The sequence below is a fragment of the candidate division WOR-3 bacterium genome (assembly GCA_013177935.1).
GTDB lineage: Bacteria > Hydrothermota > Tepidihabitantia > Tepidihabitantales > Tepidihabitantaceae > Tepidihabitans.
Map to the genome: position 1 here is coordinate 1 of JABLXZ010000001.1, position 115,343 is coordinate 115,343.

Sequence of the window (115,343 nt, forward strand, 5' to 3'; positions counted from 1 at the left end):
TGACCTTAAACCGGGAGAAAATAATGTCCGGGCTCTTGTTCCAGGTGTTTATTTTATTAAAAACAGGTTAACAGACGCAAAGGCAGCCCGGGTGGTGATTACGCACTGACTTTGTCTGATATCCCATTTGTCGGCATCAGTTCTCTATAAAGCGAGGTTTTAGCCTTTTTTCTCTTTTACTGAAGGTTTGCCCTATGATATTTTTGGCGTTCTTGCAAAGGGTTATTTCAGGACGAGAACCTTGTGCGTGATGCTCTGGTTGCCAAGTTGAATTCGGACGAAATAGGCGCCGGGTGTCGCGGTTGTGGTGTGCCAGAGATTTTCTTCAGGGCTGGCAATAACCCTACCCGAGGCATCAAGAATCACAATTTTTGTTCCTGGGGGCAGACCGCTCAATCTGACCACTGCACCTTTCGCAACAAACAAAGGATAAATGCTGACCCTTTGTAACTCCGCCGGCTGGCGTTCGGAAACGCCGAGCGAAACATACTCACGGATGATTGTCCATTGGGTTGAATCTTGATGCCGGTATATGAGTTCTGCTTTTCCGTCGGTGTTGATGTCATACAGGGTCATTTCTCCCCAATACCGATAGCCAATTCCTTCGGTTTGCCAGAACTGCTCATACCGGTCTTTGTCGGTGCAGCGGAATAACCGCACACCGTAACCATCTGTAACCGCAAACTCAGGTATGGAGTCGCCATCAACATCGCCAACCCCGATCGAGTTGCCATAAAACGGGTGTGCCGGGTAAAAGGAGGTGACCCATACGAGTTCAAAGGAGTCGTTGCATGGGGATTCAACGACCCCGAGGATGCCGTTGTCATCCCAATCTATCCCGAACACGATTGCCTCGTTTTTGCCATCTCTGTCCATATCCGGCGCTGCACCAACAGCATAGTGGAACGAGTAAGTCCTACTGGGGAGAGAAAAACTGTCTTTCACAACCATTGAGTCGTCAGCCACCGCCTCATAAATGTATACAGAGACGCCATCTGCAACCAGGAGTTCAGGAATGCCATCCCGGTCAAGGTCAGGAGTCTGGATGAAGTTCTTAAATAACCAATGAGATTTACGGCACACAAGGTTGTATGTATCCGGACCGGTGCACTCATAGACCTTTATCTCACGAGTAGTAATGGATTCTGTATAAAAGGTGACCTCGCGTGCTCCATCCACATCTAAGTCAGTGATTCTCGCGGGATCAGGACCAACACCTGCAGATACACGCCACACTATTACAGAAGGGAGGGACATAGAATCGGCGCTTTCAAGAACGCTAAACAAGCTTATTTCTGTTTCTGCTAACAGGTCGGTTTTGCCGTCCTGGTCAGCATCCCCAATGTCCCAGACGGTTGCCTGGATATAGCCGAGTGGAAAGGTGTCAAACTGCGAGCCGCCAGTGTATTCCAAGATGTAGTTGGTCCACTCACCTTCTTTAAAAAGCATCATATAGATTTCCTGCCTGCCATCGTGGTCGGCATCACCGCACACATACCGATCCCGGGCGAAACCCCGCACTCGGGCAATCTCCCGGAACTCAAAGGAGTCAGGGGTAGTGGCAAGTAAGGATAGCAGGAACAGAAGCGGCATATGGAATGATAAATAACATATCTCCTACCGCTGTCAAGGTTTGAAAGAAGCCAGACCCGTCTGTGGGTTTCGCTGGCAAAGGAGGTGAAGAGAAGAACATATAAATGGCAGGAAAAGGTCTGAGGCAGGGTGAAGCAGAAGATAACCAAAAGGATAATGCCGGCCTATATTTATATACGAAAAATCTGGGAAAAGTGACAAAAAATCGTACCCGGCACAGTCCGGGGGTAATTCCTGGGATAGTCTTCAGCGCCCCTTTTCTCGCACATAGTGCGGTAGTCCTGAAGTCTGATGACGCAGAAGCCGGAGATGTGCCCTTCGGTTCTATCCCATTGAGAATTAACAGGTCTATGCCCGATAACATATAACCCACTACTTCCTGCTGAATAAACCCGATTATATCCGACGCTATTTTTGCTACCCTTTACCGGCCTATTTCCATTGTTGTCCGGGTGGTTGTTATGAGGTTAGAACATCCCAGCCTCTCAGGAAATCCTTAACCAGTGCTTTTACCAGTATTTTCACTTTTTGGTGGGCAAGGTGGAGTGGTGTTGACGCCGGGGTTAAGTTGATTAACATTAAGGAATGATGTGTGGGCAGTTCCGGACTGTGCCGGACCAGAAGTTCCGTGAGAGTTTGCAAAGAATCTGGGATGAGGTTGAGAGGATGGCGGTTGCCCGTCAGTTTCTGAATGTTGAGGGCGGCAGTGTTGAGCAGGTGCGCGATTATCGGCTGCGTCTGCACCACTGTGCGAACTACGCGGCGGCGCTGACCATCCTTGGGGCTGAGGCTAAGCCTTTGCGGATTCTGGAACTGGGGTGCGGGAGCGGGATACTTTCCGCAGCGTTTGCCCGATTGATGCCTTCGGATTGGAGTCTATTGGCAACCGACTACTCACGCCGGTTGATTGATTATGCCCGGAGCCGATTTCCCCAGGCGAATCTTCGATTTGAATGTATCAGCACGAATGAGTTAGAGCCGGACCGCTTAAAAAATTTTGATGCGGTGATGTTTCTTGAGGTGATTGAGCACCTGACCGAAGAGGAGGCTATTGCCCTTTTTTCCCGTCTTTACTCCGGTTTGGCACCGGGCGGAATGGTGGTGATTTCAACGGTTGACCGTTCGCCGTTCAAAAGGCAATTTTCCGGCTACGGTCCTCATCAGATTGAATATCGTTATACAACGCTGCGTGATTTTCTTAACGATAAGGGGAAAAACCGGTTTGAGCGGGTTGACATTTTTCGATTGACTTCGCGCCGGATTGTCCAAGAAGCGGTTCGTTCTGAAGTGTGGGGCGGGTATTTTATAAACCGGACGGTTGCCCTGATAAGCCGTCTGGTTCAGCGTTATCCCGGACTAATTCAGTCAACCGAGAGGCTTGCCAACTTTTCATTTCGGATGTACGACCGGTTTGTTCCCCGAAGGCAATTTAAACTGAATGGCTACATTGAGGAGATTAGACTGATTACCGAGCAACCGGAGTTACACGATACCGACTCATTCAGCCTGGTGGCGGTTTTAAGAAAGACCGGTTCCGGGTTTAAGGAGAGGTAGTTGGTGGAGTTGCGGTCAGCACAAATTCTGGGGAGTTTATGAAAAAGAAGGTATTGAATTTGCTCCGGGCGGCGATTTATGAAGAGGGCACACTTTTGTTACTAGACCAGACCCGTTTACCTCATCAGGAGCGTTATCTGCGCCTGCGCCGTGCCAGTGAGGTCGCCCGGGCGATAAAACTTTTGCAGGTGCGCGGTGCACCCTGGATTGGAGTTGCGGCGGCTTATGGGCTGGCGCTTGAAGCACAACGGCTTTCGGATGACAGACTGCGTGCTGGTTTAAGAAAAGCGGCGCAGGTCTTAATAAAGGCACGACCCACTGCGGTCAACCTTTCCTGGGCGGTAAACCGGATAACAGCTCTAATCCAGCAAGCGAATTTAACTCCGGCGCGGTTGCGGAGGGCAGTAATTGCCGAGGCAAAAGCGATTGAGCAGGAGGAACAGAAGCGGTCTCACCTGATGGCGCTTGCGGGCGTAAAGGTTGTTCCCCAGAATGCGGTTGTCCTGACAATCTGCAATACCGGTTCTCTGGCAGCACCGGGATTGGGTACCGCCTTAGGTGTGGTATTTCAGGCACATCAGGCAGGGAAAAAGGTTGAGGTTTATGTGTGCGAGACCCGTCCTTTGTTACAGGGGGCACGGTTGACAGCGTTTGAGTTGCTGCGGGCAAAGGTGCCGTTTTACTTAATTGCGGACAGCGCGGCGGCATCGGTGATTGAGCGTTGTGATTTGGTGCTGGTAGGTGCGGATCGCATTGCGGGGAATGGTGACACCGCAAATAAGATTGGCACAAGGATGCTGGCGGTACTGGCAAAGGAGGCAAAAAAGCCGTTTTATGTGGTTGCGCCGGTTTCAACCTTTGATTTACAGTGCCGTAGCGGTGCGGACATCGTGATTGAGGAGCGGTCCGGCGATGAGGTGCGGCGCTTTGGCAGATGCCGGGTCGCACCGCAGCAGGTTCGGGTGTTTAATCCAGCGTTTGATGTTACACCGGCACGGTTGATAACCGCGTTTATTACCGATGCCGGAATAATTAAACCGCCGTTTAAGCGAAATATCCGCCGGGTGCTATTCGGTTGAAGCCGATACCGACTCCATTATCACCGGTGGTCTTGCCTGACCTAATTTGTCCAGGACATCCATCCCTTCAACAATCTTGCCGATGACGGTGTATTCGCCATCCAGTTGGGGCAGGGGCTGAAGACAGAAGTAAAACTGGCTGCCAGAAGAGCGCTTTTCCGGATTGACTTCGTCGGACAGCCGTGCCATTGCCATTGAACCCTTCTCGTGCTTGCGCTTGATTTCTGCGGGCACGGTGTAACCTGGTCCACCGGTGCCATCACCTTTTGGGTCACCACCCTGGACAACAAATCCGGGCACAATCCGATGGAAGGTAAGTCCGTTGTAGAAACCTTTGATGGCGAGGTTGGCAACATTGCAGACATTGAGCGGTGCATCTTTCGTATACATTTCCACCTTGATGGTGCCGAAATCTTTGACCTTGACGGTCAGGAAAAGTTTCTCGGGCAGGTTGTTCGGGGTCAGGGTGTCTTTAAGTACACCGGGTGGAGCCGGTTCTTTCTGGTTCATTGTGGTATCTCCTGTTGGTCTTACTGGTTCGACTTTCTTTGCCGGGCAACCCCAGACAAGAAACAGAACCGCGATTAACGCGACAAATCTTGCCATCTTTGCCTCCTTGAAAAGACGGTTTATTTTACAAAACACCGGATAAAGATTGCCAGATAATCGGTTAGATGTCAAAGATGACAGAGCCGCTCTTAAAACGGTATTTTTACCGGTTAAGAAGGATGATTTTCGCCTGCTGTTTTTGCAATGCGTCTTTGACCGTTAAAAAATACACCCCGCGGGAAATTCGGTTATGCGTTAATCCAAGAAGGTTCAAGTTGATTGTCGGGATGCCGGTTGTGTTTTTTTGTAAAAGTCGCCTGCCCCCAGCATCGAATAAAGTTATAACCGTGTTCTGGTCTGGTTTTAATCCGGATATGGTAACAATACCGTTCGGGGATGGGTTGGGTTGAACCGCAAACGATGGGATAATCAGGGGCGCTGGGTTTTCCTGGACGCCAACATTTCTCCACAGGACACCGAGAGAGACCTTAACAATGGTGTTTGAATAGTTGCTCTTTGTGGCGTAAGCCCAGACAAATGAGTCCGGGCAGGGAAAATCAGGTGTGTAGATATCAAGGTCGGCGAGGTCAGTCAGGACCGAAGATTGGGTAATGTTGCCTGAGCGGTCAATCTGGACAAGGAGGTTTTCGTTCCAGCCGCCGGAGAAAAGGAAGCGGTTCTGGTCACCGAGATAAGAGCAGGCACGCCAGGAGGCGATTGGACCGGGCAGGTAGCCCAACACCTGTTTCTGGTTAAGGTCAAGATGGTAGATGCGGTTTGAGCCGCCGACCGCAACCGCATAAAATGTCCCTTCTGCTCCCTGGTCAATGCCGGCAAACCAGACCCCGGGTTCAATCTGTTCGATATTCCAGGTGTCACCGGTGAATGCGCCATCCGGCGCATAGCGGGCGGCAATACAGCCGGTTTCTTCATGGGGAGAGTGTGTAATCCAGAAGCCCGGGTTTTGCCGGTCCCAAACGATACCCCAGATGATGTCGTCGCCAAAGAAGTTCTGGAGGTTGAACTGTTCAAAGCGGAAGTTCAGCGGGTTGTCAACAGGAAAACTGATGATGCGGTTGGTGTCGTTAACCACGAGGTAAAATCGGCTGGAGTCAGGCACATAGGTGATACCGGCAAGGTTCATTCCCAGTCCGAGACCGCTCAGGTCCCAGGATGAGATGACCGTGCCAAATTCGGGAGGAAATGTGCTTACAACTCGGTAGAGTGTATCGTTTCGTCTGTGCTGGTCGTTAACCAGTTCGGTTTGAACAACAAATAGATAGGAGTCAGGGTTGGGTTCGGTTAAGAGGTCGCCAAAATAGCAACGGCAGGTGTCACCGGTTCCGAGGCTGGTGATGGAATAGGTGCGTTGGAAAAGGGTGTCAAAAGGCGGACGGTTCCGAAACAAAATGGCGCGGGCGGTAAAGGTTTCGGTGTTTAAGCCGTAGTTTCTGATTGTGGCGAGAACCGGACACTGGCTGTTGGGTGGAAACCACGCTTCGGGAGAAATCAGACGTAAGACACCGACATCGTGCTCAAGCCGGCGCACAAAGAAGCGAATTGAGGTGCGGTCGGTGATGAGGTGCTGTGCCGGATTGCCGTTGTACAGGTACTGGAGGAAATAGTTGTTGGTGCCGTAATCTCCCTGGATGCCGATTGTGGCACTTACGGGATTTGCCGGAGTGTTAAGGTAGTTTAATTGAATTGTGCCATCGGACCCAAGCACAACCTGCGCCGAGAGCGTTTCTGGCTGATTGTACAGGGTGACATTGTGCCAGGTGATAACTGTGGAACGGGTTGCAGGGTCGTGGTAATAGAAAACAGCACCAGAATTTCCCGGGTTGAGGTCGTCCCAGAACAGGGCGATAAGATGACAGAATTGCGGCGCGGGCAGTTCCTGATTGTGGTAATTGGTGTAGGTGGTGGGGAATTGAAGAAAGCCGTTGGTGCAAACTGTTAATGAATCAAGGGTGTCGCCGTAAAAGGGAAAACGATAAGGCAAATGTATCGTTGCCCAGCCGTCATCCGGATTCGGGTTCCAATTCGTAATCGGGTTGTGGCTTGCCGGGTCAATCCAGGAGAATGTTATACTGTCACCCGGCTCCTGAGTTGAATGGTAATAATAGCCGAACCCGTCTGGACCACCTTCGTCGGTCTGACCATATACCGGCAAGGAAAACAGAAGAAGCAAGAGTGCTGTCAACTTTTTAATCCCTTCCATTCCTGAATTAAATTATACCAGAATACGGACAGATTTCAATAACGGGTACGGGTGAACTGTTTTGAGAAAAGCGGTTTTTAATCGGTACCCTGCTACAAACAGAAGAGGATGGGGGATATGAACGAAAGCAGGAGTGGAGGGTGTTTCTTTGCTAAAAATGGGTTATGAAAAGGTGGTGAAGGTCCAGATGGCAAAAATATCCAGTACCATCCCTGAAACTACCCCGGGGTTGGGTAGGGAAATTTAAGTAAAAATGGGTTAAGTTATTGAATTGCAAAATGATATTAAAATATGACCATTTTCGGTAAGTATACTTTAAAGTATACAAAAAATCCGGTCGGGCAATCGTTATTGTCGGATTGGCAAATCTCACGAGCCCATCTGTGGTAATTAAGCGTAGTAAACCACAATTTCCTCAAAGAACCAAGATGGAATAGATAAGAAAGCCGAGTTTGACTACTACAAACCCCCATTGGCGTGTAAGGTAATGCGAGATATTGACATTCCTAAAAAACTTTCCAAAATATAGCGAGGCATTGAATTCTAAGAGTTATGAAAAAAGTTAAGGTCAGAAAAAACACCGAGTTGCGATTGGGCCAGGTAATTGACCACGATTCCCTCATACAACTTGCCGACCGGCTTGTTAAAGAAACAAAAGTCCTGCTTCAATATGCGAAAACTGAAGAGGACCTGAGAATTGGTTTTGAAAAATTATTGGAGCCTATCAAGGCCGATTTAAACCTTACCTTAACTACTCATTATGAAAAGTCTGTTTATAGAGGTCGTCCTGATGCACTTCATGGTCAGTTAGTAATTGAGTATGAACCACCCGGTGCGTTTAAATCCCGCACAAAAATCGACCACGCTTTTCTGCAATTGATTAATTACATCCAGGAACTGTCTAAGAAAGAGACCTTATTTTTATTTGATCCAAAGTATGTGGGCGTGGGCTTTGATGGAGAAAAAATCTTTTTTGTCCGGTATATCGGTGATAGAACAAAAGCCAAAGAACAATTTACACCCGAAGACTTTACAATACTCGGTCCTTATGAGTTTACTCCGGAGAGTGCCCGCACCTTCTTGATGTATCTTCGTGCATTAGCCCGCTTGCCCTTAAATGCGGAAAACCTTGCACAGAGGTTTGGACCGTCTAGCGAACTTGCCCCTAAAATGGTTTCCGCCCTTGTTAACGCCCTCAAACACTGGGGCGAACAGGAGCGCATTCGTACATTCTTCAACGAATGGAAAAGGTTGTTTGGCATTGTTTACGGAGAGGTGTTAACCAGTGGGGTGCAGGATAGAGAAATGCGGGCTTTGTCGGAGGTTTATAAGGTCAGAGAAGAAGTTGATTTTCAGGAACTTTTGTTTTGCGTTCACACCTATTTTGTCTTTTTGATGAAACTCATCTCCGCCGAGATTCTGGTATTGAAAGAAACCAGTCTGGCTACTTCACTTGCCTTCCGTCTTGCCCATAGCTCTGACGATGAGTTGAAACGGGAACTTGAGGACATAGAGGATGGCGGGATATACGCTCGAAAGGGAATAACCAACTTTCTGGAAGGCGACTTCTTTCGCTGGTATCTTGATGCCTTTGACTCTCCGGAATTAAAAGATGCCATCAGAGAGGTATCGCGTAGCCTTGCCGAATTTGAACCGGCAACCAGTTCGTTAGAACCCAGCGCAACCCGCGACCTATTAAAGAAACTTTATCAGTATTTAGTGCCGCGCGAGGTGCGCCATCGGCTTGGCGAATATTACACCCCTGACTGGTTGGCTGAACTGTTGCTAAAAGAGGTCGGTTATGATGGTAATAACTTTAAAAGGTTTTTAGACCCGGCGTGCGGTTCAGGGACATTTCTGGTGCTGGCGATTCAGAAGGCAATAGATTGGGGAAAGAAAAATAAAAGACCGCGGCTGGAAATAGCAAAAAGCATCGTTGCCAACATCTGGGGTTTTGACTTAAATCCACTTGCGGTTATCGCCGCCCGCACCAACTACCTTTTTGCCCTCGGCGATTTAGCCGATGAATTGACCGAGTTTGAAATACCAATCTATCTTGCCGACTCCATTCTTTGGCCCGAACATACTGGCATCAAGGGCGCATTGAGAATGAACTTGTACGGTGAACAGATGCTGGTAAAAACTTCAGCCAGGGATTTCCATGTCCCTTTAATCTGGATAAAAGACAAAGGCTGTTTAATGAAAGAGGCGGCGCCTCTTATTGAAAAATTTGTCAAAAACGGGTTTGAACCAGAGGTTGCTTTAAAACACTTAAAAAAGAAAGGTCTGGTTTTTCCGCCCCACGAAACATCGGTGGCTGAGTTCTATAATGAAATCCTGAAACTGGAAAAAGAAAGGAAGAACGGCATCTGGGCACGGTTTTTGAAGAATGTTTTTGCGCCGATGGTTGCGGGCAAGTTTGACTTTGTCGTTGGCAATCCGCCCTGGGTGATGTGGCAATATCTTTCAAGAGAATACCGAGAGGCGACTAAAAATCTATGGGATTCATACGGTTTATCAATTATAAAAGAATCAAAAGACAAGTTAAGTAAAGGCAAAAAAGATTTCTCAATGCTTTTTGTTTACGCATCAGCGGATTATTACTTACAAGACGGGGGGAAATTGGGTTTTCTCATAACCCAGGAGGTGTTCAAATCAAAAGGAGCGGGTGAAGGATTCAGGCGATTTCGACTTGGAGAAGGTAAATATCTAAAAGTCTTAAAAGCCCATGATTTGGTTTCAATTCAGCCATTTGAAGGCGCGGCGAATAAAACCGCTGCCATTATTCTTAAAAAAGGCGAGAAAACAGAATATCCATTGCCATATTTTATTTGGACAAAGAAAAAAGGCGTTGGGAAAATTCCCACAGATAAATTATTAGATGAAGTTTTGAAATTGGTCTATAGAAAAAGAATGTTAGCAAGGCCAATTAGTTCAGATGTTAGTGCTTGGCAATCTTTTGAGGTAGAGAATGTTTTTTCAAAAATTATCGGCACAAACCAGTATAGAGCAAAAATTGGTGCAAGAACAGAACCTTATGGCATTTTTTGGATAAAAATTATGACTCTCACACAAGATGGAAATCTATTAATAAAAAATATTACAGAAGGCCGAAGAAAGAAACAAATATTTGAAAAAGAAGCAAAAATAGAAAGTAATTTTATTTACCCATCTTTCAGAGGATCAGATATAAATAGGTGGAATAGTTCAGTTGGGATCTATACTTTAATCCTTAATGACCCAGCGAATCCTAATAAACCCTTTAAAGAAGAAGACATGAAATTAAAATTTCCATTAACATATAATTATTTGACACATTTTAAAACTAACCTTCTAGAAAGGGCGGCTTATAAAAAATTTCATTGCCAAGCAGGTAGACCTTTCTATACACAATTTAATATTTCAAGAGATACATTTATGAATTATAAAGTTGTATGGAAAAGAATGACCAATGATATTTTTGCTTGTGTATTATCACAAGTAAAAACCCCCTTTGGGTTCAAAATGGCAATACCCCTGGATACAACATCATTTTTCGCCACTAACAATGAGGCTGAAGCCCATTATCTCTGTGCCATTGTAAACTCCACTCCCGTACGAGATTTTATTAAGTCTTTTTCTTCAGCGGGCAGGGGTTTTGGCACTCCTTCGGTTATGGAGCATATTGGAATCCCGAAGTTCGACCCGAAGAACCCCATTCACAAGAAACTTGCCGAAATCTCTAAAAGATGCCATCAACTCAAAGCCGAAGGCAAAGAAAATGAACTTTTGGTGTTAGAAAAGCAAAATGACGAGGCGGTAAAAGAACTGTTCGGGATTAAATAAGAATCTGTTTTTCAGTAGCCCCAGCGTCGGGTACGTTTTGCCCAGGTCTCTTTATAGGCAATGGTGAGCATTAACCGCGCCGAGGTCTCTTTCAATAAGCCGGATGGGGTCTGGCTTGTGCGGAAGCGGATTTCGGTGCCGATATCAATGTTGCCGAACTTCGGGACTGGAAATCCGGTGCCAAGGTGGAGGGTTTTTTCTTGTATTGGCTGGTTTGTGGCGGAGTTCAGGCAGTACCAGTTGGTCATTGAATAACCGAGGCGTAATGGGTGGTCGGGCAGAAGTTCATACTCAATGCCGAATGAGGGCCGGAAAACAGAACGGTAGTTTGCCGGTATGTTGTTGATTGTCGCCTTGTCATAGGGTCGCATCTCCAGACCAAGGGTAAACTGGTTGATTTGCCAGATGGGTCCAATTGCGGCACCGAGGTTCACAGTTGCCGGGAGTTTGATTTGATAGGTGCGGAAGGTGTCGGTGATGACACCGTGGATAAGTTTCCAGCGCTGGGCATTAAGGTTAAGAGGCAGGTCGTAACTAAGGGCAAGGGTAACCGGGTTAAACTGGAGCGAGGCGCCGAACCGGGCGTTGAAAGCAGAGTAGTCAATTGCGATTGTGTCGGTGGCGATGGTGCCTTCCGGAGTGATGTAACTCCAGTTTTCCCGAACACCGCCAAGATGGGGACGGAGGTAGAACCCGAGGCAGAAGTGACTTAAGAACGATTGCGCGATGCCAGCGCTCAGTGCATAAATGCCACCGTGGCTCTGGATGTGGTGGCGAGACAGGGTGTCGGATAAGGATTCAGACCAGACATCAAAATCCTGGTTGAAAATCTCGTCAACCGCCACAAGGATTCGGGTGCGGGTGGGCAGGGGAACCGCACCGTAAAATGTTGCTGGACGAACACCAGCAAGGGCTCGGGTCATTGTTGCCTGTTGGCCAACTGTGCCGATGCCGAGCAAGGTCATTTCTAATGAGGTCTGAGTGAGGTGGATGAAGTTTCCGGGGTTGCCTGAGGAAAGTGCAACCGGGTTGCCAAGCGCAGCGCTTTGAGCGGTGGCGCTGTATGCCGGTTCGCCCAGCCCGTTCATATTGAAGAAGGATTGGGCAAAGGTCAAAGACAGGGAAATCAGTAGTAAGATTGATATCTTGTTCATCTTGAGAAACGGTCTTCAGGCGGCAGGACATAGTGAATTTTCAGGCGGGGCGCCGCGCTGCCAGACCGTAAGATTTTAATCCGGAACGGCTTCTGCCATTCCGGTTCTGCGGTTACAAGTAAGCCGTGATTGGGGTTAGAGTCGGCAACGGAAACCCATTTCTGAACAAGGTCGGTAATTATGAGCCGGACAAGGGCTGCGGTGTCAGAGGGTAAATAGATGGTGGAAGCGGATGCCGCCTCTTCATAAGTGGCATATTTGCCCCGCTGGTAATAAGATTCGGTGAGTTTGTGGACGCCAAGTTGCACGGAGTCCTTGCGTTGGTAAACAGGCTGGGGTTTAAATATCAGTTCTGCCCGGGCGATTGTGGCTGAGTCGGGGATGGACTCCAGCCGGAAATGAAGCCAGGTCCGAAAGGCAACACCAGAACCGACAAAAAGTTCACCGGGATTAGTCCTGACTCCGGAAGAGTCGATGATATGGGCGTCGGCTGCCGGGTAGTAGGTGCGCTTTTTGCCATCGGCATAGGTGAATACAAGACGGGGTGATGTTTTGGTAGCGGCAAGGGTGGCGATGGTTGTGAAGCCGGTGTCAAGGGGAATCAGGGCGATGCCATAGGAGCGGTGGACCAGGGTGTCAAGGTAATCCCGGTTTAGTTCAACGACGGTTGAATCCTTTTCAATTCGGCCCTGACCGAGCGCGAAGTGCCAGTAGTCACCACCGGGTGTGAGCCACTGGGTTAAAGAATCTGCCATACGCCAGGTGACGGCGCTGGAACTCCATTCGGTGGAACAGGCAAAGCAGGTAAAGTTCATCGGCGTACTATCAAGAGGAAATAGTACGAGTTGCACCCCAACCACCGAATCAAGCGCGCTGTCTTTTGGGGCAAAGTCGATAAGCACCCGGGACTGGTACTGCTGGTCTTTTCCCAAAAGCAGGTGGTCAGCACTGCCCAGCGGGATAAATCTGGAATAGCAGTCGGCGCTATCCGGAACAATTTCAAGCGTAACGGTCTCCGGTAACTGGTTAATCTGGTCAAAACCTACGGGCAGGGTATTGCAGGCAAGGATAAAGAGTATTACGAGAAAGAGCCGGTGTTTCATTCGCCGGGTTCCTTTGCCGTAAAAGCCTGGGTGATGTGCTGGGAGATGTTGTCTTTGATTGCATGGTAGGCGGTACGGATGGCGTTCTTTATCGCTTGCGGTGTTGAACGGCCATGGGCAACAACAACATTACCCTTAACTCCGAGCATCAAAGCACCGCCGTGCTCCTGATAGTCCATTCGGCTGATAAACTCTTCTAAGACCGGGCGGGAAAACCAGCGGCGCAATCGGTATTTGGACTCAGACTCAAGATAATCGACGAGCAGTTCCCTGAGAATTTCTGCCAGACCTTCGCCGTACTTTAAAAGGACATTACCGACAAATCCATCACAGACCACCACATCCACCTTGCCGGTGAGGATGTCGTTGCCTTCAATGTTGCCGATGAAATTGAGCCCGCTTTCTTTCAGGAGCCGGTAAGCGGCTAAGGTCAATTCGTTACCCTTGGTGTCTTCCTGACCGATGTTTAACAACCCAACAGTGGGATTTGCCTTACGGAACAGAAAACTGGCAGCGGTTGCACCCATCATTGCGAACTGGAGTAGGTTTGAAGGCTTGGTGTCAACATTGGCACCAACATCAAGAACCAGCGTGCTTCCTTTGATTCGGGGGAAAAGTACCGCAAGGGTCGGACGATGGACACCGGGAATGGCACCCAGGGTGGTAAGGGCAAATGCCATCACAGCACCGGTGTTGCCGGCACTGACCGCAGCCTGCGCCTTACCCTCTTTGTGCAGCGCCATACAAAGGGCGATTGAGGCGTTCCGTTTTTTCTTTACCGCCTCGGCGGGTGGTTCGTGCATTCCGATTACTTCGGGCGCGGGGATGAGTTCAACTCGTTCTCCAATGTCGGTAAGAGATGAATCGGTTTGAGACTTCCAGGCTTCTTCCACAATTTCCGGTTTGCCGACAAGGAGGAGATGGAGGTCGGGTAGTTCCTTTAATGCCAGTGCCGCCCCTTCAATTTCGACAAGCGGGGCATTGTCCGACCCCATCGCATCAAGGGCGACTTTCACCTTTTATTACTCTTTTTCCTTTGTCGTTACCACCGGTTTGCCCGCATAATAGCCGCAATGGGGACATACCCGGTGGGGCATTTTCGGCTCGTGGCAGTGCGGACAGTCCACCACCGTTGGTGGTGTCAGTTTCCAATGGGTGCGGCGCTTTCGACCGCGTTGTCTTGAATGCCGGCGTTTAGGTAAAGGCATTATTGTCCTCCAGAGTTTAAAATTATTTCTTTACAGTTGTGATTTGATTCTATTGGAGCGGAATCGTTTGTCAAGCAAACGAGGTCAAGTTTGCGGTTCATCAGAAATGGCAGAATTTTGGGTAAAGGCGTGGTCAAAGTCGTACACGGCGTGGAAATCTTCTAAGCGGTTGGTTTCACTTTTGAGCATCAAGCCGGCTTCAATCAGGTTAAAGACAACCTGACCGATGTCGTCGGTGCTAAAGATACCCCAGGAGTTCAAAACCATTTTTGCCAGTGGTCCATAGCGCTCAGCCATCAACCGTCTGATGCCTTCAAGTAGTTCGAGGGCGGTGATGTGCTCTTTTCTGCCGGTCATCTTATAGGTATATTGCAAACCGTCGTTGATTAAGAGGTAAGCCTCAAGGGGAAACCGTTTGTCTTTCTGGAGCAGTTCATTGAGCAGTATCATTAGTGAGATAATTTTACTTTTTCTCTTCACCGCAGGCAAGAAAAACGGTGCCGATTTAACCGCGGGCTAATCGTAACCGAGAGGTTAGTTTGTCAGGGTCTTATTGAAGTTTGCTTGACTTTTACGGGCAATAGTTTATGATTTTGACTACGATGGACGATTCCGAAAAATGTGTAAACAGCCGGGTGGCGAAGTTGCCGTTCGGCTGGGTCCGGGTTTTCTGGTACCAGGGAAAAGTGATAAAGGTGGAGTTGAACGAACACGAATCCGGACCGTCGGACAAACATCTGGCACAACAGATTGAGCGGTTACTGCGGGGTGGACTGCGGGTTTCAGAGTTTGAGGTGGCAGTGCCGGACCGGGGTGAATTTTCGCGGCGGGTATTGAACCGGTGCGCCCGAATCGGTTTTGGCGAGATAATGAGTTATGGTGAATTAGCCCGTGCCGCAGGAAAACCCGGTGCAGCAAGGGCGGTTGGTCAGATAATGGCAAACAATCAATTACCCCTTTTCTTTCCCTGTCATCGGGTTGTGGCGGCAGATGGCAGGCTGGGCGGATTTAACGGCGGGCTGGAAATAAAGCGCCGGTTACTGGAATTTGAAGGGTGGCGCGTTGTAGGTCGGGGATGGGATGCCAGGATTGCGCGTTAATGGATAAAAAAGAAGCAGCCACACCGATTATTGAACAACTGGTTGTCGGGCCACTGGAAACCAACTGTTACATCCTGAAGTCCGGGGAGGAGATGTTGATTGTTGACCCTGGAGGCGACGGTAAGGTGATTCTCAACAAAGTCGCTGAATTAGGGGGAACAGTTAAACTTATCGTTAATACCCATGGCCATATTGACCACATCGCAGCGAATAAAGAGGTGCAGGAGGCGACCGGTGCGCAACTGTTAATCCATCAACTGGACGAGGCGATGCTGACCGAGCCGAACGAAAATCTATCGGTTTTAATGGGGATGATGACGAAGTCGCCCCGGGCGGACCAGCTTCTAAGTGAGGGCGATGAAATAGTCGTTGGTAAAGAACATTTGCAGGTGGTGCATACACCGGGCCATACACCGGGAAGCATCTGTTTGTTAGGGAAGGATTTTGCGTTTACCGGTGATACACTGTTTGTTGATTCGATTGGCAGGTGTGATTTGCCCGGGGGTTCAGAGCGGCAGATGCAGCGGTCTTTATCCCGGTTGCAAAGTTTGCTTAAGCGGGAGACGATGCTTTATCCCGGGCATGGTCCGAGCGGAACTTTTGGCCGGGCACTGCTGGTGAACCCATTTCTGGGAAGTGTCTGGCCTGCTTGACAGTAAAAGAAAAATGTCTATTTTTAAGTGTGATTAGAAACAGGAGGAACAATGGCTAAGATCAGAGTCGGTATCATCGGCGTTGGAAACTGTGCCAGCAGTCTGGTGCAGGGGGTCCACTATTACCGTAATGCCAAAGAGGACGAGTCTTTGCCCGGAATAATGCATGTGAATCTGGGCGGTTACCACATCAGTGATATTGAGTTCAGTATGGCGATAGATATCGACAAAAGGAAGGTGGGTAAAGACCTCGCCCAGGCAATTTTCACCTACCCCAACAACACTTATAAGTTTACCGATGTGCCCAAACTGGGCGTGAAGGTGATTCGGGGAATGACGCACGACGGACTGGGTTACTACCTTTCCCAGATTATCGAGAAGGCACCCGGTCCCACCGCTGATATTGTGAAGGAAATTAAGGAAACCAAGACCGATGTTGTCATTAACTATTTGCCGGTGGGCAGTGAAGAGGCAACCAAGTGGTATGTGGAGCAGATTTTAAAAGCCGGTTGCGCATTTATTAACTGCATCCCGGTTTTTATTGCTTCACAGAAGTACTGGCAGCGCCGGTTTAAAGCAGCCGGTTTACCGGTGATTGGCGATGATATCAAATCCCAGGTCGGAGCGACAATTTTGCACCGGACTCTGGTATCGCTGTTCAATGACCGGGGGGTGAAGCTGTTAAAGACGATGCAGCTCAATGTTGGTGGCAACACCGACTTCCTTAATATGCTGGAACGGCAAAGGCTTCACTCCAAGAAGATATCCAAGACCGGTGCGGTAACTTCACTTCTTAAATACGATATTGGCGCAGAAAATATCCATGTTGGACCGAGTGATTATGTGCCCTGGCTCCAGGACCGCAAATGGTGTTATCTGCGGATGGAAGGACAGGCATTCGGAGATGTGCCGCTTAATGTTGAGTTGAAACTTGAGGTCTGGGATTCACCCAATTCTGCCGGAGTGGTGATTGATGCGATCCGTTGTGCCAAACTGGCGCTTGATAACGGGCTTTCCGGTCCAATCATTGGACCCTCCAGTTATTTTATGAAGACGCCACCGGTTCAGTTTCCGGACGATGTCTGCCGCGAAAAGACTGAGGCGTTTATCGCCCGCTATGGAATGAAAAAGCGAAAGGCGCGACTTTAATTAGTCGCCCGGAATGGGCGCAGTGCGGGGCGTATTGATTACATTTGAGGGGGTTGAAGGTTCGGGAAAGTCAACCCAGGCACAACTTTTAGCCCAATATCTTAAAGAGAAAGGGCGGGAGGTTGTTTTTTCCCGTGAACCCGGGGGCACGGAAATCGGTGAGCGTATTCGCAATATCCTGCTGGACCCGGATTGCCGTCAGATGGATGCCCGTACCGAACTTTTTCTTTACCTGGCGAGTCGGAATCAGCATGTGCGGGAAAAGATTTTGCCGGCATTAAGAGCCGGGAAGGTGGTTGTTCTTGACCGGTTCGCTGATTCATCGGTCGCTTACCAGGGTTTTGGTCGAGAGTTGGGGGAAAAGTTTGTTAGCCGTTTAAATAAACTGGCAACAATAGGGTTAAAACCGGACATTACATTTCTGGTTGATGTACCGGTTGTGGTCGGCTACCAGAGAAAGGAAAAGGGCAAACTTGACAGAATGGAGCAGGAGGAGGTAAAATTTCATGAGCGCGTCCGTAACGGTTATCTGCGGTTAGCCCGTCGGGCCCCAGGTAGAATAAAGGTGGTTGCGGGCGAAAGAGAACCAATGGAGATTCAGAAGGAAATCAGGTTGCTGGTTGACCGTATGTTAGAAAGAAAGGGGAGAAAGAAGGTATGAGGTCCCGGATGAAGAGGTATTTTGCACCGGCATCGGTATTTGTCGGAATTTTTTTAATTGCCGCGTTTGTGGGTGGTTTGTTAGGCAGGCTGTGGGCGCAGCGCGGCGTCAATCTGACCGAAAGTCTGCAGATGTTTTCCCGGGTGGTGGGAATTGTGCTTAACAGTTATGTGGAGCCGGTGGATAGTGACAAACTGATCCGGGAAGGGGTAAAGGGGATGTTGCAGTCGCTCGACCCCTATTCGGAGTTTTTAGATGAGACCGATTTCAAGGAGTTAAGGATAAAGACCGAGGCGCAGTTTGGGGGAATTGGAATCCACATCGGGTTGGTAGATGAGCAGTTGACGGTTATTTCGCCCATTGAAGGGACACCAGCGGCACGAGCCGGGATTCGCGCCGGCGACCGCATCGCCGAAATCGAAGGAAAGTCAACGCAGGGTTTTACGACCGAGGATGCGGTAAAACTGCTGCGGGGTGAGCCCGGTACGAAGGTACGAATTAAGATTGCCCGGCCCGGTGTTCAGGACCTGATTCCTTTTGAGCTGACACGGGCGATTATCAACATCAAATCTGTTCCCTATTTTGGAATGGTGACCAGGGATATCGGTTATATCCGAGTGGCGGATATGTCGCGGGTCGCTTCCAAAGATATGCTTCAGGCGATGGATTCGCTTTTTAGGAGCGGGGCGAAGAAACTGATATTTGATTTGCGCTCGAATGGTGGCGGTTTGTTGCAGGAAGGCAAAGAGGTGTCAGATTTGTTCTTGGGCCCGGGAAAACTTGTTGTCCGGACCAAGGGTCGGTTGCCCGAAACCAATCAGGATTTTGTTGCCGAAGCCGAGGATAAATACGGCGATTATCCAATGGTGGTATTGGTGGACCGGGGTAGTGCTTCAGCCGCAGAGATTGTTGCCGGTGCGCTGCAGGATTGGGAGCGAGCGGTCATCGTTGGTGATACGACATTTGGCAAAGGCTCGGTTCAGACGATACATCCGCTGGGAAGTGATATCGGGATGAAAATCACGACTGCTTACTGGTACACCCCGAGTGGTCGTTGTATCAACAAAGCACAGGAAAAAAGCCCGGTGGTGCTGAAAGATACAACAAAAACAACAAAGCAGACTTTTCGCACCTTGGGACCATTGCGCCGTAGTTTATACGGTGGAGGTGGAATTGCGCCGGATATCTATCTGCCGCCGGACAAACTTACCGGTTTGGCAGCCCGGATTCCCCGCGCCGCATTCTTTGATTTTGCCGCTGAGTATGCGAACAGCCATCCGGATTTAACAATGGATTTCCGAGCCGATGATAAGGTACTTGCGCAGTTTAAGGAATTTCTCAAGGGGAAGAAAAAGCTGGAATTTACCGACGAGGAGTTTGATTCAACGCGGGATGCGATAGCGGAGATGATTGAGATTGAAATCGGTGGGAAAATTGATGGCTTGCACGGTGAGTATCAGATGCGTCTGCGCCGCGACTCGTATGTGAAAAAGGCGGTGGAGATACTGGAACCGGCTCATTCGGTCGCGGAGATTCTGAAGCGGCTGAAATAACGGTGTCATAAAAGTTCAAGAGCAGAAAAGGATTTTAATGCCCGAACTTCCTGAAGTCGAGACAATCCGAAGGTATTTAACGCCCATTTTAAAAAATCTTCGGATAGGTAATGTTATAGTGCGGCGCCCGGATGCGGTTGGTTCTCCGGAACCAGAGAAGTTCTGCGAGGAGTTGAAAGGGAAGGAGATAAGGCGGCTGGAGCGTCAGGGTAAGTATCTGATAATCTTTCTCCATCCTTATGGCCGGTTGATTGTTCATTTACGGTTGAGTGGCCATCTTCGCGTTGTTAAGGGTAAGGAGATACCAGATTATGAATGGGTGCGGTTTGTGTTTACCAATGGCACAGCCCTTTCTTTTATTGAGCCCCGGGTTCTGGGTAAGGTGTATTTTGTTGCGGGTTCAGAGTTGCCGCCGGTTTTGAAGGGTCTGGAGCGTTTAGGGCTGGAACCGATTGACCGGAGATTTAACGGTAAATATCTGATGGCGAAGTTGCAGGGACGGCAGGCGAAGATAAAGAGTCTGTTGATGGACCAGACGATTTGTGCCGGTGTCGGAAACATCTATTCTGACGAGGCGCTGTTTCGAGCGAAGATTAAACCGATGCGGCGGGCAGACACATTAAAACCGGCTGAGATTTATCAATTGGCAAAGGCGTTAAAAGCGGTACTTAAAGCGGGAATCAGGTGGATGGGCACGACAATGACGGATGGACGCTATCTTAAGCCGGATGGTGCGCGGGGCGGATTCCAGAATCAACTTATGGTTTTTGGTAGAAAAGGTTTATCCTGTCGTCGGTGTGGCAGTTTGGTCAAAAGAGTAACAATGGGTAATCGCAGTAGTTACTTCTGTCCCCGGTGTCAGAGTTAGTAAGGAGGATTGATGGAGAATAGACCGGTTGGAATAATTTGCCACGGTGGCGTTGGTAAGATTGAGGAAAAGTCCGAATACGCTGCGGGTTTGAAAGATGCAATTGAAGAGGGTTATCGGTTGCTGCGTCAGGGCGCCAGTGCCCTGGAAGCGGTCATTAAGGCGGTTGTGATTATGGAAGACAATCCGATATTTAATGCCGGAACCGGTTCCAGTTTGACGCTTGACGGTGAAGTGGAAATGGATGCCGCGGTGATGACCCAGGATGGTAGATTTGGCGGGGTTTGCTGTATTAGCAGGGTGAAGAATCCGATTCTGGTAGCGGAGAAGGTTATGGTTTACACAGACCACCTGATACTTGCCGGACAGGGAGCGGTGGAGTTTGCCCGGCAGATGGGTTTTGAAGAGTATCAGGCGATAACCGAACGGGCGCGTGCCCGTCTGGAAAAAATCAAAAAGGAGGGGTCACCTTATTTCGTAAAGTTGAACCAGCGCTTGAAACTAACTGAGGAGCAGAAAATGGGAACGGTGGGAGCGGTGGCGATTGACCGCAACGGCCATCTCGCAGCAGCGACATCAAGCGGTGGAATCGCTGGCAGGCTGAAAGGGAGAGTTGGTGATTCGGCGATACTGGGTGCCGGCACCTATGCTTCGCCTAATGGTGCGGTGTCCTGCACCGGACACGGTGAAGAGATATTGCGAATCCTGCTGGCAAAGGATATTGTGGACCGGATGAAAACAATGCCCGCTTCAACCGCAATTATTTTGGCGCTGGCAGAAGCAAAACGGAAAAAAATCGTCTGCGGCGCGATTGGGTTTGATGCACGGGGCGGGATATGTTATGGCCACACCGCGCACGATATGGCTTACGGGTATAAGGTGGCAGACCGGCTTTTTATGTTTAATGATGGTAAGTGAAATTAGTGGATTTTTTGATGTTTGATGGGTCTAATTAAGTAAATGCGGAAACGCCATTTCGCTCAGAAAGTTGTTTTTGTTAGTATCTTCGCGCTTTTGAGCATTTGCTTTGCCCAGTTCACTTATTTCGGGAAAAACAAAGTTCAAACCCGGGATTACCAGTTCCAGAGTTTTGAAACAGAACATTTTAAGATTCTTTTTTATCCCGGGGGCGAAGGTCTTGCTGAGTTTGCCGCCCGGGCTGCAGAGGACTTTTACGCAAAGTTAAGCCAGGACCTCAATACTGAACTGGAGTCCAAGGTGCCGATTATTATTTACCTTTCGCCCGGGCAGTTTAGCGAGACCAATGTTATCACCGATTTGCTTGATGAAGGGGTGGGCGGTTTTTCGGAATTAATCAGAAATCGCATTGTTGTTCCTTTTAACGGCTCTTACAGCGATTTCTATCATGTAATTGGGCACGAACTTACCCATATTTTTGAATTTCAGATGTTCTACCGTTCAAAATTAGCGGTGCTGCTTGGTGCAATAAATGAGTTCCAGGTGCCGCTCTGGATTATGGAAGGCTTTGCCGAGTTCCAGTCCGGCTGGGTAACGGTAAACTCGGAGATTTTTATGCGGGATTTAGTGCTTCACGGACGCCTCGTTTCTCTGGTGGAGTTGAACGACAATTATGGGTATCTTGCCTATCGGGAGGGAGAGTCGTTTTTTCGTTATGTGGCAGAGCGCTATGGTCGCGAAAAGGTTTACGAGTTTATGAATACATTGCGCAGTAAAAAGAGCCTTGAAGCGACCTTTCAGGCGGTTTTTGGGTTGAGCCAGAAAAAAATCGGGGAGGAGTGGGAGAAGTGGCTCAAGATGCGCTACTGGCCTCAGGTTGTGAAGTTGGCGAACTTTGACCGGATTGCAGAGCGTTTGACCGACCATAAGCAGGACGGTTCGGTCTACAATACCGCACCGGCAATTTCACCCAGCGGGACAAAAATTGCGATGGTTTCGGACCGGGCAGAATATGTTGACCTGTACTTGCTCTCGGCGCTTAATGGTCAAATAATAAAACGTTTGGTGCGGGGCGGGCGTTCCGGTGGATTTGAAGGGTTGCATTTAATGCGTCCTGGTGTTGCCTGGTCGCCAGATGAGAAACTTCTCGCACTTGTAGCCACAGCAAAAGGGAAGGACAACATCACACTAATCGATGTTGACAATGGCAGGGTGGTGCGGCGCATTTCGGGTAATCTTGACGCAATTTACACCCCGCAGTTTTCGCCCGATGGTAAACGGCTGGTCTTTGTTGGTGTGAAAAATGGTTTCAGTGATATCTATGTGGTTGAGACTAGAGGGGGAACCCCACAAAGACTTACTTACGATATGTTTGAAGATAAGGACCCGGCATTTTCTCCTTCCGGAGATACAATTGTGTTTGTTTCGGACCGTCCGGAACCGGGTGTTGATTGGGTTCCGGGAAAGTATGCGGTGTGGTTAAGGACCCAAAAAGGGGAGATGATGCGAATCACAACCCAGAGCGGTTTTTACGGTTATCCGGTGTTTGCCAATTCGGGCGAGTATCTGTTCTGGGTTGCCGCAGACTCTTCATCGCAAAACATCTGCGTTTACTCTCTGAAAGAGGGCCGGGTTGTGCGGCGCACCGATTTTTTAGGCGAGGTTTCCTATCTCTCACTTTCCCGAAATGACCGAAAACTCACCTTTGCCTACTTTTCTGATGTGGGCTGGGATGTGGCATTGATATTGGACCCGCTGGAGAAGATTCCAGTAGATACGCTGGAGAAAATTGGGGCGGTTGATACGGTGCGCTTCACAAGAAGTGGGTTAGACTTTGCAAGGGTAAAACCGGTTGGTTTTAGTCTGGCACTGGATTATGTTGCCGGTGCTGCCTCTTATAGTAGCGGAGCCGGAGGCGGGTTTGCCGGTACGGTTTACCTGGAAATGAGTGACATTTTGGGTGACCATCGGTTTGCGATTTACACCGACCTTTACGGCGACATTTTAAACTCCAACCTGATTCTTCAATACTGGTTTTTGCGCAATCGGATTGATTATGGGTTTACTTTGTTCCAGCTTTTTGATGTACCCTATTATGACCCGGGGTATCTTGCGGTTGAGAGGGTGAATCGGGGCGGCGGAGCGATTGCCAGTTATCCCCTGGACCGGTTTACAAGATTTGAGGCAGGAATTTTAGGAACAGAGAGCGAAATCGGGGTGTGGGTTTATGATGAAAACTGGTATCAACTCGAACGTTTTCAGGAGTGGCTGTTTTATGGCAGCGGTGCGTTTGTGTTTGATAATACCTACTGGCCCGACGAGTTTGGTCCGGTTCGGGGGGTGCGTACCAGGCTTGAAGCCGGGGCATCGGTACCGGGCATATCCAGCCGCCGGTATCAGATGGTAATCGGTGATTTTCGCCACTATCTGCGGTTGGGTCGGAGGTTTGTTTTTGCCAGTCGGGTTGCCAGTGCAATGGGTTTTGGAGAGTCAGACTCTTTTTATCTTGGGGGCGAAGATGTACGCGGTTACAACTGGGGTGAATTTTACGAGCAGCAGGGTGCGGGAATTGGACTGTTTAATCTCGAGTTGCGTTATCCGTTTATTGACCGGTTGAAAATCGCTTTTCCTTTGCCGATAGATATTCGCGGTATCAGGGGTGTGGCATTTCTTGATGGTGGAGTGATTTTCCGGGACAGTATGCGCATCTGGGATGGGCAGCGGTTAAAAGACCTGAAACTCGGGGTGGGGGCAGGTTTGCGGATTCCTGTTTGGTTTTTCTATCTCAAACTGGATTTTGCCAAACCGCTGTCGGTAACCGAAGATAAAAGTTGGAAGTTTATGTTTGAACTTGGCTACGATTTCTAACAAGCGCCTACTATTTGGAATTGTTGCCCTTTTTCTGGGGTGTAGCCCAAAGTTTGTAGGACCACCTATTGACCCCGAGCGGGTGGATAAAGACATCTGGAAAAGTCTCAATCGGCTCAATTCCTTCCGTTTCTCACTTTATTATTATACTGATTGGCCCACAAACATATCTGCACGCTTTTCCGGTGGATACAATAGTCCAGATAAGGAGAAATGGGATGGTTATCTGGAACGAGAAGAATACAGAAAAATGGTCCGAATCAGGGCAAGAGACGATTGGCAGTTTGTTCAGGAGGGTAAAGGCTGGTTTAAGATGCCCAGGGGTGTAGAGTCGAGAATTTTCGACCAGATTGAGCATGTGTTACACAACGCTCAACTGGAGTTCATTGGGTTGGAAAAGGGGCGTTATCGGTATCGATTTAAGCCCAATCTTCCACTTCTTGACCTGCCCGGATTAAAACAGATTGTTGGGGTTCTTGAGATAGATGCTAAATCAGGTTTACCGTTGCGGATTTATTGTTATGCCGAAGACAAAAGTGCCGTATGGGATATGAGGTTTGAACGGTTTAATCGCACGGGCAGGATAAAATTTCCTTTTGTTCCAGCCGTGAGTGTAATTCTTGATGCCGCGGCGGCAAAAGGGATTTTTAAAATAAACAGGGCGAAGTCGATTATCCGCAATCGATTAAAGTTTCTCGGGGTTGAATCTCAAATTAAGTCGTTAGATTTTTTATCATGCGATAAATTTGAGGTGTTAATTGACCGCAACTTCTCCAATCCCACATTGAGACTGTTGTTTGGTATGGGACGGGTAGAAGTCTGGGATGCGGTATGGGCGGACAGTTTAGATTTTTCCGGTAAATCACTACCGGTTGCCGGCGACGCATCGAAGCGAGTTGTACTAAAAACATTACTGGCAAGTAATCAACAGTTGAAAGCCGAGCCGGTGCTTGACCTGCCGGTTGGAGCGCGGTTAAAGACGACAGTTCTTGCTGGACAAAGTAAGAGCAAGGGGTTAACGGTTCTGGTCCTGGATGGAGCGGTGCTGGGAATCGGGGTCTGGGAGGATGCCGAAATGTGTAGTTTCGCGGACATCGGGGGAGATGAGATAGTACGGGTCGTGGCGGCTCTGGCTTCGCAAGAACCATTACCGTTTGGGTTTCAGGTTAACGTTCGGAACAATTAGAAGGTTGGTTACTTTAATTTAGTAAGCAGGGTAGTTACTGGATGGGAGATGTGATATTAATCTGTCCTGCCAGTTGACCACATCCGGCTAAAATTTTGCCCCCTTTACTTTTACGGATGGTAACCGCAGGGAGATGCGGATAAAGGGCAAGGGCGAAGCGTTTGACCGCAGCCGGAGATGGCGGTTTGAAGGGCGCACTCGGGAAGGGGTTATAGGGAATCAGGTTGATTTTACAGGGGATGCCTTTAAGGAGGTGAGCAAGCCGCTGGACATCTTCGGGACGGTTATTAATCCCGTCGAGTAGTACATACTCGAAGGTAATACGGCGGTGAGTGCAGGCGTAGTATTCACGAATCGCTTCCAGTAGTATTTTAAGTGGATAAAGTTTGTTGACGGGCATCAGCATCGAACGGGTTTTGTCATCGGTAGCATTGAGGGAAACCGCGAGTCGAACCTGAAGGGGAAATGAGGCAAGACGAAGAATGCTTTCGGGAATGCCCGCGGTAGAGATGGTGATGCGACGGGCGCCGATTCTTAAACCGTAATCTGAGTTTATGGTTTTAACCGCTTCTAACACCTCATCTAAGTTGAGCAGGGGCTCTCCCATTCCCATAAATACAATATTCGTGGGTGTTGTTCCGGTTTGCCGGATTAGTGCCTGAATCTGTTCGACGATTTCAAACCATTTAAGGTTTCGTTTGAAACCGAGTTTTGGGGTTGCACAAATTCGACAGTTTAAGGGGCAACCAACCTGAGTTGAAACGCACGCGGTGCGGCGGTTCTGGTCGAAAAGCAGGACAGATTCAATGATGTTGTTGTCTGAAAGGGCAAGGGTGAGTTTGATGGTTGAATCAGGGCTGGAAAGGGTGCGGACTGGTGTCAGGTGGCTGATGTAAAAATGCTGACTGAGTTCCTGGCGGAACTGTTTGCTCAGGTTGGTCATCTCATCAAAACTGGTGGCGTGTTTCTGGTATAACCAGAGGAAAAGTTGGCGGGCACGGTATTTTTCCCAGCCCTGCTGTTCCCCATATTGGATAAGTTGCTCGAGGGTTAATGACTTGATATCGGTCATTGCTATTCGGGTCGGGCAGAGATATTGAGAATGATACCAATCATTAGACAGCAGGTTAAGAGCGAGGAACCACCGTAACTGATGAAGGGCAGGGTAATACCGGTGATGGGTAAAAGTCCGAGTAACATACCGATGTTGACAAAAGTCTGGTATCCAAGAATTGATGCGAAACCGATGGCAATAAGGCTCGCGTTCTGGTCCCGGCTGTTGTAGGCGATAAGCAGAATCCGCCGGATTAAAATCCCGATAACGATAAGGAGCAGCAAAGAGCCGATGAAACCGGTTTCTTCGGCAATGGCGGAGAAGATAAAATCGGTGTGTCGATTTGGAAGAAAGCCGAGGCGTTTTTGGGTTCCGTGCAGGAATCCTTTACCAAACAGTCGACCCGAGCCAATGGCAATTTGAGACTGGATTGCGTTCCATCCCATCCCATGGGGATCAAACCAGGGCGCGAAGAAACTGATAATACGGGTTCGCTGGTAATCCTTGAGCATTGAGAGAACAACCGGTGAGAGAAGACCGAACACCGTGCTGGTGGCAAGAGCCGCGATCGCCCGGAAGAAGCGCATTCGAACGAACACAATAATAGCGAGGAGAATAAAAAAGGGAATCCATAGATAAAGAGAGAACCCGGCAGCAAAAGAAAGGAAGGGCGTAAAGAGTAACAATATATGCAGTGGTCTTAGACCCTGCCAGTAGAGCATTGCGGCAAAAGGCGGTATCAGGCATAGGGCGGTGCTCAGGTCGGGCTCAACGAGGATGAGCAAAAGCGGAATTACCATTATCAATATCGGTCCAGCAAGGCTGGCAAAGTTGGGCTTAATTTCTCGTTTATAACTTAAGTATTTGGCAAGCATTAGCGTGACGGCAATTTTAGCAAACTCTGAGGGCTGCAAAGAAATTGAGCCGATTTGGAACCAGCGCCGGGCACCTGGACCGGTGCCGAAGAATAGAACAGCGAGCAAAAGTAGTAATGTTAAGACATAAAGAGGTTCAGTTAAACCGTAGATGATGCGGCGCGGGATTAAGAAGAGTATAACAAGGCCGGCAAGTCCAATTGGAACAAATATTGCCTGACGAAAAAGGTAACGAATTCCGCCGGTAGAATAGATGGCAATAAGACCGATTGTGACCAAAACTAAAGTCAGGACGAAGAGGGTGATGTCGAATTGTCGCCGATTAACGCTCATAGGAAAAATAGGCTCGAATCAATTCCCCAACTATTGGTGCCGCAACCGTTCCACCGTGGCCCGCATTTTCTACTAAAACCGCAAAAACAACTTCGGGTGCTTCAGCCGGCGCATAACCAACAAACCAGGCGTGGTCCGGGCGGGGTGGGTTTTGAGCGGTACCGGTTTTGCCGGCGATGGTGATTTCCCCGTGTTGGGCAGCACGACCGGTCCCGAATTCGACGACCCGGGTGAGTGCTTTTTTCACCTGCCCAAGGTCCGGTTTGTTGATTGGCACATCGATGCGATAGGGTCGGGTTGTTTTTAACTGGATTCCGGCTGAATCAATTCGGGAGACAAGGAATGGCTTGTAGTAATACCCTTCGTTAGCGATACAGGAGTACAGGGTTGCCAGTTGCAGGGGCGTTAACATAATCTCACCCTGGCCAATGGCGAAATTGAGCATTGTACCTCTGGTCCATTTACCTTTTCCGTAACGGCGGTCAAGATACTCCCGGGAAGGAATATTACCCGGGCTTTCACCCGGAATATCGATACCGGTTGGCTTGCCGAGGTTCAGGCGTCGGCAGAATTCTACGAGGCTGTCAAGGCTGAGGCGCAGTCCAATCTGGTAAAAGTAAACATTGCAAGATTGTTCGATGGCACCAAGTAAGTTGAGTTTGCCGTGAGCGGACCAGCATCGGAATGTGCGGTTGCCGTAACGAAATGAGCCGGTGCAAGGTAAGAGGTTGGTTGTGGGCGTGACGACCTGGTCTTTCAGGGCGGCGAGCGCCACCAGCGGTTTAAATGTGCTACCAGGCGGATAACCTGAAGAAATTGCCCGGTTGTAAAATGGTTTGGACGGATTGTTGACGAGACTTTTCCAGACTGTCGGGTCGATGGTAGATAAGAAAATGTTCGGGTCGAACTGGGGCCGTGATAAAAGGCAGATGATTTCACCGGTTTTGACCGAAATACCTATGACTGCAGCTCGGTCATAGTTTTTTGTAAGTTCGTGGGCGAGTTGCTGGAGGCGGTGGTCAATGGTGAGATAAACATCCTTTCCGGGAATTGGAGGTTCGGGTCTTTTTTCAGGTAAAGGACCGATTTCTCGGCCCCGGGCGTCAACTTCAACAAATTCATAGCCATCTTTGCCGCGCAGGACCTTTTCATAGCTGGCTTCAACACCGGTCCGGCCGATATAATCCATGCGACGGTAAGTAGAGTCTTTAACAAGCTCCTCTTCGGTGACCTCTCCGAGATGACCGATGACATGGGCGTAAAGCTCCCGGTAGGGGTAATTCCGAACCGGGTCAATTCGGATTAATACCCCAGAGAGGCGAAAGTTGTTTTCCTGAATTCGGGCAACAGTAGCCGGGTCCGCATTGCGATAGATTGTAACCGGTGAAGGGAAGGCAACAATTGGTTCCAGTCGCCGTTTGAGCTCAGCAAGGGGCAGATTGATAATGTTAGCAAGTAATGTCAGGGCGCTGTCGTTTGTTTCGGTGGGAATTACGGTAATGCTGAACGAAGGGCGGGTATCGGCAAGGAGAATGCCGTTACGGTCATAGATACGACCTCGTGGCGCCGGCAAGACAATTTTACGAATCCGGTTGCGGTCGCTCAACCGGGCATAACGAGCACCCCGAATTAGCTGGAGATAAGAAAGACGCAGACTCAGGATGCCAAACAGGATGATAATGATGTGGGTTAATCTTTTCAAGCGGTTTTTCATCTCTTCGAATGTCGGTAGAAGAGGGCAACGAGTGCTGGTTCGGCAACTGGGGTCAAGGCGAGCGTCAGGGTTGTAGTGAGCAGGAGCGAGCCAATAGTAATCGGGCTTTTATCCACAAGGTGGTATAAACCGTATTGCAAAATCAGTCCGATTAAGGTAAAAAGGAGGTTATGCCAGCGGTTGCGATAAAATAGATTGCGAACCGCAGCAACGCCGTAGCCGACGCCGCCTAATGCTAACATTTGAACACCGAGAGTGGTTGGGGTGACAAGGTCGAGACATAAACCAGCCCAGATACCAAGGAGGGTAGCGGTGAGGCGGTTTTCGTAAAGAGCAAATACAATCAGGGCGAGGAGAACAACCTGGGGTCCAATCGGGAACAGTGTGCTCTGGAGTACAAACAGGAGGTAAAGGAAAACAAATGCCAAAAACTGGCGCATGATTTACTCCGGGATTTTTATTTCCGATGGCTGAAGGTTGTCAAGCCAGTCATCATGCGGGGCAACGGGTGTGATGACGACAAATACCTGTTCAACACGACTGATATTGATGAATGGTTTAATGCTTACCGGTTTAAACAGGGCATCAGGCTGTTCCGGAGTTTCCACAACTAATCCGAGGCGCAGTCCCTTAGGAAAGATGCCGCCGAGCCCAGATGTAACAACGGTATCACCAATCTGGAAGTCGGCGTCTTTATTGACATAATCCAGGACCAGTTTTTCTTCAGGGGCAGGACGGGCGAGGGCAATTTCGCGACTGCGGGCGTTCATAACCGCAACCCGAAAGTCGGGCTCAAAAATTGTCTGGACTAAAGCCTGGTGTGGGGTAATAGCGATGACACGACCAACGATGCCTTCCGGGACAATGACCGGAGAACCGATTCGGACTCCACCATTGATTCCCTGGGAAATGGTCAGGAATCGTTTTAGAGTGGTGAGGTCGCGGGCAATTACCCGTGCCCGCAGCAACTGCAGTGAGCTGGCGGAAAGCGCCATTGAACTTTCTGGAATGCCGAGAAAATGTTTTAAGCGGGCATTTTCGAGAGCAAGTTCAGCGGCGAGGCGAGCCAAGCGGTTGTTGTCATCGGTGATTGTGGCAATTGTTGTACGGAGAGCGGCGATACCACGCAAGGGCGAGAGCAGTACGGTGGCGAACGGTGGTGCAATTTTTATTTTGGTATTGGGCGGTAGTAGATAGACTATCAAGGAAATAAACAATATCCCCCAGGAAATGCGGTCTTGCCAAGAGCCAACTTTTTTTGCCGGTGACATTTCAGGTAACAGGGTGGACAAGCACCGTGGGCTACTTGGTGCGGAGAATTAGTTTTTCGTTGACGCCGATATTTTCGAGGATTCGGCCCGCGCCCCGAACGACGCTTTCAATTGGGTTTTCCGCCACATATACCGGTAGGTTGGTTTCCTCCTTAACTAATAAATCAAGCCCGCGCAAAAGGGCACCGCCGCCACACATATAAATACCCCGGTCAACAATATCGGCAGCCAGTTCGGGTGGGGTTTTTTCCAGCGCCAATCGAACCGCATCAACAATCAACGAAACCGGTTCTTCAAGCGACTCCCGGACTTTGGTCGAAGTGATGCGGATAGTTTTCGGGATGCCGGAGACAAGGTCGCGGCCTTTTACTTCCATCGTCTCTTCGGTGCCGGTAGCGTATGCCGAACCGATGGCGATTTTGATGTTTTCCGCAGTTTGTTCGCCGATAATCAGATTGTAGTTCTTTTTGATGTAGTTGATGATTGCCTCGTCCATTTCGTCGCCGGCAACGCGGATCGAAGCGGCATTTACGATTCCGGATAGGGCAACGACGGCTATTTCGGTTGTGCCACCGCCGATGTCGATGACCATATTGCCGGTGGGTGCATCAACGGGCAGTCCGACACCAATCGCGGCAGCAATTGGTTCTGATACGAGATAAATCTCGCGGGCGCCTGATGCTTCAACTGAATCGCGTACTGCCCTTTTCTCAACTTCGGTGATTCCCGATGGGACACAGACTATCACACGGGGTCGGACAAAAAGTTTTTTGCGCTGGACCATGCCGATGAAGGTTTTGAGCATTATTTCCACCATACCAAAATCGGCGATCACGCCATCCTTCATCGGACGGACAGCCCGAACCCCTTCAGGTGTTCGACCCAGCATTCGTTTGGCTTCACTCCCTACGGCGACAACTTCGTGGGTTATCTCATCAACCGCGACAATTGATGGCTCGCGCAGTTCAATCCCTTTGCCTCGAACATAGATTAGCGTTGAGGAGGTGCCGAGGTCGATCGCGATGTCATTGGTGAAGCGTTCGGTAATGCTCTGGAAAAATGCGCTGATACCCATTAAACAAGCGTAATCTAAACTTCTTGTTAAGTCAAGTTTAAGCAAATCTGTTTCCTTGACACTTGGTAAATGAGATTTATAATGTGTTTATTAACCCCTGTAGCTCAGGAGGATAGAGCGGCGGTTTCCTAAACCGCAGGTCGCCCGTTCGAATCGGGCCAGGGGTAGAAAGGAGAAACCAAGAGTGAGAGTAAAACACCGCGTGGGTAAAGAGGAACTTAAAGAAGACAAGTTCCAGCAGACGGTTGAAAAAGTAGCAGAGTTCTATTACGCTGACCCCAGGCGGTTTTGGATTGGTGTTGCCGTTGGGTTATTGGTGATTATCGGGGTGATTTTGCTGATTCAGAATCGACCGAAACCCGGGGTTAACGCCGAAGCCGAACTGCGGTTGATGGATGCGCTGGGTAACTACTTTCAGGGTAACAATGAGTATGCCGAGCAGGCGCTGAAAGAACTGGCAGCAAAGTTTGGACGTGATTACGCTGGGATAAAGGCTCATTACTATCTGGGGAGTCTTTACCTCCGCCAGCAGCCGCCGCGCCTTGATGAAGCAAGACGGGAGTTTCGCACCTTTCTGAAAAAGTCAGGCCGGGACCCGGTTTTAACTCCAGCAGCATTAATGGGTTTAGCCGTGTGCGAAGAGAAGCAGGGTAACTATCTTAAAGCGGCTGGGCTCTACGAAAAAGTTTACCGGGGGTTTGCTCAATCACCGCTGGGGTTTGAGGGGATGATGCAGGCTGGTCGATGCTACCGGCAAGCCGGGGCGTTGGATAAGGCGGAAAAGGTTTACAACGACCTGTTGAAAAAAGAGAAAACTGGTCCGAAGGTTGAAGAGATAAGAAGCGAACTTGCCTTTATTCAGGCTTTGAAAAATCGGCTGTAATTGAAATAGATGAAAGAGGCTTTAACTTTTGATGATGTTCTTCTTGTGCCGCAGCGGTCCTTTGTGCTGCCGGCCGAGGTTGATATCAGTTCCCGCTTCAGCAAGGGTATAACTCTGCATCTCCCGCTGGTAAGTGCGGCAATGGATACGGTTACTGAAGCGAAGATGGCGATTGCGATGGCACGGGCCGGTGGTATCGGGGTAATTCACAAGAATATGACGATTGAACAGCAGGCGGCAGAAGTGGCGAAGGTCAAAAGGGCAGAGAGTTCGATGATTGCCAATCCATTTTCGATAACACCGGAGCGGACTGTTGCCGAGGTGCGGGAGCTGTTTGCTCGCTATAATATCTCAGGCTTACCGGTGGTTGATGAAGAAGGTCGTTTGATAGGAATCGTCACCCGTCGGGATTTACTTTTTGAAGATGACGGTGCAAAACCTGTTCGTGAAGTGATGACCAGTGAACGGCTGGTGACCGCACCGGAGGGGACCGGGTTTAAGCGGGCAAAGGAGATTCTTAAGAAAAACCGTCTGGAGAAGTTACCGATTGTTGACCGGCAGGGAAGGCTGAAGGGCTTAATCACGGCCAAAGACATCCTTAAAAGAGTTGAGCATCCCTATGCGACGGTCGATAGCAAGCACCGCTTGCGCTGTGCTGCGGCGGTGGGCACTGGTAAAGAGGCGCTGGAACGGGCTCGGGCACTGGTTGCGGCTGAGGTTGATGCGATTGTCATAGACACCGCACATGGTCATCAATCGCGGGTACTGGAAACAGCCAAAAAATTGCGCCGACTTTTCCCCGGGCTGGAAATAGTTGCCGGTAATGTTGCAACCGCAGAAGGGGCAATAGCTTTGGCGAAATGCGGTGTCTCAGCGGTTAAGGTGGGTATCGGTCCTGGTTCAATCTGTACAACTCGGGTTGTTGCCGGGGTTGGTGTTCCACAACTTTCCGCAATTATGGAGTGTGCCCAGGCGTTGCGGCGGTATCGGATACCGTTAATTGCTGATGGTGGCATAAGATTTTCTGGTGATGTTGCCAAGGCGCTGGCGGCGGGTGCTTCATCGGTGATGATGGGCAATTTACTTGCCGGTACCGATGAAAGCCCGGGTGAAGATGTTTTACTTGAGGGCCGAAGGTACAAGGTTTATCGGGGTATGGGTTCGATTGATGCGATGCGCCGGGGTTCGGCAGAACGATATTTTCAGGAGAGCGGGGTTGAGCTTGTGCCCCAGGGAATTGTTGGTCGGGTGCCTTACCGTGGAAGTGTACGCGATGTCCTTTTTCAGCTTGAAGGTGGGGTACGCGCCTCAATGGGGTTCTGTGGTGCCCGCACCATTGCCGATTTTCAAAAACGGGCAAAGTTTGTGCGTATCACCAACGCGGGATTGCGTGAAAGCCATCCGCACAGCGTCACAATAATTAAAGAGGCACCTAACTACGAGGTGCCTCCAGAAGAGCATTTAGATTAGAAACCCAGACAGTTTATATTTAAGCCGGTGCCGGCAGGATAAACCCTTCTTTCATCAGCCACTGGGTCATTTCGCGTGCCTGTTTGATTTTTTCGGTTGCGGTCTTTAACAGCTGTTCGCGCGTCATTGTAATCCGGGCAACACCCTGTTCAATTGCCTTCATTCCTACCGCGGCGGCTTCTCGAGGAAATACCTCCCAGTCGTCCATTGTTGGAATCAGGTAGTCTTCGCGCAACCCACGGTCCTCAGCGACCCGGGCAAGTTCCAGCGCCGCAGCGATACACATCTCATCGGTGATGGTCCGGGCGTTTACATCAAGAGCGCCCCGGAAGATTCCCGGGAAACCAAGCGAGTTGTTAACCTGGTTGGGGAAGTCGCTGCGACCGGTAGCAACTACCCGGGCACCCGCTTCAATCGCCTCCCAGGGCCAGATTTCAGGGATTGGATTGGCACAGACGAACACGATTGGGTCTTTTGCCATCGCTTTAATCCATTCCGGTTTGACAACGCCGGGTCCCGGTGTTGAGAGGGCAATAAGAACATCGGCGCCTTTCATCGCATCGGCAATTGTGCCCCGCACATTTTCGTCATTGGAAATCTGACACATATGCCATTTCTCTTTGAACTCTTCCTGAAGTTCAGTTCTGCCTTTGTGCAGGGTGCCTTTTGAGTCACACATTATAATGTTACCCGGTGTGACACCGCCTTTGATGATAACCCGGGCGATGGCGATGTTTGATGCACCGGCTCCCAGCATTGCGACCTTTACTTTTTTGATGTCTTTACCGACGATTTTCAGGGCATTGACCAGACCGGCATAAGTAACCGCGGCGGTGCCCTGCTGGTCGTCATGCCAGACCGGGACATCTAACTCGGCGCGCAGTGTGTCGAGAATCCGGAAGCATTTGGGCTGGGCGATGTCTTCGAGGTTAAATCCACCGAAAGAGGGTTCAAGCAGTTTTGCAGTGCGGATGAATTCGTCCGGGTCTTTGGTGCGGAGCGCAATCGGGACAGCATCGACCCCGCCAAGGTATTTAAAGAGGAGCGCCTTGCCTTCCATTACCGGCATTGACGCTTCGGGTCCAATATCACCGAGACCCAGGACTCTTGTGCCGTCGGTCAGAACGCAGATGGTATTTGCCCGGTTGGTGTGGATGAACGATTGGTTGACATCTTGCTGGATAGCTTTGCAGGGTGCAGCAACGCCCGGAGTATACCAGATGGCAAAGTCGTTGAAGTCGCGGACACAGCATTTGGGGACAATCTGGATTTTACCGCGATAGAATGGATGTAACTTCATCGCATCTTCCGCCGGCTTTTTGGCTTTAGCGATTAGACTTTCGATTTCGGCCGGCGACAGTTTTTTCATCTTACAACTCCTTTCTGTTTAATTGGTCGGTTTTAACCGCGGGCTTGGCGGTTTCAAAAACACGAAAACGATGATGGCAGCAAGCAGGCAGAGCGATGCGGTGACGATAAACGCGGCATTGTAGTTGCCGGTAAGCTCTTTCATCCGCGGGGCAAAGATATTGGACAGTAAACCGCCCACACCATAAGCGGTGAAAACCAAACCATAGTTGATTCCGGAATATTTTGTCCCATAGTAGTCGGCGGTGACCGCCGGGTAGATTGCGAGGTAGCCGCCGAAACTTGAGCCGACCAGAGCAATTCCGAGCCAGAAAATTACCGGTACCGCAGGAATCAAGAAGTAGCCGATGATGGCGATGGTATTGATGAGAAACATCAACGATAAGGCTCGGGTTCTGCCGATACTATCAGACACCCGTCCCCAGAAGATTCTTCCGAGGGTGTTAAAAATTGCAAGGACGCTGACACCGATGGCAGCGGTCTCTTTACTAAAACGAGCCATCTCCTGGGCAATGGGAGAAGTTTGACCGATAATCATCAATCCGGCAGCGCACCCGGCAAAATAGGTAAGCCAGATAAGCCAGAACTGGCCTGTTTTCATCATCTGACCGGCAGAGAAGTCGGTAATTTGCTGAGTTCGGGTTGCGGTTTGAGGATTCCAGCCCGCAGGACGATAACCAGCAGGCGGATTTCTCAAAATCAGGGCACCGATAAAGATTAATACAAAATAGGCGATGCCCAGATAGCGAAAGGTTAGAAATGGTCCGATGTTGTCAATCATTGCCCGGGCAAGTGGTCCGACAATCAGTGCTCCGGCACCAAAGCCAGCAACCGCCAGACCGGTTATTAACCCTCTTTTGTCCGGAAACCATTTGACACCGGCAGAAATGGGACAGACATAGGCAAAACCGATACCGATACCAGAAACGACGCCGTAGGCAATGATGAGCATTAAGATGTTCTGGGCAAAACTTGCCAGAATCATACCGGCGGCGAGCAAAACGCCACCAATGATAGCAACAATCATTGGACCAAACTTGTCCTGAAGGCGGCCACCGATAACCGTTGCCAGAGCAAAGAAGATAAGAACAAACGAAAAGGGAAGGGAAGCCTGGGTTGCGGTAATGTTTAAACCGGTTTCAAGCGGTTTGCGAAAAACACTCCAGGCGTAGATTGCACCAAGGCAGAGTTGAATCAGGATTGCACCAACCACGATAAACCAGCGATTGAAAGGCTTACTTTCACTCACGAACAACCTCCTTTTGAATTTTGGTTGAAATCGGACCGGGGCGTCTGGTTCTCAGACGCCCCGGTTTCGGTGTTACTCATCTAAGGTTGAGATATCGCCAATCGGCTTGCCCAGAGCCTCGGCTTTAAGCAGTCGGCGCATTATTTTACCCGAACGGGTCTTGGGCAGTTTGTCCCGGAATTCAATAGATTCGGGCCGGGCGATTGGTCCGATTTCCTGCGCAACCCACTTTTTCAGTTCTTCAACAAGGGCATCGCTGGGCTGGAACCCAACCTTGAGGGTTACATATGCTTTCGGAACATCGCCTTTGATTTCGTCCGGGATACCGATGACCGCGGCTTCGGCAACCGCAGGATGGGCAACGAGTGCCGACTCAATTTCAGCGGTGCCGAGTCGGTGTCCGGCAACATTGAGCACCTCATCGGCGCGGCCCCGGAACCAGAAGTACCCATTTTCATCCCTGGTACAGGAGTCACCGGTGAGGTATTTGCCTTTGAACCGTGACCAGTAGGATTGGACATAACGGTCCGGGTCTTTGTAAAGGGTGCGAAGCATTGAGGGCCAGGGTCGAAGGATGACCGCAAAGCCATTTTCGTTAGGTTTAACCGGATTGCCATCCTGGTCCACAACATCCGCGGAATATCCTGGCAACGGTTTTGTTGCTGAACCGGGTTTCAACGGAGTAATGGGTAGAGGTGAAATCACAAATGCGCCGGTTTCGGTTTGCCACCAGGTGTCCATAATCTGCAGTCTGTCACCGCCGATGTTTTTGCGGTACCAGCGCCACGCTTCGGGGTTGATTGGTTCGCCGACCGAACCGAGCAGCCGTAAGGAGGAGAGGTTATGTTTTGCCGGGTACTCTTCACCAAAGCGCATAAACATTCGGATGGCGGTTGGTGATGTGTAAAGAATTGTCACCTTTTCCTTCTCAATGATTGACCACCAGCGGTCCGGTGCCGGATAATCGGGCGCGCCTTCGTAGAGAACAGAGGTGGCTCCCAACATCAGCGGTGCATACACGATGTAAGAGTGGCCCGTGACCCAGCCGATGTCAGCGGCACACCAGTAGATGTCATTGGGTTTAATGTCAAATACAAATTTCAATGTGGTGTAGGTGCCAACCGCATAACCGCCATGGACATGAACAACACCTTTGGGTTTACCGGTTGTACCTGAGGTGTACAGGATATAAAGCATATCCTCGGCATCGAGTGGTTCGGTTGCACACTCGTCCGACTCCTTTTCGGTGATTTCGTGCCACCAGAGGTCGCGGCCCGGTTTCATATCAACCGGATTGCCGGCGCGCTTAAATACGATGCAGTGTTCAATGGAAGGCGATTCCGCGAGTGCCGGGTCAGCGTTTGCCTTCAGGGTGACAAGTTTGCCCCGGCGATAACCACCATCGGCAGTTATCAAAATCTTCGCCTCAGCGTCTTGAATCCGGTCGCGCAGCGATGCCGACGAAAATCCGGAGAAAACTACGGAGTGAATTGCGCCGATTTTAGCACAGGCGAGCATTGCCACGGGTAACTGGGGAATCATCGGCATAAATATTGTGACCCGGTCACCTTTTTTCACGCCAAGACGCTTCAGGGCGTTTGCCAGTTTGTTAACCTCTTTATAAAGCTGGGCATAAGTCCACTTTTCCACCTCCCCGGGTTCGGTGTGATAGATGTAGGCGATTTTGTCTTTGACCGCGGTCTTCATATGCCGGTCAATACAGTTACTGGCGATGTTGAATTTGCCACCGATAAACCACTTATAGAAAGGTGCTTGAGACTCATCGAGAACCTTTTCCCAGGGTTTAAACCATTCCAGTTCCTTTGCCATTTCGCCCCAGTACCATTCAAGGTCGCGCGCCCGTTCCAGGAGTTCGTCGAGCGTTTTGATACCGTGCTTCTTCATAAACGCCATCACATTGGAGTTCTCCACCAACTCCTTTGGTGGTTCATAAAAGTTCGGTTCAGCTGCCATTTATCCTCCTTTGATTTTTTTAATTAAATTCTTCTTATAAACGGATTTGTAGTATAGGGTGTAATTAAGTCAGTGTCAAGCGAAGATGCTGGAAAGGGCAAGATATCTTTATCAGGGTGTGACAAGGGTAGCGCTGGAACAATGATTTAAAACCGGCGCTCTTCTTTATCTAACTATCATCACCCGCTTTGTTTCGGATGACCCGGCAGTGTGGATAAAATAGACGCCGGGTGCGAGGTGCCGGACATCGTTCGTACCCGGTACAAGTTCAAGTACCCTGCGGCCCGACACATTTACGAGAACCCAGGACGCATCGCGCCTGCTATTCGGTGCTTCAGGCACGGTCAGGACACCGTCCACAATCGTTGCCCGGGCTGGAGAGCGTCCCAATTCTCCACCGGTCTCTTCTTTTATCCCGGCGAGTAAACTTTTGTAAATTTGCAGTCCGCAGGTGCCAGCCGCGAAGTAGACATAAGGCGGTGAAAGAACAAGTTCATAAGGACAGTTGGGGGACAAATAGTTGTAACCCGCCAGCACCGGATTTGCCGGCTCGGTTATATCAAGGATTATAAAACCGCACAGGTCGGTAAAATAAACAAAATGCCGTTCAACCGCTACTCCCCAGGAACAGCCGCGAAAACCCGGATGACGGGCAAGTTCTCGCGGTGCGGCAGGGTTTGCCGCATTGACAATCAACAGCCCACCTTCCCGATAACTGGTCAAAAACACCAGCGAATCTTTTAATGCTACTTGAACCGGGTGGTTGGCAGGAGAAAGTGCACCAACCTGATAAGGCTGGGACGGGTTTTTGATATTGATGATGCGCAATCCAAAGCCCTCATCCGCAACATAGGCGAGTGACTCCTGAACTGCGACAGCCCGGGCATAATTGCTCGGGCAGAAGCCAACTTCATAAGGGTTGCTGGGGTCAGAAATGCTGATAATTCTCACTCCAAAGTTTCCAGCAGCAACATAGGCATAGCTATCACGAACCGCAATTCCCGCCATCGAACCCGATAACAACTGCCAGAAACCAACCTGCCGCGGGTTTGCCGGGTCTTTGATATTCAAAACGATTAATCCGGCTGTATAGTCACCAAGATAAGCGAAGGTATCCTGAACGGCAATGGCACCTATCCCATCAGCGATAGCAGGAAAGAAAGCAAGTTCATCGGGGTTTGCCGGGTTAGAAACATCAAGGATACGCAGCCCTAAGTCCCAGTCACCAAGAAATGCATAATTGTTCTGAATTGCTAAACTCGTTGCCCAGCCCGACAACTGGTAACAGCCGATTTCATACGGCGCCACGCGGTTTTTAATATTGACAATCCATAAGCCGGGATTGGCATTTCCCCGGGCGATAAAGGCAACAGTATCAAGGAGGCTGATGTCTCCAGTTAAAAGTACCGGAAGTCCTGGTGCGCGGAGCCGGGTAACGAAAAAAGGGTTGCGTGGATTTGACACATTTATCACAATCAATCCGGCGGTGTCGTGGACGATATAAGCAAATGAATCGGCAACCGCCAGTGCACCTTCAAGCACGCTGGGGCAGAATCCAATTTCCCGGGGTTGGCTTGGTTCAGAAATGTCAACGATTCTCAGACCGCGGGTTGTGGAACAGTAGACGAGATCGTCTTTAACCACCATCCCATAGATGTACAAACTGTCCCAGGAGCCCACCTCAAACGGGTTTGCCGGATTTCGGATATTAAGAATGCGGAAACCGGTATCCGGTTCATTAACCTTGACGATGGCGAATGAATCAACCGTCTCAATTTGCACTATGTCCGCACCGCTCCAGGAACCGATTTCGACCGGGTTTGCTGGGTTCTGGATGTCGTAGATTTTGAGGGTGCTGGGTGTGGGCCAGGGCTGAACACCCAGATAGAGATAATGGTCCTGGACTTTTAGTGCTGAAGGCCGAGAAGGAATGGCACACAGTTTTAGCGGTTGGCGCAAGTTGCTAACATCCCAGACCTCTGTTCCATAACAAACACCGCCGTAGATAAGAAATAAAATATTGTTATGGAAGTCAACAGTAACACCACCACCCCTTGTTCTTATATCACTCAGTTTTATCGGTCTTGCCGGGTTGCTTACATCAAGCAGTAAAACCCCGCCCCCGGAGGTAACATAGGCTATACGCCGCGCCGGGTCAACCGTAATTGCAGTTCCATAACCAAAGGGCCAGTTGCCGACAAACCGCGTATTAAAAGAGTCGGGTGGGTAAAATGATAGAGGTTGCTGCCGGTCATAATAACGGTTATTCCACCAACTGGGCGACGATAAGCTGCCGGTACCCCCAAAAGTGGTGAGCAAAATTAAGAAGATTAATTCGCTCATCCAGTAATTCGGAATCTTTTAGAACCTAATCTGACAGCCGCTATTTGTACTATCGTAAGGAGGCGACCATTTGTGACGACTGAGTTGTGTCCATTTATAACTCTCATCCAAAGGGTAACAGAAATTCGCGGTACATATCACATAATGATAAGGCAGCTGGGGAACGTGCATTTTAACCCAGGGTCGCACCGCAACTTCAACATTATTACGCAGTGTCCGTCCCATTACCATTATTATTGTATCGGTAGAAACAGAGCGTGTCCAGCCGCCACAAACTACAATCTTACCGATTTGCTCACCTCTATCTATTGCTCCTTGTAGTGGTCCTCTCAGAGTATCTATAAATGAGCCAAAGCGTTCGCCGCCAGGTGGGTCAGTTACATCGGCGTTTGCCTTTGCTTCGGTTGGAGTTGGATAACCTAAGGAGTGAAGCTCTTCTATTGTCGTGGGTGAAAAACCTGCTAACGGTTCATCCAACGAGACGGAGGTTTCAACAATCAACGCCGCTTGAACAAAAGCCGAATCATCGAGAGTTGCGATGTAAAGATATCCGTTGGTCCCAAACGAAAAGTTAAGAAATGCCGCACAAAGTATCATCCAGCACATATTTGCTTTTTTGGTTTGGGTGTCTACACGCATCTTTACTCCTTTCACCGCCGGGTTGCTATTCCGGCTGCGGGCTAATTATAATAAACTCTCTCTCTTGTCAAGCAGAAATGTTGTATTGTGCCATTGGGCGCTTTTTAATGTGATTTCAGGATAATGTCCCCTAACTAACCAAATTACCGTATCTTAATGGCGGTATAGGGTCATAAGTGTGATAACTCAGGGTAGTAATCAAAAATGGTTCTATTTACCGTAAGTTATGTTAACCCATTTTAAATTAACAAATTAGCATTGCAGGTGGTTGTTAATATCCATCTGGAAACTGTCTGAGATAGGCGGGGATAAGGGTTCAGGGCTTCACTCTCGAAACCGGTCTGTATCTGAGTCGGGGAACGGTTCTGGGAGCGGTTCCCGGAGTGGTTTCGGAGGCTCCTGTGAGACGAGTTTATGAACTCTTTGCTAAGTGAGTCCTGAAATAGTTTGCCCTATCAGTAACCGAATCCTTTTAAGGGTAAAATTCCCGGATGGTAGTTACAATGTGTTGACAAGGCGACCGCTTTTGGATAATACAAATATATACACACTAAATAGATAAGGAGGCGTTATATGCCGGTTTACGAGTACAGTTGTGATGATTGCGGTCATAAGTTTGACATTGTCGCCACGCTGGCAGAGAAGGAGGCAGGTCTGACACCGGTTTGCCCTAATTGTGGGGGAAGAAAGGTGCACCAGGTTTTTGGCCGGTTTACCGTTGTTGGGGGTTCAAAAGGTGAAGTGGATTTTGATGAAGGGATTGATGAGGATATCGGGGATAATGAAGAGTTGGGCGAGGATATGGGCGGTCTGGATGAGGATTTTGGTGATGAGGATAATCTGGATGAGAATGATGAGTTTAATATCGATTAGTCCCTAAAAGGAGGAAAGATGTTCTGGTATGACTGGATGGCGTTAGGGATTGTTTTAGGAGTGGCGATAATCCAGACAATACGGACAAGTAAAGCCGGGGGAATGGGTTTGACTCTTTTTGAGTTAGGAGGGTTGGTTGTGGCGGCGGTTGGCGCGGTTAATCTTTCGGGTTCGCTTGCCGAAATAGTCGGGATTCAGCGCCTTGTGATGCTGGTAATTCTTTTTATTGTGTTTGCGGTAATTGGATTTGTTGTTGCCCGGTGGCTTTTCGGTTTGACCGGCTGGAGTTTTGAGTCGTTAGACGGTTTCTTCGGATTTGTCTGGGGTTTTGGCGCCGGTGTTGTAATCGCCCATATGGTACTGAGATTGATTATTGAATCCCAGGGTCCTAATGGTGCGGTGGCAGAGAATCTGGTCAACGCGCCGATTGCCCGGGAGGTGTATTATTTCAAAACCTGGAATGCGCTGTTGAACTTACTATTTAAGGCGAAATTGGGTCCTGATTTTAATCCGGATGTTAACTGAAGGGTATTCCGACAATTCAGGGTTGACTGAAAATCGCACTTTTCATAGAATCAGAATGTGATAGAAATTTATACCGGCGATGGAAAAGGGAAAACGACCGCGGCGTTTGGGCTGGCTTTGCGAGCCGCCGGTCATAACTGGCGGGTTTTAATTGTCCAGTTTATGAAGGGTGACCCGGAATATGGTGAAGTTAAGGCGGTAAAGTTTGTTCCCGGGATTGAACTGCACCAGTTTGGGTTGAAGACTTTTGTTAAAAGGGGAAGTCCGGATGAGGAGGATGTCCGGCTGGCGCAAAAGGGGCTGGAGTTTGCCAAGGAGGCGATAAAGGGAAAAAAGTACCAGATGGTGATTCTGGATGAGGTCAATGTGGCGATTGATTATGGTTTGCTTTCTTTGAGCGATGTGTTACAGCTAATCAAGGATTGCCCCCGGGAGGTGGAGCTGGTTTTGACCGGCAGGAATGCCCAGCCCGAGTTAATTGCGGTCGCCGATCTGGTAAGTGAGGTGCGCGAAATTAAGCATCCGTTTCAAAAAGGGGTTGTAAATCGTGTCGGTATCGACCATTGATGAGTTGTTAACCCGTTTTCGCAATGGCGACCGCCGTGCCTGTGGCCAGATAATTTCGCTGGTGGAAAACAATTTTCCTGAAGGGACTTTGCTCCTCAATGAACTTTATCCTTTGATGGGCAAGGCGTATCGGATTGGTGTTACCGGTCCTCCTGGTGCGGGCAAGAGCACACTGGTGGAGAAACTGGCTCAGGCGTTTCGGAATGCCGGGAAAACTGTTGGTATCGTTGCCGTGGACCCGAGTTCGCCTTTTTCGGGCGGTGCAGTGCTTGGGGACCGGGTGCGTATGAGCGGACTTTTTACCGACCCTGGAGTATACATTCGTTCGATGGCAACGCGGGGGAGTTTAGGCGGATTGGCGACCAAGACCAAAGAGGTGTGTGATGTGCTGGATGCGTTCGGGAAGAATTACATCATAATCGAGACCGTGGGTGTGGGACAGATGGAGCTGGATATCGCTGAGGCGGCAGATTCGACGATTGTGGTGCTGGTGCCGGAGTCGGGTGATGCGATTCAGACTTTGAAGGCGGGTTTGATGGAGATTGGTGAAATTTACTGTGTGAATAAGGGTGACCGGGAAGGTGCGGACCGAATGGTTCTTGAGATAAGGGCGATGCTTGAGATGCGGGCGAAGAACGATGGATGGTTTCCCCCGGTCATCAAAACGGTGGCGACAACCGGTGCGGGTGTTGATGAGCTTTTACAGCAGGTTGTCGCACACCGGCAACACCAGGAGAAGACGGCACAGCTTACTTTACGGCGCCGCCAGGCGCTGCGGCTGGAGATTGAACGAATCGTGGAAGAGAGGTTGCGCCAGGAGTTTTTCTCCAAGCCGGAATTGGGTAGTTTTATTGAACAACTTCTGATTGAGGTTGAGAGCCGCAGGATTTCTCCTTATCAAGCCGCCGCGCTGATCTGGGAAAAGGTGATAAAGCGATGATTCGGGAGGGGGAGAAGTGGTAAACAGTTGCAGACTGAGCACTAATTTTTTATCCCGACCGGACAGTGAATGTTTAACGGCATTTTTAGCATCTGGAGAAGGGAGGTGTAATGGCGCAGGATGATTTGGAAAAGATAAGAGAAGAAAAGGAGCGCTGGGAGAGTTGTGTTGATAAAGGTGACCCGAACCGGTTTTTGACCGTATCGGGTTTGCCCGTTGATATCATTTATACACCGGCGGATATAAAGGAGCTGAATTATTTAGAGGACCTCGGTTTTCCAGGCGAATATCCGTTCACGCGCGGTATCAGGCGGAATATGTACCGGGGCCGGTTATGGACGATGCGGCAGTTTTCCGGGTTTGGAACCGCGCGTCAGACCAATGCCCGATACAAGTTTCTTCTGGCACACGGTGAAACCGGGCTTTCGGTCGCGTTTGACTTTCCGACACTCTATGGCCGGGATTCTGATGACCCGATGGCACATGGCGAGGTGGGAAAATGCGGAGTTGCCATTTCTTCGCTCGAAGATATGGAGACGCTGTTTGACGGTATTCCGCTGGGTGAGGTTTCGACTTCGATGACGATTAACGGTCCGGCAGCGGTACTCTGGGCGTTTTATATCGTTGCAGCAGAAAAACAGGGGGTGCCGAGCGAGAAGCTGCGCGGGACAATTCAGAATGACATACTCAAGGAGTACATTGCCCAGAAATCCTGGCTTTTCCCGCCCGAGCCCAGTCTGCGCATCATCACCGATATCATGGCATTTGGCGCGGAGCGGGTACCGAAATGGAACACGATTTCAATCTCCGGTTATCACATTCGGGAGGCGGGTTCCACCGCGGTGCAGGAACTGGCGTTTACCCTGAAAGACGGGATGACCTATGTGGAGGCGGGTATCAAAGCCGGACTGGATGTTGATTCGTTTGCACCCCGGCTTTCCTTCTTCTTTAACTCCCATCTTGACTTCTTTGAGGAGATTGCGAAATTCCGTGCGGCGCGGCGCATCTGGGCAAGGGAGATGCGCGAGACCTTCAAAGCGAAAAAACCCGAATCGTGGCTTTTACGGTTCCACACCCAGACCGCCGGTTGCACCCTGACGGCGCAGCAACCGGAGAACAACATTGTGCGCACCGCGTTTCAGGCGCTGGCAGCGGTGCTGGGCGGGACGCAGAGTTTGCATACCAATTCGATGGATGAAACCTGGGCGCTGCCAACCGAAAAGGCGGTTTTGATTGCCCTCCGGACCCAGCAGATTATTGCCGAGGAGACCGGGGTTGTGAATGTGATTGACCCGCTGGGTGGTTCTTACTATGTTGAGCACCTGACCAATGAAATGGAACGTCAGGCTTACGAGTATTTTGAGAAGATTGATGCGTTAGGTGGTATGGTTAAGGCGATTGAGCACGGTTTTCCCCAGCGTGAGATTGCCGAAGCCGCTTACCGCTACCAGAAGGCGGTTGACGAAAAAATCAGAACGGTGGTTGGGGTCAACAAGTATGTGCTGGAAGGAGAAAAACTGGAAATCCCAATTCTCAAGATTGAACCTGAGGTGGAAAAGGAGCAGTGCGAACGGTTAGCCCGGTTACGCCAGCGCCGGGATAACGCCCGGGTACAGAGGGCACTTAAGGACTTAAAGGACGCCTGCGCCGGTAAGGACAATGTGATGTACCCGATTCTGGAGGCGGTGCGGGCTTATGCAACATTAGGAGAAATCTGTGGAGCGATGAAGGAAATATTTGGTACTTATAAGGAACCGCCGATGTTTTAGGAGGTGAAATGGCAAAAAAACTGAGAATTCTTATTGCAAAACCCGGACTGGATGGTCATGACCGGGGTGCAAAGGTGGTGGCACGGGCACTCCGGGACGCCGGTTTTGAGGTCATATACACCGGTTTACACCAGACACCGGAAATGATTGCCGAAGCGGCGATTCAAGAGGATGTTGATGCGGTGGGGCTTTCGATTCTTTCCGGCGCCCATATGACGCTTTTTCCAGAGGTGATGCGGTTGTTAAAAGAGAAGGGTGGTGAGGACATACTGGTATTCGGCGGCGGGATAATACCGCAGGAGGATATGGAACAACTTTACCGGATGGGTTGTGGTAGGCTTTTTGGTCCGGGTACACCAACCCAGGAGATTGTTGATTACTTAAAAGAGAAATTTCCCGACCGGGTTTAGAAGGGGAACCGTACAAATTAAAGGGCTGGAAGCGGAAAAGCGCGCGGGACCGGAGAGACCCAAACCGGTTGTGCGCAGTTCAATTTTATTGACAGTCCGACGCCGGTAGTTAGTCTTGATGGTATGAGGATACTAACACTGGTCATTACCGGGCTGGTTTTGTTTGTTGGCTGTCGCCGGCAGCGTTTAGATTTCTTTCCGCTGGTGCCGGGTGCGGTGCGCATTATGAAGGTTTATGAACATAAGGTTGTGGGCAAGGATACGACAATGAATAATGAGGTGCGGGTTACCGAGGTTGTGCGGGGAATCAAGGATGTGCCCCAATTGGGTAAAGTTTGGGTGGTGGAAGCGCCGCTTGATTCCGGCAAGAAAACGGTCTATTTTTATGACCGCCAGGGCGATACGATATTCAAAATTGTGCCGGGTCGCGGTGGAAAACCGGAGCGGATTTTATACCTGCGGCAGCCTTTAAAGGTGGGCGACCGCTGGTATGATAGTGAAGCCGAAAGGGAGTTGACTGAGGTCGTGGCGCTTGACTCCGTAGATGTTCCAGCCGGCAGGTTTCAGAACTGTTATAAACTGGAGACGAAAAGCAATAAGGTGGATTTTCGACAAACGCTCTGGCTTTTACCCGGATTGGGCACGGTGAAGCGGGAGAAGGTTCAGCGCTGGCGTCGGGGCGATACAATGTATGAGTTGTTTCAGCGTGAGGAGCTGGTTGAATACCAGATTTTGAAAAAGAACCGGCAGTGAAGTGGTGCCCAAGGGAGTGGTGGTATTTAGTTGCTCCGGCGCTGCTGGCGGTGCTGGTGTACTTACCAACAGTCCGATATCAATTTGTCTGGGATGATGTCAACTTAGTAGTCTATAGCAAAAGCGGTCTCTTTACATCGTTCGGTCAAAGTTTCTGGCACGACAGCAAAACCCATCTGGGCGAAGACCCTTATTACCGACCCTGGGTTAATTTCACCCTTAAATTAGAACGGCAACTTTTTGGTCTTAAGCCGGGATGGTTTCATTTGAGTAATGTGTTGCTTCACGGTGCTGTTACTTTTCTGGTTGCGTTGCTCTTTTTCTGGCTGGTGAAGTCAAGTTTGCTTGCCGGCGTTGCCGGTTTTTTCTTCGGTCTTCATCCGCTATTTGTTGATAGCGTCGCCTATATCAGTGGCCGAACCGATTTGTGGGCGAGTTTCGGGGTGGTTATTGCTGCGCTTGCCGGATATCGTTATTTAGAAAAAGTTGACGGGAAAGCGCTGTTGCTGGCAGCGGTTGGTTTTGCAATTGCGGTGTTTTCAAAAGAGAATGCGGTTTTGTTTATCGCGGTTGCCGGATTGGGAGTTGTGACTCACTCAGTTCGGAAAAGGGCACGGTGGTGGTTGTTGATAACGCTGGCAGGGGTACTGGTGATTTATTTTGGGGCAAGGTTTTTTGTTCTGAAAAGTTTTTTAGGGGTGCGTGCTCCGGCGAATTTGAGTTCAATAGGTTTGTTCACCCTGAACAGTTTTGGTCGTCAGTTGACCTTTTTCCTATTTCCATTTCGCACGCCGCTGTTTTGGGGACAGTTTACGCCAGGCAACCGGCTCGTTGTGACCGGTATTTTGGGGCTGGGCTGGTTATTGGTGCCGCTCGTGGTAAGAAAAATAAAATTTTCCCGTTTGTTGTTTTTAGCATGGCTATGGGTGACCGTAACACTTCTGCCATTCGCCTGGAGCATTCAATTTGGGCCCACCGGAAGGCTGCTCTATCTACCGGGAATCGGAATGGCATTGTTTCTAACAATTGTGCTGGAAAATTTTCGGGAAACAAAACCGAAACTGGGGCGAATTTTAACCGGGCTGGTGTTACTGTGGTGCGTTGCCGGATTGCCGGTGCTGTTCAAACGGTTGAGTTATTGGCGGGACGAATTTCCGTTGTTTTTTAGGATGGTTGAAGAGATGCCAGGGTATGCGCCCGGATATTACAATCTCGGGACCGCAATGCTTGCTAAAGGCGACACAAGCAGCGCAATTTCCTTTTTCAGTCGGGCGGTGGTACTTGATTCTGAAGCGGTGGGTGCGGCGCTAAATCTCGGGGCATTATTGCAAAAAGGGGGTCGATTTAATGAGGCGGAGGAGTTGTACCGGCAAATTATCCGGCGCAGACCGGATTACGCTCCCGCTTATGTGAACCTCGGGCTACTACTTTACCGGGAAGGAAAAATCAGGCAGGCGATTGGCATGCTAAAAGATGCCTGTGCGCTGGCACCTGATGATGGGGTGGCATTTTACAACCTATCACAGCTTTACTGGATTAACAAACAGGCCGATTCCGCGCTTTGGGCAATTGAATCTGCCTGCCAATTAATGCCGGAGAACCAGCGATTTCGGGAATTCTGGCGGAAAATAAGCCGATGATGTTTTCTTGACTTTGCCGGTATCGGGAATAGAATTTACTAAATTATAATGGTAGTGGTTTTCTTGAAGGGAATGGAAGAAAAATGATTTCCAGCCGGAAAGCAAAAGCGATTGGACTTTTCTCCGGTAGCCTTGACTCAATCCTGGCAACAAAATTGATTACCGAGCAGGGGGTTAATGTTGTTGCCCTTCATTTTCAGGTGCCGTTTGCCGTGCCCGGTCGATTTCCAAATGCAGAGCAGTTACAATCACTGGCAGATTTGCTCGGGGTAAGTTTGGTTTCAGTTGAGGTCGGAGCAGATTATCTTGATATTGTACGCGCTCCCCAGTTTGGTTATACCCGAAATCTGGCGCCCTGTGTTGACTGCCGGGCTTATATGTTAAAAAAGGCAAAAGAGTTGATGGAGGAGATTAAAGCCGATTTTGTTTTTACCGGTGAGGTTCTGGGACAACAGCCCTTTTCGCAAAATAAAAGGTCGCTGAAGATTCTGGAGAAAACTACCGGGTTAAACGGGAGAGTTTTGCGTCCGCTTTCGGCAAAGATTCTTGACCCAACAATTCCGGAGTTGACCGGACTGGTGCGGCGCGAACGTTTTTTCGATTTTCACGGACAAAAAAGGCGAAGGCAGATAAGGCTGGCACGGGCGTTCGGCATTGTTGATTACCCGATTCCCGGGGGCGGCTGCCTTTTGACCGACAGTAATTTTGCCGCGCGCTGTCGGGATGCGATTGAACATAACGAGTTGACCTTACCGGAAGTCAAGTTGCTGCGTTACGGTCGACATTTCCGGTTGCCGAGCGGAGCGAAGGTGATTGTCGGGCGCAATGAAAAAGAAAATGGTGTTTTAGAGCAGCTGGCATTGGAACAGGAGATGGTCGTTTGTAAAATGGTAGATGTGATGGGTCCAGTTGCTTTGTATCGGGCGAAGAAGAAAACTAAAAAGGATGCCGAAATAGTGGCACGAATTTGTGCTCGTTATTCAGACGCCACCAATGGGCAGACCGTAAAGATAAAATTCGGGGACCGGGAACTTGGCGTCAAGGCATTAAAGGATGAAGAACTGGGGGAGTGGCGAATTGTCTGGGACCATGACAGGGCACCGGTAGAAGAACCGCTGGTAAAAAGGAGTATAAATGAATCAAGAGACAAAGGATAAAATTAAGAAAGTGATTGAGGAAAAGGTGCGACCCAACCTCAGAATGGACGGCGGCGATATTGAGTTGGTCGAGGTTACAGAAGATGGGGTGGTAAAAGTTCGTCTCAAGGGCGCCTGTGCGCACTGTCCTTTTTCCAGTATGACGGTTGCGGGGAGTGTTGAACAGACAATTAAGGAGATTGTTCCCGAGGTTGTGCGAATCGAGCCGGTGATTTAAGCCCGCGGCAAGGGGTAATTTTTTAGGGGTAAGGTAACCCTTCAAGAAAATTCTGCCGGTAGGCAAGGCTGTAAGGGATGAGATAAGCGGCGGTAGAGTAAAAGCCAACACGCCGGGGCCGACGGATAAATCGGTCAATCAGGGCGCTGAGGGCGTAGAATCGGTTTTTTACCCAGGCCGGGTCTTCTGGTTTAAGCAGCGGATGATAGGTTAAGGGAACGAGATGTTTTTTTCCATCGGGACCGTCGGTTGTAAATCTCACTTCGACAAAATCGAGGTCAATTCGCGAGAGTAAGGTGGCGATTGCGTTGAACTTCTTTTCATCGATTGTTAGAGTAAGTCTGACACCAACGAGTATCCGTCGGGACTGCAGGAATTTTACACGATGATAAAGCTGTTTCGTCAATTTTGGGGAAACAAGGGCGGCTTTAAGACGGGCGGTAAGGAAGGTGTCATTTAAATATATTATTTTCGTCCCGGCTTTCGCGAGCAGGCGGATAAAATCGGGATACCGGAACAGGGTGTCACCGGCATTAACCGACCAATGGCGGCGATAGTTCCAGAGGATTTTAAACAGGTCATAGTAGTATTCAGGGAAACGGGTGATGTCTTCGTCCAGAAGGTGGATTTGTTTCCCGGGTAGTGATAGGATTTCACCAATAACTTCATCTTTACGGCGCAATCGGGTGTTTTCCCGGTAATAGAGGTATTCAGGACAAAGGTGACGGAGCGATTCGGGACAGGCACAGCCCCGTACAAATTGGGCTGTCTGGTAGAGGGTGTTCATAACCGGCCTTTTGCCTAAGCCATATTTCGGGACGACATAATTGGGCTGAAAAGGGGCTTGATATAATGGTTTTAGCTGGTGGTGTAGTGCATCAGTTCGAATTTCAGCGAATACCGAGGTGATATCGCCTATTACCCGGTTGGTTACCCAAGGAGGAGGATTTGTGCCCCAGGCGGTTACGGCGGGACCGAAAAGTATTACCGGCTGTTTGACACGGGCGAACTCTTCTACCATCCAGCGGGCAGTTTCTTCCTGCCCGAAGTTGCACCGGGCGAGAACAAGGTCAAAGTCAGGAGAGGCTTCAATTTTCTCTACCCGTTCATCAAGGTAGATAAACTGGTCTGAGACACACAGCGAGGCAAGACGGCTGATTTCTATGTCCGGGCGGAGGAATAACCAGGCACCCTTAGGTGGATAACCCGGGACAAATCGTTGCGCTTCATCAGCCAGCGCAACTGCAAGGATTTTCACTTTTTGATAATCCTCAGCAGGTCGTTAAAAATTGTGAATGCGATGAGGAGTCCGATGAGGAGCCAGCCGATATTTGATGCCCAGGTGAGTTCTCTGTCCGACAGACGGCGACGCCGAATGCCGCCGATGAGGTCAAGTACAATTCGACCGCCATCGAGCACCGGAATCGGTAGCATATTTACAACAAACAGGTTGATGGAAAGTAATGCCCAAAGGGCAAGAAAGTATTCTGAACCCCACGAGGCCCCTTCATAGGCGATTTTGGCAACCATAATCGGTCCGCCGATGGCACGGGTTGAAATTTTGCGGGTGATAACTTTATAGATTATCACAAAGGTCTGTACGGTGATGTAACCGGTGCGGCGCAATGCCTCCCAGACGGCACGGGGAACAGAAAGGGAAATGCGTGGTAACATTACCCAGACACCGATCTGGCCAAACTTTTCTTCAGACATCTGGTCTTTTTCAATCGCGGGCGTAATCGTATCAGAAAAAATCTTGTCACCGCGCTGAAAGATTATCGAGATGGGCTTGCCGCCGTTGTTACGAACAATTTCGACAAAGTCGTTCCAGCGCTGGACATTTACACCGGCAACGGAGATTATTCGGTCACCGGGCTTCAACCCAATCTTCGCCGCCGGACTTCCAGACCGTACACGGTCGATTATTGGTGGCATAAACGGTTCGATATCAAGAGTTTCTGGAACCGGATAGGTGAATACCAATTGCTCGTTTTTCCGTCGTACCGTTAACGGTATTTCTTTGCCGGCGTTTGCCTGCAGGGTTTGTTCCAGTGCCTCAAAATTGGGAATCGTTTCGCCCGCGACCCTGACTATAGTATCACCGGGGAGTAGTCCAATCGCTTCAGCCCGAGAACCGGGAGTTGGGTCAATTACTGGAGGCAGATACTTAACGCCAAAGATTAAGTACAACGCAACCATCATTACAAAGCCTAAAATGAGATTAAAAAGTGGACCAGCGGCAATGACCGCAATGCGGATGCCGAGCGGTTTCTGGCTGAAACCGCCCTCCTCGGGGTTTTCTTCTCCAATCATTTTGATGTAACCGCCCAGGGGAATAAGAGAGAGGCGGTATTCGGTTTCACCAAGTTTCTTTTTGAAAATAACCGGTCCGAACCCGACTGAGAATGACTCAACCGGGATGTGGGCAAGTTTGGCGACAATCAGATGGCCGAACTCGTGGAAGGTGATGAGGACACCAATAAATATGATGACCAGAATAATGGATGTTGCCATTTATTATCTGCTGCTCCTTTCGATTAGCGCCTGGCTGTAGTCAATAGCCCATTTTTCCGCTCGCCGTAGGGCAGCAAGCGTTAGACGGGTGTTTTGCTTTAATCGCATAAACTTTTTTAGAGTTTTCTTTATTATACCGGGAATTGAACCAAAGGCAATTTTATTAGCGAGAAAGGCATTGACCGCAATTTCGTTGGCGGCGTTGAGGACACAGGTTGCAGTCGGTCCGGCTGCCAGTGCCTCATAGGCAAGTTTAAGGCAGGGGAAACGACGAAAATCGGTGGGGAAGAAGTGGAGGCGCTGGATTTCTTCAAGTTGCAAGGGCTGGACCAGGGAAGGCAGCCGGTCTGGATAGGTGAGACAGTACTGAATCGGGAGTCGCATATCAGGATGGGAGAGCTGGGCAAGGAGCGAGCCGTCTTTAAATTCAACCAGTGAATGGACAATTGATTCAGGATGGACAAGAGTGGTTACCTGCTCCGGTTTGATACCGAAAAGGCGAACGGTTTCAATCACCTCTAATCCTTTGTTCATCAAGGTTGCGGAGTCAACAGTGATTTTTTTGCCCATCTTCCAAACGGGATGGCGCAGGACCGTTTCCAGCCGGGCATCACGGGGCGGGCCCTTTTGCCAGAAAGGTCCGCCTGAGGCGGTGAGGATAAGTCTGCGAACCGTTCCTACATCACGACCATTAAGGCATTGATGTAATGCCGCGAGTTCGGAGTCAATGGGTAGGATTTGAGCGTGGTATTTTCGTGCAATAGATGTGACCAGGTTGCCGTAACTGACAAGGATTTCTTTTGTTGCCAGGGCAACGGTTTTGCCCGCTTTCAGGGCGGTAATGACGGCATCGATTCCCGCCGTACCACTCATCGCCATCACGATGGTATCAACTTCATCCGAGCGGGCGATATGTGAAAGGGCATCGACGCCCGCCTGAATTTTACAACTTTTGCCTAATTTTAGCTGTGCCTGTTCTTTCGCTGCTGGGTCGGTGAGGACAACATATCGGGGCCGATAACGCTGGACCTGGTGGCAAATCTCCGGCACGGTCTGGTGGGCGGCGATGGCGACCAGTTGCAATTTATCAGGAAGATGCTCGATTACTTGCAGGGTGGCTTGGCCAATTGAACCGGTTGAACCAAACACAGCAACCCTTTTGGATTTCATAGCAGTGCCTGGCACAAGAACAGGTCTTCTTTCGTTGTGACCTTGATGTTCAAGGGCGAGCCAGGAAGCAGTCGGGGAGCGATGTTGAGATGTTCAACCAGCGCACAGTCATCGGTCGCAGTTAGATTTTTCGCCCGAGCATTAGCATAGGCACGGCGGATGATGTCCAGACGGAAAAACTGGGGTGTTTGAATCGCCACCAGCCCAGAACGGTCAATGGTCTGAATGATTTGATTGCTCGGGTTAACTTTCTTGATGGTGTCGTTTATCGGTACGCCAAAGGCGACCGCCGGGTAGCGGCGGCAAGTCTGAAACCCCTGGATTAGCATTTCGGACTTGAGTAACGGGCGGGCACCATCATGAATCGCGACATAACCTTTTTCGGGCAGGTTTAACAGACCATGTTCAACTGAATCCATTCGTTCTTTGCCACCGGCGACGACCCCAAGCAGTTTTTTGAACCGATAACGCTGCAGCAGGGTTTTTACCATCCCGAGTTTTGATTCGTTTGTTACAACAACATAACCGCTTACCGATGAGCAGAGTTCAAAAGGGCGGATACTGTAAAAAATCAGCGGTTTGTTTTTAATAAGAGCAAACTGCTTCAATCCACCGAATCGTTTTCCCTGACCGGCGGCAACGATGATACCCCAATTAGGTTGGTTGTTCGCCATTGTTAATGTAATCGGGCAGGTGACGCCGGGGCATTTGGCTAATGGTACAGATTAGAAGTAATTGACCTTCATCGCTTCACGCACCAGCGCCATTGTTTTTTCACCTTCCTCCCGGGCACGCTGGGTTCCTTTTAACAGGATGTCCCAGACCGTGTCCGGATGTTCTTCCATTTCACGGCGCCGGTGCTGGATTGGTTCTAAAAATTTGATGAGAAGTTCGGCAAGGCGCTTTTTGCAGGGGACACAGCCGATTTTACCCTGCCGGCAGAGTTCTTCAATATCAGGTGCCTCTTGTTTGTTAAATGTACTGTGATAGGCAAATACGACACAAACCTCGGGGTGGCCTTTGTCCTGAGGGTGAATTCGTGCCGGGTCGGTTACGGCCCGATTGACTTTCCGGGTAATCTCTTCAGGAGGGTCGGAGAGGTAAATCGCATTGCCCAAACTCTTTGACATCTTGGCGTTACCGTCGAGTCCGACAAGGCGGGGGTTCAAGATTGGCTCGGGTTCGATGAGGACCGGAGCGTAGATTGCGTTGAACTTGCGGACGATTTTACGGGTTAGTTCGATATGGGGTGCCTGGTCTTCGCCCACGGGGACAAGATGCGCACGACAGAAAGTAATGTCTGCCGCCTGACTTACCGGATAGCCCAAAAAGCCATAGGGCATGGATTCTTCAAAATTGTACTGGGTGGCTTCAGTTTTAATTGTCGGGTTGTGAAAAAGTTGCTGGACGGTAACAAGATTAGCATAGATAATTGTCAATTCGGCAATTGCTGGAACCATTGACTGAACAAAGATGGTCGCTTTGTTCGGGTCAACACCGCAGGCGATATTGTCCATTGCGACATTAAGGACATCTTCGCGTAATTTTTCCGGACGGTCAAAGTTGGTCGTCAGTGCCTGGATGTCGGCAATGATGATAAAGGTTTCATACTCATCCTGCAATTTGACCCGGTGGGCAACAGAACCAACATAATGACCGAGATGAAGTGGACCGGTGGGCCGGTCGCCTGTGAGAATGCGTTTTTTTTCCATTAATCCGATTATAAGAAATTAGATGTACTGGTCAAGCAAACGGTTGCCGTTTCCTTGGCTTGACATTAGACGAGAAACCGGTATAAGATTTACCATTGGCTGGCAAACAAATTTCGCACACCCAACGATGGGTTGGGTTGATTGTCTTTGGGGCGCTGGTTTTAAGATTGGTCGTGGCGGGATTTTACAAAAATCGACTTTCTCCGGGCGAAGCAGTAAAATACCCGGCTTCAGAATCGGAATATCTCCGCAAGGCATATATCGAAATCGGTGATTCCCAGCAGTATCAGGAGCTGGGAAGAAACCTGCGCAACAAACTTTTTTTCTCCTGGGATGGTAAAACCGCGGTGACTTTTCGGACGCCGGGTTATCCGATTTTTCTTGCCCTGATAAACAACAACTCGATTTTGCTCTTCGTGTTTCAGTCGTTGTTAGGTGCACTGACGGTCCTTTTTCTTTTCTTGTTGGGCGATTTCTGGTTTAGCAGGCGGGTTGGTATGCTCGCAGCAATGTTAATGGCTTTTGACCTGCCGGCGATTGCTCACACCGGGATGGTGATGAGTGAAACGCTGTTTGTGTTTCTTGTGGTTCTTTCCTGCTGGCTTTTTTCGGTCGCCCAGCGCAGACCAGTGGCGGTTTTATTGACGATTAGTGGTGTTGTTTTTGGACTGGCGGCACTCACCCGACCGGTTGCGCTTTTTGCCTGGGTGCCTTTTATGGCGGTACTGGCATTAAAAGGTCGCTGGAAGGGTGGGTTACTCTTTTTTCTTGGTTTTGTCGTAATTTGTGGCGGATGGATGGTCAGGAACTACTGTCATTACCAGCGGCTGGGCTTTAGCTCCATTGGCGGTTACAATTTGCTTTTCTACAATGCGGCAGCACTGGTTGCGGACCGCGAGGGGATACCATTTCAACAGGCGCGCGAAAAACTGGAGCGGGATTACGCGGTTAAACTTACCGGTGACAATCCGCTTGATCTGTCGGCACAACTCGGGGCAATAGCGACCCGGATAATAATTTCCGACCCGCTACGTTATGCAAAGGTTTATCTGCAAGGGCTATTTAAAATCATCACGGGTGTTAAATCGGACGAAATCGTTTTCCGGATAACAGGGAGTGAGATAAGGTTGGCAACTTTTAAAAATATTTTGAAGGCGAGCGACCTGCCATTAACAAATAGAATCGTAACGGTCATCCTGGCGATTCTTGAGATGATATTTACCTTCGGCGCGGTACTTTTTTCACTTCTTGGAATAGTAAGACGTCGCGATTTACCGGTGATACTTTTTGCTGTTCTGGGCTGGTACTTTCTTCTTGCCGCAGCGCCCTTGCCCGACGGCAGGTTTAAAATCCCTGCCCTGCCATTTTTTTATCTGGTAGGTGGAGGTTTGATTTTCGCCCAAAGGGCGAGTGAAGGTGCTGGGAAATGAGTGGTAAGAGATGAAGGAAAAACCGCACATTTCGCTGGTTTTCGTAAACTACAATTCAACCGCTTTTCTGGAAAGGGCGTTGTTGAGTCTGAAACAAGCCGAGCCTGAACTGGACAGAGAGGTCATTGTGGTCGATAATTGCTCTTATGATAAAGAAGAGGTCAAGATTCTTTGCCGACGCTACTCCTGTCGGCTGGTGCTTTTAAGAAAGAACCGCGGTTATGGAGCAGCAGCAAATCGGGGGTTTTTTCATGCCCGCGGTGATTTTGTTGCGGTTGTCAATCCAGATATTGAGTTCACAACACAGGCGGTAAGTAAACTGGTGGCATTTATGACTGAGAATGAGCGTGCTGGTGTGGTTGGACCACAACTTTTATATCCGGACAGAACACCACAACCGTCTTCCCGGCGTTTGCCAAAATTACGTTATATTTTTGCCGGTCGCCGTTCACCGCTGGTGCGGTTATTTCCTCGCTATGCCCCAGCGCGGGAGTTTCTCTACACCGATGTCTGGCAGGAGACATCGCCGGTGGAGGTAGAAGCGGTTATCGGAACATTTATGCTATTTCGGCGCGCGGCCTATATTTCGGTGGGTGGTTTTGATGAATCTTATTTTATGTTTGCCGAGGACCTTGATATCTGTCAACGGATTAGAGAAAGGGGATGGAAGGTTTACTTAGACCCCAGAGTGAGGATAATCCATTACTACGGAGGTGTGCGGCGGCGCTGGCGTAGATTTACCGAATACCACCGGATTAAAGCCCTTTACCGGTTTTTTACCAAAAGGAAAGGTTGTTTGCCACGTATGGGTTACGCCGTGGCATTTGCGGGCTATCTATTTATTACAGAGGGGGCAGGAGTGGTGGGATTGGGTGAGTATGAGTACTCCTGGCGGCTTAAGGATAAACGATGAGAAGGGTTAGAGGCATTCTTACCATTGCGGTACTAATCGTCGGTGATTTAGTTGCGATGCTGGTGAGCTTTGTTCTGGGTTACCTGATCAGGGCGTTGTTTTCCGGGAGCGGACTATCAGGCGGAGTGGCGGCGGAGGCACTTTTCAGCCGGTTGTATTTTTTGTTGGTTTATCCGTTTGTTTTTGTTTACGAGGGTCTTTACACCAAGCGATTGGCGGTCTGGGAAGAGAGAAGGCGTTGTTTCCGCGGTGTAATTGTCGCAAGCGCCCTGCTGACCATTCTATTGTTCATGGTACGGCTGTGGATTGTTTCGCGGTTTGTGGTACTGCTGGCAATGATACTGGGCATCGTGCTCGTTCCTTTAATCCGCACCGTGTTGAAACGGCTTCTGGTGCGGATAGGTTTTTTAAGCCAGCCACTGATAATTGTCGGGGACCGGCTTGCCGAAGAGATGTTTAAGCGTGAATTACAGGGTCATCAAACACTGGGTTATTCAATTGTGCAGCGGATTGGACGGGAAAATCAAAATGAGACGGTTGAGATGTTGCTGGAACGAATCAACCTTCCGAATGATGGATTGATGGTTGTTATGAGCCAATCTTTCTCACCCGAGGAACTTAAGGCGATTTTCCGCTACGCCGAAGAACATTGCGCGGAGTTAATGGTGGTGCCTGATGCCAGTTTACTTGCGACATCTGTCGCCGAGCTCGAACAGGTTGGCAGTCTTTTGGTTTTGAAGTACCGTTACAATTTACTCCGGCCCTTGAACATCTGGACAAAACGGTTTTTTGAATTTGTCCTCGGGCTGGTATTGGTCATTTTATTTTTCCCGCTCTTTCTGATTCTGGCACTTCTGGTTAAAGTTTCTTCACCCGGACCAGTACTTTTCCGTCAGAAACGCATCGGCAAGGATGGAAAAGTTTTCGCCTGTTTTAAGTTTCGCACGATGTATCAGGATGCCGAAGTCAGACTTAAGGAGTTGCTGGAGAAAAATCCGGATAAGCGAGCAGAATGGGAGCGGTATCTCAAAATCGTAAACGACCCCAGAATTACGCCCATCGGTAAGTTTCTGCGCCGGTTCAGCCTTGATGAACTGCCGCAACTGATAAATGTTTTGCGCGGGGAAATGGCAATTGTCGGTCCGCGGCCTTATCTTCCTGAAGAACTGAACCGGGTCGGTGATTACATCAAGACCATTGTGCGGGTTCGACCCGGGCTGACCGGTTTATGGCAGGTTTCAGGACGAGCAGAACTGCCACTTCAGGACCGGGTTTTGCTTGATGAGTTTTACATCCGCAACTGGTCGCTCTGGCTTGATTTTTCAATAATCATTCGGACAATCAAAGCGGTCATAACCGGTCGAGGGGCTTATTAATCTCAAATAGTCAACCCAATACAGTTCTACCGGTTCCAATCGGCGGGTGGTTTTGAGCATTATTTGTTTCAGGATTTGGTCGGCTGGGCGATTTAATGTATTGACTTAACCTGATGGTAAGATATTATCAACCTACCTTTCTATGATATTGGCACTTGCGCTGCTTATTTTTAGTAACATTAGCGGCTGGCAGACCTTTACTCATCCTGATTATATTTTTGATATCTGGGGCGACGATTCGACAGTTAATCTTGCTACAGCCGGTGGGGTGGTGGTGTTAGAAACACGGGTCGAGCCCCCGTTTGTTAAACGACGGTTTGTTCACACCGATGGGCTGGGGGTAAACCGTTGTCTTGCTATTACTAAAGACGATGCCGGTAATCTCTGGGTTGGGACCGATGGGGCGGGGTTAGTGGTGATTCCACTGGACTCCAGCCGGGCGTTGCCGTATCGAACCGCAGAACTGCCAATAAGAGTTCGTACGGTTACGGTTGAAAGCAAAAAAGTTTTAGTGGGTACTGAAGATGGGCTTTTTGTTATCGACACCAAAGGCACACCGCTTGATTTCACTGACGATGTAATCTGCCATTATCGCGTCAGTACGATTCGCGAATTGTTGAGTGACCGGGTCCTTGCCTTATTTGCTTTTGATGGAAAATACTGGGTTGGCACCAATCGCGGGGTTACCAGTGTTGATACCGGTTTAAGCAACTGGCGAGCCTATCCGCAACCATTGGGCGATTCGGTGCTGGCAATTGGAAATTTCCCGGATGGCAGAATAGTTCTGGGAACAGAAGCGGGTGTGGCGGTAGGTGATACGGGCGGGTTTAATCCGTTGTTACAATTTCCTTCGGCACGGACCGTAACCGATATCGCAGTTTATGGCTGGGATATATATCTGGCAGCGGGTGATACCCTGTTCAAGGTCGACACCGCCGGGGGTGCGCTATCGGTTCTCGTCAGTAAGCCAAGGGTGCTGTGGATTGGAGAAAAGTTGTGGGTCGGGTTAGGTGGTTCTGAGGATGCGGGCTGGGGGCTATGGTATCTCAAGAGCGGTTCATCGTGGCAGGGCGTTTATCTGGGCGGGCTTGCTTCAGGCTTTATCAGCGACTGTACATTCGGTAAGGATGGTAGTGTGTATTTAGGACACAATTCCAGCTGGTTTTCCCGGATTCTACCGGATGGTGGGATTCAGATTACCAGTTCTCCTTTGCCCTGGGTGGTGCAAATTCGGTGTGACAGTCGGGGAAGATTGTGGTTTTCGCACTTTTCTTATCAGGGCGGAGTGAGTGTTTATGACCCGGAGGCAGACACCTGGGGAGTTGTTCAATGGGGTAGTTCCAGTGCTCGCAATGTCATTCAGGCGTTTGGTCTTGACCGCCAGGACACGAAGTGGGTTTACAATATGGGAGGACTGGTTGTGGCAATCGATTCAACCGGACGCCAGCAGGAGTTCAGTTTGCCCGAGTTAACACCGCCGCCCGACGGTTCTTACGAGTTTGCCTTTGACTCTCGGAATCGGGTCTGGCTGGGGTTAACCAATGGGCTTGAAGAGCTCGATTACAATGGAACACTTTTTAACCCGGAAGACGATTTTCACACCCTTCATACTTCGGGTTTGCCTTCGCTCCAGGTGCGTTCAATTGCCGTGGACAATCAGGACCGGGTCTGGGTTGCGACACCGCAGGGTGGCGCGGTCTGGGACGGTAGCGGATTTAAGGTTTTTAACACCAGTAATAGTCCGTTACTTTCGAACAACCTTTTCCGGGTCCGGGTTGATGGTGCGGGCCGGATATGGTTTCTATCGGACCAGGGTCTTTCGATTTTTGATGTTGCTTCAAGCCGCTGGACAAACTATACTGCCCAGAACAGTGGAATGATTCCTAATCCGCAGGGGCTGGCAAACTTTTACACCGCCCTTGACCTTGATGACAGTCGTGGTATCGCCGGCGTGGGTAGTGCCCGGGGTTTTTCGCTTTTCAGTTATGCCCCAGAGTTAGAGACGACGCTGGTCGGATTGAAAATTTACCCCAACCCCTGTATCCTCGGAGTCCATCAAGGAGTGGTTGTTGACGGTTTGCCGGCTGATGCGCGCGTTCAGGTTTTTTCCATTAGCGGCAATCCGGTGGCTGATTTGACAATCAGTCCGGGGATGGGAAGGGCGGTATGGTATCCAAGGCGTGTTGCCAGCGGGCTTTACCTTTTGGTCGCGACCGCAGGAGGCAAAGTTCGGGTGGAAAAGGTGGCGTTGGTTGTTCCCGGCGGGAATTAGAAATTATCCTTTTGTTGTTCGGCGGGAAGCCGGGCGACGCGACTTGTTCTCCTGGACTCCGGAATCTTCCATACAGGAGTCAAAATAGGGGCACTGGGTGCAGCAGTCGTCGTCGCTCGTTTTGCCTTTATTCCGGCAAATTTCATAACCGGGACAGGCACGACAACACATACCGTCAATCCTCCTTTAATAAGAGAGTAACAGGATAAGTTCTCGGATAAGTTCGGCAACAACCGGTGCGGTTGCCGGTACCGCACTACTGCGCGGGCAATACTCAACGATGTCAGCGCCGATGATACGCATACCGACGAAACTGGCAAGGGACTGTGCCAGTTCGCGGTAAGAACAACCGCCGGGTTGGGGGGTTTGAACATCGGGCATAATACTCGGGTCTAGGACATCGATGTCAAGGGTGATGTAAACCGGTTTGTGCCCGATGGTGCGGCGAACTTCTTGACTCGGGCTCAAGGTTTCAAACGGGAACATATTGGGGAGCGTCATCTCTTCTGGTAAAACGAACGAGCGGATGCCGAGCTGAAATAAGTTGGCACGGGGCAGGAAGTCTAAAACCCGACGCATTGCGGTAGCGTGACAGAGGTGTTCGCCCAGAAACTCTTCGCGCAGGTCGGCGTGGGCGTCAAACTGAATTACACACAGGTCCGGATAAATCTTTACCAGTTCGGAGATGATGACCGGTGTGATGGTGTGTTCGCCGCCCACTGCGAGCTGAACTTTTTTCTCCTGGTAACATTTCTGGGTGGTTGACTTTATGAGGACAAATGGGGCATCCGGTGTTTCGTAGGTCAGGAAAATGTCGCCAGCATCGTAAACCCGGCACTGAGACAGGTCCCGTTTTTGATAGGGGCTGAACGATTCGATATTGGCGGTGCCAAGCCTTCCAATTTCGGGACCAAATCTGGTACCCGGGATAAAGGAACTCGTGCGGTCCAGCGGAATGCCGGTGACGACCACCTGGGCTTCGGCAAATTCAGAATTGGCAAAGTATGACGCCATAAAGGCAAATTAGCATAAAGGAGTAAAAGGCGATGTCAACAAAACCGTTTTGTGAAGCCGGGAGGAATTTGACAAAATTAAGCCCAGGGGTAACCTTGCTGACGGTGAAAGTTCTGATTGCCGCGGGTGAAAAATCGGGTTTTATCCTTGCCGGGTTGCTGCAGGCGGAATTCAAAAGGTTGGACCCGCAAACACAAGTTACGATATTTGACATCGCCCGCACGCTGGGCAGTACAATGGGGTTCTGGGAGGGGATGACAAAAATAAGCCGGCTGGCAAAAGTTTTGACGACGGCGTCAAGGACAATAAAACAGTTCGGTCCTGATGTGTTCGTTCCCATCTCATTTCCCGGGGTTAATATCATTTTGAGCCGAATCGTGCGAAAGCAGGGCATAAGGGTGGTCTATCTGGCACCACCTCAGTTCTGGGCCTGGGGCAAGTTTCGGGTAAAGATGCTGCCCCGCTGTGCGGATAGGTTTATATGCCTTTTTGCCTTTGAAGAGGAGATTTTGCGGCGTTTAAAGTTGAATGCCCATTACTTCGGCTATCCATTGCTTGACGCCGTGGTGGCACGGCGGTCTGAATCCGAAACCATGGCGCTGCTGGGTTTTGCCGAAAAAACAAAGTACCTTGCCTTTTTACCCGGGTCCCGGATTAAAGAAATCAGGTTTCATCAGCCCCTGTTTATAAAACTATTTTGCCAGTTACAACACGACTACCCGGCATTAAAGGGTGTGATTATCGGTGGGGAGGAAATGCCATTGCCTGAGGGAATGGTGCGGGTTACGCCCGAAAACCGGTATGAGATAATACGCTATGCCCGAGCCGCGGTCGTGGTTTCGGGTACAGCAACAGCGGAGACCGCGATTCTCGGAACACCGATGGTGGTCTGCTACCATTTTGACCAGCCCAGCCGTTTTTTTGCCCGAATGTTCGTGCGGCTTGAATACTTTTCAATTCCTAATCTCGTGTTAAAAGAGCGGGCGGTGCCCGAACTGTTTGAACCGGATTGGGCAAGCCTCAATAAGGTTGTAAGACGACTCTTAGAAGATGAGGAGTATCGTGCAAAAATGATGCTCAAATTGGCACTGGTAAAGAAGTTATTGGGTCCACCCGGGGCAATGGCGCAGATTGCGCGCACTGTGTTGAACTGTTGAGTTTGCGTTTCCCCTGTTTATCTTGACCATTAAGGGCAATGAATTATAATTTAACTTAAATGGTGTTAATCAGTAGAGTTGTTCACCGGAAGAGACAATGGCAAAATTTTAAAAGGAGGAAAATGTGGGTAAAAACGATAGGGTAACAGTATCGGTAATCAAAGCGGATATCGGCGGTTATGTTGGTCATTCGGCAAGTCATCCAGACATCATTGCCCTTGCCCGGGAGATGCTCAACCGTGCCAAAAGCAATGGACTTTTGATTGATTTTTATGTGACGAGCTGTGGCGATGACCTCGAACTGATTATGACCCATACCAGAGGCAATGACTGTGCCGATGTTCATAAACTGGCGTGGGATACATTTATGGAGTGCACCCGCCGGGCGCAGGAGTTAAAGCTTTACGGCGCCGGTCAGGATATGCTGGCGGATGCATTTTCCGGCAATGTCAAAGGGATGGGTCCGGGCGTTGCCGAGATGAGTTTTGTTGAGCGCAAGTCCGAACCGCTGATTGTGTTCTGCGGCGACAAGTGTGCGCCCGGTGCCTGGAATCTGCCACTGTTCAAGATTTTTGCCGACCCGTTCAACACCATCGGTCTGGTTATTGACCCCTCAATGCACGATGGGTTTGTCTTTGAGGTCCACGATGTTTTTGAGGGGAAGGATATGAAACTTTCCTGCCCCGAGGAGATGTACGACCTTCTGGTATTGATTGGGTCACCAGAGAACTATTGTGTGAAGAATGTTTACCGGAAGGATGGCGAGATTGCCGCGACCAGTTCGACCCAGAAGCTGGCGTTAATTGCGGGCAAATATGTAGGCAAAGACGACCCGGTGATGATGGTGCGCTGTCAGTCGGGCTTTCCGGCGGTGGGTGAAGTACTGGAGGCGTTTGTCTTTCCCCATCTGGTATCAGGCTGGATGCGGGGTTCGCATTACGGTCCCTTGATGCCGGTGGCACAACATCAGGCAACACCGTCAAGGTTTGACGGTCCGCCGCGCGTAATCGCCCTCGGTTTTCAGCTTGACAATGGACGGTTGGTTGGACCGCGGGATATGTTTGATGATCCGGGGTTTGACCGGGCAAGACAGGAAGCAAACGAACTGGCAGACTATATGCGCCGGCACGGACCATTTGAACCGCACCGGCTGGGTCTGAAGGAGATGGAGTATACAACCCTGCCTCAGGTGTTGAATAAACTCCTGAAGCGAGAAAAGTAGCATCGGGTTATAAAAAAGAGGTCTTTTCACAAGGACGGTCAATTGTGGCAATAAATCAAGAGGGCGGGAGTGATGTTGCGGCGGTAGCCCGGCTTGGTGAGGCGCGGCGGCGCATCGAAGCCGAGGTTGCGAAGGTCATCGTCGGCCAGAAAGAGGTGGTGGAGCAGGTGCTGATTTGTTTGCTTGCCCATGGCCATGCCCTTTTAATCGGGGTTCCGGGTCTGGCAAAGACGCTTCTCGTAAACACCCTGGCGCAGGTTTTAGACCTTTCTTTTAACCGGGTTCAGTTCACGCCCGATTTGATGCCATCGGACATCACCGGTACCGAGATTATTGAGGATGACCCCGAGACCAAAATGAGGCGGTTTCGATTTGTGCCCGGTCCGATATTTGCCAATGTTGTGCTGGCGGATGAGATTAACCGAACCCCGCCCAAAACCCAGGCGGCGCTGCTGCAAGCGATGCAGGAGTACCGGGTCACAGTAGCAGGGCAGACTTACCAGTTACCGGCGCCATTTTTCGTTCTGGCAACGCAGAACCCAATTGAACTTGAAGGTACCTATCCTTTGCCTGAGGCACAACTGGACCGATTTATGTTTTCGGTGGTGGTTGATTATCCCAGTGCCGAAGAGGAGAAGGAGATTGTGAAGAGTACGACTTCAGCATACACACCGACGCTGACGCGGGTACTTTCCGCAGCAGAAATCACGGCCCTGCAAGAACTGGTGCGCCGGGTACCGGTTGCGGATGAGGTGGTGGAGTATGCGGTGCGCCTGGTGGCGTTGAGTCGGCCTAAACATCCCCAGGCACCCAAGTTTGTGCGGGAATGGGTGAGCTGGGGTGCTGGACCAAGGGCATCACAGTATCTGGTTCTGGCGGCAAAGACCCGCGCGATGCTTGCCGGGCGATATACCCCTACGATTGACGATGTCAAGGCGTGCGCTTTACCGGTATTGCGACACCGCATTGTTACCAGTTTTGCGGCAGAGGCAGAAAGTGTCCGGTCCGAGGATGTGATTGAGCGGTTACTGGCAGAATGTCCGAGGTAAAAACGATGCGGAAGTTAGGGGTGATTGCGCTTGCGACCCTGAGACCGGGGGACAATAAGTTTGAACTGGAAGGAGAACCGCGCGATTTTGGCTGTGAGTTACAGGAAGTAAAGGAGAACCCTTCGTTTCAGAAACTTACCGGCAGAATCAAGGTCGCGGTAAACATAACCCGGAGCGGTCAGCGGTTTTTGGTGCGGGGCTGGATGCAGTTCCGGGCGCAATTGGAGTGTGCCATCTGCTGGCAGGAGTACGAGCAGGAGTTTACCGAGGAGATAACTGCGGAGTTTACCAGTCTGGAACGCAGTCGGTCCGGGAGTTATGCCCGGGAACTGGAGCCGGTGGAACTTGACCGGGTGCCAATCGATGCCGATTTTATTGATTTGAGCAGTTTAATCCGGGACACTATTCATCTGGCGATACCGATTGCACCGCGGTGCCGAACTGACTGTCGGGGTATCTGCCCGGAATGCGGCGCCAATTTGAATTTTGAAGCGTGTCGGTGTAACCAAAAGACATCGGGGAAGAGATAACTGGTGGTTATTTTCTTGACAGCGGCAATGAGTTCGCAATACTTTAACACGAAATTTAATTTTGGGAGGAATAATGCACGAGAAAGTGGTTTTTAATCGTTTCGGTAAAGCGGTTTATCGAATTTGTGGCACGGTTGTCTATGACTTTTTAGGCAAGCCCCGGGGATTTCTTATTGGCAAGACGCTTTACGATACGCAGGGGCGCCATCGCGGTTTCTTCTTTGATAATGTCGTCTGGGACCGGATGGGGCGAGTGGTTGGATTTCTTTCGGGTGCGATGGTCGAAGGGATTAATTTTCCACCGGTTGAAGTGCCACCGGTTCCTTATAAAGATTTGCCCGCGCCCGAACCGCCGCCTGAATGCAAGGACCTTGATTGTCCCAATAAGGTTCCGCTCTGGTCAATAATGCGGCTGGAAAACCTGCTCGTTTGAGCCCGCCTGTTTTTATTAGGTTTGTAAATTAGGACTTCATAGTATAACTGTGGCAATTGCGGTGGCAATCGGGCGGTTCCTTTTTCGCTGGCGGGGCGTTATCGGGTTTTTAGCATTCGCCATAGTCTACTTTTTCGGAAAGCCCACGATACGGTCGTGTCTTGCCGGGTTACCTCTCATTTTTGCCGGTTTGCTATTGCGGTTCTGGGCGATGGGTCATATCGGTGCGGCAGCACGAGCCCGAACTGTCGGCGTCGAGAAGGTGGTGAAAAGTGGGCCCTATCGCATCTTTCCCCACCCGATTTATGCGGGCAACTTTCTTCTGGTTCTGGCGGTGCTTGTCTGCCTTAAACCGGACTTGAGATTGGCGCTGGGCGTGGTCCTGGGGTTTCTGATTGAGTACGGGCTTATTGCTTATGCGGAAAAACAGGCACTGGGGCAAAGCGGTCTTGAGCCCAAATCGGTCAAGTTTGACCTGCACCGGGCGTTAAGTGATTTGCCCACCTGGGTTGTGATGGCAGTAATTTATCTTTTATGTTTAGTGCGTCCGGTCTGGTTTTAGCCGGATACGGGCGGTAAGGGATACGGTTTTACCGCTGTTTAAGTCCCGAACCCGGGCGATGATGAGATACTCACCGGGCTTCAAGTCCATCGTGTGCAGCCGTTCGACCGCGGTGCCAGTTGTGCCGGTACCAGCAATAAAACGGGTTGGTGTCGGGATGACCACCGCCTGTTTTGTAGCGAGGTCCATAATTTCATAGGTTGCCTCAATCCGATGCTGGTTCAGCGAATCTACGGTTAGGTGGTAAATTTCGTAAAGCAGGTAGCAGGTGCTGCCGGTCTTGATTTCCAGTGGTAACAAGGGGACAACCCGGCGCCAGTCACCGCGTTCAAACTGAGGGCTCTGAAAGGTTGAGTCAACCAGGGTGTAAAAGATGATGTCAGAACAGGGTTGGGTGCGTCGGAGATAGTCGATGAGGTTGAGTTCCTTATTGATTTCTGCCCGGTTTTTACCGTCAAGGGTTGTGGCGGTGGCGGTTACCGAGTAGATGTCAACGGGTAAGATGAGTGTCTGGCGGCCCACGACAGAGGATACTTGCGAGTCCGGAGTACAGCCAAACCAGCCTTTGCTGACGGTAGAGTAACGCCGCGAGTTCAGTTTCAATTCAATGTAGAACAGGTTTTGTTTACCCCAAACCAAAGCCGGATCGTTACTGGCAATCCCGTAATGGATTTCAACCACAACCGAATCGTTGTGCTGACTGAGCCGGTAAAGCGCGAGGGCAAAATCAAGGGGACGATAGTCGGGCGGTGGTGGTGGCGGTGGTTTGCCGTAATCAACCGGTTCCAGCGCGGGGGGAAACCAGTTTCTACCAAAGCGGGACTGTCCAACCTGACGGAAACCGGTGCCGGTTTTCACGAAGTCAATTTGAATGCCCAGTGAATCGTAAGTCCAGATTTCTGCCGGATTGACAAAAATCGTACCGGAATCGGTGGTTAAAGGCTTTGGCGTGTACTCTTCGCGCCGGGGCGCACCGTAGCGGATATAGGTGATAACCCGTTCGTCGTTGAGCAGGTCAATTGAACCAAACAGTTCTTTAGCCTTGTTTGCCCGGGCGAGGTAAATTGCGTGCTCGGTTCCGGAGCGGTTTTGCCAGAACCAGTTCCGGTAATCAGCCCGGTCCGAAGAAGAGGCAAGGGTCAGGTACTGTTTTGCCGCATCCGGGTCAAGGGCTTTGAGAATCAAATATTCCAGTTTTTCTTCGGGGTTGAGCAGGTCGGCACGGGATAGGGTTTTGAACTGGCCACAGAACGAGCCAAGGAAGATGGTAAAGAACAGCGGTGCCCGGTAATGGAAACGGTGCACGCTTTACTCTTGTTCAAGCATCGGGATTTTGATACCACGGGCGCGGGCAACCGCCTTTGCCTCTTCGTAGCCGGCGTCGGCATGGCGACAGACGCCAATTCCCGGGTCGTTGGTCAGGACGCGCTTGATGCGCTCATCCATTTCCGGTGAGCCATCACATACCGTAACCTGACCGGCGTGGATTGAATAACCGATGCCAACACCACCGCCGGAGTGAATCGACACCCAGGAGGCGCCGGAAGCGACATTAAGCAAGGCGTTGAGCAGGGGCCAGTCGGCAATCGCATCGGAGCCGTCAAGCATCGCTTCGGTTTCCCGGTTCGGAGAAGCCACAGAACCGGTGTCAAGATGGTCACGGCCGATGACAATTGGACCGCGTAACTTACCGGTTCGAACCGCCTGATTGAACGCTAAGCCGACCCTGTCCCGTTCGCCGTAGCCGAGCCAGCAGATGCGGGCGGGTAGCCCCTGGAAAGGTACCATTGATTCGGCTTTTTTGAGCCAGTTGAGCAGGGGCTGGTTTTCCGGAAAGAGGTCAGCGACGATGCGGTCAGTTTCAAAGATGTCCTCTGGTTCGCCACTCAACGCCACCCAGCGGAAAGGTCCCATCCCGTGACAGAAAAGCGGCCGGATGTATGCCGGAACAAAACCGGGGTACTTCCAGGAACCGATTTTACCCGGGGTGCGTATCTCTTCTTCGGCTAAAAATCCGCCCTCAATCGCCTTGCCGCGCAGATTGTTGCCGTAGTCAAAGGTTACCGCGCCCCGCGCTTGGAGGAGAAGCATCAGCCGGACATGTTCTGCCATCGTTTGATAGGCACGCTTCCGATATTCCGCTGGGTCGGTGCGGCGCAACTTTAGCGCCTCAGCAAAGGTAATGCCCGCAGGCACATAGCCGTTCAGTTCGTCGTGTGCCGAGGTCTGGTCGGTCAATAGGTCTGGAGTGATGTTGCGTTCAACCAGACGGCGCAAAAGGTCAACGATGTTACCACACCAGGCGATGCTTTTGGCGATGCGGTGGGCTTTTGCCTCAAGCGCGGCATCAATCGCTTTGTCCAGGTCGTCGATGCGTTCGTCAAGATAGCGGGGCTTTTGGGAAGCGATTCGGCGCTCAATTCGTGCCGGGTCAACCTCGGCACCAAGATAGGTGGCATTTGCCATCGTCGCGGCAAGGGGCTGAGCGCCACTCATTCCACCCAAGCCACCGGAGACGACCAGTTTGCCGCTTAAATCGCCACTGCCGAAGTGCTTGATTCCAGCGCTGACAAATGTCTGGTAAGTTCCCTGTAAAATTCCTTGGGTGCCGATGTAAATCCAGGAACCGGCGGTCATCTGGCCATACATAATCAAACCTGCCGCCTCCAGTTCGTCAAAGTACGGCTTGGTTGCCCAGTGCGGGACTAAATTGGAGTTGGCGATTAAAACCCGTGGCGCATAGGTAAATGTTTTAAAGACCCCGACCGGTTTGCCCGACTGGACAAGCAGGGTTTCGTCATTTTCCAGTTCTTTTAAGCACCGGACTATCGCCTCAAAACATTGCCAGTTTCTTGCTGCCCGGCCGGTGCCGCCATAAACGATTAGCTCCTCAGGCTTTTCCGCAACTTCCGGGTCAAGGTTGTTCATTAACATCCGGAGCGCTGCCTCCTGTTGCCAGCCTTTGCAGGAGAGATTTTTACCTCGTGGCGCCCGGATTAGTTGATATTCAAAACCTTCTTTCATAAGTGTCACCTCTCAAAATGATAGATGCGGATTGGGGTAATGTCAACACAATTTCCATTACTATCCCTGAAACTACTCCCGGGTTGGGTAGGGAAAATTGGTTAATTACAAGTTAACTTGCTAAATTACAATTGGTTATAGATAAAAGCTGCTCTAAGTCCGTTATACTTTAAAGTATAACTTTGTTTTGAGCGTTAGTGATTGAGTGTCGGGCTTGGTTGGTAATAAGGTTGAGACGAAAAGTGGTCAGTAAACTTAAAGGTTTGTGGTCTGGTTGACTATAATATTCCATCAGGGTTGCGGTTTATAGAGTAAGCCAAACAGGGTGATTCGTGGTTCTGAAAGTGGCAGGGATTTTACCAGTTCGAATCCGAACCGCTCGTAAAAGGGAATGTTGCGTTCGTTTGTCGTGTCGATATAAATGGACTGGTTGTGTTTAAGCGCTTCTTCAATACCCACCTGGAGCAATGCGGTGCCGAACCCTTTGCCCTGATGCTCCGGAGCAACCCCAAGGAGGGCAAGGTAACGGTGCGGATTGACGATGACCTGTCTGTGAAGTTGATTTTGAAAACGGTCAAATTTGAGCATCAGACGGAGCGGTTTGAATCCCAGGCGGAAAGGAAGGATTAGCGCCTCTGAGGAAAAGGAGTTGAGGAGATGGGGACGGGTTCGGTCTGAAGGAAGCCAGAGCGCGACCGCGGTGATTTCCGGATTGGTATTTACCCAGCCGTAGTTAAGTCCATAGCGAATAAGAAGATGTAGAACAGAAGAAAGAGCGTTGAAGCGCTTCTGGTTTTGCGGGAAAAGGTTTTTCCAGAGCGGGTCAACCATAAAGGCACCGGCAAGGACTGAGACCGCCTTTTCCACTGCCGGGGCATGGTTCGGTAACCGGATTGGGTTCATCTCAATTCAATCAAATCTAAGCGATGGCTGCGTCAGGTGGTAGATAATGGCGTGGTGGTTTTTTCGGCGAGGTTCCAGCCCAGTTCAATCGCTTTCGCATTGATGTCAATAAACTGTTTCGGCACACGGCTGGCAACGGTCTTTTTCAGGGATTCGAGTGTAACGAGGCCGGTGATGCGTGCCACAGCGCCAACGGTAACGATGTTGGTAAAAAGCTCTCTACCCAGTTCCTGACGGGCGGTTTCGGAAAGAGGCAGGCAGACCGTTTTCGGGTGAGGACACTCGTGCACATAAAAGCGGTCGATGATTGCCATTCCCCGGACCTTTAAGTCGCTCAGGTACTTTTCCACCGCCGGCTGACTCAAACAGACAAGAAAGTCCAGTTTTCGACATTTTGGGAAAAGGATTGGCCCATCCGAGATGATGACATCGGCTTTGGAAGCACCGCCGCGTGCCTCAGGTCCGTAACTCTGCGTCTGGACAACCTGCCAGCCTTCGTGTACGCCAGCGGCTTCGGCAAAGACCACGCTGGCAAGAATTACACCCTGGCCTCCGGTTCCGGCAAAACGAATTTCAATCTTCTTCATTTTCCTTTGGAGCGTTCCCGAACCTCTTCGTAAAGTTGCGTATAGGGCGCAATTTCTTGCTGGTCGTGCAGGACACCGATAACGAATTTGTCTTTCTGATGCCAGGGGTCGGTAACTTTACTGACATCAACAGCGCGAGTCCGCAGCCACTCCAGCATCTGCACCGCATCACCGATACCCTGATACCGGCCATAGAAAGTCGGGCACTGGCTGATAACTTCAACGACGCTGAACCCGGTTTTTTTGAGCGCCAGTTCGAGCATCTTCTTTAAGTGAGCAACATGGAAGGTGGTGCTGCGGGCGACAAACATTGCACCTGCTGCCCGGGCAAGAAAACAGACATCAAAACTGCGCTCGACATTGCCAAAGGGTGCGGTTGCAGCCCGTTCGTGTGTTGGGGTAGTGGGTGAGTACTGACCCCCGGTCATCGCATAGGTGAAGTTGTTGACGACAATTACGGTAATGTCAAGATTGCGCCGGGCGGCATGGATGAAGTGATTGCCGCCGATTGCCATAATGTCGCCGTCGCCGCCAATCACGACCACCTTCAGTTCGGGTTTTGCCAGTTTTACGCCGGTTGCTGCAGGCAGGGCTCTGCCGTGCAGGGTATGAAAGGTGTCGCAGTCCAGATAGCCCGGCACGCGGGAAGAGCAACCGATTCCCGAGACAACGCACAGTTCATCCTGTTTTATACCCAGTTCGAGAAAAGCCCGCACCATCGTTGCCATCGTAGTACCGATGCCGCAGCCCGGACAGAGGATATGGGGAAACCTTTCATCAAGCCGAAAGTATTCAAGGAATCGGTCGTCTTTCAGTTCAATCATAAGTGGGCAATAATCTCCTCCGGGGTGAGCATCTCACCATCGTAGCGCTGGACCGAAACCACCGGGACCTGCAGACTTACGGTGCGTTCCACTTCCCGGTAAAGTTGTCCCTGATTCATTTCCGGAACAATCACCCGGCGCGCACTGCGCAAAAGGGCGATGAGTCTTTCGTTCGGAAAGGGCCAGACCATCCGGAGCCGAACAATGCCAACCCGGCGGCCCGTCTTAAGTTCGAACTGGCGTTTTGCCTCCATTCCGGCACGGGCAGCACTGCCGTAACAGACGATTACCGTTTCCGAGCCGATGTCTTCGTAATAGATGTCCCAGAGCCAGGAGCGGTTCTGCTCAATTTTGTTGCGGAGCCGGTCCAGGTTCCATTTGATAATCTCCGGGTCATCAGTGGGAAATCCGTCTTTACGATGGGTTAAGCCGGTGAGATGAATGCGGTAACCTTCCCCGAAACTGGCAATGGGCGCATCGTAATTGTTGCTGTCATCGTAATGGTAGTACTGGTTGGGCGCCGGTTTAGGTTTGTCCGGCTGCCAGATTTTAACCGTTTCGGGTAATTCAACCACCTCCCGCATATGACCCACGATTTCGTCCATCAACACGATAACCGGAATCCGTAACCTTTCGGAGATGTTGACCGCCTCAACCGTTAAGTCAAAACATTCCCTAACACTCCAGGGACAGAGGGCGACAATCGGATGGTCGCCGTGGGTACCAAAGCGCGCCTGCATCACATCCGCCTGGGAGGTGCGGGTTGGTGTGCCGGTTGCCGGTCCGCCCCGCATCACATTGACAATGATACAGGGCAGTTCTGCCATTATTGAATAGCCGATTCCTTCCTGCATTAAAGAAAATCCCGGTCCGGAGGTGGCGGTCATCGCCTTGACACCAGCCGCGGTGGCACCATTCATACAGCAGATAGAACCGATTTCGTCTTCCATCTGGATAAAAGTCCCACCGACCCGCGGTAGTTCCCGGGAAAGGTATTCGGCGATTTCGGTGGAAGGGGTAATGGGATAGCCGGCAAAGAAGCGCACGCCGGCGCGGATGGCACCGATGGCACAGGCTTCGTTACCGGATAGTAACTGCTTCATTCTTGCTTTCTTTTTGCCGGGGTGACAAAAATCGCCAAATCCGGGCAGCGCAGTTCGCACAACCGGCAACCGATGCACCGTTCCGGATGGGCAACCGTTACTTTGAATCGTTCGTCAAGGTCAAGGGTTTGCGTCGGGCAGAAGGCGACGCAGATGCGGCAGCCTTTACAGAAGTGCTTTAGCAATCGGTGGCGATGTCCTTTAGGTCCGACAACCTCAACCGGTTCTTCAAGGAGAAACTTCTTCATTGGTTCAATAGGGTTTGCCGATGCCCTGCTGGCGCCACAGTTCAAAAATCGCGCGGCATTTTTCGGCTAAAAAGTCCGGGACGATTTCAATTTTGTCCTGGCCGATGGTTTTCATCTGCTGGGCGGAGATTTCCAGTTCGTTGAAGCCGGCAGCCCGGGCATCGCTAATCCGCGCCCCGAAGACAATTTTGCCGATTCGTGCCCAGTGGGCAATTGAGTAGCACATTGGACAGGGTTCGCAGGTGCAGAACATAACAGCATCGGTCAAATGAATCGTTTTCAACCGGCGACAAGCCTGACGGATGGCATTGACCTCGGCATGGGCGGATGGGTCGTTGTCCTGCCACACGGTGTTGTGCGCAGCGGCGATAATCTGACCGTCTTTAACAATGACGCAGCCAAAAGGTGCCTGACCGGAGTTGATTCCGATGCGGGCTTGTTCAATCGCCCTTTCCATCGCCTCGTAGTCCGATACCCTTTCGCTCATATCACAATTTTCCCGTTACCGGTGGTGGCTATCAATTGTGCAGTTTTCTTTCCTTATTTTTTCGTATAGGTGATTTGCAGTGCTGTCCCTTTATCCTGAGTTGTGACATTTATTGCGACAAACTCCTTTTCATCCGGGCTGGCATACATCAGCATCGTCAGCTCCTGCGTTTCACTGGTGAGCGAAGACTTCCAGCTGGCGAGGGCGTTCTTGTAGAACTGCACAACCTGCGGACGCGGGTCCTGGGTTTCAAATGCCCACATCGTTCCGGCACCATCCTCGGTGTTTGCCTGCCACTTTGCTTTGGCAACGGCATTCGGATAGCGGAGATGCTGGGGCAGGTCCGAGATGTCAACAGTCCCGACATCGGCTTTGACCTTACCACCGCTTGCCTGCTCAATCATCCTTTCGGCAACCTGCTCGGGTGCCTTTTCGCCACATTTCATACATCCGGTATTCGACACCAAAATAAGTGCGAACACCACTGTAGTCAGAACAACTGCATAACGCATGCAACGCCTCCTTATTGTTTGAATTATGTTACTCGATAGATATCACAAGTCAATTTAACCAGACCGCGGACTTTTTCTTGACCGATGGATTTTAGCTTTTATAATCACATTCTTATTTCAATGAAACTCTGGCGCAAACCATTAGATGCGGACCAAAAGAAACCGCCCCGGGGCGTAGTTCACATTTTGGTTGAGCGGTGTAAGGGGTGCGGATTCTGTATTACCTATTGTCCAAAACAGGTGCTTGAAGCATCAACCGATTTCAATCGTCGGGGTTATCACCCACCGGTTGTTAAATACCCGGAGCGCTGTGTTAACTGTGGACTCTGCACCGCAATCTGTGCCGAGTTTGCCATCTGGACAACACCGGCACCGGAAGACGAAAACACCATTTCAGGAGGAAAGGTTGAAAAATAACGGTGTTGTGCTGACCGGCGTGCACTTTCTTGATGGCGACCATGCCTGTGCTGAGGGCGCAATTGCTGCCGGGTGTCGGTTTTTTGCCGGGTATCCAATAACCCCTTCCACTGAAATCGCCGAACGCATCGCCCAGCGTTTTCCTCTGGTGGGCGGTACTTTTATCCAGATGGAGGATGAACTGGCATCAATCGCAGCGGTTTTAGGGGCAGCCTGGGCCGGTACCAAGGCGATGACTGTTACTTCGGGTCCGGGGTTTTCGTTGATGCAGGAGAATATCGGACTCGGGGTGATGACCGAAACGCCTTGCGTGGTGGTTGATGTCCAGCGGGGCGGTCCTTCAACCGGGCTACCTACCTTAACCGGGCAACAGGATATGATGCAAGCCCGCTGGGGTTCGCATGGCGATTATGAGATAATCGCCCTTTCACCCGCCTCACCCCAGGAGTGTTTTGATTTGACGATTACCTGTTTCAATCTTGCCGAGCAGTTTCGGGTGCCGGTCCTGTTTATGATGGACGAATGCGTGGGTCATATGACCGAAAAGGTGGTGATTCCTGAGCCGGAAAAGATAAAGACGGTGCCCAGGCGGTGGTATCGCGGTCCCAAAGAGCAGTATCGACCCTTTAAGCCAGCAGATGATGGGGTACCGATGATGGTACGGGCAGGAAAGGATTATCGGATTCACATTACCGGATTGACGCACGATGAAAGGGGTTATCCGGTGATTAATGCCGAATGCCAGAACTGGTGCGTGACTCATCTGGTTGACAAAATCCGCAAAAACAGTGAAAAGATTATTATGGTTGATGAGTACCAGCTGGAAGATGCCGAGGTGGTGGTGGTCGCTTACGGGATAAGCGCCCGGGTTGCGTTCAAGGCGATTGAAGACGCCCGTGCCCGCGGTGTGAAGGTTGGGATGTTACGGCTGATAACCGTCTGGCCCTTTCCCGAACGCCGGATTAAACAACTGGCGGAGCAAGTAAAGGCGTTTATTATGCCCGAGATAAATCTGGGTCAGGTGTATCTCGAGTTGCAGCGGGTGGTTGCCGACCGCGCCCGGACAAGACATGTTCCCCATTGTGGCGGTTGGGTTCATGACCCGAAAGCCATCTTTGAGGCGATAATGGAGAGTGCCCGATGAGCGAAGCAACTGCCAATATCTTTGGTCTTAACCAGCATCCGCTTGACGACCTGTTGCGGGTGGACCGGATTCCCCATATCTGGTGTCCGACCTGTGGTCTGGGTATTGTTTTGAACTCTTTTTTGACCGCGGTACGGGAAAGTGCTATTCCCCGCGAGGACCTGGTTGTGGTGTCGGGTATCGGTTGCACAGGCCGTGCTGCCGGATATGTGAATCTGGACTCGTTTCATACCACCCATGGCCGGGCGATACCGTTTGCGATTGGCTTAAAACTGGGTAATCCGAAATTAAAAGTGGTGATTATCTCCGGCGATGGCGATTTGGTATCGATTGGTGGTAATCACCTGATTCATGCGGCACGCCGTAATATGGATTTGACGGTCATCTGTGTGAACAACTTCAACTATGCGATGACCGGCGGTCAGTTTGGACCAACCACGCCCCAGGGCGCTAAGTTGACCACGGCACCTTATGGCAGTTTTGAGCACCCGTTTAACATCCCGTTTCTTGTTGACTCCTGCGGCGCAACCTATGTCGCACGCTGGACCGTGCTCCATGTCCGGCAGATGACTCAGGCTTTCAAAGAGGCGCTGATGCACGCCGGGTTCAGTTTTGTTGAGGTGATTTCGCCCTGTCCGACCGTTTATGGCCGGCGCAATCAGTTAGGTTCCGGGCTGGAGATTGTAAAATACTATCAGGAAAAGTCGGTGGTTAAGAACGATATCGACACCCGGGAGTGCGAAATAAACTATCAGGGCCCAATTGTTGTTGGAAGGTTTGTCCAGAAGCGAAAACCCACCTATCTTGAGGCAATGAACGATTTTTTGCGTTCCAGTGTCGGCGAGAAGTTCGTTCCCTATCAAGGACCAATGGAAGATGGAGATTAAACTTTCCGGGTTTGGCGGTCAGGGTATCATAATGATGGGGATGGTTTTAGGCCGGGCTGCTACCCTGTATGATAACAAATATGCGACCCTGACCCAGAGTTTCGGGCCCGAAGCGAGAGGCGGTGCCTGCTCAGCGCAGTTGATTATCTCTGAAGAGCGGGTGCTTTATCCTTATTTAACTGCGCCCGATATTTTAGTGGCGATGTCCCAGGAGGCGTATGAGAAGTTTGAGCCGACATTAAAGGATGGGGGGATTCTCATCTGGGAGGAAAACCTGGTACGCCCTCATAACCATTTTGGTCGGGTTAAAGAGTTTACCATCCCGGCAACGAGGATTGCGGAAGGTCTGGGGAATCGGATGTTTGCCAATATGGTGATGCTCGGGTTTGTGGTCGCGGTGACCGGTGTTGTTCCCAAAGAGGCGCTAATCAAGGCGGTTCAGGACACACTGCCCGCGCGACTGCTTGAGAAAAACCTCGTGGCGCTGGAAAAGGGGTATGAGCTTGGGCAGGAAAAGAAGAAGTCGGTATGAAGGCTAAGGATGGTTTGACTCTTAAAGAGGCGTTGCGCTCAAAAGTGGCGAGCCTGAAAATCAGGGACCGGGAGTTTCAAATCGTATTGGCGCCCGAATCACCCTGTCGAGTTGCCTGTCCGGCTGGTGTTAATGTCAAGGCTTATGTCGGTTTGATTGCCGCGGGCAAGTTTGAGCAGGCGCTGGAGGTGGTACGGCAAACCAATCCTTTACCTGGAATTTGTGGCAGGGTGTGTACCCATCCCTGTGAGCAGGAGTGCCGCCGCGCCGAACTTGATGAACCGGTGGCAATTCGCGCCCTGAAACGATTTATTGCCGATTATGCGGTCAATCAACCCCGGGCGGTATTACCCGCAGATACAGTTAAAAGACCGCAGCGGGTTGCGATAGTTGGTGCCGGTCCCGCCGGTTTGACCGCAGCAAATGACCTAATCCGCTTGGGGTATCAGGTGACGATTTTTGAGGCGCAGGAAAAACCGGGCGGGATGCTCATCTGGGGGATTCCGCCTTTCCGTTTGCCCCGACCAGTGATTGAGCAGGAGATTGATTCGGTTCTTGGTTTAGGGGTGGAACTGTTTACCCGAACCAAAATCGATGAACCGGCACGGCTTCTCAAAGACGGTTTTGCCGCGGTATTTTATGCTCCGGGTTGCCAGAAAAGTTTGACGCTTGGTCGGCCGCTGGAGGATGAACTGTTCGGGGTGATAGATGCCCTTTCCTTTTTGAGAAAGGCGTTTACCGGTGAGATGAAAACTCTGTCCGGTCGGGTTCTGGTGATTGGGGGTGGAAATTCGGCGATTGATGCGGCACGGGTCGCAAAGAGGCTCGGTGCCGAAGAGGTCTGGATTGTTTATCGCCGGACCCGAAGGGAAATGCCGGCTGGTGAAGAGGAACTGTCTGAAGCAGAAGCCGAGAATATCCGCATCGAATATCTTACCCAGCCGGTCGAGTTTATTCATAAAGAAGGAAAGGTTACCGGATTGCGTTGTGTGCGTAATACACTGGGCGCGGCTGATGAGTCGGGCAGAAGAAAACCGGTGCCGATTCCGGGTTCGGAATTTGTAATTAATGCTGATTGGGTTATTACCGCACTGGGTCAGAAGGTGGAGAAGGATATTGACCATTTGCCATCTGGTGTTTTTGTTGGTGGCGATGCCGCAGGCGGTCCGGCAACGGTGATTGACGCCATTGCCAGTGGCCATCGGGGCGCAAGTGCGATTCACAAGTTCATCAGCGGCGCCGAACCAATGACAAAAGTTTCCGAGGTACAACTGGAGATTCAAATGCCGGTGCTAACTGCGGTGCCCAGGAGCCGGGTGCGACCGCGGCAACTGGTACCGGAAAAGCGCAACATTTTTGCCGAGGTGGAGGAACCCTTGACACCAGCAGAGGCGATACAGGAGGCAGAGCGCTGTTTGCGCTGCGGCTTTTGTGGTGAATGTGTTCGGTGCCATCGGACCTGCCCGAAACACCAGGTGGCAATTCGGACTGATGACTTTACTGAAACAACATTTCTCCGAATCCACTCGCTCGAAACAGTTTTTCCTGACGGAGTGGAAGAGCTACCGGTGACGATAAAATTTAATGATGAAAAAGGGGAGCGGTACATCCCGGGCGTAATACAACCTTTGATTGTCAGGGTAGAAAAGGAGTTGTGCCGGGGTTGTGGAAGGTGCGTTGATGCTTGCCCGCACGAGGCGATTACGCGCGAGGAGTGGTATTCTGGTATTCAGGTGGCGGTAGTTGATAGCCGGCGCTGTCGGGGATGTGGCAACTGTTTGACCGTTTGTCCGAGCGGTGCATTGCAGAGTTATCTCAAATTTGTGCCGGTAGGTTATTATAACCAGCGATGAGCCGAAGTTTACCTCCAATCAGAAATTTTGCCTTTGTCTGTGAACGGGTGTCTGTACTGGTGCCGGAAGAGGTTTTGGTAAAAAACGGATTTGGATATCGCACGGTAAACTGCATTGGCCAGGTCGGGACCGGTTCGATTTTACAGGCGTTTGAGTACGGCGCTGACCAGGTTGTTCTATTGGGTTGCCCGGAACAGGAGTGCCGGCATGGGATTGGGGCACAAAATGCCCGAAAACAGGTAGAAACCAGCCGGCAATTACTAAACCTTATGGGGTTTAATCCTGAAGCGGTGCGTTTTGTCCCGGTGTCAGAGCGAAGTGAGCACGATGATTTGTTTAGCGTCCGGTTAGCGAGCAACAGGTCAAGCGGGCAGAAAGTAGCAGTTGGTATCGAACCGGAAAATGATGACAATTTTGCGCCCGCCGGAACAAAGAGACAAACCGATTTTGTCTGTATTGAGTGCGGCAGGTGTAGCGGTGTGTGTCCGGTTGCCCGCACCGGGCTCGGTTTTTCACCCCGGCGGTTGATGCAGAAGGCGGGGACCGAAGATGCACCATTAAAGACCAGGGCTCTTTACGCCTGTCTGGGATGCGATTTGTGTAAAACGGTTTGTCCTTCAGGAAAGAGCATCGCCGAAGAGATATTGCGGTTGCGGGTGATTGCCTTTCAGCAGGGTACGCAGCCTGTAATGGCACACGATGGGGTTGTGCAAACGCTTATCCGGATGATGGCAAAAACAACTTTGCCCCAGAACCGAAGGGAATGGATTAGTTCAGACCTGCGGGTTGCTGATAGAGGGGAAATTGCCCTCTGGACCGGATGCGCGCCTTACTTTGATGTCCTGTTTAAGGAGATGGAAGTGAATCAGGTGGGCACATTGCGCAATGCGGTGCGGATTATGAACCGGCTCGGGATTGAGCCGGTAATTCTGGCGGATGAGCGGTGCTGTGGCCACGATTTGCTATGGCTGGGCGATGTCCGCACCGTAAAGAAACTTGCGCGGCACAATTTAACTCAATTGCAGGATGCCGGGGTAAAAGAGGTTGTTTTTCTGTGTCCGGAATGTTTGCGGACATTCAAACTGGACTACCCGCGACTTGCCGGAACACAGGGTGCGGAGTTGAAATTAAAGCATATCAGTGAGTTTCTTTTTGAACACGGGTTTAAGCCTGCTGGTAATGGAACGCAGATACGGGTAACCTATCATGACCCGTGCCGGTTGAGCCGACATCTTGGGGTCGAAGATGCTCCGCGCCAGTTGATTGGTCAGGTCAATGGGGTTGAGTTGGTTGAGATGGCGCACAATCGCAGCGAGGGTTTGTGTTGTGGTGGGACATCGTGGCTGGAGTGCGGGGCGGCAGTGAAATTGCTGCAAGACCGACGCCTGCAGGAGTGGCAGGCGGTAAAGGCGGAAACTCTCATTACCGGCTGCGGCAAGTGTGAAATTCATCTGCGCTGCGCCCAGATGAGTCGGGGAAATAATAATAAGGCGCAAAAGATTGTTAATCTGATTGATTTTTTTGCAGATAAGGAGTAGAATAGCACGATGAGCCAAGAGACGCGAATCGGCGTGTTTGTCTGCCGCTGCGGCACCAACATCGCCGGCACCGTCAATGTCGAAGCGGTTGCAGATTACGCCCGAACCTTACCCGATGTGGTTTATGCGGTAACCAGCCTTTACAACTGCTCGGAACCAGGACAGAAGGAGATTCAAAAGGCGATTACCGAGTATAAACTCAACCGGGTGGTGGTGGCGGCATGTACACCACGGATGCACGAACCCACTTTTCGTGCCTGTGTGGCACAGGCGGGATTGAACCCCTTTCTGATGGAGATGGTGAACATCCGCGAGGGGTGTTCCTGGGTTCACGCCCTGGAGCCGAAGCGGGCAACGAAAAAGGCGTGCCATCTTGTCCGGATGGCGGTGGCAAAAGCCCGGGCGCTGAAACCGCTCAACCCGCGCCGTTTTCCCTTAAAGGATGCGGTGCTGGTGATTGGCGGCGGTGTTGCCGGTATTCAGGCGAGCCTTGACCTGGCAGATGCGGGTCATCAGGTGTATCTGGTGGAGCGTCAGCCTTCGCTCGGGGGGTTGATGGCGCAGTTGCACAAAACCTATCCGACGATGGACTGTGCGATATGAATACTGGCGCCCAAGATGGCGGATGTCGGTCGGCATCCGAAAATCAAACTCCTGACCCTTGCCGAGGTTAAGGAAGTTGCGGGTCATGTTGGTGACTTTAAGGTAACAGTTCGGCAGAAAGCACGATTTGTTGATGAGCGGGAGTGCACCGCGTGTGGTGATTGCGCCAAGGTTTGCCCGCAACTGGTGCCGGACGAGTTTAACTTAGGGCTGGCGCTAAGGAAGGCGATTTATCAGCCGTTCCCGCAGGCGATTCCGGCGGCATATGTACTTAATCCTGCTGACTGTCTGGGCTTAAATCCAATTGCCTGCGGCAAATGTGCGCAGGCGTGCGAAAAGAAGTGCATCGATTTGAACGCTCAGGATAAAGAGTTGACCTTTGAGGTGGGTGCAATCATCGTTGCCACCGGTATGGAGCCGTTTGACCCATTGTCTCGTACCGAGTTTGGCTATGGCAGGGCAACAAATGTGATTACGGCAATGGAGTTTGAGCGGCTGGCATCGTCTGGCGGACCAACAGGCGGTGAACTCATCCGGTTCAGTGACCGCCGGCGCCCGAACAGTATTGCCTTTATTCAGTGTGTCGGCTCGCGCTGTGCGCAACAGGGCACGCCCTACTGCAGTAACATCTGCTGTATGAACACGATTAAAGACAGTCTGGTGCTCAAGGAGCATTACCCGGATATGGATATCAAGGTTTTCTACATTGACCTGCGTGCCTTCAGCAAAGGGTTTGAGGAGATGCTGTGGCGTTCCAAGCGGCTTGGCGTCAAGTACATCCGCGGGATTCCAGGGGAAGTGGTTGAGGACAAGGAGACCGGGAATTTAAAACTTTATGTGGAAAACACCGAAACCGGCAAGGTTGAGGAACATATTGCAGAAATGGTAGTCCTGGCGACCGGAGTCAAACCCAGGGTTGAGACCAAACCGATTCAGCAACTGATGTCGTTACAACTTCACCCTGAAGGTTTCCTGCTTGAGGCACATCCCAAACTGCAACCGGTTGATTCGCCCGTGCGCGGGGTTTTTTATGCCGGTTGTGCGGAAGGACCAAAGGATGTCAAGGATTCGGTGACACAGGCAAGTGCCGCAGCAGGGCGGGCAGCGCGGCTTCTGGCACAGGGGTCCCTCGCAGCAGAACCAAATACGGTTGAGGTCATTACTGACAGGTGCCGTGCCTGCGGTATGTGCGCGCCGGTCTGTACATTCAAGGCGGTGGAGTGGCAGCGCGGTGCGCCGGCAAAGGCGATTGATGCGGTCTGTGCCGGTTGTGGCAACTGTGCTGCCGAGTGCCGGTTTGAGGCGATTGAGGCGCATCAGTTCACGGACGAACAGATTTTCGCCCAGATTGAGGCGGCGCTGGCAGAAGAGCCCGAGTCGAAAGCGATTGTGTTTGCCTGCCACTGGTGCTCCTATGCGGCAGCGGATACGGTTGGACTGGGCCGGTCTCAATACCCACCAACTCAGGTTTTAATTCGGACGATGTGCAGCGCCCGGGTTGCCGAAAAGTTTGTGCTCAAGGCGTTTGAGCTCGGGGCACCGGTTGTTCTTGTCTCCGGCTGTCACTATGCGGACTGTCACTACCTCAATGCCAATCGGCAAACCCAGCGCCGGGTTGAAAAACTGTGGGACAAACTTGAGGCATGGGGAATCAGACCGGAAAGGTTGCAACTGGAATGGATTTCCGCGGCACAGGCGCCCCGGTTTGTCAAGACTATGGAGGAATTGGAACGGCTCCGGGCAACGGTGACACGAGAAGAGATTGAACAGACAAAGCAGATTCTTGCCAACCCGCCCAAGGTAGCCTTACGGGTTGAGCCCAAGACCGCGGGCGAAATGCCGTTTGTCTGCCTGCGCTGTGGCAAAGAGTCAAAACATCACTGGATACCAAATCAGCCGCAAGAGCGCTCCTGTCCCCATTGCGAAAGCAACAGCCTTCGGTTGCTGTTAATCCATTAACCGCGTCGTTTCATCCTGCTTTTGACAATTTAGAAAACCCATCTTATATTTTCTTGCTTGCGGGCAGCTTAAAATGAAAGGAGTTAATATGAAGGGCAATAAGATAGCCGCAGTCTTTTTGGCGCTCCTTATCCTTGGTTGTAGCAAAGCACCGCATAAGGTGGAAAATAAGGTGGTGGTCACCAAAACCCAAACAACCGAATCCTTACCTGATATCCCCCCAGAACTTAAATATCCTAATGCCAGTGTACTTAACTTTTCCGCCTCAGAAGACGAAAACGGATTTAGCCAGTTTTATATCTTCCGGACAACAGATTCCTTGCCCGTTGTCAAGAAATTTTATGATGAGCGTGTAGAAAACCTGTTTCAGGATGTTGAGTGCAGCAGTTCATTTTCTGACCAGGTAATAGTGAACAGTTATCGGAAAATGAAAGAAGATGAAAAGGTGACTGAAGGGTTGCAATGCATCCTGGTCAAAGAGAAAGATGGTACCCTCGGCACCTTGATATACTGGCAGCGGCAGGACAAAAAGGCTGAACTGTAAAGTAAGAAAGTACTATCTTAACGGGAATAATATAGTAACGACAACGCCCTATAGTAATTTTGCTATCCGTTTTCGGTAACTGTCGGCGAATGCTACCAGGCAAAGATTTTCGTTTATTTGTCAAGCCGCAGGGGGGATTACTCCCTATCTCGCTACCCTTGTTTTGCCTTTCGGTTTGAGCGACACGGTAAACTGTCAGGGTTTAAATGATAGATTCAGGGATATTCAGGCAGCGTTTTTCTTTAGGATTCCTAATGATGACATTATCGCCTTTCTTTTCCATATTTCAATTTTCCTTGACATTAGGATAAGTTTTTGTAATATGCGGCAAATTTTGTGGTATGATACCTACCATAGCCGTTAAATGTCGTCTATCAGCAAGGCGTAGTCAGATAGAAAATTTTGCGTTAGTCAATTTAGAGTTCTGCCCGAATGGGCAGGCACTTGTTCTGATATACGCAGGGTATCGGACAGGGCGTTACAGAGAAGAGCCTGCACGGCAGCATATACCGGCAAGTTTTAGCCTCGTGATTGAGGCTATTTAAAAAGGAGGAGTGGTTATGAGGAAATGGCATAGTCATTTCCCGGTCGGTGTGATTGTGTTTGCCACACTACTGTCGCTAACCTGCCAGCCACCAGCCAACAATCCGCCTACCACACCAGCAACCCCTTCTGGACCAACAACCGGTCAGGTTGGAGTTGCTTACGATTTTAGCAGTTCAAGCACTGACCCGGATGAAGATGGTGTGGCAATCAGGTTTGACTGGGGTAACGGTGTTGTCTCAAACTGGAGTTCGTTTGTTACATCAGGTCAACAGGTGACGATTAGTTATTCATATCAAACCGCTGGTACCTTTAATGTTAGGGCGCAGGCAATGGATGATGACGGCGATACTTCTGACTGGTCAGCCGCACATCAAATTACAATCTCCGCTGGTAGTACCAACAATCCGCCCAACACACCAGCAACCCCTTCAGGACCGGCAACCGGTGAGGTCGGGGTTTCTTACGATTTTGTCAGTTCCAGCACCGACCCGGATGGAGATAGTGTTTCAATCAGGTTTGACTGGGGTGATGGCAATATTTCTAATTGGAGTTCCTATGTCGCAAGTGGGGCTAATGTAACAGCGTCTCATTCCTACTTATCTGTAGGTACTTATAATGTGAAGGCACAGGCAAAGGATATTCACGGCGACACATCCGCCTGGTCTGGTGGACACCAGATAACAATCCAGGCACCGGTTAACAATCCGCCCAATACACCGGCGATTCCTTCAGGACCGGCAACCGGTGAGGTCGGGGTTTCTTACGATTTTGTCAGTTCCAGTACCGACCCGGATGGAGATAGTGTTTCCATCAGGTTTGACTGGGGTAATGGTGTTGTCTCAAACTGGAGTTCGTTTGTTACATCAGGTCAACAGGTGACGATGAGTTACTCCTATCAGACTGCCGGCACCTATTATGTGAAGGCACAGGCAAAGGATGTGCACGGCGACACATCCGCCTGGTCGGGTGGACACCAGATTACCATTTCCAGTGGTGGATATCCGAATCAGATTGTAGCAACAGTTTCGGTTGACCCGAGCCCGGAGGGCTTGGACGCACTGCCCAGTGGCGAATATGTGTATGTAGCAAATTTATACAGTGACGAAGTGTCGGTGATTCGGACTTCGGACAATACGGTTGTTGCAACGGTTGCAGTGGGAGACGGTCCGTACGATGTGGCGGCACTACCCAACGGCGAGTATGTTTATGTGGCGAACTACAACAGCGACAATGTTTCGGTGATTCGGACATCGGACAATACGGTTGTCGCAACGGTTTCGGTCGGTAATGAGCCATACAGTTTAGCAGCATCACCCAATAGCAACTATGTGTATGTGACAAATTTGGGTAGCGACAATGTTTCGGTGATTCGGACATCAGACAATACAGTTGTCGCAACAGTTGGCGCTGGTAGCGACCCGTACGATGTGGCGGTATTGCCCAATGGTGCGTATGTTTATGTGGCAAATTACACAAGCAACAATGTTTCGGTGATTCGTACTTCGGACCATACCGTCGTGGCAACAGTTGCAGTTGGCGGCGGTCCCCGCGGCTTGGCAGCACTGCCCAATGGTGAGTATGTATATGTGGCAAATAACAACCTCGCTCGCGTTTCGGTGATTCGGACTTCGGACAACACAGTTGTCGCAACCGTTTCGGTTGGAACTCGGCCCCTCGGTGTAGCCGTACTACCGAATGGTCAATATGTGTATGTGGCAAATCGGGATGATGATGCTGTTTCGGTGATTCGTACCTCAACTAATACGGTTGTGGAAACCGTTACTGTCGGAGACCAACCGGTAGGTGTGGCGGTGTTGCCCAATGGCAACTTTGTGTATGTGAGTAATTACGGTACCAACGATGTAACTGTACTCGGGCAGTAGTGATATGTTTTCAGCATCTGGGGCGGGGAAAATCCCCGCCCTTATTTTATTTTCATTTCAGGGGCATAAGAGTCGCTAATATCGTCATTAAGACAGCAGTAGATATTGCACTTGATAGGGCTTGGGAAGGGAGTCTGGGGACGGTTCCGGGAGCGGTTCCCAGAACGAATTGGTGACTGGTTAGCCGGTTGAATTAAGGAGTGAAATGGAGGTTGCTTTCCCAAGGGCTAATCCATGGTACCGAATAGCGGATAACCGGCATTGTTTAAGGGTGAAATTGAGGGTTTGTCTGTTAGTTTGTCTATCTCAGGCAGTGTAGCAGGGTTGCTGGACCGGCTTCAGGGTTTATAAGTTAAGCCCCTTATTCCAGTAAAGTTAGGTTAACTTTGCCTTAAGTTTTTCTGCCAGTTGTTCGGGTTCGTAGATGACCTCAATGCCAGCGGACTGAAACGCCTGAATCTTCTCGGCTGCGGTACCGGAACCGGCAGATATGATGGCGCCGGCATGTCCCATCCTTTTATCCGGGGGTGCGGTTTGGCCCGCGATGAAGCCGAACACCGGTTTTGTCACATACTGCCGGACAAACTGTGCCGCCTTTTCTTCATCACTGCCACCAATCTCGCCGACGATGACTATCGCTCTGGTTTCAGGGTCGTCCTGAAACATCTTTAAACAGTCAATAAAGTTGGTGCCGATTACCGGGTCGCCACCGATGCCGATTACGGTTGATTGACCGAATTCGCCGGTGTTGGCGGCGATCTCATAGGTCAGGGTTCCAGAACGGGAAACGATGCCGACCGGTCCAGGCCGAAATGCGGCAGCGGGCATTATTCCGACTTTTGCCTTTCCGGGCGAGATTGCACCGGGGCAGTTTGGACCAACAATCCGGACGCCACGGGTTTTTGCGACCGCAATCGCCTTGATTGCATCGAGTACCGGTACCCCTTCGGTCACACAGACGATTAGTTTTACGCCGGAGAAGACCGCTTCGAGTAGCGCATCGCCGGCAAAGTTGGCAGGTACAAAGATGATTGATGCATCGGCACCGGTTGCCCGGACCGCTTCGGCAACCGAGTTGAAAACCGGTATGCCGTCAATCTCCTGACCGCCTTTGCCCGGGGTTACACCGCCGACCACCTGGGTGCCGTACTCTTTCATCAATCGGGCGTGAAAGGCGCCGTCTCTGCCGGTTATGCCCTGAACAATCAGCCGGGTGTTCTGGTCAATCAGGATGCTCATCTTGCCTCCTTTGCCTTGGCAACTGCCAGTTTGACCGCTTCACTCATCCCGGTGGCACTATAGACCGGGCTATCAGCGAGCAGGGCACACGCCTTTTCGGCGTTGGTGCCAACAAGACGGGCAACAATCGGCACTTTGATGTCGGCTTTCTTTATTGCAGCGATGAGCCCCTGAGCGATGTCGTCACAGCGGGTGATGCCGCCGAAGATGTTGACGAGAATCGCTTTGACATTGGGGTCGGAGAGGATGATGCGCATTGCGGTTATCATCTTTTCGGGCGATGAGGAGCCACCGACATCAAGGAAGTTTGCCGGTTCACCACCATACCGTTTGATTAAGTCCATCGTCGCCATTGCCAGGCCCGCACCGTTGACAATGCAGCCAACATTGCCGGAGAGTTTGATGTAAGAAAGACCCGCGGCTTTGGCTTCAATCTCTTTGGGCTCTTCACCTTCCGGGTCGCGCAACGCCTCATTTTCGGGATGGCGGAAAAGGGCGTTGTCGTCAAAGTTGATTTTCGCATCCAGGGCGAGCAGTTTGCCATCATCGGTTAACACCAGCGGGTTGATTTCAACAAGCGAGCAGTCGCGCTCGACAAATATCTGGTAAAGTTTCTGGCAGATGGTGGTGAAGGCGCTGGTCAGTTTCAGGTCACCGAACAAAGAAAAACCGATGGTGCGGGTTTGGAAGGGCAGGATGCCGAGCAAGGGGTCGATTTCTGCCTTGAGAATTTTTTCCGGGCTGGTTTTCGCAACCTCTTCAATCTCAACGCCACCCGCGGCAGAGGCGATGAGAACCGGTTGCCGGGCAGAACGGTCAACCGTAATACCGAGGTAGAATTCGGATTTGATTGGGACGCATTCGGAGACGAGGAGTTTTGTGACCTTCAAGCCTTTGATTGTCATACCGAGGATTTTTTCGGCGGTGGGCAGAACATCTTCAAACCGGTCAACCCGTTTGACACCACCGGCTTTACCGCGACCACCAACCAGGACCTGGGCTTTGAGTACCGCCGGAACACCAACCGCAATTGATGCCTGTTTTGCTTCGTTTGGTGATTTTACCATCTGCTCGCGCGGTGTGGGAATTCCCGCCCGGGCAAAAATCTGTTTAGCCTGATATTCATGGATTTTCATACAGGTTAAATCTAACGAAAACCGGCGCAGGGTCAAGCGGGTGTTTTGGGCTTTGCGCTAATTGTTGCCCGGTGTGGGGTTGAATAGCTGGTAGAGGGTTGTGCCGGTTGCGGTGTCGTGCCATACGGGCTGGATAAACGGGCGCTGGTTTTCCAGCCAGATGAGGAGGTAGGGAAATTTGAGACGGTTAACCGATAACTTTTCTAACTGCTGTTGGGTGCGGTTGAAGGTGTTGACAAAGTAGATATTGCCGGCGGGAGAACGCTGTTTTAGGGAGTCAGTTGTGGTATAAAATCGGCTGGAGTCGCGTTTGGTTTCAAGGATGAGGTCGGGTATTGAGATAAGCCAGGTGTCGGGCAGAAAGGCGCTGAGGTAGTCAAATTCCGGTTCCCAGTTGCCGAAAACGGTTTTCGCTTTACCGGGCTCGTGTTCAAGAAGGACAAAATCAGCCAGTTTTTGCGCGGTTTGCCATTTAAGGTAAGGCTGGTGGTTTTTGATAAGGGCGTTGAGGTTAAACGGGATTAAGATAAGGGTGATGAGAAAAAGGGGCAGGCGCGAGTGCCGAACGGTGCCAAGAACAAGCGAGAAGCCGATAACCGCATAGAGCCAGATTTTCTGGTGGTACGGATCCCAGAAAAGGGCGGTGACCAGACTGGTGATGAGCAGGGCGGTGCCAGGTTTGTTGCGGGCGGCAAGCAGGGTGAGGGTCAGAATTAGGATACCGGCAATGATTAGTGTAATAAGTAAGAAGGGGTGCGGGTTTCGGGTGGCAAGCGCGGTTTTAATACCGGCGAAGTTGTCAGGAAGTACCGGGAACAGGCTTGATATAAAGCCGAGCGGGGTTGAGATGAGGTTGGACAGTTTGAATCCGCCAAATGTGCCCTGTTCGGGTAGAAAGAAAATTGCGGTCAGGATGTTTTGCAGGTTTTTGGCGCCGGCAGGGATAAGAACGGTGAGGTAGATAATAAGGGTTGTGATGGGTGGGGTGATAAGAAGGGAGAGCAGAATCCGGCGCGGGGTTTGCCGGAGCGATAATAAAATGAGAAAGGGTAAAACAAGCAGGGACAAGAGGTAAAAACCGGCGCTGATGCCGAGACAAAACGCGGCGCTAAGCGGTTTTCTTTTTTCCAAGAAGAGGAGCGAGAAGAGGAGCCACGGTGTTGCAGGAATTACTTCGGCGATGTTGGTGGCTTGTGCGGAAAATGCGAAGGAGAAGCCCAAGCCCAGGGTGGCGGTGATTACCGTGGGGAGCGGGTGGGATTGTGTTAAGAGGAGCAGGGCAAATAGAAAAAGGGTTAAAGCAGCACAAAGGGCGTTAGCGAGCTGCAGGGGTTTTACACCGTTGCCTTGATAGTTGAACAGCCGGAAGATGCGGTAGGCGGTATGAGCGTAAATGGGAAATAAAAAATGTTTCTGGACATTCTGGCGGAAGTAGTGGGGTTGCTGATAGGCGGTTTGCCAGTTAAGGGGAATGTACTGTGTTGTGCCTGAGGGGGTGATTGCCACCCGGTGCAAGGTGGAGAGGACGCGAAAGCCGTCGGTGTTGTAATGGGTGGAGGGCAAAAGTAAAAACAGGGTGAGAAATGTCAGGGCAAGGACAAGCGGGGTTAATAACTTCTTCATTAATTGAACTCCTGGAACGGGTTCAGAATAGAGAAGATATTGATTTCTGTCAAGTTGAAGTGCGGGGAGGCATTGAAGAGGATGTTTTAATTGACTCAGAACAATTTGGGTGTATAATCGGACTCGTGCATCGTAAATTGATAGTAAATTGTCTGAGAAGGTCTATTTTCCAGGAGGCACAATGACAAATAAAGTAGCGATTATCGGCATCGGCGCAACCCAGTTTCGTTCCATCTCGCCTGATGTTTCTTATAAGGAACTGATGTATGAGGCGGCGGTAAAGGCTTATGAGGATGCGGGCATTGACCCGAGGCGGGATGTGGACACCTTCGTGACCTGCGCCGAGGACTATATTGAAGGGACGAGCATCTTTGATGAGTATGTGCCGGACCAGCTTGGGGCAGCGTTAAAGCAGATGCATACGATTACAGGCGATGGCTTGCACGGCATTGCGGCGGCGTGGTTGCAGATAATGACGGGTAAATTTGATGTGGCGGTGGTGGAGGCGCATTCTAAGGCATCAAACATCCTGACACCGGATGGGGTTGAGGTTTGCGCCCAGGACCCAGTTTTCACCCGACCGTTGCAACTGAACAACCTTTTCATCGCCGGATTGGAGATGAATCGGTTTCTCAAGCGGTTTGGATTGACAACTGAGCACTGCGCGGCGGTGGTGAAGAAGAATCGGTATAATGCGCTTGATAATCCGATTGCCGGCAGAGCGGCAAAACTCGCGGACGAAGATTTCAGAACTGCACCGATGGTTGCCTTTCCCCTTACTGAACTGGACATTGCGCATCCGGTTGATGGTGCGGTGGTCGTGGTATTGGCTTCGGAGCGGTGGTTGCAGAAGAAACAAGTTAACTGTTCAAAGCCGGTGTTTTTGACCGGTATGGGCTGGTGTAACGGCTCTTACAATCTGGAGTCCCGCGATTGGGAAAGGCAGGATTTTGTTACCAGAGCAGCGGATATGGCTTATCGGTACGCCGGGATTAAGTGTCCGGCAGAGGAGATAGACTTCGCTGAGATTGACGACACTTACTCTTATAAGGAGTTGCAAAACCTCCTTGATTTGCGGCTTGTGGGTGATGCGGAGTTGAAACACTGGGTTGAGTCGGGTAGAACCGGATTAAAGGGCAGTTTGCCGGTAAACTCATCAGGCGGCGCCCTGGGAATGGGGTATCTTTACGAAGGAACAGGTCTTGCCCGGCTTTATTGGGCGGTGCAGGAGTTGCGCGGGGAAGCGGGTAAGAATCAACTGCCCAAATCCCGGACCGCGCTGGTGCAATCCTGGCGTGGTCTGCCCACGGCAAGCGCCGCAGTGGCGATTTTAACTGTTTAAGGAGGAGTGATGGGTAACAGAGTAGCAATCGTTGGTGCGGGAATGACAAAGTTTGTGCGCCGGGCGCAGGAGACCGGCCAGGAACTTGCCTTTTATGCAACAAAGGCGGCGCTGGACAGTTGCGGAATGAAACTTGACCAGATTGATGGTGTTGTACTGGGCAGCGCGCCGGACACATTTGACGGTGTGCATATGAAGGGTGAGTATCTGTCACCGGGCGCTGGTGCCTGGGGCAAGCCTTATATGCGCTGTTATGTGGGCGGCGGTACCGGGGTATTTTCAGTTGCTCATGGCTGGTATCATGTTGCATCAGGGGTGTTTGACACCTGTCTCGTGGTGTGTGAGGAGAAGATGTCTTCTTTTCAGCCGCATCCTCAGGGTGCATTCCTGACGATATTTGACCATACGACCGAACGGCCTTTAAAGCCCAATCTGCTCTGGATATTTGCGCTGGAGATGAATCGGTATATGAACACCTATGGTTTACGGAAAGAGGATATTGCCCGGGTTGCGGTCAAGAATAAAAATAACGCTATTGACCATCCGGCAGCGCAACTCGGTGGCAAAGTTACCCTGGACGATATTCTTAACTCCGAGGTTCTTGCCTGGCCCGTACAAAGGCTTGATGTCAGTCCGGTTTCTGATGGTGCGGTGGCATTGGTTCTGGCAAATGAGAGTATTGCGCGCCGGGTGACTGATAAACCGGTATGGATTGAAGGTGTGGGCTGGGCGCTTGATACCGCCTACTGGACAAATCGCGACCTGTGTTATCCCCGTTATGTGGAAGAAGCGGCAAGGATGGCGTATAAGATGGCGGGAATCACCGACCCGCGTCATCAGATTCATATCGCCGAACCCTATGACCCGTTTGATTACAAAGAGCTGCACCATATGGAAGGACTTCTGCTGTGCGGAAGAGGAGAGGCACCGCAACTAACTCTGGACGGCGTGACACAGCGGGATGGTGAGTTGCCAGTTTGTCCTTCAGGTGGTTTGCTCGGGGTTGGTAACCCAATCGCTGCTGCCGGTTTGATGAAGGTCGCCGAACTCTTCTGGCAGTTGCGGGGCGAGGCAGGAAAGCGTCAGGTGGCGCGCAAGGCAAAGCGCGGTGTTGCCCAAGCCTGGGGCGATTTGATGCAGGTTGGTGCTGTTGTGGTGGTAGGAATATAGGAGGAGAGATGGCACAGGTTAAAAAACTGAAAGTAAAGAAGCAAAACCGCCAGCCGAATATGCCCATACGCGGCAGTGGTGGAGGGTTAGCGGCAAGCGAGAAGCCGAAATTAGATGGTGGTTTTCCTGGTACGGGTTTAAGCGATGAAGATATTAAGGAAGGAAAAGTTCTTACCACAAGATGGAAGGCGGATGCGAAATACGGCTGGGATGCCGGTGTGGCAATAAGCAGGTATCTTGCCGGATTGAAAGAGGGAAAGATTCTGGGCGTGCGGTGCCACAAATGTGGCAGGACGATGGTGCCCCCGCGGATTTTCTGCGAATGGTGTTTCCGCAATATCGATGAATGGGTGGAACTGAAAGATACGGGCACGGTTAACACCTTTTCGCTGTGTTATGTAACCTGGGATGTGAAGAGGATAAAAGAACCCCAGATTCCAGCGGTGATTGAGATTGACGGCGCTTCCAAGGGGATGGGAATAATGCACCTTTTAGGTGAGGTTGACCCGAAAAAGGTTTACATCGGTATGAGGGTGAAGGCGGTCTGGAAAGAGCCGGCAGAGCGAGAAGGTGCAATCACCGATATCCGCTACTGGAAGCCACTGTAAGGGGAGGAGTAAGATGGCACTGAAACAAAGAAATGAACAGGTTAGCCAGACCAAGGTCTGGTTCGGTGAGTTGCCGGTAGAAAGCCTCTATACCGTGGGGATTGCTGGCGAGCGCTTTTACCGGACGCTCCAGGAAAAGGGGCAGTTAACCGGCACAAAGTGTGAGCGGTGTGGCATAGTGTTCGTTCCGGGAAGGATTTTCTGTGAGCGGTGTCTGGAAAGGCTTGACAACTGGGTAACGGTTGGTCCGACTGGCACGCTGGAGTCCTGGACAGTGGTTTATGTTGGGCTTGATGGTAAGAGGCTAAAACAGCCGGTACTGGTCGGACTGATTAAACTTGATGGTGCTTCAACCTGTCTTGTGCATTATCTGGGTAATGTGAAGCCGGAAGAGATTTGTTTCGGGATGAGAGTTGCCCCGGTGTTGAAACCGAAGGCAAAACGAGAGGGTGCGATAACCGATATCCTCTACTTTCAACCTGCCCCATAGCGCAGATATAGCGCAAGGTCGAATAACCGGGCAGGCACTATAGTATAGTAAGAGAACCGCGGTTGCTTTGTGTAGCCCCTGGTGTAAGTTTGTAATTGGAGTTTACGGCTGGCAGGCAACTGAAAAGAGGGAGGGTTGTAACAAAAAGGCTGAAATAACAGGGGGTAGGAAAATCTTTAACGAATTAGTTGACAAGCGGTTTTTAATTAGTATATTTGCTAATTAGTGCGATAAGAAATCGGGTCAAAGTGCCATAAGGCACAGTTAAGTTAGTAAAGACCCCGGTAAAGTAAAGGTCGGAAAGCAGAAAAGGAAAGAAGTGTAGTTTTTATTTAAAATGAGCGTATTAAGAAGTTCGAAAAAGATAAGGATAAAGTTAAAAGCCTATGACCACCGGCTGCTTGACCAGTCGGCGCGAGACATTGTGGATGTGGCGAAGCGGACCGGTGCGCAGGTGGCAGGTCCGATTCCGTTGCCAACCAAGCGCACGCTTTTTACGGTGCTGCGTTCGCCCCATGTTGACAAAAAGTCACGGGAGCAGTTTGAGTTGCGGGTGCATAAGAGGTTGATTGAGATTTCTAATGCCACGGCCGATATGGTGGACGCGCTGATGAAACTTGAAGTGCCAGCCGGGGTAGAAGTGGAGATTAAGTCGGCATGATTGGGTTGGTTGGCATAAAGGGTGAGATGACCCAGATTTATGATGATGCGGGTAAAGTGGTACCGGTGACTGAGATTAAGGTGGGAAAATGTGTGGTTGTTGGTTTACGGACCCGGGAGAAGCATGGCTATTTTGCGGTTCAGATTGGCCAGGGTGAACCGAGTAAGCGCCAGTTGACCAAGCCTTATGAGGGGCAGTTTAAAAAGGCGGGCGTGCCGGTGCTGGGCAAAGTGTGCGAATTTCGGGTTGATAGTGTGGAGGGTTATCAGATCGGGCAGGAGTTGAAGGTGGACATTTTCCAGCCGGGTGAGTTTGTAAATGTTACCGGCTGGACAAAAGGTCGCGGATTTGCCGGAGGAATGAAGCGCTGGGGCTGGCATGGTGGTCCTGCTTCACACGGGTCGATGTCACACCGGCGTATTGGTTCACTGGGCGCTGGTTCTTCACCGGGAAGGGCATTGCCCGGTCGCACTTTACCGGGACATTACGGTTGTGAGCGCGTGACAATCAAGAACCTTAAAGTGGTTAAGGTTGACCCGGAACAGGGTGTGATTTATGTGCGCGGTGCGGTTCCGGGTTATCGCGGTGCCCGGGTTTTAATCCGGAAGGGGGCGTGAGGTGGAGGTATTGACCATTTCCGGTGAGGTGAAGCGGCAGGTGGAGTTGCCTTCGGAATGGTTTAACCGTTCTGGTCCCAAGAGTTTGCTCTGGGATGCGGTGCGCTGTTATCTCGCAAATCAGCGTCAGGGAACCGCGAAAACCAAGACGCGCGGTGAAGTCTCGGGTACCGGTAAAAAGCCCTGGCCCCAGAAGCACACCGGACGGGCACGACACGGTTCAAGGCGTTCGCCCATCTGGCGCGGCGGTGGTATCGCCTGGGGTCCCAAGCCAAGAGATTACAGTTATGAGTTGCCAAAAAAGGTACGGCGTCAGGCGCTGGCACTGGCGCTGACATCACGGGCAAAGGAAAATGGTATTAAGATTGTTGAAGATTTTGAGCTTAATGAGCCGAAGACCAGAGAGTTGGTGAATATAGTTGAGAAGATAGCCTCACCATTGGCAAAGGGTGATAAGGTGCTTTTGCTTGTGGAGCGGGCTTCAGAAAATTTAGTGCGAGCGAGTCAAAATGTCTCCTGGTTAGATGTTATGCCCGCGGCGCAGTTGAACTCCTATCAGGTGTTGACACATCAGAAGTTGATTTTCACCGAGAAGGGGCTTGAGAGTTTTCTTACGGCGATGGGGGTTAAATGATGATTGACCCGACTAAGATTATTTTAGGGGTAGTTGTTACCGAAAAGTCGGAACGGGTAAAAGGTGCGGAGGGGAGTTATACCCTGCGTGTGAACCGCGATGCTAATAAACATCAGATTCGTCAGGCGGTCGAGCAGATGTTTAAGGTTCATGTGACCGATGTGCGGGTGATGAATTTTAAAGGGAAGAAGCGACGGATGGGGATGTTTCAAGGATATCGGCCCGACTGGAAGAAAGCGGTAGTAAAGTTAAAAGAAGGCGAAAGAATTGAGGCTCTGGAGCATTAATTATGGGTATTAAGCAGTATCGACCGATTACACCCGGTAGAAGGCATTACACCGTTTCCGATTTCAGTGAGATTACCCGGGAGGAGCCGTATAAGCCTTTGACGGTTCCATTGCGTAAGACCGGCGGGAGGAACAATCAGGGCAGAATTACCGCCAAGTATCGCGGTGGTGGCGAAAAACGGCACTACCGGATAATTGACTTTTTAAGAGATAAGGTGGGCATTCCCGCCAAGGTGGTTTCGATTGAATACGACCCGAACCGTTCAGCCCGGATTGCGCTGGTTTGTTACGCCGATGGTGAGTATCGCTATATTCTTTGCCCTGAAGGGTTGAAGGTGGGCGACCAGGTTGCTTCGGGTAACAACCTGCCGATAAGGTTTGGCAATGCGATGCCGTTGTCAGACATACCGGTCGGAGTCGAAATTCACAATCTTCAACTTTATCCGTCAAGCCGGTCGTTTTTGGTACGTTCGGCTGGAACCGCGGCTCAGATTCTTGCCAAAGAGGAAGGCTGGGCGGTGGTGAAGTTGCCATCGGGTGAGATTCGTAAGTTCGATTTACGGTGCTGGGCGACGATTGGCCGGGTGTCAAATGCCGAGCATAAAGACATTTCAATCGGCAAGGCGGGCCGGAGCCGTCATATGGGTCGCAGACCAAGGACAAGGGCGGTGGCGATGAATCCGGTTGACCATCCGATGGGTGGCGGCGAAGGCAAAAGTTCTGGTGGCAGACATCCCTGTTCGGAGAAGGGGATGATTGCCAAAGGTTATAAGACCCGCAATCCGAAGAAGAAGTCGAGCAAACTTATCATTCGCAGGAGGGCATAAGATGGGGCGTTCGCTGAAGAAGGGTCCTTATATCGATGAGAAGTTGTTCCGGCGGATAAAGGAGCTGGTGGAGAAGGGTGAGCGGCGAGTGATAAAAACATATGCCCGGCGCAGTATTATCCCCCCTGAGTTTGTTGGTCAGACGATTGCGATTCACAACGGCAACAGATTTATACCGGTTTATATCACCGAACGGATGGTCGGACACCGATTAGGTGAGTTCGCACCGACCCGTACTTTCCGGGCACATTCTGGGCAGCGTAAGGAAAAGTCGGTTGAGGAGAAACGGGAGCATTAAGCGATGGAGGCATTTGCGCGCAGTAGGTTTCAGCGTGGTTCAGCAAGAAAGATGAATCGGATTGCAGAGTTAATCCGGAATAAGGATGTACCGACCGCTTTGGCAACGCTCACATTTTTAGCCAAGCCTTCCAAACAGGCGCTTTTGAAGACTCTGCGTTCTGCGGTTGCCAATGCAATCAATAAGGCGGGTAAGGCACGGTTGCAGGAGAAGGATTTGTTTGTGAAAGAGGTAAGAGTAGACCCGGGTCCCAATGTGATGAAACGACTGATGCCCGGTCCCAGAGGCACCGCTTCGGTTTTTGTGCGCCGGATGTGCCATATTTATGTGAAGGTGGCAACAAAGGAGGAAAAGTCTTAGTATGGGTCAGAAGACACACCCACTGGGTTTTCGACTTGGGATAACGAAAGACTGGAAGTCGGCATGGTTTGAGAAGAAACGATACCGCGACTTTTTGCTGGAGGATTATAAAATTCGGCGGTACATTGAGGCGAAGTTGGCTGAGGCGATGGTTTCCAACATTGAAATTAGACGGGTCGCGGACCGAACAACGATTACAATTCATACCGCGCGGCCCGGAATGGTTTTTGGTGCGAAGCGACAGGCACTGGAGGCGCTCCGCGAGGAGATTAAGCGACTGGTGGGTAGGGATGTCCATATTCTTGTTGAGGTGGTTCGGGTTCCGGAGCTGGAGGCGAAACTTGTTGCCCAGAATATTGCACGCCAGCTTGAAGAACGGGTTGCCCATCGCCGGGCGATGAAACGAGCGGTAACCCAGGCGATGCGACTCGGGGCATTGGGCATTAAGGTGATGGTGGGAGGAAGGTTAGGTGGTGCGGAGATTGCTCGCAGTGAGTGGTACCGGGAAGGGCGGGTGCCGTTACAGACATTGAATGCCGATGTTGACTATTCGGTGGATGTTGCCAAAACGATTGCCGGAACCTGCGGCGTGAAGGTCTGGATTTATAAAGGTGATATTCAGCCCAGAGCAGGGAGTTAAACTATGTTGATGCCAAAACGGGTTAAGTATCGGAAAGCGATGCGCGGTCGGATGAAGGGTAAGGCGACAAGTGCCAATCGGATAGATTTTGGCGAGTACGGGCTTATTGCGCTGGAACCGTCGTGGATAACCGCCCGTCAGATTGAAGCGGCACGATTGTGTCTGACGAAGTTTCTCAAGCGAGCCGGAAAGATGTGGATTAGGATATTCCCTGACAAACCGGTTACTAAAAAGCCGGCGGAGTCAAGAATGGGTAAAGGAAAAGGAACGCCCGAAGAGTGGGTTTGTGTTGTAAAACCGGGGCGGGTTCTCTTTGAATTAGGCGGCCTCCCAAAGGCAGAGGCACTGGAGGCTTTGAAACTGGCGGCGAGTAAGATGCCCTGCCGGACGAAATTGGTTGAGCGTGAGGAGTTTAGTTATGAAGGCTTCTGAGTTGCGCGAGTTGTCTAAGGAAGAGTTGACCCGAAAGATTGCCGAGTTACGGGATGAACTTTTTAAGTTGAAACTACGGCGAGCAACCGAGCAGTTGCCCAATCCAGTCCGTTTGCGGATTCTCCGACGGGAAATCGCCCGTTGTCTTACCGTGTTAAAGGAGAAGGAGTTGAAGGAAGGTGGTAGTAATGCGTAAGGAACGACGGACGGTGGTAGGCACGGTTATTTCGGCGAAGATGCAGAAGACGGTTGTGGTTGAAACCGAGCGGCTGGTGCAGCATCCCAAATATAAAAAGTACATTAGGAAGCGGACAAAACTGTATGCCCACGACGAACGAGCGGAATGCAAGGAAGGCGACCGGGTTATGATTATGGAAACAAGGCCTTTGTCGAAGTTAAAAAGGTGGCGGGTGGTGAAGAAGTTATGATTCAAGAATATAGTCGTCTTACTGTTGCCGATAATTCCGGTGCCCGGGTGGCGATGGTTATCAAGATTTATGGTGGTTCAAAACGGAAGTTCGGCTGGCTGGGCGATACCGTGCTGGTTACTGTCAAGGACGCGCTCCCCAATGGACCAATAAAGCCCGGGGATAAGTATAAAGCGGTAGTTATCCGGACACGAAAAGAGTACCGGCGTGAAGACGGTACCTATATAAGATTTGACGATAACGCCTGTGTCTTGATTGACGATAAAGGTGAACCCAAAGGGACACGGGTGTTCGGTCCGGTGGCAAGGGAGTTGAGGGAGCGGAAATTTACCAAAATCATTTCGCTGGCAACTGAGGTGGTGTGATATGCAACTGCGTAAGGGTGATGTGGTTGAAGTAATTACCGGTGAAGAACGAGGTCGCCGGGGTAAAATTCTGCGCATCGAGTGGCATAAAGAGAGCAAAAGTTACCGGGCGATTGTTGAAGGAATTAACCTGGCAAAGCGTCACCAGCGAACTCGGGGACCTGATAAACCGGGTGGTATTGTTGACCTGCCCAATCCGATTAATGTCTCCAATCTGGTGCTCATCTGCCCGAAATGCGGCAAGAGGGCGAAGGTGAAACGCGCCGAGCATGAGGGAAGAAGGGTGCGGGTTTGTAAAGTTTGTGAAGAGATTATTGATGTATGATACCAAGACTTAAAGAGCTTTATCTGAAAAAGGTCATTCCGGCGCTGACCGCACGGTTTGGCTACAAAAACAAGCACCAGGTACCGCGACTTACCAAGGTGGTTGTTAGTGTAACCACAAAAGAGGCGGTGCAGGATTCCAAGGTGCTCGATGTGATTGCCGAAGACCTGGCGATGATTACCGGACAAAAGCCGGTTAGGACTTTCGCAAAAAGGGCGATTTCGGCATTCCGGATTCGAGAAGGTATGCCGCTCGGGGTTAAAGTGACCCTGCGTGGTGACCGGATGTATGAGTTTATTGACCGGTTCTTTAACCTTGCGGCGCCTAAGATTCGAGACTTCCGGGGTTTTCCGCTTGATGCCTTTGATGGCCGCGGCGGTTACAGCCTCGGACTCACGGAGCAGGTGATTTTCCCGGAAATTGAGGTCGCCAAGGTGAAAAAGGTGTTTGGAATGACAATTACTTTTCAGACAACCGCCAAGCATGACGATGAGGCACGGTTTTTACTGGAAGAATTAGGTATGCCGTTTGCAAAAAGGAAGTGATATGGCAAGAAAATGTTTGATTGTTAAGTCACAGCGTGAGCCCAAATTCAAGGTGCGTAAACACAACCGCTGTCAGGTTTGTTTCCGTCCCCGGGCATATTATCGCAAATTTGGATTGTGTCGGCTTTGTTTTCGGGAACTTGCGCTTCGGGGCGAGATACCCGGGGTGCGTAAGGCAACCTGGTAAGGAGGATAGCGTTGGATCCGATTTCTGACTTCCTTACGCAGATTCGTAATGGAATTGCGGCCCGGGTGAAAGAGATAAATGTTCCCCACTCCCGGTTAAAATATGAGATTGCCCGGGTGTTGCTCGAAGAAGGGTTTATAAGCAACTTTCGGGTTGAGGGTGAGGGGCCAAAGAAGCGAATTATTGTTAGTTTGAAGTATCTTGATGACGGCGCTTCGGTAATTCGCGGGCTGGAAAGGGTATCAAAACAGAGTCGGCGGATATATGTTGGGTATCGGGACCTGCCCCGAGTGATGGGAGGTCTTGGCGTTGCGATAATTTCAACCCCAGCCGGCATTATCACCGACCGAGAAGCCCGTCGCCGCAAAATCGGGGGCGAGCTTATTTGTAAGGTGTGGTAAACTATGGCGAAGACATATCGTCCTTTGTCAATACCCGATGGTGTTGAAGTAAAACCGGAAGCCGATAAGGTTACTGTAAAGGGTAAACTGGGTTCCTTGACGCTTTCGCTTTATCCTGGGGTGAAAGTGAAGGTTGAAAATCGCGAGGTGGTAGTTGAGGGGAGCCCCGAAGTCGAGCGCAAGTATGTAGGGACGATGCGCGCTTTGCTCAGGAATATGCTCGTTGGCGTGAGCAGTGGTTATCAAAAGGTTGTTGAGCTGCGGGGAATGGGTTACCGTGCTCAGAAAACCAAGACCGGTGTACAGTTCAACTGTGGCTTTTCTCATCCGGTTGATTTTGTAATACCGCCCGGCATATCGGTTGAAATTAACCAGGTTCCCAATCCGGAAGATACAAAAGAGCAGATGTTTGAAATTATTGTGTCGGGGATAGACAAACAGGTTGTCGGAGATACCGCAGCGCGGATGCGAGCGATAAAACCAGCAGACCCGTACCACGGCAAGGGTTTCCGGTATCGAGGGGAATGGGTGCGGAAAAAGGCGGGGAAGCGGGCGGTCGCAGCCCAGGGTTAAGTCATTTCTTAATAGTTGACCGGATTTCAGCAAATGATATTATTGAGATGTTAGCCCCATCGTCTAGTCCGGCCCAGGACGTCTGGTTCTCAGCCAGAAGACTGGGGTTCAAATCCCCATGGGGCTATTTTAATATTGAACTAACTACCTGGAATGAAATCAATTAAAATTGTCGGCACGGGCAGCGCATTACCGGAAAAGGTTCTCACTAATTTTGACCTTGAAAAGATGGTGGACACAAGCGATGCCTGGATTGTAGAACGTACTGGGATTCGAGAACGACGGATTGCCGACGAGAATACCGCAACATCTGACCTTGTTGCGGTAGCGACCGAAAGGGCTTGTGCTCAAGCCGGATTGAAGCCTTCGGACCTTGATACGATTATTGTTGCGACCAGTACCCCGGATACCGTTTATCCCGCAACCGCCTGCTGGGTCCAGAAGCGATTGGGAATTGCTGGCAGTGCGGCATTTGATATCAGTGCGGGCTGTTCCGGTTTTCTTTTTGCGCTTGAGGTGGCAGCTAATTTGATTGTTGCCGGCACAGCCCGGAAGGTTGCGGTTGCGGGCGGTGAGGTGATGTCGAAAGTAGTTAACTGGAAGGACCGAGCAACCTGTGTGCTATTTGGCGATGGTGCGGGTGTTGCCATCGTAGTACCTGGTGACGGTAAATCAGGAATTCTGTCGTCCAACTGGGGTTGCGATGGGAATCTTGCGCCATTGCTTTATCAGCCCGCCGGTGGTACAAGGCTCCCGACCAGTGAAAAGACGCTCAGGGAAATGGCGCACACCGTTCATATGGAGGGCAATCAGGTTTTTAAGCATGCGGTGCGGGCAATGGGCGGGGCAGCATTGAAGGCACTTTCCGAAGCCGGTATCAGCGCTCAGGATGTTAAACTTTTTATACCGCATCAGGCAAATATGAGAATTATGGAGGCAGCGCGCGAGCGAACCGGGATACCAGTTGAGAAGATGTTTGTCGTTCTTGACCGTTATGGGAATATGTCAGCGGCAACGATTCCGGTGGCGATTGATGAGGCGTGGAGGCAGGGGCGAATTCAAGACGGCGATATTCTACTTTTGACCGCTTTTGGCACCGGTTTTACCTGGGCAGCAGCCGCGTTGCGCTGGTAAAACCCAATAAATAGAATTTCAGTTAATTTCGGTCGGTCTTTTCCAGATTATCAGAGTTAGAAACGGACCAAGGCGCCACCCCAGGTCAAACCGGCACCAAAGGCAACAAGAATTGCCCGGTCACCCGGACCAATAAGATTGTTTTTACGTGCTTCGTCAAGGGCAATGATTGTTGATGCCGAAGAGGTGTTGGCATATTTCTGAATGTTGACGAAAACCTTTTCCATCGGGAAGTTGAGGAGTTTTGCCATCGCTTCGATGATTCTGAGGTTAGCCTGATGGGGAATAATAAGTTTGATTTCTTCGGCTTGTAACTTTGTTTTCTCAAGCAGGCGTCGGACTACATCCGCCATGGAACGGACAGCGATTTTGAAAATTGCGCTGCCATTCATCTTCAAGTAATGCAGCCGCTGCTGGACCGATTCGACCGAAGCGGGAATTGCTGAACCTCCAGCCGGCATATAGAGGTCTTTGCCGTGAGAACCGTCGGCACCGAGATAGGTGGCAATAATGCCGCGCTCTTTTTCGGTGGATGCTTGTAGTATTGCGGCGCCGGCGCCGTCGGCAAGCAGAACTGCGGTACTGCGGTCCGTCCAGTCGGTGATTTTCGACAGGACTTCAACACCAACAACCAGGACGGTGCGATAGGCACCGGTAGCGATGAATTGGCGGGCAGTAGTAAGGGCGTAGATAAAACCCGAGCAACCGGCAGCGATGTCCATAGCCGCGGCATTGGCCGCTCCCAGTTTATGGTGGAGGATGCAAGCGGTCGAAGGAAAAGGCATGTCACCGGTTACCGTTGCGACAATAATCAGGTCGATTTCCTCGGGTTTGAGTCGGGCATCAGTGAGTGCCTGCTGGGCAGCCCGCAGGGCAAAGTCGGAAGCGGCTTCTTCCGGTTTAGCGATTCTGCGTTCTTTCATCCCGGTACGCTCCGTAATCCATTCGTCTGATGTGTCAAGAATTTTCTCTAAGTCGTCATTGGTCAGGATGCGTTCTGGGACCGCAAAGCCGGTACCAGTAAGGATAGCCGAGTACAATGTCGGTTGATGGTCGGCGTCGTCGACAATTGACCGGGGGGAAGTAACAGTATAATTCATATTATTAACTATTTTAGGTATTTTTTTTATTAAGTCAATAAATGTTTAAGCAGGAATTGCGCACGAGAAATTCGTAAAGAAAATCTTGACGAGGCAACATCGGTTACTAATATTATTTAATCATCAGCAAATTTTAAAGAAAGGTGGTTTTATGGCGCAAAAAGTTAGATTGGGCATCAATGGTTATGGACGAATTGGTCGTTTGGTTAGCCGGCTGGTAGCCCGTCATCCGAGAATCGAACTTGTTGGAGTTAATGATGTTACCGATGCGGCAACGCTGGCCCATCTCTTAAAATACGATTCGGTGCACGGTATGTTTAAAGAGGATGTGGTGTGCGAAGGGGATGAATTGGTCATTGCCGGGAGGCGGGCAAAGGTAACCGCGATTAAGTCCCCAGCCGAATTACCCTGGCGTGAACAGGCGGTAGATATTGTGCTGGAATCAACCGGACTCTTTCGGAGTTACGAAAAGGCGTGTGGCCATTTGCAAGCGGGTGCGCGCAAGGTGGTAATTTCTGCTCCGCCCAAAGGTGAAGGGGTTAAGTCAATCGTAATGGGCGTGAATCAAGATTCGTATAACCCAGCAGAAGATAATATTATATCCAATGCGTCCTGTACTACCAATTGTGTTGTGCCCGTCGCCAAGGTGCTGCATGAGCGATTCACGATAAAACAAGGGTATATGACGACAGTTCACGCTTACACTAATGACCAGAGGATTCTTGATTTGCCCCATTCTGATTTGCGGCGGGCAAGGGCAGCCGCACTGTCAATGATACCGACTTCGACCGGAGCAGCAAAGTTAATCGGGGTAATTTTCCCCGAGCTGAAGGGTAAAATCGATGGGATGGCGATTCGAGTTCCGACGCCGGATGTGTCGATTGTTGACCTGGCCTGTGTTGTAGAAAAAAAGACGACGGTTGACGAAGTTAACCAGGCGTTCCGGGAGGCGGCTGAAGGCAAACTGAAGGGGATTCTGGAATATCTTACCGCGCCACTGGTTTCGGTTGACCTGGTTGGTAATCCTCACTCGGCGATTTTTGATGCCGGCTTGACTTCGGTTGTTGACGGTAACCTGGTTAAAGTTTATGCCTGGTACGATAACGAATTCGGCTATGCCTGCCGGTTGGTGGATTTGATTGATTTTATTGCCGAGAGGATGTAATGGAAAAAGTTACGGTGCGTGACCTGCCGGTTGCCGGGAAGCGGGTTTTTGTTAGGGTCGACTTCAATGTCCCGTTTGATGGTGCGGGCAATATTGCCGATGATACCAGAATCCGGGCGGCGCTGCCGACCGTCCGCTGGCTTCTGGAGGCGGGAGCTACTGTTGTGCTCGGGTCTCATCTGGGAAAGCCAAAAGGGAAGCCTGACCCGAAATTTACTTTGCGACCGGTGGCACTGCATTTTGAGACCTTGTTGAGGCAGACGGTATATTTTGCACCGGAATGCGTTGGTCCTGAGGTTGTTAAACTACTAAAAACGGTTCCGCCCGGTTCGGTGGTGTTGCTGGAAAATCTGCGGTTTCATCCGGAAGAGGAGAAAAACGACCCGGTTTTTGCCAAGAGTCTGGCGGCACTGGTTGATCTTTATGTCAATGATGCCTTTGGCACGGCACACCGTGCTCATGCATCAACGGTTGGTATGGCGAAATTTTTTGCTCAGCCCGCCGCCGGTTTTTTGATGGAGAAGGAGCTTGAATATCTGGGTAGAGTTCTCAAGTCACCAGAGCGTCCATTTGTTGTTATGATTGGCGGGGCGAAAATTTCGGATAAGGCGGGGGTAATAAAGAACTTACTGCCAATGGTGGACAAGTTATTAATTGGCGGCGGTGTGGCTTTTAACTTTCTGAAGGCACGTGGTTTAAATATCGGTAAATCTATATATAATGAAGACCTTATGGCTGAAACCAAGAATTTAGTTAATGACAAGCGAATTGTTCTGCCAGTTGATGTACGAGTGGCACTACCTTCTGATGTAGAAAAGGGTGTACAGGTAAAGGTGACTGAAATACCGCAGGACGGGATTGGGTTAGATATCGGCGACGAAACGGTTAACTTATGGACGAAGATATTAAGCGAAGCGCGGACCGTAGTTTGGGCGGGTCCAATGGGGATGTTTGAAAAACCGGAGTTCAGTCGGGGAACGGTGGCGATTGCTCGAGTGTTAGCAGAGGTAACAAAACGAGGGGCGGTAACGGTTGTTGGGGGCGGTGATACGGTTGCGGCTGTAAAAATGGCGGGTGTTGAAAACATGATCAGTCACATATCTACCGGCGGTGGTGCGACATTGGAGTTTTTGGAGGGGAAGATTTTGCCCGGGGTTGCGGTACTGAGCGATAAAAAATGAGCGAGAAAACACTCCCGCCGTTGGTGGCGGGTAATTGGAAAATGTATAAAGGTGCCCGCGAGGCGGGTGAGTTCATCCGATTGCTTTCTCAAAAAGTGGGAAATGTAAAGGACCGAGAGGTAGTTGTTTTTCCGCCATTTACCTCAATCCCGACCGTTGCCCAGGTGTTACAGGAGGTTGCCAGCACGATAAGTTACGGAGCGCAGGATGTGTTCTGGGAGGCAGAGGGTGCATTTACCGGCGAGGTTTCTCCGGCATTTCTTGCTGAGCTGGGATGTCGGTATGTGATTGTTGGGCATTCGGAACGGCGTCATCTGTTGGGCGAGACTGATGAGATGTGCCGTCTTAAAGTGGCTGCGGCATTACGTTACGGGATTAGACCAATCCTCTGCTGTGGTGAGACATTACAGGAGCGCGAGGCGGGGGAAACTACCGATGTGATTAAGAAACAGTTGACCGCGGGACTTAGCGGTGTGGCGGCGGATGCAAGTTTCGACATCGCCTACGAGCCGGTCTGGGCGATTGGCACCGGGAAAAATGCCACCGGAGACCAGATTGGTGAGGTTCACAGTTTTATCCGGCGCTGGCTTGGTGAGCGGTACGAAAAGGCAACAGGTGGCATTAGAATCATTTATGGCGGAAGTGTAAAGCCGGCAAATATTGACAGTTTAATGGCGCAGCCAGAGGTTGACGGCGTGCTCGTGGGTGGCGCAAGTCTTGATTTGGAAAGTTTCGTTCGTATTGTCAACTACGGCAGGGTAAAGTGAGATGATACATTCACTCTTGACTTTACTGTTGATTCTGATAATCTACTGATAAGGAGTAAAAGAATATGTATGGAGTACTGATTTTTCTGCATCTTTTAGTCGCGGTCCTTTTGGTGCTGGTGGTTTTAATCCAACAGCCTCAGAAAGGTGGACTGGGAACGATACTCGGTGGTGGTGAGTCGATATTTGGGGGTGGTGGTGCGGCACCGTTTATGGCGAAGATAACATCGGCGCTGGCGGTGGCGTTTATGTTGACTTCACTTGGACTGGTTTTGGTTGGCGCCCGAAGAATCAAGGCGGGAGCGAATCGAACTTCGGTGAAGTCCGATAGCGAAGTAGTAAAAGTTACTCAACTGGAGAAGAAAGATGTACGCAGTAGTGAAAATAGCAGGTTTTCAATACCTTGTTAAACCAGGGGAGGTTGTAACAGTACCTCGTCTGGAAGGAGAACCGGGTAGTCCGGTGCGATTCGATGATGTTTTGATGGTCCGCACTGAAGACCAAGCAATAATTGGTAGACCCAATGTTACCAATGCTTATGTTGAGGGTAATATCATTGAGCACCGTCGGGGTGAGAAGGTGACCGTTTATAAGTTCATCCGTCGGGAGAATTACCGGCGCAAGAAAGGTCATCGACAACCGTTAACCCGGGTGAAGATTACCAAGATTGGTTATGAGAAATAAGGGATGGGCAATTGCCATAAAGTGCAGGAGGAGGTTATGAGAAAAAACTTGCTGGGATTGGTGATGCTGGGTATCTTAATTATCGGAAGTGGTACTATCAGGGCGAATTTGCTGGAAAATGGCGATTTCTCATCCTGGGTAAGTCCGACTCAGCCGGACGGTTGGATTGTTGAAGACAGTACCAAGGCAAAAATCGAGCGGTGTGCTGATACGATACATTCGGCACCTTACGCCTGCCGGATAACAAGGTTGGTGACCGGAACCGGAAACAATTACGGCTTAAAGCAGTTCATTCCAGTAACCCCGGGCACTATTTACACCCTGAGTGCCTGGTATTTTGATGATGATGTCAACGCCCGGGGCGGAATTGTGATTACTTGGTGTCGGGAAGATTCAAGTGCAATTAACAGCACAACGGTAGCATATACCGATTCTGCAATTCACACCTGGCAGCGTTTGGTTAAGACCGATACCGCTCCCGACAGCGCTGTTTTAGCCAAATGCTTGCTACGGGTGTACGGATTTACCGGGAGTCCGGCCGGTGGTGTGGTATATGTTGATGATGTGGAGTTTGACCAGGGTTCTGGGGCGGTTTCGGAAGAGGGTACGAGTGGTCAGCGCGGTGCATTACTTAATACTCTTCCGATGGGAAACGAAAAGGTCGAAATTAAGTTGACTATCGATAGAACAGTAAATGGCAGGTTAAATGTCTACAATTTGATTGGGCTTAAGTGTAGCGAAGTGTGGCGCGGTAGACTTGTTTCCGGTAGTTATAACTTCTACTGGGATGGCAGGGACGAAAATGGGAGACGGCTACCTCAGGGGGTTTACTTTGTTGTACTGGAAGGGGATGCTGTAAAAGCGCAAACGCGGAAATTTATTCTAAATCGGTAAGGGAGTTAAGGAAGTTGAATAAAGGAGTTTTAGACCAACGGGGCGGAAGAGAGCTGGAAACTTTTCCGCCAGTTTTAAAGTTAAGAAACCAGAAAGAGAGGGTGAGAAAATATGAAGGCTAAAAAGGAGAAAGGTATGGCACTCACTGCAATCCAAAAGATCGAAAAACTGGGTAAAAAGGTTGCCAGTATGACCCAGGCGGAACTCGCTCGGGCGGTCGGTGTTTCTCGAGAGCGAATCCGTCAACTTGTGCCACGGATGAAGATTAAACCTGGTCGTCGGGTTGTTGCCTGGCACCGCACGATATCCAAAGCGCAGCGCGCGGCGATGGTTAAGATGCATGAAGCCGGTGCTTCCTTAAATGCAATTGCTAAAAAATACGGTGTCAGCGAGTATCATGTGCGGGAAGTCATCCGACTGGCACGGGGTGAAGCTAAGGGCAAGAAGTCTTCGGGGCGCAAGTAAAGTACAGAGATAAGCAGAGGAACTCTTTAAAAATTAATGGGCGATACCCGAATCGAACGGGTGACCTCTGGTATGTGAGACCAGCGCTCTAACCAGCTGAGCTAATCGCCCTAAATCTGTTTGTAGTTTAACGAACTCTATATCGTAGTCAAGTTTTAAATAAACGAAATCTCACGGGTAGAAGGCCCGGTTTACCCATACCCAAATGGACGGTTGTATCGTAGATAATCTCAGTTTAATAACCATTTCAGTTGCCAACTATTTTCGCCAAACTTAGCAGGATCTGAATTAAATCGTTGACTGGATTGAGATATTTTTGAGCATAGCGGTTGTGGTTTGAATTCCTTTTTCGTCTTTTATTCTCTGATAGATTCTCAGTGCTTGTTCAAGATTGGATTGTGCTTCATTGGGTTGGGATATGGCAAGAAACTCTCCCAGTTTTACAAGACAGTCGGCTTCGCCCTGCGGGTCGTTGAGAAGGCGAAAAAGTTCTAACGCTTGAAGGAGGTACTGTTTTGCACCGGACCCATCGTTGAGGGAATAAAAGACATCGGCTAAAGCACGGCGGATGTTTGCTTCGCGCCGATTGTCGTGCAACTGGCGATTCAAATTTAACGCCTCTTCCAGGCGTTCCTTAGCCTGTGCCGGTTGATTTTGTTTATGTAGTACCAGGCCGATGTGGTAAAGGTCATCAATTGTTGCCGAACGGTTCATTAGACTCTGGTGTCTACTTAAGGCGTCGCTAAAATCTTTTAACGCCTCCTGCCAGTTTCCTTCCAGGAATTTAATTAAACCCTGCTCGGCAATAGCATCAGCAAGGGTCGCCTTGTCTCCGGAGCGGTGGGTTAACTCAATGAGTTGTTCGAGCGCGGCACGGGCTTTTTTCCTGTCTCCTGAGATTCGGTAAGCACGGCAGAGTTCAAGAAGTGCCTTTATCTCGTGCCGGATGTCGGCGCTGCGCCGGCTTAATTCCCGGGCTTCTTCAAGTTGAACGATTCCTTGGGACGGTTCATTTTGCAGAACCCAGAGACGACCGGAGAGGATAAGGTCGCCCGCCAGTTCTTTTTCCCGGTTCGGTTCGCGGTCGAGCATTATCGCTTCATCGATAAGCGCTCGAGCGCGTTGATAATTTTGGTGCATAATACAGTTGACGGCAAGCCCGATGAGATTGCGACTGATGAGTTTACGGTCGTTGACTTTTCGGGCAAAACTGAGCCCCTGTTCAAAAAATTCCCGGGCGATGTCAATGGAATCGGTATGCTCATGAGTCAAACCCAGTTCGTAGAGGGTCCGTGCCTGGCCGCGCAGGTAATTGAGGTCACGGTAAATTTGCAACGCCCGGTCAAGGGCATCGATGGCACGTTTGTAGTCCTGTTGTGCACGATGGATTGTGCCGATGGCGGTGAGATGCTCGGCTTCACCCAGTCGGTTGCGAAACTGGCGTGACATATGCAAGCCATCTTCGTAGGCAGCCCGCGCCCGGTCCAGTTCACCCCGGGTGAAAAGTAGGTCACCGATTGCGGTATACTGCGCCACCGCAGCCCGGTGGTCACCGATACTTTCCAGTAAGCGAAGGGCGGTGCGGTGGTGTTCAAGTGCTGCTTCAATTTGGTTTTTTTGTGCTAAGATTTCCGCAAGGTTGATAAGGGCGCGCGCTTCCCAATCAGCATATTTTATCAAACGGCTGAGGCGAATTGTCTCTTTTAACAATGTCTGAGCTTTTGACAGGTCATTTTTTTCCCGGGCGATTCGGGCAGCGAGAAAACAGGCCGCAGCGGTTGCGCTAATTGAGCCGAGTTTGCGGGCGATGTTGAGTGCCTGGATAAACTCCTGTTCGGCAAGTTCGAGTTTCCGGTTAAAAAACTGGCAACCACCACAGAGTAGATGAAGGGCAACAAGTTCGGTTCCTGCTGCTTCCTTTTTTGCTTCTTCCCAGCGATTTAGGGCTTTATCCCATACCCTGCGCTCTGCCATTTTCATACCGGCTTCGAAAAGACGGGCGACTTCTGCTTTATTTGTGTGAGTCAGACCGTCAATATAAACGATGCCGAGGCGGCGACCAAATTGATTAAGGCGGGTGTAGTAATTACGGAAGGCGGTTCGTTCAATCAAAGACAACTCTTGTTCAAGGAGGAGGAGTTTGTGGCGCAGGCGGGTTTGTTTCCTCACTAACAGTAGAATTACGCCAGCGGCGGTAATGACCAGCATGGTTAAAACAAATAAAACAATTTCCATCGGTAAATGATAATGGGCAAAACTTAAATGGCAAATGATGCCGAGCGGTTTTGAGTGTTTGTTAGCTTCTTCCCCTTGATGGTTTGTTTTGATTGCGGCAAAAGGTTTGCTCGGGCGTGTTTAAGTTCTTGAATGGGAAGTGGAATAAGATGCCTAAATTTGACAGAAGGGGATTAACCAGCGACAATAAGGGGTGAAACATTGGATTATTGCGCTAACTTTGGGCTGGGCGACAGTTATAACAGGATGTCGGGGAACCGGTAAGGTTGAGCCGTTTAAGCCGGACGCGTTGCTGGAACCGATAACAGTTAAAGAGCTAAGCGAAGATGCGGTTGCAATTTGTGCCGATGGGGGGCGGTTACTTCTGTTGAGTGCTTCTGGAACGCGGGTTCTCGTAATTGACACCGGTTTCAGCCGGGTCGAGACATTACCGTTGAATATAAGGCTGGTGCCGCCAAGGGGAATTGGTGCTGACCGATATTACATTTATGTCTATGACGATAATGTTCTTTACCGTCTGGCAAAAGATAAACTAACAATGCAGGGAATTTTGAGTAATGTACGGGTTGCCGGATTGGCGGGCTATGCTCCAGGAGAGGTTCTGGTGAGTGACCGGGAGCGGCAGTTGGTGTTATTGAAGACCCTTTTTGGCGAGAGTCGGGTTTTTCTGGACAAGGTTGATTTGCCGCAACCCGGGGCAATGGCAAATTTTCCGGACGGGGTTTTTGGTATCTTAAGCGCGTCGGACCGGCTTGTTAAGGTAAATCGGGCGGGAATTGTGGTTGGGATGGTAAAGGTTCCTTCTGGTGTTGATATACTATGTGCTGATAAGTTGGGTCGGGCGCTGGTATTAAAAAGCGGCGAACCGGTCTTGTGGCTGGGTGAGGCTGATAAGTTAAAGGGTTATGAGTTGAGCGGGTCGGTAGCACCGCAGGGATGCGCAGTCACGGGTGGGCAATTAGTGATTCTGGATAAGGGGAACCGGTTGATTTTTTATCGTTTGCCAGCGCTTTCCGGTTTGCCCGGGAATGAGGCGGAGCAGGAAAACGGGCTGTTTCCCGGCAGATAAATGCTGGGAGTTTATTTTCTATTTCTGCAGTTAACAACTTTATCAGGCCAAGTGCCCGTGACTGACTACGGTCAAATTTCTGTTTGGCCGCTGGGCGAGCGCCTGGAACGGGTTTTTGTTGCCGATGGAATAAATGCGGTGTATCCGGTTGGGAAAGGTTTTGAAGTCGGTGAGGTGCAGGCGGTCCTAATCCTGGGCAGCGATTCGGTTTTTGTTAATTCTCGGCTTCTGCCGCGGTCAGCGTATCTGCTTAATGTCCGAGAGGGAAAAGTGATTTTTCTTGTACACCTGCCCGAGCTGGCTATCGTTCGGGTGGTGTATCGCTATTTAAGTTTTAGTGACCGCCGGACAATGCCGAAAGGGGAAGTTTTGAGAGTGCTTGAACCGGCGCGCGGGGAGACACTGATTACTGTGGCAAGGATAGATACAATCGGTGCGGAGCCATCCGGGAACTGGACGGTTTCCGGGAGCAAGTCACTTGGATTTTCTGCGGGCAGCGTTTCCGGCGTTGGTATTGACCAGGCAACAAACCTAATTCTTTCCGGGCAGGTGGAAGATGTTTTTGTCGAGGCGGAGCTTTCTGACCAGAGTACGCCAATACCGCCCGAGGGGACAACAAGAGAACTGGAGGAGCTGGACCGGATTGCGATTGCCGTGCGAGGCCGGGGCTGGCAGGGAAATTTTGGCGATGTGGAACTGGGATTTGATGGGGGGATGTTTGGCAAGGTGGCGCGGCGGACACTTGGTGCGGTTGTTAAAGGGAGTTTAGGCAATTTTTCGGTTACCGGGGGTTATGCGAAGCCACGAGGCGAGTTTGGCTCATTGGTGTTAAATGGCATTGATGGGGTTCAGGGTCCATATCCACTGGCACCGGATGGCAGAGCAGCCGAAATTGTGCCGGGGAGCGAGAAGGTTTATCTTGATGGCAAGCTGCTGGTGCGGGGCTGGGATGCCGATTACACGATTGACTATTCTACCGGTGAGCTAATTTTTACCAATCGGCACTTAATTGACCACCGTTCCCGAATAGAGGCGGAGTTTCAGTTTGTCACCGGTGAGTATGAACGGAGTGGGGTTGTTGCCGGGGTTGGGTTTCAACCCGGTCCATTTGGTTTTGAATTGACATTTTTTCAGGAGGGCGATGACCCTAACAGAACCCTGGCGCTGGAGTTGAGCGAGGAGGAGAAAAAGTTGTTGGGCGCGCTGGGTAAAGATACCAGTCGGGCGTGGTTGCCCGGTGGGAAGTTTGTCGGGGAAGGCAAAGGCGATTATGTACAGGAGGAGGGTCATTTTCGGTATGTTGGCAGCGGCAGGGGTGACTATCAGGTGCGTTTTACCCTGAAGGGAGATTCGCTTGGTTCTTATGTGTACGACGACAGTTTACTGGCATTTCGCTATGTTGGCAGAAACCAGGGAAACTATGTTGACAGTGTCCGGGTTGTTTTACCCAAAAGACAGGAGGTGGGTTACGGGAAGATGGTTTTTGACCTTGGCAGATTGCAAGGTGCAGTTGAGGGGGCATTAAGCCAAAGGAGTGCGAATCTATTTGCTCAGAATGGGGCAAGTGACCAGGGTGGAGGCTTGAATCTGAATTTAGGTTGGCAGGATACAATCTGGGGAATAGAGTATCGGCACCGGGTCGCCGGAACCGGGTTTGTTTTTCCTGGTGCTAAACCGGAGGTCGATTTTTCCTATCGCTGGGCGGGTAGCCGTCAGGAGGAACGGAAGAAGAGCGACGAGTTTTTTGTTCGGGTCGCACCCTTAAACTGGCTGGAGTTTACCGGTGAGGCAGGCAGAATGGAGCAATTTTCAGGAAAGGAGTTGGTTCGTGTGGGCGGAAAGGGCAGGATAGGATTCTTAACCCTTGATGGGTTTAAGGTGGATGATTTTTTCCGGGTTGGTGCCACTGTTGCCCCGCGTATTTTCTGGCTTTTTCCCCGGTCCGGCCTGGTGTTTGAGGAACAGGGCATGGGGCGCAATCGGGGTTGGGAAATTGGAGTTGACCTGAAGCCAGGGGAAAGGTTTTTTGGTGGCGCGGGTTTTCAACTGGTTTACTTCGACGAGAAAGACACCTTAATGTCCCGTTGGCTCGGTAGTGGGGAAAGCCGATTGCTAAACCTGAACTGGGATTGGTCGTTAATGGAACGGCTGAAGTTTGAAGGGGTTGGGGGT

114 protein-coding genes and 3 tRNA genes (1 of these 117 running past the window's edge) are annotated in these 115,343 nt (G+C 50.6%); 76 read left to right on the forward strand and 41 right to left on the reverse strand.

Annotated features, from left to right (window positions below):
• Positions 1-222 precede the first annotated feature (222 nt).
• Positions 223-1,593, reverse strand: coding sequence for a T9SS type A sorting domain-containing protein (locus HPY86_00005; protein NPV13306.1), 1,371 nt, complete (start codon positions 1,591-1,593; stop codon positions 223-225).
• Positions 1,594-2,178: 585 nt separating this feature from the next.
• Between HPY86_00005 and HPY86_00010 the strand changes: the two genes are divergently transcribed.
• Both HPY86_00010 and mtnA read left to right on the forward strand, forming a co-directional pair.
• The gene (locus HPY86_00010) at positions 2,179-3,147 is read left to right on the forward strand and encodes a class I SAM-dependent methyltransferase (protein ID NPV13307.1); all 969 of its coding nucleotides are present in this window, start codon (positions 2,179-2,181) and stop codon (positions 3,145-3,147) included.
• A 38-nt stretch (positions 3,148-3,185) separates the two neighbouring features.
• Positions 3,186-4,226: an S-methyl-5-thioribose-1-phosphate isomerase gene (mtnA, locus tag HPY86_00015; protein NPV13308.1), complete on the forward strand. Its 1,041-nt coding sequence runs from the start codon at positions 3,186-3,188 to the stop codon at positions 4,224-4,226.
• Here mtnA and HPY86_00020 read toward each other — a convergent pair.
• Together HPY86_00020 and HPY86_00025 are read right to left on the reverse strand one after the other, a co-directional pair.
• Positions 4,215-4,832 (reverse strand): peptidylprolyl isomerase, encoded by a 618-nt coding sequence (locus HPY86_00020; protein NPV13309.1) that lies wholly within the window; start codon positions 4,830-4,832, stop codon positions 4,215-4,217. The genes mtnA and HPY86_00020 overlap by 12 nt on opposite strands.
• A gap of 106 nt (positions 4,833-4,938) precedes the next feature.
• The gene (locus HPY86_00025) at positions 4,939-6,996 is read right to left on the reverse strand and encodes a T9SS type A sorting domain-containing protein (GenBank protein NPV13310.1); all 2,058 of its coding nucleotides are present in this window, start codon (positions 6,994-6,996) and stop codon (positions 4,939-4,941) included.
• Between the two features lie 552 nt (positions 6,997-7,548).
• On the opposite strand from HPY86_00025, the gene HPY86_00030 reads away from it, so the two are divergent.
• A complete protein-coding gene (locus HPY86_00030) occupies positions 7,549-10,821 on the forward strand; it encodes an N-6 DNA methylase (protein NPV13311.1) in 3,273 nt (1,090 codons plus the stop codon).
• 11 nt (positions 10,822-10,832) lie between these two features.
• Here the strand turns inward: HPY86_00030 and HPY86_00035 are convergent, their stop codons facing one another.
• The 5 genes from HPY86_00035 to HPY86_00055 form a co-directional block, all read right to left on the reverse strand.
• Entirely contained in the window at positions 10,833-11,975 is a 1,143-nt protein-coding gene (locus tag HPY86_00035; protein NPV13312.1) for a hypothetical protein, read from the reverse strand.
• Positions 11,972-13,078 (reverse strand): DNRLRE domain-containing protein, encoded by a 1,107-nt coding sequence (locus HPY86_00040; GenBank protein ID NPV13313.1) that lies wholly within the window; start codon positions 13,076-13,078, stop codon positions 11,972-11,974. Before HPY86_00040 ends, HPY86_00035 begins: the two co-directional genes overlap by 4 nt.
• Positions 13,075-14,094 (reverse strand): phosphate acyltransferase PlsX, encoded by a 1,020-nt coding sequence (gene plsX, locus HPY86_00045; GenBank protein NPV13314.1) that lies wholly within the window; start codon positions 14,092-14,094, stop codon positions 13,075-13,077. The genes HPY86_00040 and plsX overlap by 4 nt, the downstream gene beginning before the upstream one ends.
• A gap of 6 nt (positions 14,095-14,100) precedes the next feature.
• A complete protein-coding gene (gene rpmF / locus HPY86_00050) occupies positions 14,101-14,286 on the reverse strand; it encodes a 50S ribosomal protein L32 (GenBank protein NPV13315.1) in 186 nt (61 codons plus the stop codon).
• Positions 14,287-14,370: 84 nt separating this feature from the next.
• Complete coding sequence (locus HPY86_00055) at positions 14,371-14,736, reverse strand: hypothetical protein (protein ID NPV13316.1); 366 nt, start codon at positions 14,734-14,736, stop codon at positions 14,371-14,373.
• Positions 14,737-14,873: 137 nt separating this feature from the next.
• Between HPY86_00055 and HPY86_00060 the strand changes: the two genes are divergently transcribed.
• Genes HPY86_00060 through HPY86_00100 form a run of 9 tightly spaced genes read left to right on the forward strand, consistent with a single transcriptional unit; the run spans position 14,874 to position 25,242 of the window.
• On the forward strand, positions 14,874-15,386 hold the full coding sequence (locus HPY86_00060) for a methylated-DNA--[protein]-cysteine S-methyltransferase (GenBank protein NPV13317.1): 513 nt from the start codon (positions 14,874-14,876) through the stop codon (positions 15,384-15,386).
• Entirely contained in the window at positions 15,386-16,039 is a 654-nt protein-coding gene (locus HPY86_00065) for an MBL fold metallo-hydrolase (protein NPV13318.1), read from the forward strand. The genes HPY86_00060 and HPY86_00065 overlap by 1 nt, the downstream gene beginning before the upstream one ends.
• A 51-nt stretch (positions 16,040-16,090) precedes the next feature.
• A complete protein-coding gene (locus HPY86_00070) occupies positions 16,091-17,188 on the forward strand; it encodes an inositol-3-phosphate synthase (GenBank protein ID NPV13319.1) in 1,098 nt (365 codons plus the stop codon).
• A 13-nt stretch (positions 17,189-17,201) separates the two neighbouring features.
• Positions 17,202-17,849 carry a dTMP kinase gene (locus HPY86_00075; GenBank protein ID NPV13320.1) on the forward strand — a complete coding sequence of 216 codons (648 nt, stop codon included), beginning with the start codon at positions 17,202-17,204 and terminating at the stop codon, positions 17,847-17,849.
• Positions 17,846-19,402 carry a S41 family peptidase gene (locus tag HPY86_00080; GenBank protein ID NPV13321.1) on the forward strand — a complete coding sequence of 519 codons (1,557 nt, stop codon included), beginning with the start codon at positions 17,846-17,848 and terminating at the stop codon, positions 19,400-19,402. Before HPY86_00075 ends, HPY86_00080 begins: the two co-directional genes overlap by 4 nt.
• Positions 19,403-19,439: 37 nt before the next feature.
• Positions 19,440-20,270: a bifunctional DNA-formamidopyrimidine glycosylase/DNA-(apurinic or apyrimidinic site) lyase gene (gene mutM / locus HPY86_00085; protein NPV13322.1), complete on the forward strand. Its 831-nt coding sequence runs from the start codon at positions 19,440-19,442 to the stop codon at positions 20,268-20,270.
• A gap of 12 nt (positions 20,271-20,282) precedes the next feature.
• On the forward strand, positions 20,283-21,188 hold the full coding sequence (locus HPY86_00090; protein NPV13323.1) for an asparaginase: 906 nt from the start codon (positions 20,283-20,285) through the stop codon (positions 21,186-21,188).
• 42 nt (positions 21,189-21,230) lie between these two features.
• The gene (locus HPY86_00095) at positions 21,231-24,056 is read left to right on the forward strand and encodes a BamA/TamA family outer membrane protein (GenBank protein NPV13324.1); all 2,826 of its coding nucleotides are present in this window, start codon (positions 21,231-21,233) and stop codon (positions 24,054-24,056) included.
• Positions 24,034-25,242 (forward strand): hypothetical protein, encoded by a 1,209-nt coding sequence (locus HPY86_00100; protein NPV13325.1) that lies wholly within the window; start codon positions 24,034-24,036, stop codon positions 25,240-25,242. Before HPY86_00095 ends, HPY86_00100 begins: the two co-directional genes overlap by 23 nt.
• Positions 25,243-25,276: 34 nt before the next feature.
• On the opposite strand, the gene rlmN is transcribed toward HPY86_00100, so the two are convergent.
• From rlmN to HPY86_00130, 6 genes are all read right to left on the reverse strand, one after another.
• The gene (rlmN, locus tag HPY86_00105; protein NPV13326.1) at positions 25,277-26,314 is read right to left on the reverse strand and encodes a 23S rRNA (adenine(2503)-C(2))-methyltransferase RlmN; all 1,038 of its coding nucleotides are present in this window, start codon (positions 26,312-26,314) and stop codon (positions 25,277-25,279) included.
• Positions 26,315-26,316: 2 nt separating this feature from the next.
• Positions 26,317-27,504 (reverse strand): rod shape-determining protein RodA, encoded by a 1,188-nt coding sequence (rodA, locus tag HPY86_00110; GenBank protein ID NPV13327.1) that lies wholly within the window; start codon positions 27,502-27,504, stop codon positions 26,317-26,319.
• Positions 27,494-29,218, reverse strand: coding sequence for a penicillin-binding protein 2 (gene mrdA, locus HPY86_00115; GenBank protein NPV13328.1), 1,725 nt, complete (start codon positions 29,216-29,218; stop codon positions 27,494-27,496). Before mrdA ends, rodA begins: the two co-directional genes overlap by 11 nt.
• Positions 29,215-29,658 (reverse strand): rod shape-determining protein MreD, encoded by a 444-nt coding sequence (mreD, locus tag HPY86_00120; GenBank protein NPV13329.1) that lies wholly within the window; start codon positions 29,656-29,658, stop codon positions 29,215-29,217. Before mreD ends, mrdA begins: the two co-directional genes overlap by 4 nt.
• Positions 29,659-29,661: 3 nt before the next feature.
• Positions 29,662-30,435 (reverse strand): hypothetical protein, encoded by a 774-nt coding sequence (locus HPY86_00125; GenBank protein ID NPV13330.1) that lies wholly within the window; start codon positions 30,433-30,435, stop codon positions 29,662-29,664.
• Positions 30,436-30,520: 85 nt separating this feature from the next.
• Positions 30,521-31,564, reverse strand: a complete 1,044-nt coding sequence (locus HPY86_00130) for a rod shape-determining protein (protein ID NPV13331.1) — start codon at positions 31,562-31,564, stop codon at positions 30,521-30,523.
• A gap of 93 nt (positions 31,565-31,657) precedes the next feature.
• Here HPY86_00130 and HPY86_00135 point away from each other — a divergent pair.
• The 3 genes from HPY86_00135 to guaB all read left to right on the forward strand — a co-directional run bounded on the left by HPY86_00135 (position 31,658) and on the right by guaB (position 33,917).
• Positions 31,658-31,731: transfer RNA gene (locus HPY86_00135), tRNA-Arg, on the forward strand.
• Positions 31,732-31,748: 17 nt separating this feature from the next.
• The gene (locus HPY86_00140) at positions 31,749-32,447 is read left to right on the forward strand and encodes a tetratricopeptide repeat protein (protein NPV13332.1); all 699 of its coding nucleotides are present in this window, start codon (positions 31,749-31,751) and stop codon (positions 32,445-32,447) included.
• 9 nt (positions 32,448-32,456) lie between these two features.
• Positions 32,457-33,917: an IMP dehydrogenase gene (gene guaB / locus HPY86_00145; GenBank protein NPV13333.1), complete on the forward strand. Its 1,461-nt coding sequence runs from the start codon at positions 32,457-32,459 to the stop codon at positions 33,915-33,917.
• Positions 33,918-33,936: 19 nt separating this feature from the next.
• Here the strand turns inward: guaB and HPY86_00150 are convergent, their stop codons facing one another.
• The 5 genes from HPY86_00150 to HPY86_00170 all read right to left on the reverse strand — a co-directional run bounded on the left by HPY86_00150 (position 33,937) and on the right by HPY86_00170 (position 41,490).
• Positions 33,937-35,286, reverse strand: a complete 1,350-nt coding sequence (locus HPY86_00150; GenBank protein NPV13334.1) for an NADP-dependent malic enzyme — start codon at positions 35,284-35,286, stop codon at positions 33,937-33,939.
• Positions 35,287-35,304: 18 nt separating this feature from the next.
• Complete coding sequence (locus HPY86_00155; protein ID NPV13335.1) at positions 35,305-36,534, reverse strand: OFA family MFS transporter; 1,230 nt, start codon at positions 36,532-36,534, stop codon at positions 35,305-35,307.
• A gap of 72 nt (positions 36,535-36,606) precedes the next feature.
• The gene (gene acs, locus HPY86_00160; protein NPV13336.1) at positions 36,607-38,508 is read right to left on the reverse strand and encodes an acetate--CoA ligase; all 1,902 of its coding nucleotides are present in this window, start codon (positions 38,506-38,508) and stop codon (positions 36,607-36,609) included.
• A 165-nt stretch (positions 38,509-38,673) separates the two neighbouring features.
• Entirely contained in the window at positions 38,674-40,851 is a 2,178-nt protein-coding gene (locus HPY86_00165) for a hypothetical protein (GenBank protein ID NPV13337.1), read from the reverse strand.
• 18 nt (positions 40,852-40,869) lie between these two features.
• A complete protein-coding gene (locus HPY86_00170; GenBank protein NPV13338.1) occupies positions 40,870-41,490 on the reverse strand; it encodes a hypothetical protein in 621 nt (206 codons plus the stop codon).
• Between the two features lie 573 nt (positions 41,491-42,063).
• Here HPY86_00170 and HPY86_00175 point away from each other — a divergent pair.
• The 10 genes from HPY86_00175 to HPY86_00220 all read left to right on the forward strand — a co-directional run bounded on the left by HPY86_00175 (position 42,064) and on the right by HPY86_00220 (position 50,341).
• Positions 42,064-42,363 carry a zinc ribbon domain-containing protein gene (locus HPY86_00175; protein NPV13339.1) on the forward strand — a complete coding sequence of 100 codons (300 nt, stop codon included), beginning with the start codon at positions 42,064-42,066 and terminating at the stop codon, positions 42,361-42,363.
• An 18-nt stretch (positions 42,364-42,381) separates the two neighbouring features.
• Positions 42,382-42,888, forward strand: a complete 507-nt coding sequence (locus tag HPY86_00180; GenBank protein ID NPV13340.1) for a hypothetical protein — start codon at positions 42,382-42,384, stop codon at positions 42,886-42,888.
• Between the two features lie 57 nt (positions 42,889-42,945).
• Positions 42,946-43,455, forward strand: coding sequence for a cob(I)yrinic acid a,c-diamide adenosyltransferase (gene cobO / locus HPY86_00185; protein NPV13341.1), 510 nt, complete (start codon positions 42,946-42,948; stop codon positions 43,453-43,455).
• On the forward strand, positions 43,451-44,395 hold the full coding sequence (meaB, locus tag HPY86_00190; protein NPV13342.1) for a methylmalonyl Co-A mutase-associated GTPase MeaB: 945 nt from the start codon (positions 43,451-43,453) through the stop codon (positions 44,393-44,395). Before cobO ends, meaB begins: the two co-directional genes overlap by 5 nt.
• A 110-nt stretch (positions 44,396-44,505) precedes the next feature.
• Positions 44,506-46,164, forward strand: coding sequence for a methylmalonyl-CoA mutase family protein (locus HPY86_00195; GenBank protein ID NPV13343.1), 1,659 nt, complete (start codon positions 44,506-44,508; stop codon positions 46,162-46,164).
• A gap of 8 nt (positions 46,165-46,172) precedes the next feature.
• Entirely contained in the window at positions 46,173-46,574 is a 402-nt protein-coding gene (locus HPY86_00200) for a cobalamin B12-binding domain-containing protein (GenBank protein ID NPV13344.1), read from the forward strand.
• A gap of 123 nt (positions 46,575-46,697) precedes the next feature.
• Positions 46,698-47,327 carry a hypothetical protein gene (locus HPY86_00205; GenBank protein NPV13345.1) on the forward strand — a complete coding sequence of 210 codons (630 nt, stop codon included), beginning with the start codon at positions 46,698-46,700 and terminating at the stop codon, positions 47,325-47,327.
• A complete protein-coding gene (locus HPY86_00210) occupies positions 47,324-48,967 on the forward strand; it encodes a tetratricopeptide repeat protein (GenBank protein NPV13346.1) in 1,644 nt (547 codons plus the stop codon). Before HPY86_00205 ends, HPY86_00210 begins: the two co-directional genes overlap by 4 nt.
• An 83-nt stretch (positions 48,968-49,050) precedes the next feature.
• Positions 49,051-50,124: a tRNA 4-thiouridine(8) synthase ThiI gene (locus HPY86_00215; protein ID NPV13347.1), complete on the forward strand. Its 1,074-nt coding sequence runs from the start codon at positions 49,051-49,053 to the stop codon at positions 50,122-50,124.
• A complete protein-coding gene (locus tag HPY86_00220) occupies positions 50,102-50,341 on the forward strand; it encodes a NifU family protein (protein ID NPV13348.1) in 240 nt (79 codons plus the stop codon). The genes HPY86_00215 and HPY86_00220 overlap by 23 nt, the downstream gene beginning before the upstream one ends.
• Before the next feature lie 22 nt (positions 50,342-50,363).
• On the opposite strand, the gene HPY86_00225 is transcribed toward HPY86_00220, so the two are convergent.
• From HPY86_00225 to trpS, 5 genes are read right to left on the reverse strand one after another with little or no spacing between them, the layout of a single operon-like run.
• On the reverse strand, positions 50,364-51,599 hold the full coding sequence (locus HPY86_00225) for a hypothetical protein (protein NPV13349.1): 1,236 nt from the start codon (positions 51,597-51,599) through the stop codon (positions 50,364-50,366).
• Positions 51,596-52,855: an RIP metalloprotease RseP gene (gene rseP, locus HPY86_00230; protein NPV13350.1), complete on the reverse strand. Its 1,260-nt coding sequence runs from the start codon at positions 52,853-52,855 to the stop codon at positions 51,596-51,598. The genes HPY86_00225 and rseP overlap by 4 nt, the downstream gene beginning before the upstream one ends.
• A 3-nt stretch (positions 52,856-52,858) precedes the next feature.
• Entirely contained in the window at positions 52,859-54,025 is a 1,167-nt protein-coding gene (locus tag HPY86_00235; GenBank protein ID NPV13351.1) for a 1-deoxy-D-xylulose-5-phosphate reductoisomerase, read from the reverse strand.
• Positions 54,022-54,699, reverse strand: a complete 678-nt coding sequence (gene ispD, locus HPY86_00240; protein ID NPV13352.1) for a 2-C-methyl-D-erythritol 4-phosphate cytidylyltransferase — start codon at positions 54,697-54,699, stop codon at positions 54,022-54,024. Before ispD ends, HPY86_00235 begins: the two co-directional genes overlap by 4 nt.
• Before the next feature lie 51 nt (positions 54,700-54,750).
• The gene (gene trpS / locus HPY86_00245; GenBank protein NPV13353.1) at positions 54,751-55,746 is read right to left on the reverse strand and encodes a tryptophan--tRNA ligase; all 996 of its coding nucleotides are present in this window, start codon (positions 55,744-55,746) and stop codon (positions 54,751-54,753) included.
• A gap of 86 nt (positions 55,747-55,832) precedes the next feature.
• Here trpS and HPY86_00250 point away from each other — a divergent pair, with 86 nt between their 5' ends.
• The 4 genes from HPY86_00250 (at position 55,833) to HPY86_00265 (ending at position 61,728) form a co-directional block, all read left to right on the forward strand.
• Entirely contained in the window at positions 55,833-57,167 is a 1,335-nt protein-coding gene (locus HPY86_00250; protein ID NPV13354.1) for a phospholipid carrier-dependent glycosyltransferase, read from the forward strand.
• A 10-nt stretch (positions 57,168-57,177) separates the two neighbouring features.
• Positions 57,178-58,080 carry a glycosyltransferase family 2 protein gene (locus tag HPY86_00255; GenBank protein NPV13355.1) on the forward strand — a complete coding sequence of 301 codons (903 nt, stop codon included), beginning with the start codon at positions 57,178-57,180 and terminating at the stop codon, positions 58,078-58,080.
• Positions 58,077-59,456, forward strand: a complete 1,380-nt coding sequence (gene wbaP / locus HPY86_00260; GenBank protein ID NPV13356.1) for an undecaprenyl-phosphate galactose phosphotransferase WbaP — start codon at positions 58,077-58,079, stop codon at positions 59,454-59,456. The genes HPY86_00255 and wbaP overlap by 4 nt, the downstream gene beginning before the upstream one ends.
• 142 nt (positions 59,457-59,598) lie before the next feature.
• The gene (locus HPY86_00265) at positions 59,599-61,728 is read left to right on the forward strand and encodes a hypothetical protein (protein NPV13357.1); all 2,130 of its coding nucleotides are present in this window, start codon (positions 59,599-59,601) and stop codon (positions 61,726-61,728) included.
• Between the two features lie 3 nt (positions 61,729-61,731).
• Here the strand turns inward: HPY86_00265 and HPY86_00270 are convergent, their stop codons facing one another.
• Both HPY86_00270 and speB read right to left on the reverse strand, forming a co-directional pair.
• The gene (locus tag HPY86_00270) at positions 61,732-61,899 is read right to left on the reverse strand and encodes a hypothetical protein (protein NPV13358.1); all 168 of its coding nucleotides are present in this window, start codon (positions 61,897-61,899) and stop codon (positions 61,732-61,734) included.
• Between the two features lie 15 nt (positions 61,900-61,914).
• Positions 61,915-62,742: an agmatinase gene (speB, locus tag HPY86_00275; GenBank protein ID NPV13359.1), complete on the reverse strand. Its 828-nt coding sequence runs from the start codon at positions 62,740-62,742 to the stop codon at positions 61,915-61,917.
• A 104-nt stretch (positions 62,743-62,846) separates the two neighbouring features.
• On the opposite strand from speB, the gene HPY86_00280 reads away from it, so the two are divergent.
• From HPY86_00280 to HPY86_00305, 6 genes are all read left to right on the forward strand, one after another.
• Complete coding sequence (locus HPY86_00280) at positions 62,847-63,899, forward strand: hypothetical protein (protein ID NPV13360.1); 1,053 nt, start codon at positions 62,847-62,849, stop codon at positions 63,897-63,899.
• A 124-nt stretch (positions 63,900-64,023) separates the two neighbouring features.
• Entirely contained in the window at positions 64,024-65,121 is a 1,098-nt protein-coding gene (locus HPY86_00285; protein ID NPV13361.1) for a fructose 1,6-bisphosphatase, read from the forward strand.
• Between the two features lie 50 nt (positions 65,122-65,171).
• Positions 65,172-66,170 carry a MoxR family ATPase gene (locus tag HPY86_00290; protein NPV13362.1) on the forward strand — a complete coding sequence of 333 codons (999 nt, stop codon included), beginning with the start codon at positions 65,172-65,174 and terminating at the stop codon, positions 66,168-66,170.
• 5 nt (positions 66,171-66,175) lie between these two features.
• Positions 66,176-66,700 (forward strand): DUF177 domain-containing protein, encoded by a 525-nt coding sequence (locus HPY86_00295; protein NPV13363.1) that lies wholly within the window; start codon positions 66,176-66,178, stop codon positions 66,698-66,700.
• A gap of 73 nt (positions 66,701-66,773) precedes the next feature.
• On the forward strand, positions 66,774-67,133 hold the full coding sequence (locus tag HPY86_00300) for a hypothetical protein (protein NPV13364.1): 360 nt from the start codon (positions 66,774-66,776) through the stop codon (positions 67,131-67,133).
• Positions 67,134-67,182: 49 nt separating this feature from the next.
• Positions 67,183-67,695 (forward strand): hypothetical protein, encoded by a 513-nt coding sequence (locus HPY86_00305; protein NPV13365.1) that lies wholly within the window; start codon positions 67,183-67,185, stop codon positions 67,693-67,695.
• Here the strand turns inward: HPY86_00305 and HPY86_00310 are convergent.
• From HPY86_00310 to HPY86_00350, 9 genes are all read right to left on the reverse strand, one after another.
• Positions 67,672-69,000 (reverse strand): hypothetical protein, encoded by a 1,329-nt coding sequence (locus tag HPY86_00310; GenBank protein ID NPV13366.1) that lies wholly within the window; start codon positions 68,998-69,000, stop codon positions 67,672-67,674. The genes HPY86_00305 and HPY86_00310 overlap by 24 nt on opposite strands.
• A 3-nt stretch (positions 69,001-69,003) precedes the next feature.
• A complete protein-coding gene (gene hutU / locus HPY86_00315) occupies positions 69,004-70,719 on the reverse strand; it encodes a urocanate hydratase (GenBank protein NPV13367.1) in 1,716 nt (571 codons plus the stop codon).
• Positions 70,720-71,010: 291 nt separating this feature from the next.
• On the reverse strand, positions 71,011-71,622 hold the full coding sequence (locus HPY86_00320) for a GNAT family N-acetyltransferase (GenBank protein ID NPV13368.1): 612 nt from the start codon (positions 71,620-71,622) through the stop codon (positions 71,011-71,013).
• A gap of 32 nt (positions 71,623-71,654) precedes the next feature.
• On the reverse strand, positions 71,655-72,209 hold the full coding sequence (locus tag HPY86_00325) for a 2-oxoacid:ferredoxin oxidoreductase subunit gamma (protein ID NPV13369.1): 555 nt from the start codon (positions 72,207-72,209) through the stop codon (positions 71,655-71,657).
• Positions 72,206-73,033, reverse strand: coding sequence for a 2-oxoglutarate ferredoxin oxidoreductase subunit beta (locus tag HPY86_00330; GenBank protein ID NPV13370.1), 828 nt, complete (start codon positions 73,031-73,033; stop codon positions 72,206-72,208). Before HPY86_00330 ends, HPY86_00325 begins: the two co-directional genes overlap by 4 nt.
• Positions 73,030-74,136 carry a 2-oxoacid:acceptor oxidoreductase subunit alpha gene (locus tag HPY86_00335; protein ID NPV13371.1) on the reverse strand — a complete coding sequence of 369 codons (1,107 nt, stop codon included), beginning with the start codon at positions 74,134-74,136 and terminating at the stop codon, positions 73,030-73,032. Before HPY86_00335 ends, HPY86_00330 begins: the two co-directional genes overlap by 4 nt.
• The gene (locus tag HPY86_00340; protein ID NPV13372.1) at positions 74,133-74,384 is read right to left on the reverse strand and encodes a 4Fe-4S binding protein; all 252 of its coding nucleotides are present in this window, start codon (positions 74,382-74,384) and stop codon (positions 74,133-74,135) included. Before HPY86_00340 ends, HPY86_00335 begins: the two co-directional genes overlap by 4 nt.
• Positions 74,385-74,388: 4 nt before the next feature.
• The gene (locus HPY86_00345; GenBank protein NPV13373.1) at positions 74,389-74,841 is read right to left on the reverse strand and encodes a nucleoside deaminase; all 453 of its coding nucleotides are present in this window, start codon (positions 74,839-74,841) and stop codon (positions 74,389-74,391) included.
• 83 nt (positions 74,842-74,924) lie between these two features.
• Entirely contained in the window at positions 74,925-75,383 is a 459-nt protein-coding gene (locus tag HPY86_00350; GenBank protein ID NPV13374.1) for a hypothetical protein, read from the reverse strand.
• A 120-nt stretch (positions 75,384-75,503) separates the two neighbouring features.
• Here HPY86_00350 and HPY86_00355 point away from each other — a divergent pair, with 120 nt between their 5' ends.
• The 9 genes from HPY86_00355 to HPY86_00395 all read left to right on the forward strand — a co-directional run bounded on the left by HPY86_00355 (position 75,504) and on the right by HPY86_00395 (position 87,289).
• On the forward strand, positions 75,504-75,800 hold the full coding sequence (locus HPY86_00355) for a 4Fe-4S dicluster domain-containing protein (protein NPV13375.1): 297 nt from the start codon (positions 75,504-75,506) through the stop codon (positions 75,798-75,800).
• Positions 75,790-76,944, forward strand: a complete 1,155-nt coding sequence (locus HPY86_00360; protein NPV13376.1) for a 2-oxoacid:acceptor oxidoreductase subunit alpha — start codon at positions 75,790-75,792, stop codon at positions 76,942-76,944. The genes HPY86_00355 and HPY86_00360 overlap by 11 nt, the downstream gene beginning before the upstream one ends.
• Positions 76,941-77,831, forward strand: a complete 891-nt coding sequence (locus HPY86_00365; GenBank protein ID NPV13377.1) for a 2-oxoacid:ferredoxin oxidoreductase subunit beta — start codon at positions 76,941-76,943, stop codon at positions 77,829-77,831. The genes HPY86_00360 and HPY86_00365 overlap by 4 nt, the downstream gene beginning before the upstream one ends.
• The gene (locus tag HPY86_00370) at positions 77,821-78,363 is read left to right on the forward strand and encodes a pyruvate ferredoxin oxidoreductase (GenBank protein NPV13378.1); all 543 of its coding nucleotides are present in this window, start codon (positions 77,821-77,823) and stop codon (positions 78,361-78,363) included. The genes HPY86_00365 and HPY86_00370 overlap by 11 nt, the downstream gene beginning before the upstream one ends.
• On the forward strand, positions 78,360-80,216 hold the full coding sequence (locus HPY86_00375; protein ID NPV13379.1) for an FAD-dependent oxidoreductase: 1,857 nt from the start codon (positions 78,360-78,362) through the stop codon (positions 80,214-80,216). The genes HPY86_00370 and HPY86_00375 overlap by 4 nt, the downstream gene beginning before the upstream one ends.
• The gene (locus tag HPY86_00380) at positions 80,213-81,754 is read left to right on the forward strand and encodes a hydrogenase iron-sulfur subunit (protein NPV13380.1); all 1,542 of its coding nucleotides are present in this window, start codon (positions 80,213-80,215) and stop codon (positions 81,752-81,754) included. Before HPY86_00375 ends, HPY86_00380 begins: the two co-directional genes overlap by 4 nt.
• Before the next feature lie 9 nt (positions 81,755-81,763).
• Complete coding sequence (locus HPY86_00385; GenBank protein ID NPV13381.1) at positions 81,764-84,316, forward strand: hydrogenase iron-sulfur subunit; 2,553 nt, start codon at positions 81,764-81,766, stop codon at positions 84,314-84,316.
• A gap of 88 nt (positions 84,317-84,404) precedes the next feature.
• Positions 84,405-84,860 (forward strand): hypothetical protein, encoded by a 456-nt coding sequence (locus HPY86_00390; GenBank protein NPV13382.1) that lies wholly within the window; start codon positions 84,405-84,407, stop codon positions 84,858-84,860.
• 560 nt (positions 84,861-85,420) lie between these two features.
• Entirely contained in the window at positions 85,421-87,289 is a 1,869-nt protein-coding gene (locus tag HPY86_00395) for a beta-propeller fold lactonase family protein (GenBank protein NPV13383.1), read from the forward strand.
• Between the two features lie 375 nt (positions 87,290-87,664).
• On the opposite strand, the gene sucD is transcribed toward HPY86_00395, so the two are convergent.
• From sucD to HPY86_00410, 3 genes are read right to left on the reverse strand one after another with little or no spacing between them, the layout of a single operon-like run.
• On the reverse strand, positions 87,665-88,528 hold the full coding sequence (sucD, locus tag HPY86_00400; protein NPV13384.1) for a succinate--CoA ligase subunit alpha: 864 nt from the start codon (positions 88,526-88,528) through the stop codon (positions 87,665-87,667).
• Positions 88,525-89,664: an ADP-forming succinate--CoA ligase subunit beta gene (sucC, locus tag HPY86_00405; protein ID NPV13385.1), complete on the reverse strand. Its 1,140-nt coding sequence runs from the start codon at positions 89,662-89,664 to the stop codon at positions 88,525-88,527. The genes sucD and sucC overlap by 4 nt, the downstream gene beginning before the upstream one ends.
• Positions 89,665-89,721: 57 nt before the next feature.
• Positions 89,722-91,287: a hypothetical protein gene (locus HPY86_00410; protein NPV13386.1), complete on the reverse strand. Its 1,566-nt coding sequence runs from the start codon at positions 91,285-91,287 to the stop codon at positions 89,722-89,724.
• A 181-nt stretch (positions 91,288-91,468) separates the two neighbouring features.
• Between HPY86_00410 and HPY86_00415 the strand changes: the two genes are divergently transcribed.
• From HPY86_00415 to HPY86_00525, 23 genes are all read left to right on the forward strand, one after another.
• Complete coding sequence (locus HPY86_00415; protein ID NPV13387.1) at positions 91,469-92,629, forward strand: acetyl-CoA acetyltransferase; 1,161 nt, start codon at positions 91,469-91,471, stop codon at positions 92,627-92,629.
• 9 nt (positions 92,630-92,638) lie between these two features.
• Positions 92,639-93,799, forward strand: coding sequence for a thiolase domain-containing protein (locus HPY86_00420; GenBank protein NPV13388.1), 1,161 nt, complete (start codon positions 92,639-92,641; stop codon positions 93,797-93,799).
• 59 nt (positions 93,800-93,858) lie between these two features.
• Positions 93,859-94,407, forward strand: a complete 549-nt coding sequence (locus HPY86_00425; GenBank protein NPV13389.1) for a Zn-ribbon domain-containing OB-fold protein — start codon at positions 93,859-93,861, stop codon at positions 94,405-94,407.
• A gap of 13 nt (positions 94,408-94,420) precedes the next feature.
• A complete protein-coding gene (locus tag HPY86_00430; GenBank protein ID NPV13390.1) occupies positions 94,421-94,897 on the forward strand; it encodes a Zn-ribbon domain-containing OB-fold protein in 477 nt (158 codons plus the stop codon).
• A gap of 337 nt (positions 94,898-95,234) precedes the next feature.
• Positions 95,235-95,558: a 30S ribosomal protein S10 gene (gene rpsJ / locus HPY86_00435; protein NPV13391.1), complete on the forward strand. Its 324-nt coding sequence runs from the start codon at positions 95,235-95,237 to the stop codon at positions 95,556-95,558.
• Positions 95,555-96,175, forward strand: coding sequence for a 50S ribosomal protein L3 (rplC, locus tag HPY86_00440; GenBank protein ID NPV13392.1), 621 nt, complete (start codon positions 95,555-95,557; stop codon positions 96,173-96,175). The genes rpsJ and rplC overlap by 4 nt, the downstream gene beginning before the upstream one ends.
• A gap of 1 nt (position 96,176) precedes the next feature.
• Complete coding sequence (gene rplD / locus HPY86_00445; GenBank protein NPV13393.1) at positions 96,177-96,809, forward strand: 50S ribosomal protein L4; 633 nt, start codon at positions 96,177-96,179, stop codon at positions 96,807-96,809.
• On the forward strand, positions 96,806-97,096 hold the full coding sequence (locus tag HPY86_00450) for a 50S ribosomal protein L23 (GenBank protein ID NPV13394.1): 291 nt from the start codon (positions 96,806-96,808) through the stop codon (positions 97,094-97,096). The genes rplD and HPY86_00450 overlap by 4 nt, the downstream gene beginning before the upstream one ends.
• A 2-nt stretch (positions 97,097-97,098) precedes the next feature.
• Positions 97,099-97,923 (forward strand): 50S ribosomal protein L2, encoded by an 825-nt coding sequence (gene rplB, locus HPY86_00455; GenBank protein NPV13395.1) that lies wholly within the window; start codon positions 97,099-97,101, stop codon positions 97,921-97,923.
• 1 nt (position 97,924) lies between these two features.
• Positions 97,925-98,221, forward strand: coding sequence for a 30S ribosomal protein S19 (gene rpsS, locus HPY86_00460; protein ID NPV13396.1), 297 nt, complete (start codon positions 97,925-97,927; stop codon positions 98,219-98,221).
• Between the two features lie 3 nt (positions 98,222-98,224).
• On the forward strand, positions 98,225-98,581 hold the full coding sequence (rplV, locus tag HPY86_00465) for a 50S ribosomal protein L22 (GenBank protein NPV13397.1): 357 nt from the start codon (positions 98,225-98,227) through the stop codon (positions 98,579-98,581).
• Between the two features lies 1 nt (position 98,582).
• The gene (rpsC, locus tag HPY86_00470; GenBank protein NPV13398.1) at positions 98,583-99,221 is read left to right on the forward strand and encodes a 30S ribosomal protein S3; all 639 of its coding nucleotides are present in this window, start codon (positions 98,583-98,585) and stop codon (positions 99,219-99,221) included.
• Positions 99,222-99,224: 3 nt separating this feature from the next.
• A complete protein-coding gene (gene rplP, locus HPY86_00475; protein ID NPV13399.1) occupies positions 99,225-99,653 on the forward strand; it encodes a 50S ribosomal protein L16 in 429 nt (142 codons plus the stop codon).
• Entirely contained in the window at positions 99,640-99,849 is a 210-nt protein-coding gene (gene rpmC, locus HPY86_00480; protein NPV13400.1) for a 50S ribosomal protein L29, read from the forward strand. Before rplP ends, rpmC begins: the two co-directional genes overlap by 14 nt.
• Positions 99,842-100,081 carry a 30S ribosomal protein S17 gene (gene rpsQ / locus HPY86_00485; protein ID NPV13401.1) on the forward strand — a complete coding sequence of 80 codons (240 nt, stop codon included), beginning with the start codon at positions 99,842-99,844 and terminating at the stop codon, positions 100,079-100,081. Before rpmC ends, rpsQ begins: the two co-directional genes overlap by 8 nt.
• A complete protein-coding gene (gene rplN, locus HPY86_00490) occupies positions 100,078-100,446 on the forward strand; it encodes a 50S ribosomal protein L14 (protein NPV13402.1) in 369 nt (122 codons plus the stop codon). The genes rpsQ and rplN overlap by 4 nt, the downstream gene beginning before the upstream one ends.
• Position 100,447: 1 nt before the next feature.
• Positions 100,448-100,771 carry a 50S ribosomal protein L24 gene (gene rplX, locus HPY86_00495; GenBank protein ID NPV13403.1) on the forward strand — a complete coding sequence of 108 codons (324 nt, stop codon included), beginning with the start codon at positions 100,448-100,450 and terminating at the stop codon, positions 100,769-100,771.
• Entirely contained in the window at positions 100,771-101,316 is a 546-nt protein-coding gene (gene rplE / locus HPY86_00500) for a 50S ribosomal protein L5 (GenBank protein ID NPV13404.1), read from the forward strand. The genes rplX and rplE overlap by 1 nt, the downstream gene beginning before the upstream one ends.
• Before the next feature lies 1 nt (position 101,317).
• Positions 101,318-101,503, forward strand: a complete 186-nt coding sequence (locus HPY86_00505; GenBank protein NPV13405.1) for a type Z 30S ribosomal protein S14 — start codon at positions 101,318-101,320, stop codon at positions 101,501-101,503.
• A 5-nt stretch (positions 101,504-101,508) separates the two neighbouring features.
• Positions 101,509-101,904, forward strand: coding sequence for a 30S ribosomal protein S8 (gene rpsH / locus HPY86_00510; GenBank protein NPV13406.1), 396 nt, complete (start codon positions 101,509-101,511; stop codon positions 101,902-101,904).
• 3 nt (positions 101,905-101,907) lie between these two features.
• Positions 101,908-102,477: a 50S ribosomal protein L6 gene (gene rplF, locus HPY86_00515; GenBank protein ID NPV13407.1), complete on the forward strand. Its 570-nt coding sequence runs from the start codon at positions 101,908-101,910 to the stop codon at positions 102,475-102,477.
• Positions 102,478-102,529: 52 nt separating this feature from the next.
• Positions 102,530-102,604 (forward strand) — tRNA-Glu (locus HPY86_00520).
• Between the two features lie 26 nt (positions 102,605-102,630).
• Entirely contained in the window at positions 102,631-103,611 is a 981-nt protein-coding gene (locus HPY86_00525; protein NPV13408.1) for a ketoacyl-ACP synthase III, read from the forward strand.
• A 56-nt stretch (positions 103,612-103,667) separates the two neighbouring features.
• Here the strand turns inward: HPY86_00525 and HPY86_00530 are convergent, their stop codons facing one another.
• Entirely contained in the window at positions 103,668-104,711 is a 1,044-nt protein-coding gene (locus HPY86_00530; GenBank protein ID NPV13409.1) for a ketoacyl-ACP synthase III, read from the reverse strand.
• A 151-nt stretch (positions 104,712-104,862) separates the two neighbouring features.
• Between HPY86_00530 and gap the strand changes: the two genes are divergently transcribed.
• From gap to HPY86_00565, 7 genes are all read left to right on the forward strand, one after another.
• Positions 104,863-105,876: a type I glyceraldehyde-3-phosphate dehydrogenase gene (gap, locus tag HPY86_00535; protein ID NPV13410.1), complete on the forward strand. Its 1,014-nt coding sequence runs from the start codon at positions 104,863-104,865 to the stop codon at positions 105,874-105,876.
• On the forward strand, positions 105,876-107,057 hold the full coding sequence (locus tag HPY86_00540) for a phosphoglycerate kinase (protein NPV13411.1): 1,182 nt from the start codon (positions 105,876-105,878) through the stop codon (positions 107,055-107,057). Before gap ends, HPY86_00540 begins: the two co-directional genes overlap by 1 nt.
• Positions 107,054-107,824 carry a triose-phosphate isomerase gene (locus tag HPY86_00545; GenBank protein NPV13412.1) on the forward strand — a complete coding sequence of 257 codons (771 nt, stop codon included), beginning with the start codon at positions 107,054-107,056 and terminating at the stop codon, positions 107,822-107,824. Before HPY86_00540 ends, HPY86_00545 begins: the two co-directional genes overlap by 4 nt.
• Before the next feature lie 65 nt (positions 107,825-107,889).
• A complete protein-coding gene (gene secG, locus HPY86_00550; protein ID NPV13413.1) occupies positions 107,890-108,234 on the forward strand; it encodes a preprotein translocase subunit SecG in 345 nt (114 codons plus the stop codon).
• The gene (gene rplU, locus HPY86_00555) at positions 108,203-108,508 is read left to right on the forward strand and encodes a 50S ribosomal protein L21 (protein ID NPV13414.1); all 306 of its coding nucleotides are present in this window, start codon (positions 108,203-108,205) and stop codon (positions 108,506-108,508) included. The genes secG and rplU overlap by 32 nt, the downstream gene beginning before the upstream one ends.
• Before the next feature lie 36 nt (positions 108,509-108,544).
• Entirely contained in the window at positions 108,545-109,402 is an 858-nt protein-coding gene (locus HPY86_00560; protein NPV13415.1) for a hypothetical protein, read from the forward strand.
• A gap of 111 nt (positions 109,403-109,513) precedes the next feature.
• Complete coding sequence (locus tag HPY86_00565; GenBank protein ID NPV13416.1) at positions 109,514-109,867, forward strand: hypothetical protein; 354 nt, start codon at positions 109,514-109,516, stop codon at positions 109,865-109,867.
• Between the two features lie 37 nt (positions 109,868-109,904).
• Here HPY86_00565 and HPY86_00570 read toward each other — a convergent pair.
• Together HPY86_00570 and HPY86_00575 are read right to left on the reverse strand one after the other, a co-directional pair.
• A tRNA-Val gene (locus tag HPY86_00570) sits at positions 109,905-109,978 on the reverse strand.
• A 177-nt stretch (positions 109,979-110,155) separates the two neighbouring features.
• Complete coding sequence (locus HPY86_00575) at positions 110,156-112,102, reverse strand: tetratricopeptide repeat protein (GenBank protein NPV13417.1); 1,947 nt, start codon at positions 112,100-112,102, stop codon at positions 110,156-110,158.
• Between the two features lie 193 nt (positions 112,103-112,295).
• Between HPY86_00575 and HPY86_00580 the strand changes: the two genes are divergently transcribed.
• Positions 112,296-113,171 carry a hypothetical protein gene (locus HPY86_00580; GenBank protein NPV13418.1) on the forward strand — a complete coding sequence of 292 codons (876 nt, stop codon included), beginning with the start codon at positions 112,296-112,298 and terminating at the stop codon, positions 113,169-113,171.
• A gap of 51 nt (positions 113,172-113,222) precedes the next feature.
• Positions 113,223-115,343, forward strand: partial view of a hypothetical protein gene (locus HPY86_00585; GenBank protein NPV13419.1) — the 5' portion only. Its footprint extends 1,029 nt past the window's final position; 2,121 of the gene's 3,150 nt are visible here — the first part of the coding sequence; it begins with the start codon at positions 113,223-113,225; its stop codon lies off the right edge, out of view.

Excerpts from the sequence above, each read along its gene's own strand:
- HPY86_00005 (NPV13306.1), bottom strand. The coding sequence starts at position 1,593 with ATGCCGCTTCTGTTCCTGCTATCCTTACTTGCCACTACCCCTGACTCC.
- HPY86_00010 (NPV13307.1), top strand. The coding sequence starts at position 2,179 with ATGATGTGTGGGCAGTTCCGGACTGTGCCGGACCAGAAGTTCCGTGAG.
- mtnA (NPV13308.1), top strand. The coding sequence starts at position 3,186 with ATGAAAAAGAAGGTATTGAATTTGCTCCGGGCGGCGATTTATGAAGAG.
- HPY86_00020 (NPV13309.1), bottom strand. The coding sequence starts at position 4,832 with ATGGCAAGATTTGTCGCGTTAATCGCGGTTCTGTTTCTTGTCTGGGGT.
- HPY86_00025 (NPV13310.1), bottom strand. The coding sequence starts at position 6,996 with ATGGAAGGGATTAAAAAGTTGACAGCACTCTTGCTTCTTCTGTTTTCC.
- HPY86_00030 (NPV13311.1), top strand. The coding sequence starts at position 7,549 with ATGAAAAAAGTTAAGGTCAGAAAAAACACCGAGTTGCGATTGGGCCAG.
- HPY86_00035 (NPV13312.1), bottom strand. The coding sequence starts at position 11,975 with ATGAACAAGATATCAATCTTACTACTGATTTCCCTGTCTTTGACCTTT.
- HPY86_00040 (NPV13313.1), bottom strand. The coding sequence starts at position 13,078 with ATGAAACACCGGCTCTTTCTCGTAATACTCTTTATCCTTGCCTGCAAT.
- rpmF (NPV13315.1), bottom strand. The coding sequence starts at position 14,286 with ATGCCTTTACCTAAACGCCGGCATTCAAGACAACGCGGTCGAAAGCGC.
- HPY86_00055 (NPV13316.1), bottom strand. The coding sequence starts at position 14,736 with ATGATACTGCTCAATGAACTGCTCCAGAAAGACAAACGGTTTCCCCTT.
- HPY86_00060 (NPV13317.1), top strand. The coding sequence starts at position 14,874 with ATGATTTTGACTACGATGGACGATTCCGAAAAATGTGTAAACAGCCGG.
- HPY86_00065 (NPV13318.1), top strand. The coding sequence starts at position 15,386 with ATGGATAAAAAAGAAGCAGCCACACCGATTATTGAACAACTGGTTGTC.
- HPY86_00070 (NPV13319.1), top strand. The coding sequence starts at position 16,091 with ATGGCTAAGATCAGAGTCGGTATCATCGGCGTTGGAAACTGTGCCAGC.
- HPY86_00075 (NPV13320.1), top strand. The coding sequence starts at position 17,202 with ATGGGCGCAGTGCGGGGCGTATTGATTACATTTGAGGGGGTTGAAGGT.
- HPY86_00080 (NPV13321.1), top strand. The coding sequence starts at position 17,846 with ATGAGGTCCCGGATGAAGAGGTATTTTGCACCGGCATCGGTATTTGTC.
- mutM (NPV13322.1), top strand. The coding sequence starts at position 19,440 with ATGCCCGAACTTCCTGAAGTCGAGACAATCCGAAGGTATTTAACGCCC.
- HPY86_00090 (NPV13323.1), top strand. The coding sequence starts at position 20,283 with ATGGAGAATAGACCGGTTGGAATAATTTGCCACGGTGGCGTTGGTAAG.
- HPY86_00095 (NPV13324.1), top strand. The coding sequence starts at position 21,231 with ATGCGGAAACGCCATTTCGCTCAGAAAGTTGTTTTTGTTAGTATCTTC.
- rlmN (NPV13326.1), bottom strand. The coding sequence starts at position 26,314 with ATGACCGATATCAAGTCATTAACCCTCGAGCAACTTATCCAATATGGG.
- rodA (NPV13327.1), bottom strand. The coding sequence starts at position 27,504 with ATGAGCGTTAATCGGCGACAATTCGACATCACCCTCTTCGTCCTGACT.
- mrdA (NPV13328.1), bottom strand. The coding sequence starts at position 29,218 with ATGAAAAACCGCTTGAAAAGATTAACCCACATCATTATCATCCTGTTT.
- mreD (NPV13329.1), bottom strand. The coding sequence starts at position 29,658 with ATGCGCCAGTTTTTGGCATTTGTTTTCCTTTACCTCCTGTTTGTACTC.
- HPY86_00130 (NPV13331.1), bottom strand. The coding sequence starts at position 31,564 with ATGGGTATCAGCGCATTTTTCCAGAGCATTACCGAACGCTTCACCAAT.
- guaB (NPV13333.1), top strand. The coding sequence starts at position 32,457 with ATGAAAGAGGCTTTAACTTTTGATGATGTTCTTCTTGTGCCGCAGCGG.
- HPY86_00150 (NPV13334.1), bottom strand. The coding sequence starts at position 35,286 with ATGAAAAAACTGTCGCCGGCCGAAATCGAAAGTCTAATCGCTAAAGCC.
- acs (NPV13336.1), bottom strand. The coding sequence starts at position 38,508 with ATGGCAGCTGAACCGAACTTTTATGAACCACCAAAGGAGTTGGTGGAG.
- HPY86_00165 (NPV13337.1), bottom strand. The coding sequence starts at position 40,851 with ATGAGCGAATTAATCTTCTTAATTTTGCTCACCACTTTTGGGGGTACC.
- HPY86_00170 (NPV13338.1), bottom strand. The coding sequence starts at position 41,490 with ATGCGTGTAGACACCCAAACCAAAAAAGCAAATATGTGCTGGATGATA.
- HPY86_00175 (NPV13339.1), top strand. The coding sequence starts at position 42,064 with ATGCCGGTTTACGAGTACAGTTGTGATGATTGCGGTCATAAGTTTGAC.
- HPY86_00180 (NPV13340.1), top strand. The coding sequence starts at position 42,382 with ATGTTCTGGTATGACTGGATGGCGTTAGGGATTGTTTTAGGAGTGGCG.
- HPY86_00195 (NPV13343.1), top strand. The coding sequence starts at position 44,506 with ATGGCGCAGGATGATTTGGAAAAGATAAGAGAAGAAAAGGAGCGCTGG.
- HPY86_00200 (NPV13344.1), top strand. The coding sequence starts at position 46,173 with ATGGCAAAAAAACTGAGAATTCTTATTGCAAAACCCGGACTGGATGGT.
- HPY86_00205 (NPV13345.1), top strand. The coding sequence starts at position 46,698 with ATGAGGATACTAACACTGGTCATTACCGGGCTGGTTTTGTTTGTTGGC.
- HPY86_00215 (NPV13347.1), top strand. The coding sequence starts at position 49,051 with ATGATTTCCAGCCGGAAAGCAAAAGCGATTGGACTTTTCTCCGGTAGC.
- HPY86_00220 (NPV13348.1), top strand. The coding sequence starts at position 50,102 with ATGAATCAAGAGACAAAGGATAAAATTAAGAAAGTGATTGAGGAAAAG.
- rseP (NPV13350.1), bottom strand. The coding sequence starts at position 52,855 with ATGGCAACATCCATTATTCTGGTCATCATATTTATTGGTGTCCTCATC.
- HPY86_00235 (NPV13351.1), bottom strand. The coding sequence starts at position 54,025 with ATGAAATCCAAAAGGGTTGCTGTGTTTGGTTCAACCGGTTCAATTGGC.
- ispD (NPV13352.1), bottom strand. The coding sequence starts at position 54,699 with ATGGCGAACAACCAACCTAATTGGGGTATCATCGTTGCCGCCGGTCAG.
- HPY86_00255 (NPV13355.1), top strand. The coding sequence starts at position 57,178 with ATGAAGGAAAAACCGCACATTTCGCTGGTTTTCGTAAACTACAATTCA.
- wbaP (NPV13356.1), top strand. The coding sequence starts at position 58,077 with ATGAGAAGGGTTAGAGGCATTCTTACCATTGCGGTACTAATCGTCGGT.
- HPY86_00265 (NPV13357.1), top strand. The coding sequence starts at position 59,599 with ATGATATTGGCACTTGCGCTGCTTATTTTTAGTAACATTAGCGGCTGG.
- HPY86_00270 (NPV13358.1), bottom strand. The coding sequence starts at position 61,899 with ATGTGTTGTCGTGCCTGTCCCGGTTATGAAATTTGCCGGAATAAAGGC.
- speB (NPV13359.1), bottom strand. The coding sequence starts at position 62,742 with ATGGCGTCATACTTTGCCAATTCTGAATTTGCCGAAGCCCAGGTGGTC.
- HPY86_00295 (NPV13363.1), top strand. The coding sequence starts at position 66,176 with ATGCGGAAGTTAGGGGTGATTGCGCTTGCGACCCTGAGACCGGGGGAC.
- HPY86_00300 (NPV13364.1), top strand. The coding sequence starts at position 66,774 with ATGCACGAGAAAGTGGTTTTTAATCGTTTCGGTAAAGCGGTTTATCGA.
- hutU (NPV13367.1), bottom strand. The coding sequence starts at position 70,719 with ATGAAAGAAGGTTTTGAATATCAACTAATCCGGGCGCCACGAGGTAAA.
- HPY86_00320 (NPV13368.1), bottom strand. The coding sequence starts at position 71,622 with ATGAACCCAATCCGGTTACCGAACCATGCCCCGGCAGTGGAAAAGGCG.
- HPY86_00325 (NPV13369.1), bottom strand. The coding sequence starts at position 72,209 with ATGAAGAAGATTGAAATTCGTTTTGCCGGAACCGGAGGCCAGGGTGTA.
- HPY86_00330 (NPV13370.1), bottom strand. The coding sequence starts at position 73,033 with ATGATTGAACTGAAAGACGACCGATTCCTTGAATACTTTCGGCTTGAT.
- HPY86_00335 (NPV13371.1), bottom strand. The coding sequence starts at position 74,136 with ATGAAGCAGTTACTATCCGGTAACGAAGCCTGTGCCATCGGTGCCATC.
- HPY86_00340 (NPV13372.1), bottom strand. The coding sequence starts at position 74,384 with ATGAAGAAGTTTCTCCTTGAAGAACCGGTTGAGGTTGTCGGACCTAAA.
- HPY86_00345 (NPV13373.1), bottom strand. The coding sequence starts at position 74,841 with ATGGAAAGGGCGATTGAACAAGCCCGCATCGGAATCAACTCCGGTCAG.
- HPY86_00350 (NPV13374.1), bottom strand. The coding sequence starts at position 75,383 with ATGCGTTATGCAGTTGTTCTGACTACAGTGGTGTTCGCACTTATTTTG.
- HPY86_00355 (NPV13375.1), top strand. The coding sequence starts at position 75,504 with ATGAAACTCTGGCGCAAACCATTAGATGCGGACCAAAAGAAACCGCCC.
- HPY86_00365 (NPV13377.1), top strand. The coding sequence starts at position 76,941 with ATGAGCGAAGCAACTGCCAATATCTTTGGTCTTAACCAGCATCCGCTT.
- HPY86_00370 (NPV13378.1), top strand. The coding sequence starts at position 77,821 with ATGGAGATTAAACTTTCCGGGTTTGGCGGTCAGGGTATCATAATGATG.
- HPY86_00375 (NPV13379.1), top strand. The coding sequence starts at position 78,360 with ATGAAGGCTAAGGATGGTTTGACTCTTAAAGAGGCGTTGCGCTCAAAA.
- HPY86_00380 (NPV13380.1), top strand. The coding sequence starts at position 80,213 with ATGAGCCGAAGTTTACCTCCAATCAGAAATTTTGCCTTTGTCTGTGAA.
- HPY86_00390 (NPV13382.1), top strand. The coding sequence starts at position 84,405 with ATGAAGGGCAATAAGATAGCCGCAGTCTTTTTGGCGCTCCTTATCCTT.
- HPY86_00395 (NPV13383.1), top strand. The coding sequence starts at position 85,421 with ATGAGGAAATGGCATAGTCATTTCCCGGTCGGTGTGATTGTGTTTGCC.
- sucD (NPV13384.1), bottom strand. The coding sequence starts at position 88,528 with ATGAGCATCCTGATTGACCAGAACACCCGGCTGATTGTTCAGGGCATA.
- sucC (NPV13385.1), bottom strand. The coding sequence starts at position 89,664 with ATGAAAATCCATGAATATCAGGCTAAACAGATTTTTGCCCGGGCGGGA.
- HPY86_00410 (NPV13386.1), bottom strand. The coding sequence starts at position 91,287 with ATGAAGAAGTTATTAACCCCGCTTGTCCTTGCCCTGACATTTCTCACC.
- HPY86_00415 (NPV13387.1), top strand. The coding sequence starts at position 91,469 with ATGACAAATAAAGTAGCGATTATCGGCATCGGCGCAACCCAGTTTCGT.
- HPY86_00420 (NPV13388.1), top strand. The coding sequence starts at position 92,639 with ATGGGTAACAGAGTAGCAATCGTTGGTGCGGGAATGACAAAGTTTGTG.
- HPY86_00425 (NPV13389.1), top strand. The coding sequence starts at position 93,859 with ATGCCCATACGCGGCAGTGGTGGAGGGTTAGCGGCAAGCGAGAAGCCG.
- HPY86_00430 (NPV13390.1), top strand. The coding sequence starts at position 94,421 with ATGGCACTGAAACAAAGAAATGAACAGGTTAGCCAGACCAAGGTCTGG.
- rpsJ (NPV13391.1), top strand. The coding sequence starts at position 95,235 with ATGAGCGTATTAAGAAGTTCGAAAAAGATAAGGATAAAGTTAAAAGCC.
- rplC (NPV13392.1), top strand. The coding sequence starts at position 95,555 with ATGATTGGGTTGGTTGGCATAAAGGGTGAGATGACCCAGATTTATGAT.
- HPY86_00450 (NPV13394.1), top strand. The coding sequence starts at position 96,806 with ATGATGATTGACCCGACTAAGATTATTTTAGGGGTAGTTGTTACCGAA.
- rplB (NPV13395.1), top strand. The coding sequence starts at position 97,099 with ATGGGTATTAAGCAGTATCGACCGATTACACCCGGTAGAAGGCATTAC.
- rpsS (NPV13396.1), top strand. The coding sequence starts at position 97,925 with ATGGGGCGTTCGCTGAAGAAGGGTCCTTATATCGATGAGAAGTTGTTC.
- rplV (NPV13397.1), top strand. The coding sequence starts at position 98,225 with ATGGAGGCATTTGCGCGCAGTAGGTTTCAGCGTGGTTCAGCAAGAAAG.
- rpsC (NPV13398.1), top strand. The coding sequence starts at position 98,583 with ATGGGTCAGAAGACACACCCACTGGGTTTTCGACTTGGGATAACGAAA.
- rplP (NPV13399.1), top strand. The coding sequence starts at position 99,225 with ATGTTGATGCCAAAACGGGTTAAGTATCGGAAAGCGATGCGCGGTCGG.
- rpmC (NPV13400.1), top strand. The coding sequence starts at position 99,640 with ATGAAGGCTTCTGAGTTGCGCGAGTTGTCTAAGGAAGAGTTGACCCGA.
- rpsQ (NPV13401.1), top strand. The coding sequence starts at position 99,842 with ATGCGTAAGGAACGACGGACGGTGGTAGGCACGGTTATTTCGGCGAAG.
- rplN (NPV13402.1), top strand. The coding sequence starts at position 100,078 with ATGATTCAAGAATATAGTCGTCTTACTGTTGCCGATAATTCCGGTGCC.
- rplX (NPV13403.1), top strand. The coding sequence starts at position 100,448 with ATGCAACTGCGTAAGGGTGATGTGGTTGAAGTAATTACCGGTGAAGAA.
- HPY86_00505 (NPV13405.1), top strand. The coding sequence starts at position 101,318 with ATGGCAAGAAAATGTTTGATTGTTAAGTCACAGCGTGAGCCCAAATTC.
- rplF (NPV13407.1), top strand. The coding sequence starts at position 101,908 with ATGGCGAAGACATATCGTCCTTTGTCAATACCCGATGGTGTTGAAGTA.
- HPY86_00525 (NPV13408.1), top strand. The coding sequence starts at position 102,631 with ATGAAATCAATTAAAATTGTCGGCACGGGCAGCGCATTACCGGAAAAG.
- HPY86_00530 (NPV13409.1), bottom strand. The coding sequence starts at position 104,711 with ATGAATTATACTGTTACTTCCCCCCGGTCAATTGTCGACGACGCCGAC.
- gap (NPV13410.1), top strand. The coding sequence starts at position 104,863 with ATGGCGCAAAAAGTTAGATTGGGCATCAATGGTTATGGACGAATTGGT.
- HPY86_00540 (NPV13411.1), top strand. The coding sequence starts at position 105,876 with ATGGAAAAAGTTACGGTGCGTGACCTGCCGGTTGCCGGGAAGCGGGTT.
- HPY86_00545 (NPV13412.1), top strand. The coding sequence starts at position 107,054 with ATGAGCGAGAAAACACTCCCGCCGTTGGTGGCGGGTAATTGGAAAATG.
- secG (NPV13413.1), top strand. The coding sequence starts at position 107,890 with ATGTATGGAGTACTGATTTTTCTGCATCTTTTAGTCGCGGTCCTTTTG.
- HPY86_00560 (NPV13415.1), top strand. The coding sequence starts at position 108,545 with ATGAGAAAAAACTTGCTGGGATTGGTGATGCTGGGTATCTTAATTATC.
- HPY86_00565 (NPV13416.1), top strand. The coding sequence starts at position 109,514 with ATGAAGGCTAAAAAGGAGAAAGGTATGGCACTCACTGCAATCCAAAAG.
- HPY86_00575 (NPV13417.1), bottom strand. The coding sequence starts at position 112,102 with ATGGAAATTGTTTTATTTGTTTTAACCATGCTGGTCATTACCGCCGCT.